Origin of the sequence: Enterobacter sp. DSM 30060 (assembly GCF_013375955.1) — a bacterium.
GTDB lineage: Bacteria > Pseudomonadota > Gammaproteobacteria > Enterobacterales > Enterobacteriaceae > Enterobacter > Enterobacter intestinihominis.
The window spans coordinates 1,485,488-1,600,830 of record NZ_CP056118.1; the positions used below are offsets into that span (position 1 = coordinate 1,485,488).

Here is a 115,343-nt window from a genome sequence, read left to right on the forward strand (position 1 = left end):
GGGACTATCACCCTGTACCGTCGGACTTTCCAGACCGTTCCACTAACACACAAGCTGATTCAGACTCCGGGCTGCTCCCCGTTCGCTCGCCGCTACTGGGGGAATCTCGGTTGATTTCTTTTCCTCGGGGTACTTAGATGTTTCAGTTCCCCCGGTTCGCCTCGTTAACCTATGTATTCAGTTAACGATAGTGCAACGAATTGCACTGGGTTTCCCCATTCGGACATCGCCGGGTCAAAGGTTCATATCACCTCGCCGGCGCTTTTCGCAGATTAGCACGTCCTTCATCGCCTCTGACTGCCAGGGCATCCACCGTGTACGCTTAGTCGCTTAACCTCACAACCCGAAGATGTTTCACTTCTGATTGCGAAAATTTGAGAGACTCGAACACACCATTAAAGATGTGTCGTTTCAATTTTCAGCTTGATCCAGATTTTTAAAGAGCAAAACTTCGCAGTGCACCTTTTCAGGTTCACTCTGAAGTTTTCTTGAGTTCGCAGTAAAGGATGGTGGAGCTATGCGGGATCGAACCGCAGACCTCCTGCGTGCAAGGCAGGCGCTCTCCCAGCTGAGCTATAGCCCCATCGTTTGTAATCTCTGTACCGCTCATCCTTTAAAAGGAGTTTGGTAGGCCTGAGTGGACTTGAACCACCGACCTCACCCTTATCAGGGGTGCGCTCTAACCACCTGAGCTACAAGCCTGCAGAGATTTTTTACTGCTGTTTTTCATCAGACAATCTGTGTGGACACTGCAAAGGCAGGTTCTTTAAGGTAAGGAGGTGATCCAACCGCAGGTTCCCCTACGGTTACCTTGTTACGACTTCACCCCAGTCATGAATCACAAAGTGGTAAGCGCCCTCCCGAAGGTTAAGCTACCTACTTCTTTTGCAACCCACTCCCATGGTGTGACGGGCGGTGTGTACAAGGCCCGGGAACGTATTCACCGTGGCATTCTGATCCACGATTACTAGCGATTCCGACTTCATGGAGTCGAGTTGCAGACTCCAATCCGGACTACGACGCACTTTATGAGGTCCGCTTGCTCTCGCGAGGTCGCTTCTCTTTGTATGCGCCATTGTAGCACGTGTGTAGCCCTACTCGTAAGGGCCATGATGACTTGACGTCATCCCCACCTTCCTCCAGTTTATCACTGGCAGTCTCCTTTGAGTTCCCGGCCTAACCGCTGGCAACAAAGGATAAGGGTTGCGCTCGTTGCGGGACTTAACCCAACATTTCACAACACGAGCTGACGACAGCCATGCAGCACCTGTCTCAGAGTTCCCGAAGGCACCAAAGCATCTCTGCTAAGTTCTCTGGATGTCAAGAGTAGGTAAGGTTCTTCGCGTTGCATCGAATTAAACCACATGCTCCACCGCTTGTGCGGGCCCCCGTCAATTCATTTGAGTTTTAACCTTGCGGCCGTACTCCCCAGGCGGTCGACTTAACGCGTTAGCTCCGGAAGCCACGCCTCAAGGGCACAACCTCCAAGTCGACATCGTTTACGGCGTGGACTACCAGGGTATCTAATCCTGTTTGCTCCCCACGCTTTCGCACCTGAGCGTCAGTCTTTGTCCAGGGGGCCGCCTTCGCCACCGGTATTCCTCCAGATCTCTACGCATTTCACCGCTACACCTGGAATTCTACCCCCCTCTACAAGACTCTAGCCTGCCAGTTTCGAATGCAGTTCCCAGGTTGAGCCCGGGGATTTCACATCCGACTTGACAGACCGCCTGCGTGCGCTTTACGCCCAGTAATTCCGATTAACGCTTGCACCCTCCGTATTACCGCGGCTGCTGGCACGGAGTTAGCCGGTGCTTCTTCTGCGGGTAACGTCAATCGACAGGGTTATTAACCCTGTCGCCTTCCTCCCCGCTGAAAGTACTTTACAACCCGAAGGCCTTCTTCATACACGCGGCATGGCTGCATCAGGCTTGCGCCCATTGTGCAATATTCCCCACTGCTGCCTCCCGTAGGAGTCTGGACCGTGTCTCAGTTCCAGTGTGGCTGGTCATCCTCTCAGACCAGCTAGGGATCGTCGCCTAGGTGAGCCGTTACCCCACCTACTAGCTAATCCCATCTGGGCACATCCGATGGCAAGAGGCCCGAAGGTCCCCCTCTTTGGTCTTGCGACGTTATGCGGTATTAGCTACCGTTTCCAGTAGTTATCCCCCTCCATCAGGCAGTTTCCCAGACATTACTCACCCGTCCGCCACTCGTCAGCGAAGCAGCAAGCTGCTTCCTGTTACCGTTCGACTTGCATGTGTTAGGCCTGCCGCCAGCGTTCAATCTGAGCCATGATCAAACTCTTCAATTTAAAAGTTTGATGCTCAATGAATTAAACTTCGTAATGAATTACGTGTTCACTCGTTGAGACTTGGTATTCATTTTTCGTCCGAGGACGTTAAGAATCCATGTCACTTTGAGTGCCCACACAGATTGTCTGATAAATTGTTAAAGAGCAGTGCCGCTACGTTTTCGCTGCGGCGCGGGGTGTGCATATTACGCTTTCCCGCTTCAGAGTCAAGCGTTTATTTTGCTTTTCTCTGCTGACCCGGCGGCTTGCGTGCCGTTGTTCCGTGTCAGTGGAGGCGCATTATAGGGAGTTCTTCTGAAGTGACAAGCACTAAATACAAAAAACTTTTCGTTCGCTCACTTTTCAAACTCAACGCTTATTTAACCCGCGAATCGTCCGTTAAACGTGCAATTTCACGGGCAAAACTGGCCACTTGATCCCAGTCGGTATAAACCACTTCTTTACGCGTATCCGTTTCCCCGCCCGTCATCTTCATGATCAGGCGGATCATAAAGCGGTCATACCAGCGGTAACGCGGGTAACGCAGCGCGCCCGCAAAGACAGAACAGATATCGGGCTGCCATGGCGAGCTCAGCAAAAACTTACGCGTATAGCTGTTAGTCTGCGGTGTACGCTTCTCTGCTTTACGGGCAACCAGGTTGACCGAGTAAAACGCGCCGGGCAGCTTAGCGAGCTCCGCCGTATGCTTTTTCACAAAGCGATCCAGCGCCGGATGGAAATGACCGTAACGAATTGAAGCGCCAATGACCACACGGTCGTAATCCTGCCAGGCAATCTGTTCAGTTCGATTCAGGTTCACCACATCAGAATAAATGCCCAGCTCTTTGAGTTCAGAAGCCAGATATGAAGCAATCTCACGCGTTTGCCCATCACGCGTTGAGAAAAGAATTAACGTTTTCACCAATGTCTCCTTACTCACGCCAGAATGTTGGGGTAAACAGCACCAGCAGCGTAAAGACCTCAAGACGACCAAACAGCATATTGGCGATTAAGATCCACTTTGCCACCGGGTTCATACTGGCGAAATTATCCGCCACGACACCCAGCCCCGGCCCCAGGTTGTTTAACGTTGCCACCACAGAGGCGAAGGCAGAGAAATCATCCACGCCCGTGGCGATAATCGCCAGCATACTGACAATAAAAACCAGCGCATAAGCGGAGAAGAATCCCCACACCGCTTCGAGGATACGCTCCGGCAGTGCACGATTGCCCAGCTTGATGCTGTAAACCGCATTCGGGTGGACGAGACGTTTAAGTTCACGGTTCCCCTGCTTGAACAGCAGCAGAATACGGATCACCTTCAGGCCGCCGCCCGTCGACCCGGCACAGCCGCCGATAAACGCAGAGCACAACAGCAGCACCGGCAGGAACAGCGGCCAACGCGCAATACTGTCCGTGGTGAAACCGGCGGTTGTCGCCATCGATACCACCTGGAAGAAGGCCTGGTTCAGGGTCGTGACCGCCGAGTTATAGACATCGTGGAACCATAGTACCAGGGTACAGATGATCACCAGGGTCAACTGGACGCCAATAAACATCCGGAATTCCGGGTCGCGCCAGTACACCTTCAGGCTCCGTCCGCTAAGCAACGAGAAGTGTAGACCGTAGTTACAGCCTGAGATCAGCAAAAAGATGGCAATGATGGTATTGATCGTCGGGCTGTCGAAGTACCCAACGCTGGCATCGTGGGTGGAGAACCCGCCGATAGCGATAGTGGCAAAGCTGTGCCCGATGGCATCAAACGCAGGCATCCCGGCAAACCACAGCGCCAGCGCGCAGGCCACCGTCAGCAGGACATAAATAAGCCAAAGGGTTTTCGCCGTCTCCGCAATACGCGGGCGCATCTTGTTATCTTTCAACGGGCCAGGCATTTCAGCCCGGTAAAGCTGCATCCCCCCGACGCCCAGAATCGGCAGGATAGCCACCGCCAGCACGATGATCCCCATACCGCCGAACCACTGGAGCATCTGCCGGTAAAAGAGAATTGCATGCGGGAGTGAATCCAGCCCCACAAGCGTGGTGGCCCCGGTGGTCGTTAATCCGGAGAACGATTCAAAAAACGCATCCGTGACGGTGAGATTCGGTTGTTCAGAGAAGATAAACGGCAGCGCACCCACGCTTCCCAGTACCGTCCAGAACAGGACCACGATCAGAAAACCCTCCCGGGATTTCAGTTCACCTTTCTCACGGCGGTTTGGCCACCACAGCAGGGAGCCAATCGTCAGCGCGACAAAAAAGGTTTGCGTAAATGCACGCCCCGCGCCGTCCCGGTAGATGAGCGCCACCAGTCCGGGAATGATCATTGTCCCGGAGAAAAGTATGACCAGCAATCCAACGATTCGGGTAATGGCACGAAAATGCATCTCTGCCGCTTCCTTAGGTATTCAAAATTGTGAGGTGGGGATTATTCTTCAATCGGCAGTAATTGCAATGAACCGCGACTAAAATCAGCGAGTTTTGCTGAAAAAGCAGCCAGTTCCGCCTGAGGAAGCGCCACGCGTAATTGCACCATTGCCTGATAATCACTGTGTGCGATGACGCCGTTAAACTGTTTAAGCAGTGCTTCGATACCCGATAGCTGGGCGTAATCGCATAACAAAGTATATTCCGTAAGTGGCGTTTTGCGGGTTGTTATCAGCAGATTAAGCGCCTGCTGGACACCCCCTCCGTAGGCTTTAACCAGCCCTCCGGTGCCTAACAAAATGCCCCCGTAGTAGCGGACCACGACAGCGGTGATTTCACCCACGCCGCTGCCCATCAACTGGGATAGCATCGGTTTTCCGGCCGTACCCGCCGGTTCACCGTCGTCAGAAAACCCGAGCTGCTGTGAGTCGTCTGGCGGCCCTGCGACCCACGCCACACAGTGATGGCGGGCATCGGGGTGCTGCGCGCGGACGGACTCGACGAACGCCTTCGCCGCCTCCACGCCGTCAGTATGCGCCAACAGCGTGATAAAGCGGCTTTTCTTGATTTCCTCAATAAAGGTGACCGGCTCGGCCGGTATCAGCCAGCTTTCCATCAGGCCAGCTTCAGATCTCGCGTCATGTTCTCGATGCTGTTCTCGTGAATAACCACGTTATCTTCGATACGAATGCCGCCATACGGCTTCAGCGCTTCAATTTTCTCCCAGTTGAAGTGCTTGCTGAACTGCCCTTCGCGCCACGGCGCCAGCAGGGATTCAATAAAGTAGATACCCGGCTCGATGGTCAATACCATACGCGGCGCCAGAACGCGGGTGCAGCGCAGATAAGGATATTTAGACGGTGCCGCCAGGTGCGTACCGGTATCATCCTGCATAAAGCCCGCGACGTCATGAACCTGTAAACCCAGCGGGTGGCCGATACCGTGCGGCATAAATGGCCCGGTCAAATCGTTCTCAACCATCGCCTCTTCGCTCATGTCTTTGACAATCTGATGCTTACGCAGCAGTTTAGCGATGCGCTGATGGAACTGGATGTGATAATCCACATAGCTGGTTCCGGCCTTCATGGTGCCAATCAGCGCCAGCTGTTCATCGTTCACGTCTTTGATCAATTGCGCAAAATCAGTATCCGCATTCGCCGCCCAGGTACGGGTCAGGTCTGCCGCATAGCCATTGTACTCAGCCCCCGCGTCCAACAGGAAGCTGCGCATCTCAGCCGGAACCTGATGATCCAGTTTGGTGTAGTGCAGAACCGAGGCATGTTCATTCAGCGCCACGATGTTGCTGTACGGCACGTCGGTATCGCGGTGGCCGGTCGCCGTCAGGTAGGCCTGATTGATATCGAACTCGCTCATACCGGACTGGAACGCTTCGTGCGCCGCACGGTGGCCATTCACCGCCGTTTTTTGCGCTTCACGCATGCAGTAAAGTTCGTAGTCGGTCTTGTAGGCGCGATAGTAGTGCAGATAATCCAGCACGCCTTTCGGGTTGAGTTTATCTGCCGGAATATCCAGACCCAGCGCACGCTCAGGAACCGGACCAATGTAGCCGATGTTCCCACGCGCCGCTGGCAACTGGCTGCCAATGCCGTCTGCTTTTGGCAGCGCAATCACGTCAATTTCTTCGGTCCAGAATGAGGTCGGCAGCGGCTCCACGTTGTGCCAGTAATCGACCGGCAGGTAGAACCACAGTTTCGGCTTGTTCACGCCATCCACCAGCAGCCAGCAATTTGGAACCTGCGTGACAGGCACCCAGGCTTTAAACTGCGGGTTAACCTTGAAGGGATAAGCGTGGTCATCAAGAAAAGTATTCATCAGCTCGCCGGAGTGGATCAGCAGGCCATCCAGCTTGAAGCGGGCCAGTACATCGCGGGTACGTTCCTGTAGGGTAACGATATGATTTTTATAAAGCGAAGCCAGTGAGTCCATCATTCTTCCTTTCGTTTTTTTGACCTCAAGTCATCGCATCTTAGCACACCTCACTCCGGCTGCGTGATTTCCACCGACCGTGATCAGTGCAGCAATTTCTTAATGACTAATTTGCATTTTATTAACATAAATTCCACACTCCGTTTCATCTGGTATGACCAGATCCAATTGCTGGATTCAGGAGACCGACATGCTCTACAAAGGCGACACCCTGTACGTAGACTGGCTGGAAGATGGCATTGCCGAACTGGTGTTCGATGCCCCCGGCTCAGTGAACAAGCTTGATACCGCGACGGTGGCCAGTCTTGGCCAGGCACTGGATGTACTTGAAAAGCAATCAGATTTGAAAGGGCTGCTGCTGCGCTCCAACAAAGCGGCCTTTATCGTTGGCGCGGATATCACCGAATTCCTGTCGCTGTTCCTGGTGCCCGAAGAACAGCTGAGCCAGTGGCTGCACTTTGCGAACAGCGTCTTTAATCGTCTGGAAGATCTGCCTGTCCCGACCCTTTCTGCCGTTAACGGTTACGCGCTGGGCGGCGGCTGCGAATGCGTGTTAGCCACTGATTACCGTCTGGCGACCCCAGACCTGCGCATCGGCCTGCCGGAAACCAAACTGGGCATTATGCCGGGCTTTGGTGGCTCGGTGCGTATGCCGCGCATGTTGGGTGCCGACAGCGCGCTGGAAATCATTGCCGCAGGTAAAGATGTCGGCGCGGAACAGGCGCAGAAAATCGGTCTGGTGGACGGCGTGGTTAAGCCTGAAAAACTGATTGAAGGCGCTGTAGCCATTCTGCGTCAGGCGATTAACGGCGATCTCGACTGGAAAGCCAAACGTCAGCCAAAGCTGGAGCCGTTGAAGCTCAGCAAAATTGAAGCCACCATGAGCTTCACCATCGCCAAGGGCATGGTGATGCAGACGGCGGGTAAACACTACCCGGCGCCGATCACGGCGGTGAAAACCATTGAAGCGGCAGCCCGTCTGGGCCGTGATGAAGCCCTGAAGCTGGAAAACCAGAGCTTTGTCCCGCTGGCGCACACCAACGAAGCCCGCGCGCTGGTTGGTATCTTCCTTAACGATCAGTTTGTGAAGGGCAAAGCCAAACAACTCACCAAAAACGTTGAAACGCCAAAACACGCGGCGGTACTCGGCGCGGGCATTATGGGTGGCGGCATCGCCTACCAGTCTGCCTGGAAAGGCGTGCCGGTAGTGATGAAAGACATCAACGAGAAATCCCTGACGCTGGGCATGACCGAAGCGGCCAAGCTGCTGAATAAACAGCTTGAGCGCGGCAAAATTGACGGTCTGAAGCTTGCAGGCGTGATCTCCACCATCCAGCCAACGCTGGAATACAGCGGCTTTGAGCGCGTGGACGTAGTGGTTGAAGCGGTCGTTGAGAATCCGAAAGTCAAAAAAGCAGTGCTGGCCGAAACGGAAGAGAAGGTGCGTCCTGAGACCGTACTGGCCTCTAACACCTCCACCATTCCTATCAGCGAACTGGCGAGCGTGCTGAAGCGTCCGGAAAACTTCTGCGGGATGCACTTCTTTAACCCGGTGCATCGCATGCCGCTGGTCGAAGTGATCCGTGGGGAAAAAACCTCCGACGAAACCATCGCCAAAGTGGTGGCGTGGGCGAGCAAGATGGGCAAAACGCCAATCGTCGTTAACGACTGCCCGGGCTTCTTCGTTAACCGCGTGCTGTTCCCGTACTTCGCCGGTTTCAGCCAGCTGCTGCGCGACGGCGCAGACTTCCGCAAAATCGACAAAGTGATGGAAAAACAGTTCGGCTGGCCGATGGGCCCGGCGTACCTGCTGGACGTTGTCGGCATCGACACTGCCCATCACGCGCAGGCGGTGATGGCGGCGGGCTTCCCGCAGCGCATGCAGAAAGATTATCGCGACGCCATTGACGCCCTGTTCGACGCCAACCGCTTTGGGCAGAAAAACGGTCTGGGCTTCTGGCGCTATAAAGAAGACAGCAAAGGCAAACCGAAGAAAGAAGAAGATCCGGCGGTGGATGGCCTGCTGGCCGACGTCAGTCAGCCAAAACGCGACTTCACTGACGATGAGATCATCGCCCGGATGATGATCCCGATGATCAACGAAGTAGTGCGTTGCCTCGAAGAAGGCATTATCGCCAGCCCGGCAGAAGCGGATATGGCGCTGGTGTACGGCCTCGGCTTCCCTCCGTTCCACGGCGGCGCGTTCCGTTGGCTGGATACGCTCGGCAGCGCTCGCTATCTCGATATGGCTCAGCAATATCAGCACCTCGGTCCGCTTTATGAGGTGCCGGAAGGTCTGCGTAACAAAGCGCGCCATAACGAACCCTACTATCCAGCAGTTGAGCCAGCCCGTCCGGTTGGCACGCTGAAAACGGCTTAAGGAGTCACAATGGAAAAGGTTGTCATTGTTGATGCAATTCGCACCCCGATGGGCCGTTCAAAAGGCGGTGCATTCCGTAACGTGCGTGCGGAAGATCTCTCGGCGCACCTGATGCGTAGCCTGCTGGCGCGTAACCCGGCGCTGGACCCTGCTGCGCTGGACGATATTTACTGGGGCTGCGTCCAGCAGACGCTGGAGCAGGGTTTCAACATCGCCCGTAACGCGTCTCTGCTGGCGGAGATCCCGCATTCGGTTCCGGCGGTCACCGTCAACCGTCTTTGCGGTTCGTCGATGCAGGCGCTGCACGACGCGGCACGGATGATCATGACCGGCGATGCGCAGGCCTGTCTGGTGGGCGGCGTGGAGCACATGGGCCACGTGCCGATGAGCCACGGGGTCGATTTCCATCCGGGCATGAGCCGCAACGTGGCGAAAGCCGCCGGTATGATGGGCCTGACCGCCGAGATGCTCTCCCGTCTGCACGGCATCAGCCGTGAAATGCAGGATGCCTTTGCCGCGCGCTCACATGCCCGCGCCTGGGCCGCCACGCAGTCTGGTGCCTTTAAGAATGAGATCATCCCAACCGGCGGTCACGACGCAGACGGCGTACTGAAGCAGTTCAGCTACGACGAAGTTATCCGTCCTGAAACCACTGTTGAAGCGCTTTCTACCCTGCGTCCGGCGTTTGATCCGGTCACCGGCACGGTAACGGCGGGCACCTCGTCTGCCCTGTCCGACGGTGCCGCCGCCATGTTAGTGATGAGCGAAAGCCGCGCCCGCGAATTAGGCCTGACGCCACGCGCCCGCGTGCGTTCGATGGCAGTCGTGGGCTGCGATCCTTCCATCATGGGTTACGGTCCGGTCCCGGCGTCAAAACTGGCGCTGAAAAAAGCGGGGCTGAGCGCAAGTGATATCGACCTCTTTGAGATGAACGAAGCGTTCGCCGCGCAGATCCTGCCGTGCATTAAAGATCTGGGGCTGATGGATCAGATCGACGAGAAGATTAACCTCAATGGCGGCGCGATAGCCCTCGGTCACCCGCTGGGCTGCTCCGGGGCGCGTATCAGCACCACGCTGATCAACCTGATGGAACGCAAAGATGCCCAGTTCGGACTGGCGACGATGTGTATCGGGTTGGGTCAGGGGATCGCGACGGTGTTTGAGAGAGTGTAAATGTAAATAAGGAAAAGTATCTTAAAGCCAATGACGTCAGAACAAGGCGGCAAGCGAGCGAATCCCGATGAGCTTACATTAGTAAGTGATTCGGGTGAACGAGCGCAGCCAACGCAGTTATGGCGCCATTGGCGAAGAGAGACAGTTTAGTTGCCGTTCTTCCCGCCTGTCAGGGGCGGGTTTTTTACATTATTGCAGCAGCGAAATATCCGCCACGCGCAGGAACAGCTCACGCAGTTTCTCAAGCATCGAGAGACGGTTAATACGCAGCTCTTTATCTTCCACGTTCACCATCACCTTCTCGAAGAAGGCATCGATGACGTCACGTAGCTCCGCCAGCTCCACCAGTGCTTCCTGGTAGCGACCTTCCGCGAAATACGGCTCCAGCTTGTCGCGCAGCACCACAACCTGCATCGCCAGAGAAATCTCTTCCGGCTCTTTCAGGGTTGCAGCGTTTACGCGTTCGTTCAGCGTCTCGTCGGATTTCGCGAGGATGTTGGATACACGCTTGTTGGCCGCGGCCAGCGCAGACGCCGCTTCCAGCGTACGGAAGTGGGATACCGCCTTCATACGCGCATCGAAATCTGCCGGACGGGTCGGACGACGCGCCAGCACCGCCTGAATGGTATCAACGGAGTAACCTTCGTCCTGATACCACGCGCGGAAACGACCGAGCATAAAGTCGATAACATCATCCACAACCTTCGCGTTGGTCAGCTTATCGCCGTACAGACGGACCGCTTCTTCGGTCAGCGTTTGCAGATCGAGATTGAGGTTCTTCTCTACGATGATGCGCAGCACGCCCAGCGCAGCACGACGCAGCGCAAACGGGTCTTTGTCGCCTTTCGGATGCTGACCGATACCGAAGATACCCGCCAGGGTGTCCATCTTATCGGCAATCGCCACGGCGCAGGCAACCGGGTTAGACGGCAGATCGTCACCGGCAAAGCGCGGCTGATACTGCTCGTTCAGGGCCACAGCCACGTCTTCCGCTTCGCCGTCATGACGCGCGTAGTGCATGCCCATCACGCCCTGGGTGTCGGTAAATTCGAACACCATATTGGTCATCAGGTCGCACTTGGAGAGCAGGCCCGCGCGGGTAGCGTGGTTAACGTCGGCGCCAATTTCACGGGCAATCCAGCCGGACAGCTCCGCGATACGGTCAGTCTTGTCGCGCAGCGTACCCAGCTGCTGCTGGAAGAGTACGGTTTGCAGACGCGGCAGGTTATCTTCCAGACGTTTTTTACGGTCGGTGTTGAAGAAGAACTCGGCGTCCGCCAGACGTGGACGCACCACTTTCTCGTTACCGGAGATAATCTGGCTCGGATCTTTCGATTCGATGTTCGCGACGAAGATGAAGTTTGGCAGCAGCTGGCCGTCGTTGGCGTAAACCGGGAAGTACTTTTGGTCACCCTTCATGGTGTACACCAGCGCTTCAGCCGGAACGGCCAGGAATTTCTCTTCGAATTTCGCGGTCAGCACAACCGGCCATTCGACCAGAGAGGTCACTTCTTCCAGCAGGCTATCGCTCAGATCGGCATTACCGCCAATTTTGCGCGCCGCTTCTTCGGCGTCAGCTTTGATTTTGGCTTTACGCTGTTCGTAGTCAGCAATGACCTTACCGCGCTCCAGCAGGATCTGCGGGTACTGATCAGCATTGTCGATGGTGAACTCCGGCTCGCCCATAAAGCGGTGGCCGCGGATCACGCGATCGGACGCCACGCCCAGAATGGTCGCCGGAATAACGGTATCGCCCAGCAGCAGGGTCACGGTGTGAACCGGACGCACAAAGTGTACGTCAGACGCTCCCCAGCGCATCAGCTTAGGAATCGGCAGCTTAGCCAGCGAGGTCGCAATCATATCTGGCAGAAGCGCTTCCGCGCTTTCGCCTTTCACATGGGCACGATACAGCAGCCATTCACCTTTGTCGGTGGTCAGACGTTCGGCCTGATCGACGGTGATACCGCAGCCGCGCGCCCAGCCTTCAGCCGCTTTGCTCGGCTTGCCTTCCGCGTCGAACGCCTGGGCAATGGCCGGGCCACGTTTTTCAACTTCGCGATCCGGCTGGGACGCCGCCAGGTTTGCCACTTTCAGCGCCAGACGACGCGGCGCAGCAAACCACTCAATTTTACCGTGCGCCAGGCCAGCGTTATCCAGCTCAGCAGTGACGTTCGCAGCGAAAGATTCAGCCAGGCTGCGCAGGGCTTTTGGTGGCAGCTCTTCAGTGCCGATTTCCACCAGGAAAGTTTTCTCAGACATGGCCGCCTCTTATTTGTTTCGGTTGCACATCGGGAAGCCAAGGGCTTCACGGGACGCGTAGTAAGCTTCAGCAACGGCTTTGGTCAGGGTACGAATACGCAGAATGTAGCGCTGACGTTCAGTCACGGAGATCGCTTTGCGGGCATCCAGCAGGTTGAAGCTGTGGGCAGCCTTCAGAATACGCTCGTAGGCAGGCAGCGGCAGCGGAGTCTCCAGCGCCAGCAGCTGCTGGGCTTCTTTCTCGTACTGCTCGAAGCAGGTGAACAGGAAGTCCACGTCCGCGTATTCGAAGTTATAGGTGGATTGCTCCACTTCGTTCTGATGGAACACGTCGCCGTAGGTGGTTTTACCCAGCGGGCCGTCGCTCCAGACCAGGTCGTAAACGCTGTCTACGCCCTGAATGTACATGGCCAGACGTTCCAGACCATAGGTGATTTCGCCGGTGATCGGTTTACATTCCAGACCGCCAACCTGCTGGAAGTAGGTGAACTGGGTCACTTCCATGCCGTTCAGCCACACTTCCCAACCCAGACCCCAGGCACCCAGCGTTGGGTTTTCCCAGTTATCTTCCACGAAACGAATGTCGTGAATGGTCGGATCCATACCCAGCTCTTTCAGTGACCCGAGGTACAGTTCCTGAATGTTGTCGGGTGATGGCTTAATCACCACCTGGAACTGATAGTAGTGCTGCAAACGGTTCGGGTTTTCGCCGTAACGGCCATCGGTCGGACGACGGGATGGCTGAACATAGGCGGTCGCCATTGGCTCTGGCCCTAACGCGCGCAGGCTGGTCATCGGGTGTGAGGTGCCTGCGCCAACTTCCATGTCCAAAGGTTGAACAATGGTGCAGCCCTGACGAGCCCAGTAATCCTGTAAGGTCAGGATCAGGCCCTGGAAGGTCTTGGTATCAAACTTTTGCATAGTATTTCGTGCTGGATACGTGTGGTTTTAAATGGAAGGGATCAGTATACCCGCTGGCTGCAAGATATACAGTACGAAACGGGGTTGTTTAGGGAAAATTGGGGAATAAGCCCTACAGCCAGAACCTGCGAAGGCTCTGGTTGCTGCTTATACGAGCAATTTAGCGCATTGAGAGATGTAAAAACTGGCCGTCTGCATCAAAAGAGCAGACAAAGCCCTCTTTACGCGCCGTATAGCCTTTCAGTTCATAGCTGCCCTGAAAGCGCTCGAAGCCGTTAATATGAATTTTCTGTGCTTCGGAATTATAGCGGTGAGCCGCCTGATCCCTGCACAGCTGTTCCATATTCAGGGAACGCTCCGGGCTCATTTTCCCCTGCTGCGCTTTTTGGACTGGAGCCTCCTGAGAAGCACTGCACCCTGCTAATAAAAGCAGCAGAAAGAGTGACGCCCCACGCTTCATCATCATTTTTATTACCGCCCTGGTCAGTGGCTGTTATTTTTAGTAGCAACACGTTTATAGATTAATGTTCAACATTCTGCGAATCTCGCCAGCTCCCGACAAGACAGCCTGGCTAAACTCAGAATTTTCCAAGGGAAAAGTTTTACGCAATCGCAGTCACACTTTCTTTATCAGGAATACAGAGGAACTGATGCAGTCAAAAATTAACTGGATTGATAACCTGCGGGGAATAGCCTGTCTGATGGTGGTGATGATCCACACTACGACCTGGTATGTCACGAACGCGCACAGTATCAGCCCTGTTAACTGGGATGTCGCCAATATTCTGAACTCAGCCTCACGCGTGAGCGTCCCGCTGTTCTTTATGATTTCCGGTTTTCTCTTTTTTGGCGAGCGTAGCGCGCAGCCGAGACATTTCATCCGTATTGTCTCCTGTTTGCTGTTTTACAGCGCCATTTCGCTGCTCTATATCATCCTGTTCACTTCAATTAATGCTGAACGTTCCCTGCTCAATTTGTTGCAAAAACCGGTGTTCTATCATCTGTGGTTTTTCTTCGCGATAATGGTTATCTATCTGGTTTCGCCGTTAATTCAGGTAAAAAACGTTAGCGGTAAAATGCTGCTGGCCTTGATGGTAATAATCGGGATCGTGGCAAACCCGAATACCGTCTCACAGAAAATTGATGGCTTTGAATGGCTGCCCGTTAACCTCTATATCAACGGCGATACGTTTTATTACGTGCTGTACGGCATGCTGGGGCGCGCCATCGGCATGATGGAGACGCAAAAGAGAGGAATAAACTGGCTTTGCGCGGCAGCATTTATCGCCGGTGTGTTTATTATCTCTCGAGGGACGCTGCACGAGCTGCAATGGCGCGGAAACTTTGCCGATACCTGGTATCTCTACTGCGGGCCGATGGTCTTTATCTGCGCGGTTTCGCTGCTGACTCTGGTTAAAAACACCCTGAATACCCGCCCGCTTCCGGTGCTGGGGTTTATCTCTCGCCACTCGCTGGGCATTTACGGTTTTCACGCGCTGGTGATCCACGCCCTGCGCACCCGCGGCGTTGAGCTTAAAAGCTGGCCGGTGCTGGATATTGTCTGGATATTTACCGTTACGCTGGTTGTCAGCCTGCTGCTCTCAATGCTGCTGCAACGCATCGATACACGCAGGTTTGTGAGCTAACCCGGTTGAAGGCTGGCAGGCCGGGTAAACGTTAGCGCCACCCGGCTCCTGTTTATGACATTAGCGGTAAAAGCTGCTGATAGATTTTGCGGAAAACGTCTCGTCTTTCAGCGTAGCGAGCATGATTTTTCGCATCAGGACGATGCTGCTGTTCAAGCGGCAGCTGGGGCAAAAGCTGGGGCAGTGGTTTATCCCGGTTCAGCGCAATTTGCGCCAGCCGTGCCGCACCGAGCGCCGGACCAACATCTCCCCCAGTACGATAGTCCAGCTGCAACCCGCTGATATCAGAAAGCATTTGCCGCCAGTAGCTGCTTCGTGCCCCGCCGCCAATTAACGTAATGCTGGATGGCGTCAGGCCACAGTCATGCACGACATCCATGCCGTCCGCCAGCGCATAGCCGACCCCTTCAAGCACCGCGCGCGCCAGCTCTGCCGGGCCGTGCTGATGGGTAAGGCCGAAGAAGACCCCTTTCGCTTCCGGGTTGTTATGCGGCGTCCGCTCGCCGGAAAGGTACGGTAAAAACCAGACCGCACCGGCAGTATCATCCGCCTGCTGTGCCGCTGCGATAAGCGCCGGGACGTCCGCCATTCCGGTCAGCTTTGCCGCCCAGTCGAGGCAGGATGCCGCGCTCAGCATCACCGACATCAAATGCCATTTACCCGGCAACGCGTGGCAGAAGCTGTGTACGGCGCTTTGAGGGTTACTACGATAGCCGTCACTGACGGCAAAATAGACGCCGGAAGTGCCGAGCGAGAGCATGGCCTGTCCTGTCTCCACCATCCCCACGCCGACCGCACCCGCCGCATTATCGCCACCGCCGGCAACGACAGGTACGGCTGGCATATTCCAGCGTTCAGCAACAGAAGGCTGCAAAGCGCCCGTGATATCACTGCCTTCAAACAGCGCAGGCATATGATCGCGCGTCAGCTGGCAGGCATCCAGCATCGCTTCGCTCCAGTCCCGTTTCGCCACGTCGAGCCACATCGTGCCCGCGGCGTCAGACATGTCGCTGGCAAAATCCCCCGTCATGCGAAAACGCAGGTAGTCTTTCGGCAACAGAACCTTCGCCACCTTACGAAAAATCTCAGGCTCATGGCGCTGCACCCACAGGAGTTTTGGCGCGGTAAAACCGGGCATCATCAGATTGCCCGTAATCTCGCGGGACGCAGGCACACGCTCCTCAAGGATCGCGCACTCTTCCGCACAGCGGCCATCGTTCCAGAGAATAGCCGGGCGCAGAACGCGATGCTGGCTATCCAGCAGCGTGGCGCCATGCATTTGCCCGGCAATGCCCAGCGCTTTCACGTCGCGCAGGCTGTGCTGCTCACCTAGGGCTTTCATCGCGCGGTCCGTCGCCTGCCACCACTGCTCCGGATCTTGTTCCGACCAAAGTGGCTGCGGGCGTGAAACCTGCAACTTTTCAGTCTGCGTGGCTAACACATCTCCCTGCTCGCTTAACAGGATGGCTTTCACCCCCGACGTGCCAAGATCGATCCCGATATACATGTGGTGACTCCTTTGACAGAAATGCCCGGCGGCGCTGCGCTTACCGGGCATGAATGCTGTTATTTATCGAACAGGTAGTGATTGACCAGGTTTTCCAGCAGTTCCTGATGGCCGCTCTGATGCTGCGGTGCCAACTGATGCTGTTCAGCGTACTTCGCGATCTCCGCAAGCGATAACTGACCTTTCAAAATTTGCTGGCCCAGCTCACTGTTCCAGCCGCTGTAGCGCTTCGCCACGCGCTTATCCAGCTCACCGTCTTCAATCATACGGGCCGCCACCTTCAGCGCCAGCGCCATGGTGTCCATCGCGCCAATATGCCCGTAGAACAGATCGTATTTGTCGGTGCTCTGGCGACGCACTTTGGCGTCGAAGTTCAGGCCGCCGGTGGTGAAACCGCCCGCTTTGATGATTTCGTACATCACCAGCGCATTCTCTTCGACGCTGTTCGGGAACTGGTCGGTATCCCAGCCCAGCTGCGGATCGCCGCGGTTCGCATCCACCGATCCGAAGATGCCCAGCGCAATCGCAGAGGCGATTTCGTGATGGAACGAGTGGCCCGCCAGCGTGGCGTGGTTAGCCTCAATGTTCACTTTGATCTCTTTTTCCAGACCAAACTGCTTCAGGAAGCCATACACGGTGGCGACATCGTAGTCGTACTGATGCTTGGTTGGCTCCTGTGGTTTTGGCTCAATCAGCAGCGTACCGCGGAAGCCGATTTTGTGCTTGTGGTCCACAACCATCTGCATAAAGCGGCCAATCTGCTCACGCTCCTGGCGCAGGTCAGTATTCAGCAGCGTTTCATAGCCTTCACGACCGCCCCAGAGAACGTAGTTCTCACCGCCCAGCTGATGCGTGGCGTTCATCGCAGTCACCACCTGGGTTGCCGCCCAGCTGAAGACTTCCGGGTCCGGGTTGGTTGCCGCGCCCGCGCCATAGCGAGGGTTGGTAAAGCAGTTAGCCGTACCCCAGAGCAGCTTCACGCCGCTTTGCTGCTGTTTTTCAGCCAGCACGTCGACCATCTGCGCAAAATTGTTCAGATACTCTTTCAGGGATGCCCCTTCCGGCGACACGTCCACATCGTGGAAACAGTAGTACGGTACGTTCAGCTTATGGAAGAACTCGAACGCGACGTCGGCTTTACGCTTCGCCAGCTCAATGGCCTCGCCCGGCTGTTGCCATGGGCGGTCAAAAGAGCCCACGCCGAACATATCGGCACCGTTCCAGCAGAAGGTGTGCCAGTAGCAGGCGGCAAAGCGCAAGTGATCTTCCATGCGCTTACCCAGCACCAGCTCATCCGGGTTGTAGTGACGAAATGCTAAAGGATTGGTCGTTTTCGTGCCTTCGAAACGAACGCGATCGAGTTGGTCGAAATAAGCTTGCATATTGAGCTCCATAATCAGGGTATGCGGCGTGGTCTTGCTTCTGGAGTAATAGTGAATAGACATTGGAGGTTGCTCAATTACGTTATTTCACACTGCTATTGAGAGAATGCGCAATTGTGCGCTGGCTCGCAAAATAATGTGCAGACAAACTATTTTTCGGCGCGCATTCCAGAATCAAATGTAATTAATAGGTTACGCTTTTTAAAATCCGATCGCGGTCATAAATTCAGAAATAAACCAAATATCGTAATGAGAAGATAAAAATCTGTAATTGCCAGCAGGCCTTTCCACGTTAAAAATTTGCTGCGTCTCAGCAGTGAATGTTTCTTTTATCTCAGCTACACATACCCCTACAAAAAGGCCTAATAATTATGAAGATAAAGAACCTGACCCTAACGCTCTGCACTACTCTCCTGCTTGCAAGCTTTGCCGGCCACGCCAAAGAGGTCAAAATCGGCATGGCGATTGATGACTTACGCCTGGAGCGCTGGCAAAAAGATCGCGATATCTTTGTTAAAAAAGCGGAATCTCTCGGTGCGGAGGTGTTCGTTCAGTCCGCTAACGGCAACGAAGAGACGCAAATGTCGCAAATTGAGAATATGATCAACCGTGGCGTCGATGTGCTGGTCATTATCCCGTATAACGGCCAGGTATTAAGCAACGTGGTGAAAGAAGCAAAACAGGAAGGCATAAAAGTCCTGGCTTATGACCGCATGATTAATAATGCGGATATTGATTATTATATTTCGTTCGACAATGAAAAGGTGGGTGAATTACAGGCTAAAAGCTTGATCGCAAAAGTGCCTCAAGGGAATTATTTCCTGATGGGCGGCTCGCCTGTGGATAACAACGCCAAACTGTTCCGTCAGGGACAAATGAAAGTGCTGAAGCCGTATATCGACGAGGGCAAAATTAAAGTCGTCGGCGATCAGTGGGCTGACGGCTGGTTACCGGAAAACGCGCTGAAAATTATGGAAAACGCGTTGACCGCAAATAACAACAAAATCGATGCAGTGGTGGCCTCTAACGATGCTACTGCGGGTGGTGCCATTCAGGCGCTGAGCGCGCAGGGTCTGGCCGGGAAAGTCGCTATTTCCGGACAGGACGCCGACCTTGCGGGTGTAAAACGCATTATCGCGGGTACCCAGACTATGACGGTCTATAAGCCCATTACCGAGCTTGCCAATACGGCCGCCGAAATTGCCGTTGAGCTGGGAAATGGCCAGCAACCTAAAGCAGACGCGACGTTAAATAACGGCCTGAAAGACGTGCCAGCTCGCCTGCTTACCCCTATCGAAGTCAACAAAGAGAATATTGACGCCACGGTGGTGAAAGACGGTTTCCATAAGAAGAGTGAACTGTAATCCAGCGCAGCCCCTGCCCGGCGGGGGCGCATCGACCTGCCCTGTTCATCTGTCGGGCTATGCGGAGCAGTTATGTCTTATTTACTTGAAATGAAAAGCATCACCAAAGCCTTCGGGGCGGTGAAAGCGGTCGACAACGTAAGCCTGCGGCTGAACCCCGGCGAAGTGATGTCGCTGTGCGGCGAAAACGGCTCGGGGAAATCCACGCTGATGAAGGTGCTGTGCGGGATCTATCCGCACGGCAGCTACGAGGGCGAAATCGTCTTTGCCGGTGAGGTGCTTCAGGCCACGCACATTCGTGATACCGAACGTAAAGGCATCGCTATCATTCACCAGGAGCTGGCACTGGTGAAGCACCTTACCGTGCTGGAAAATATCTTTCTTGGGGCCGAACTCTCGCGCCACGGCGTACTGGATTACGACACCATGACGCTGCGCTGCGAAAAACTGCTGGCCCAGGTGAGTCTCGCTATCTCACCGGATACGCGCGTGGGCGACTTAGGTTTGGGCCAGCAGCAGCTGGTGGAGATCGCCAAGGCGCTAAATAAACAGGTACGCCTGCTGATCCTCGACGAGCCAACCGCCTCGCTCACCGAACAGGAAACCGCCGTTCTGCTCAATATCATCCGCGATCTGCAAAACCACGGTATCGCCTGCATCTATATTTCGCACAAGCTCAATGAGGTGAAAGCTATTTCCGACACCATCTGCGTCATCCGCGACGGGCAGCACATTGGCACGCGTGAAGCAGAAGGCATGAGCGAAGATGACATCATCACCATGATGGTGGGTCGCGAACTCACCGCACTGTATCCCAACGAACCACACACCATAGGCGAAGAACTCCTGCGCGTGGAAAACCTGACGGCGTGGCATCCCGTTAACCGCCACATCAAGCGCGTGGATAACCTCTCCTTCTCGCTGCACCGTGGCGAAATTCTCGGTATTGCGGGTTTAGTGGGTGCGGGAAGAACCGAGGCCGTGCAGTGTCTGTTTGGCGTCTGGCCGGGGCGCTGGGAAGGCAAAATTTATATCGACGGTCAGCCGGTAAAAATCGACAACTGCCAGCAGGCCATTGCCAAAGGCATTGCCATGGTGCCCGAAGACCGCAAAAAAGACGGCATCGTGCCGGTCATGGCGGTGGGAAAAAATATCACGCTGGCGGCGCTCAGCCAGTTTTCCGGCGCGCTGAGCAGCCTGGATGATGCCGCAGAACAGCAGTGTATTCTTCAGTCACTTGCCAGGCTCAAGGTGAAAACCTCCTCGCCGGAACTGGCGATAGGTCGCCTGAGCGGCGGCAACCAGCAGAAAGCGATTCTGGCGCGCTGCCTGTTGCTTAATCCGCGCATTTTAATTCTGGACGAACCCACGCGCGGGATCGATATCGGCGCGAAGTATGAAATCTACAAGCTGATCAACCAGCTTGTGCAGCAAGGGATTGCCGTCATTGTTATCTCGTCCGAATTGCCTGAAGTGCTGGGGCTGAGCGACCGCGTGCTGGTCATGCATGAAGGGAAACTCAAAGCCAACCTGAACAACCAGAACCTGACGCAAGAGCAGGTGATGGAAGCTGCCTTAAGGAGCGAACGCCATGTCGAAAAGCAACCCGTCTGATATCAAAGTCGCTGTTCCGACGCCCGGTGCGTTCGCAGGACTTAAATCGCTGAATCTGCAAGTTTTTGTAATGATTGCCGCCATTATCGTCATCATGTTGTTCTTTACCTGGATGACCGATGGCTCCTATTTGAGCGCACGTAACGTCTCTAACCTGCTGCGTCAGACCGCCATCACCGGGATCCTGGCGGTGGGGATGGTCTTTGTGATTATCTCAGCGGAAATTGACCTGTCGGTAGGGTCGATGATGGGTCTGCTCGGCGGCGTGGCGGCAATTTTTGACGTCTGGCTCGGCTGGCCGCTGCCGCTGACGATTGCGGTCACGCTGGTACTGGGTCTGCTGCTAGGTGCGTGGAACGGCTGGTGGGTGGCCTACCGTAAAGTCCCGTCGTTTATTGTCACCTTAGCAGGGATGCTGGCCTTCCGCGGTATTCTGATTGGGATCACCAACGGCACTACCGTCTCCCCGACCAGCGCCTCGATGTCCCAGATTGGCCAAAGCTACCTCTCTGATGGCGTCGGTTTTACGATCGGTGTGGTTGGGCTGATGGCGTTTGTCGCGTGGCAATGGCGAGGACGCATGCGTCGCCAGGCGCTGGGGCTGGCCTCGCCTGCCTCAACCTCGGTTGTCGGCCGTCAGGCGCTTACTGCGGTGATTGTGCTGGGGGCCATCTGGCTGCTAAACGATTATCGCGGTGTCCCAACGCCCGTTCTTCTGCTGGCGCTGTTGCTGTTAGGTGGGATGTTTATGGCCACACGTACCGCATTCGGTCGCCGTATTTATGCTATCGGCGGCAATCTTGAAGCCGCGCGTTTATCTGGTATCAACGTAGAGCGCACCAAACTCGCCGTCTTTGCCATCAACGGCCTGATGGTAGCCATCGCGGGGCTGATCCTCAGCTCACGTCTGGGTGCGGGTTCCCCGTCTGCCGGTAATATTGCCGAGCTGGACGCCATCGCCGCCTGCGTGATTGGCGGGACCAGCCTCGCCGGAGGTATTGGCAGCGTGGCGGGGGCGGTGATGGGCGCATTTATTATGGCTTCGCTGGATAACGGGATGAGTATGATGGACGTGCCGACGTTTTGGCAGTATATCGTCAAAGGGGCCATTCTTTTGCTGGCAGTCTGGATGGACTCTGCCACCAAGCGGCGCGCCTGAGAACCGTATCGTGACTAATTTGGGAAAGTGAGCCATGTTTGAAAAGCGTCACCGCATTACGTTGTTATTCAATGCCAACAAAGCCTATGACCGTCAGGTGGTTGAGGGGGTTGGTGAATATTTGCAGGCGTCGCAATCCGAATGGGATATTTTCATCGAAGAAGATTTCCGTACCCGTCTGGAGAACATCAAAGACTGGCTGGGAGACGGGGTTATCGCTGACTTTGACGACCCCGTGATTGAACAGTTGCTGAGTGGCGTCGACGTACCTATCGTGGGCGTTGGCGGCTCTTACCATTCAGCGGAACATTACCCCCCCGTTCACTACATCGCCACGGATAACCATGCCCTGGTTGAGACCGCCTTCCTCCATTTAAAGGAGAAAGGCGTCCATCGTTTTGCGTTTTACGGATTGCCCGCCACCAGCGGAAAGCGCTGGGCGATGGAGCGTGAGTATGCCTTCTGCCAGCTGGTTGCCCAGGAGAAGTATCGCGGCGTCGTTTATCAGGGGCTGGAAACCGCGCCAGAAAACTGGCAGCACGCACAGAATCGCCTGGCTGACTGGCTGCAAACGCTGCCGCCCCAGACAGGGATTATCGCCGTGACGGACGCCCGCGCCCGCCACGTATTACAGGTGTGCGAACATTTGCATATTCCTGTGCCTGAAAAGCTGTGCGTGATTGGTATTGATAACGAAGAGCTTACACGCTATCTGTCGCGCGTGGCGCTCTCATCCGTGGCGCAGGGTACCCGTCAGATGGGCTATCAGGCCGCGAAGCTGCTGCACCGACTGTTAGACAACGAATCCCTGCCGCTCCAGCGTCTGCTGGTTCCGCCCGTTCGCGTGGTCGAGCGTCGCTCAACTGACTACCGTTCCCTAAACGATCCGGCCGTGATTCAGGCGATGCACTACATTCGCAATCATGCCTGCAAGGGGATTAAGGTCGATCAGGTGCTGGATTCGGTCGGCATTTCACGTTCGAATCTGGAGAAGCGGTTTAAAGAGGAAGTCGGTGAGACGATCCACGCCGTGATCCATGCGGAAAAGCTGGAGAAAGCGCGCAGTCTGCTGATCTCCACCTCGCTGTCGATCAACGAGATTTCACAGATGTGCGGCTATCCGTCGCTTCAGTATTTCTATTCGGTGTTCAGGAAAGAGTATGACACCACGCCGAAGGAGTACCGGGAACGGTACAGTGAAGTCCTGCTCTAGAAAAAAGAACGCCTTCCAGTGGAAGGCGTTTTTCATTACATATGAGCGGCAATCAGACGCTGGTTATCCTGGTACATTGAGAACAGGTAGTTGTTGTAGCGCTGTCCCTGGGTGGAATAACCTTTCAGCTTGTGGATCATCGCCGTGGCCGTCACTTCCTGATCCGCCTTACGCAGCTGCGCGCGTGACTTACGGAACGAAGAGTAGGCCGGGTGGGTGTTCAGATTCACCACATAGGCATTCACGGAATCTTTCACCGATTCAAACTGTGAATAGCCCTTCACCTTGCCGGGTGCATTAGTACAACGACCTTTTGCGCATTTCATGCCAAACAGATTGTTGTTGTTGCGCGCCAGCTTCGAGGTGCCCCAACCGCTTTCGGCGGCGGCCATTGTCGCGACCATACTGCCTGGAATAATGTCCACACGCTCTAACAGAGTGTTCCACGGCACACGACGCGTGTTCCCGCTCCACTTCACTTTATAGCGTTTGGCGATGTCTTTCAGGCGAGTGCGCTCAGACGGCGACCAGCGGCTATCGTACTGTTTGGCGATCAGCCAGTTACGATCCGCAGTAATCGCGGCATTTTGACTTTTAATGTAAGGCATTACCGTCCGGAGAAACGCTTTTTTCCTTGGTGTCCCGGAAGGGTATTTTCGCAAATCAGGAAGTGAACTACTCTTTGCACTATTGCGAGAATACTCTTGTTTACTGCTAACCTTACTGCTTGTCGTCTTTATTACGTGGGCTTTCTTACTCGTTGTATCCGTGTGCGTCTTTGCAAGCACCTCACCTGAAAATGCCATGGTGAGTAACATGAGTATCGCGGCCCCATATCGTCGAATGGGAGTCGATATCATTAGGTCTCCTGGTCGGATATAAGCATTCCAACACCTTATTTTCTTCAAAATTTGAGAGCGGAATCTCAAATCGTACCAAAAATAGTCTTCAAGAGCACGTCTATAAATAGTCCAATTCCGAAACTATGTCATCCGGAACATGCTCATTAAAGCACCAACACTGGAAAAATGTGCGCGATATCGCAGATAACTGCCTAATTTTGCGCGGGATCACTCATCCCTACGCGTCCTCCTGGCAGAAAGCCTCAGAGGAGGAGTTTTTCCCCTGAGCCGAATGGCACACTGGTCAAAAATGCCGCGACAGGAAAATGGAATGAAACGCACTGCATTAGCTGTTCTGATGTTACCCGCATTCGCGCATGCCGACTGGTCATCGCCGGGATTTGACGCATTCAACGCTGAAGGTACCGGCGTCTTTACCAGCCAGGCAACGCTTGCGAAGGGTACCCGTCCACTGACGTTGAGTCTTGACAACGCGTGCTGGCAGCCGACAAAGGCCATTAAGCTCAACGAGATGCTGTCGCTCAAACCGTGCGAAGGCACGCCACCGCAGTGGCGATTATTCCGTGACGGCGTTTATCAGATGCGTATTGATACGCGCTCTGGAACGCCGACGCTGATGCTGACGGTACAAAGTGCGGCGCCACAGCCTGTCGCAAACGTTACCCGCCAGTGCCCGAAGTGGGACGGCAAACCGCTCACGATCGACGTCGTTAACACGTTCCCGGAAGGCACGGTGGTGCGTGATTTTTACAGCAAACAGACCGCGACCGTTCAAAATGGCAAAGTGACTCTTCAGCCAGCCGCCAACAGCAATGGCCTGCTGCTGCTTGAGCGCGCCGAAACGGACAAACCCGCGCCGTTCAGCTGGCAAAACGCCACCGTCTATTTCGTGCTGACCGATCGCTTCGTGAATGGCGACCCCACCAACGACAACAGCTATGGCCGCCATAAAGATGGTATGCAGGAGATAGGTACTTTCCACGGCGGCGATCTGAAAGGGCTTACCAGCAAACTGGATTACCTTCAGCAACTGGGCGTGAATGCGCTCTGGATAAGCTCCCCGCTGGAGCAGATCCACGGCTGGGTTGGCGGCGGCACCAAAGGGGATTTCCCCCACTACGCGTATCACGGTTATTACACCCAGGACTGGACGAAACTCGACGCCAACATGGGCAACGAAGATGATTTACGCCAGCTTGTCGACGACGCGCACAGGCGCGGTATCCGCGTCCTGTTTGACGTTGTCATGAACCACGCGGGCTATGCGACGCTTGCAGATATGCAGGAATATCAGTTTGGCGCACTCTATTTACAGGGAGATGAGCTGAAAAAAACGCTCGGCGAACGCTGGACTGACTGGAAGCCAGGCGCGGGTCAAAGCTGGCACAGCTTCAACGATTACATCAACTTCAGTGACAAAGCCGCATGGGAAAAATGGTGGGGTAAAAAATGGATCCGTACCGATATCGGTGATTACGACAACCCGGGCTTTGACGACTTGACCATGTCCCTGGCCTTCCTGCCGGATCTGAAAACTGAATCAAAAACCCCGTCAGGTTTGCCGAACTTTTATCAACACAAGCCCGACACCAACGCGAAAGTGATGACGAATTTCACGCCGCGAGATTACCTGACCCACTGGCTTAGCCAGTGGGTACGTGACTACGGCATCGACGGTTTCCGGGTCGATACCGCTAAGCACGTTGAGCCTGAAGCCTGGCAGCAACTGAAAAAACAGGCCAGCCAGGCGCTGGCCGCGTGGAAAGCCGCCAACCCGGACAAAAAACTCGACTATGCGCCGTTCTGGATGACCGGTGAATCCTGGGGCCACGGCGTGATGCAGAGCGATTATTACCGCCACGGCTTCGATGCGATGATCAACTTTGACTATCAGGAGCAGGCGGCGAAAGCAGTGGACTGTCTGGCAGATATGGATTTGACCTGGCAGCAAATGGCAGAAAAGCTGCAAAGTTTTAATGTGCTGAGCTATCTCTCCTCCCACGATACGCGTCTGTTCCGTGAAGGGGGCCAGCGCGCCGCTGAGTTACTGCTGCTGGCGCCGGGAAGCGTGCAGATCTATTACGGCGATGAATCAGAGCGTCCATTTGGCCCGACAGGCTCCGATCCGCTACAGGGAACCCGTTCGGATATGAACTGGCAGGACGTCACAGGTAAACAGGCGTTAACTGTCGCCCACTGGCAGCTTCTGGGGCAGTTCCGCGCCCGTCATCCGGCTGTGGGTGAAGGCAAGCAAACAACGCTGTCAATGAAAGAAGGCTACGGCTTTGTGCGCGAGCACAAGGGCGATAAGGTGATGGTGGTGTGGGCGGGTAATCAGTAGAACAGCCCCCTCACCCTAACCCTCTCCCCAAGGGGCAAGGGGATTGCACGGTGCGGTCTTTCACCCTCGCCCCTTTGGGGAGAGGGCCGGGGTGAGGGGACATTCATCAGAACGATTCACTGCAATAATCCCTCTCCACCATACAAAACAACAAATCCGACCACATCCGCCGATTTGCACCAACACGGTGCTGGCGTTATGGTTACTGCCTTTCATATTAAGCCCGACAGATCACCTGCTATGACGTTTTCACAATTCGGCGACAAATTTACCCGCCATTCAGGCATTACCCGCCTGATGGAGGACCTCAACGACGGGCTGCGCACCCCAGGCGCTATCATGCTTGGCGGCGGAAACCCGGCTCAAATTCCGGAGATGAACACCTACTTCCAGACGCTGCTGGCAGACATGCTGGAAAACGGTAAAGCAACCGATGCGCTATGTAATTACGACGGCCCTCAGGGTAAAACAGAACTACTGACGCTTCTGGCGACAATGCTGCGGGAAGCGCTGGGTTGGGATATCGAACCACAGAACATTGCACTGACAAACGGCAGTCAGAGCGCGTTTTTCTACTTATTCAATCTGTTCGCCGGACGCCGCGCCGACGGCACCACGAAAAAAGTGCTGTTCCCGCTGGCACCGGAGTATATCGGCTATGCCGATGCCGGCCTCGAAGAAGACCTGTTTGTTTCCGCACGTCCGAATATCGAGTTGTTGCCAGAGGGCCAGTTCAAATATCACGTCGATTTTGAACATCTTCATATCGGTGAAGAGACGGGCATGATCTGCGTATCTCGTCCCACCAACCCGACGGGGAACGTGATCACCGACGACGAGCTGATGAAGCTGGATGCGCTGGCGAATCAGCACGGCATCCCGCTGGTGATCGATAACGCCTATGGCGTACCGTTCCCGGGGATCATCTTCAGCGAAGCGCGTCCGCTGTGGAACCCGAACATCATCCTCTGCATGAGCCTCTCCAAGCTGGGCCTGCCGGGCAGCCGCTGCGGCATTATCATTGCTAACGAGAAAATCATCACCGCCATTACCAACATGAACGGCATTATCAGCCTTTCCCCTGGCGGCATCGGCCCGGCGATGATGTGCGAGATGATCAGGCGTAACGACCTGCTGCGCCTGTCAAATGAGGTGATCAAGCCGTTTTACTCTCAGCGCGTTCAGGAAACTATCGCCATCCTTCGCCGCTACTTACCGGAGGAACGCTGCCTGATCCATAAACCGGAAGGGGCAATTTTCCTGTGGCTGTGGTTTAAGGATCTGCCCATTACGACAGAGCTGCTTTATCAGCGTCTGAAAAAGCGTGGCGTGCTGATGGTGCCGGGGGATTACTTCTTCCCGGGACTGGATAAACCGTGGCCGCATACGCACCAGTGCATGCGCATGAACTACGTCCCGGACCCGGAAAAAATCGAAGCGGGTGTGAAAATTCTCGCCGAAGAGATTGAGAACGCCTGGCGCGAGGCCGGTTAATAAAACCTCAGGCCAGATTACGCAGCCGTTCCGCGCGTAGTCTGGCGGGGTCTATGCAGCGCAGCGCGTGGGTGGGACAGGCTTCGACGCAGGCGGGACCGCCCTCGCGATGCATGCACAAATCACATTTCAGCGCCTGAACGCGATCTCCCACAACCCGAACCTGCATTGCCCCGAACGGGCACGCCACCATACAGCTTTTGCAGCCGATACAGCGAGCCTGCTCAACGAGCCAGGCTCCCGCAGCACGGTGAATGGCCCCCGTCGGGCAGACATTCGCGCAGGGCGCATCTTCACACTGGTGGCAGCCCACGGCTGTGGTGAAGGTTCCCCCCTTAACCACGCGGATACGTGACGTAATCGCTTCTGGCGTGGCGCTGCTTTGATGCGACATCATGCACGCCGCCTCACAGGTGCGGCACCCGATACATTTTTCAGGATCCGTCAGAATAAATCGGTTCATCAGTTACGCCTCGCGCACGTTAAACCCCAGTTCTTTCGAGATAGCTTCCGCCGTGTCACGCAGCGGTTTTAACAAGTTTTTCTCGCCCACCTGCTTCATGCGCGACGTCGACAGCGAAATGGAGATGGCATAGGGCACGCGCCCGTGAATATCAAAGACCGGCACGGCGATACATGACACACCCAGCTCGTTCTCTTCTTTATCCATCGCCATACTGTGATCGCGAATTTCCGCCAGCTCATCATACATCGCGCTCAGTTCGGTGATGGTGTTGCGAGTCAAAGGTTGGATCTGTTCCTGGTGGCTTTCCCAGTAGCTCGCCACGTAATCCTGATGACCAAACGCCATATAGATTTTGCCCATCGCAGAACAATAGAGCGGCATATGCTGGCCGATATATGCGCGCGTGCGCAGCATACCGGTTGTCGGCTCAAGCTTATAAATCAGGATCGCGTGATCATCTTCACGGCTGGAGAAGTTGACCGTTTCGCCGGTGGCAATGTTCAGCGCCTCGAGGTGCGGCGCCGCCACGTGAATAATATTGAGCGATGAAAGCGCCTTTTGCCCGACGGCGATAAATTTGGTGGTCAGACGATAGCTCCCTGCCGCCGGCGCCGGCGTCACGTACCCGCACGACTGCAACCCCTGCAATAACCGGTGCACGGTGCTTTTATTCAGCCCCGCCAGTTCTGATAAATGCGCAAGCGGACACCCGTTCGGATAGTTACTGAGGATTTCAATCAGCATCAGGCCGCGAAACAAGCTCTGGCTACCTGCTGGCCTCTCTTTTTCTTGCGTCATTTCGCTCTCTTTTATGCTCATCAAATGGCTCCTGTTTATCGCGCCCTGATGGTAGCGCAAAGTGTGGTTTAGTTCACGATCTCAACAAAAAAAACACAACCATTTGATTTTAATCGATTTTGAAAAGCGTGAATGTCGTTGATCTGACAAAATTTGATCGTTATATTTGAAATCAGATTTCGCATAGTGAAATTTAGCGATAAAAAAGCACTCGCACTTGCCCCTAAAAAAACAGGAGAACAGGGATGAAAGTGACCTTCGAAGAGTTGAAAGCGGCGTTCAATCGGGTTCTGCTCGATCGCGGTGTAAAAGCGGATACCGCAGACGCCTGCGCCGAGATGTTCGCCCGCACCACGGAGTCCGGCGTTTATTCACACGGCGTCAACCGCTTCCCGCGATTTATTCAGCAGCTTGACGCAGGCGACATCATCCCTGACGCCCAGCCGAAACGCGTAACGACATTAGGCGCCATCGAACAGTGGGATGCCCAGCGTTCCATCGGCAACCTGACGGCGAAGAAGATGATGGACCGTGCTACCGAGCTGGCGTCCGATCACGGGATCGGCCTGGTGGCGCTGCGTAACGCTAACCACTGGATGCGCGGCGGCAGCTACGGCTGGCAGGCGGCGGAGAAAGGCTATATCGGCATCTGCTGGACCAACTCTATTGCCGTGATGCCCGCGTGGGGATCAAAAGAATGCTGCATCGGCACAAACCCGCTGATCGTCGCTATCCCGTCGAATCCAATCACCATGGTCGATATGTCGATGTCGATGTTCTCCTACGGCATGCTGGAGGTGAATCGCCTGGCCGGACGCGAATTACCGGTCGACGGCGGCTTTGACGATGAAGGCAATCTGACCAGAGAGCCGGGCGTGATTGAGAAAAACCGTCGCATTCTGCCCATGGGCTACTGGAAAGGTTCCGGCTTGTCGATTGTGCTCGACATGATCGCCACCCTGCTCTCTGACGGCGCGTCCGTCGCGGAAGTGACCCAGGACAACAGCGATGAATACGGCGTATCGCAGATCTTTATCGCCATCGAAGTGGATCGCCTGATCGACGGTCCAACCCGCGATGCCAAACTACAGCGCATCATGGACTTCATCACCACCGCAGAACGCGCTGATGAAAATGTCGCCGTCCGTCTGCCAGGCCATGAGTTCACACGCCTGCTGGAGGAGAATCGCCGCCACGGCATCACGGTTGACGACAGCGTGTGGGCGAAAATCCAGTCTCTGTAAGGAGTGGGTCATGATATTCGGACATATTACACAGCCAAATCCATGTCGCCTGCCGCTGGCGATTGAAAAGGCGCTTAATTTTCTGCGTACCACGGATTTCACCACCCTGGCGCCGGGCGTGATCGAAATTGAAGGCCGCAACATTTTTGCCCAGGTTCTCGACCTCACCACAAAGGAACAGCACGAGAACCGCCCTGAAGTCCATCGCCGCTATCTGGATATCCAGTTTTTGGCCTGGGGCGAAGAAAAAATCGGTATTGCTATTGATACCGGAAATAACAAAATCAGCGAATCATTGCTGGAGCAACGGGATATTATTTTTTATCACGACAGCGAACACGAGTCGCTTATCGAAATGATACCTGGCAGTTACGCCATATTTTTCCCGCAGGATGTTCACCGTCCTGCCTGTATTAAAAACAAGGGATCCGCAATTCGTAAAATTGTGGTGAAAGTGGCCATCAGCGAATTAGATTAATTTTCTGATAAATACAGGAATGCGAAATGACCAACACCGGTTTTATTATTGGTGCGTACCCCTGCGCACCCTCGTTTCACCAGAAAGGGGAGCAGGAAGAACACGCCTTCTGGCGGGAACTTTCCGACACGCCAAATATTCGCGGGCTGGAACAACCTTGCCTTGAAAATCTCCATCCGTTTGGTGATGAATGGCTGTTTCGTCATACGCCGGGCAACTGGCAGATCGTTGTTACAGCCGTTATGGAAACCATGCGCCGCCGCGGCAGTAACGGCGCGTTTGGCCTGGCGTCCGCGGACGAAGAACAACGTAAAGCGTGCATTGAATATTACCGCCATCTGCATCAAAAGATTGATGCCGTTAACACCCGCTTTCCCGGGAAAGTGGTCGCTCTGGAAATGCAGGCCGCACCACAGGCGGGTAATGATTCTGTCGAGCAAGCGACAGAAGCATTCTCCCGCTCGGTAAGGGAAATCGCGAGCTGGGACTGGGGCTGCGATCTGGTGCTGGAACACTGTGATGCGATGAATAGCCCGGCGCCGCGTAAAGGGTTCTTGCCCTTAGAGCAGGTGCTGGAGGTAGTGAGAGAGACCGATATCAGCGTCTGTATCAACTGGGCACGTTCGGCCATCGAAGGTCGCAACACCGCCCTTCCGCTGGAACATGTTCAGGCGGCACTCGCTGCCGGGAAACTGGGGGCGCTGATGTTTTCGGGCACGACCCCTCGCGGTGAGTACGGAGAATGGCAGGATCTGCACGCGCCGTTTTCTTCGTTCTGCGCCGACAGTCTCATGTCCACTGAACATGTAAAAACGCTGTTTACTGCGGCGAGCGCCGCAACATTGAAATTCTCCGGTATTAAATTACTGGAAATAAATGCTAATGCTGACGTCAGCCATCGCATCGCTATTTTGCGCGACGGCATTAGCGCTATGAATAAAGCATCACAATAAAAATAAAGAATACATTTTCCGGTTACCTTCACTGAGATATTAACTATGAATATTTCTTCTAATGCTCTACACGCGGACATTCCGCGCCAGCGCTGGCTAAGGATCATTCCCCCTATTCTTATCGCCTGCATTATTTCCTATATGGACCGCGTAAATATAGCTTTTGCGATGCCCGGCGGTATGGACGAAGAGCTGGGCATTTCCGCCACGATGGCGGGCCTGGCGGGGGGGATCTTTTTTATTGGCTATTTGTTCCTGCAAGTTCCCGGCGGCAAAATTGCCGTGCACGGCAGCGGTAAGAAGTTTATCGGCTGGTCGCTGGTTGCCTGGGCGGTGATCTCGGTTCTGACCGGGCTTGTAACCAACCAGTATCAGCTGCTGGTGCTGCGCTTCTTACTCGGCGTGGCGGAAGGCGGGATGCTGCCCGTTGTGCTCACGATGATCAGTAACTGGTTCCCGGATGCCGAGCGCGGCCGCGCCAACGCGATTGTGATCATGTTCGTGCCCATCGCCGGGATCATCACCGCCCCACTATCGGGCTGGATTATCACCGCTCTCGACTGGCGCTGGCTGTTCATTATTGAAGGTCTGATGTCCGTTGTTGTGCTGGTGCTGTGGGCGTTCACCGTCTACGACCGGCCGCAGGAAGCGCGCTGGATCTCTGAGGCCGAGAAAAACTACCTGGTACAAACACTGGCGGCAGAGCAGCAGGCCATTGCGGGTAAAGAGGTGAAAAACGCCTCGCTCAGCGCAGTGCTGTCTGACAAAACTATGTGGCAGCTGATCGCCCTCAACTTCTTCTACCAGACCGGCATTTACGGTTACACCCTCTGGCTGCCCACCATTCTGAAAGAACTGACGCACACCAGCATCGGCCAGGTGGGAATGCTCGCCATTCTGCCTTACATCGGCGCCATTGCCGGCATGTTCCTGTTCTCTACGCTCTCTGACCGCACCGGCAAGCGCAAGCTGTTTGTTTCCCTGCCATTGATTGGCTTTGCGCTCTGCATGTTCCTCTCCGTGGCGCTGAAAGAGCACACCTGGCTGGCCTATGCCGCGCTGGTGGGCTGTGGCTTCTTCCTGCAATCCGCAGCGGGCGTGTTCTGGACCATCCCGGCGCGTCTGTTCAGCGCTGAGATGGCGGGTGGCGCACGCGGCGTGATTAATGCCCTGGGCAACCTCGGCGGGTTCTGCGGTCCTTATGCGGTAGGCGTACTGATCACCCTGTACAGCAAAGACGCAGGCGTTTACTGCCTGGCGGTTTCGCTGGCGCTGGCATCGCTGCTGGCCCTGATGTTACCGGCGAAATGCGATGCCGGAGCAGAGCCCAACCCCACGGTGAACTCGCATAAGCGTGCGGCCTGAGGCCCTCACCTGATTCACTAAACCAAACCGTAGGCCGGGTAAGCGAAGCGCCGCCCGGCAATTAAGCGAGAAGAAGATGAGTGAAAAAGAGCCCTTCTGGCTGGGTATCGATTGTGGCGGTACTTATCTGAAAGCCGGTTTATACAACAGCCAGGGCAAAGAAGTCTGTATTGAACGCCGCTCAGTGGCCACGCTCAGCCCACGCGCTGGCTACGCCGAGCGGGATATGCACCAGCTCTGGCAGCACTGCCACAAAACCGTCGCCCTGCTGCTTAAAAATTCAGGCGCTGACGGCGGTCAGATTAAAGGCGTTGGCATTTCAGCCCAGGGCAAGGGGCTATTTTTGCTCGATAAACAGGATCGCCCCCTGGGTAACGCCATACTCTCCTCCGATCGCCGTGCGCTGGAGATCGTGCAACGCTGGCAGCAGGACGGTATACCCGAAAAGCTCTATCCGCATACTCGCCAGACGCTGTGGACGGGGCATCCGGCCTCACTCCTGCGCTGGGTTAAAGAGAACGAGCCGCAGCGGTATCAGCAAATCGGCAGCGTGATGATGGCGCACGATTACCTGCGCTGGTGTCTGACCGGAGTCAAAGGCTGCGAAGAGAGCAACATCTCGGAATCCAATCTCTACAACATGAATACCGGGCAGTACGATCCGCAGCTCACGCGCTGGCTCGGCATCAGCGACATTGACGGTGCCCTGCCGCCTATTATCGGTTCAGCAGAAATTTGCGGGGAAATCACCGCTCAGGCAGCCGCACTGACCGGTCTCACGGCGGGTACTCCCGTCGTTGGTGGACTGTTTGATGTGGTTTCCACCGCGATCTGCGCCGGGCTGCATGACGAAAATACGCTGAATGCCGTAATGGGGACCTGGGCCGTGACCAGTGGGATTGCCCACGGCATCCGCGACAACGAGCCGTTCCCCTACGTCTATGGCCGCTATGTCCATCCGCAGCAGTTCATCGTTCACGAAGCCAGCCCCACCTCGTCCGGCAACCTGGAATGGCTGACGGCCCAATGGGGCGAAATGTCATTCGATGAGATTAACCACGCCGTGGCCAGCCTGCCAAAAGCTGAAAGCGATGTGTTCTTCCTGCCTTTCATCTACGGCAGCAACGCCGGACTGGAGATGACCAGCGGCTTCTATGGTTTGCAGGCGCTGCATACCCGCGCGCACCTTCTCCAGGCGGTTTATGAAGGGGTGGTATTCAGCCACATGACCCACCTCAACCGTATGCTCGAACGCTTTCCCCACGTGCAGACCCTGCGCGTGACGGGCGGCCCCACCCATTCGGACGTGTGGATGCAGATGCTCGCGGACGTCAGCGGCCTGGCGATTGAACTCCCGCAGGTGGAAGAGACCGGCTGTTCCGGTGCGGCGCTGGCCGCGCTCGTCGGTACAGGTCTCTATCCCGATTTTTACGCCGCTCAGCGCGCCCTCAGGCATGACATCCGGATGATTGAACCTGACATGCGTGCCCATGCCGCCTACCAGCGCAAATATCACCGTTACCAGCTACTGATTTCAGCATTACAGGGCTATCACGCCCGTGTTAAGGAGTACGACCTATGAGCCGACCATTATTGCAGCTGGCGCTCGACCACACCTCACTTCAGGCCGCGCAGCGGGATGTCGCGACGCTTTCCGATCACGTCGACATCGTCGAAGCCGGCACCATCCTGTGTCTGACCGAAGGGCTAAACGCCGTTCGCGCCCTGCGCGCGCAGTGTCCGGATAAAATTATCGTGGCGGACTGGAAAGTCGCCGATGCCGGAGAAACGCTGGCTGAGCAGGCGTTTGGCGCAGGCGCAAACTGGATGACCATCATCTGTGCCGCCCCGCTGGCCACCGTTGAACGTGGCCACGAGGTCGCACTGCGCGGCGGCGGCGAGATCCAGATGGAGCTGTTTGGCAACTGGACGCTGGACGACGCGCGCGCGTGGCACCGCATCGGGGTGAAGCAGGCGATATACCACCGCGGGCGCGACGCACAGGCCAGCGGCCAGCAGTGGGGCGAGGCGGATCTCAGCAAAATGAAGGCGTTGTCCGATATCGGGCTACAGCTTTCCATCACTGGCGGTATCACCCCCGCTGACCTGCCGCTGTTTAAGCAGATCAACGTCAAAGCCTTCATTGCCGGGCGCGCGCTGGCAGGCGCCGCCAATCCGCCGCAGGTGGCACAAGCATTCCATTCGCAAATTCGCGACATCTGGGGAGAGTAACCATGCGTCAGCATCCGTTAGGCATTTACGAAAAAGCGCTGCCAAAAGATCTCTCCTGGCCGGAGCGCCTGGTTCTGGCAAAAAGCTGCGGCTTCGATTTTGTGGAGATGTCGGTGGATGAGACCGACGAGCGTTTATCGCGCCTTGAATGGAGTACCACGCAGCGCGCCTCTCTGGTGGAAGCGATGCTGGAGACCGGCGTGGCCATCCCGTCGATGTGCTTGTCTGCCCATCGTCGCTTCCCGTTTGGCAGCCGCGATGACACCGTGCGCGAACGCGCCCGCGAGATCATGACCAAAGCCATCCGGCTGGCCCGTGATTTGGGTATTCGCACCATCCAGCTTGCGGGTTATGACGTGTACTACGAGGAGCATGACGAGGGCACGCAACAGCGCTTTGCCGAAGGGCTGGCGTGGGCCGTAGAGCAGGCCGCTTCCGCGCAGGTAATGCTGGCGGTAGAGATCATGGACACCGCGTTTATGAACTCCATCAGCAAGTGGAAAAAGTGGGACGACATGCTCGCCTCGCCGTGGTTCAGCGTTTACCCGGACGTCGGCAACCTGAGCGCGTGGGGCAACGACGTCACCGCCGAGCTGACGTTGGGCATTGACCGCATCGCCGCTATCCATCTGAAAGACACCCGGCCCGTAACCGAAAAAAGCCCCGGCCAGTTCCGTGATGTGCCGTTTGGCGAGGGCTGCGTCGATTTCGTTGGCGTGTTTAACACGCTAAATCAACTTAACTATCGCGGCGCATTTCTGATTGAAATGTGGACCGAAAAAGCCAAAGAGCCGGTACTGGAGATCATCCAGGCGCGCCGCTGGATTGAAGCACGAATGCAGGAAGGAGGCATGACATGTTAGAACAACTCAAAGCCGAGGTGCTGGCGGCAAATCTCGCCCTGCCCGCCCACCAGCTGGTGACGTTCACCTGGGGCAACGTCAGCGCGGTTGACCGTGACAGCGGCATGATGGTGATCAAACCATCCGGCGTGGAGTACGACGTGATGACCGCAGAAGATATGGTGGTGGTAAATATCGCCACGGGTAAAGTGGTCGAGGGGAGTAAAAAACCCTCCTCCGACACCCCGACCCATCTCGCGCTGTATCGTCGTTACCCGGAAATTGGTGGCATCGTGCATACCCATTCCCGCCACGCCACCATCTGGTCGCAGGCGGGGCAGGATTTACCCGCATGGGGCACGACGCACGCGGACTATTTCTACGGTGCGATCCCCTGCACGCGGCTGATGACCACGGCTGAAATCGCGGGTGAATATGAATACCAGACGGGGGAAGTCATTATCAAAACCTTCGAGGAGCGCGACATAAGCCCGATGCAGGTCCCGGCGGTGCTGGTACACTCTCACGGCCCGTTTGCCTGGGGCAAAGACGCTGCCGATGCGGTACACAATGCCGTGGTGCTGGAAGAGTGCGCCTATATGGGGCTTTTCTCGCGCCAGCTTGCACCACAGCTTCCGGTTATGCAGCAGGAATTGCTGGATAAGCATTACCTGCGCAAGCATGGCGCAAATGCCTATTACGGCCAGTAATCATCCGGAATTAATATGCTCTTTACAGTACCGCCGTTTCCAGACGGCGGGCGTTAACCCGGTATGTTTCGAGAATATCTGCCGGAAATAACCCACGTCATTAAAACCGCACCGGGTGGCCACTTCAGTTAATGAGGCCGCATCGTTCAGCAACAATTTTTCAGCGGCCCTGACGCGCTGGCGGTGTATTGCCTCCGTCAGGGTTAAATGAAACGTCCGGCGAAATACTCGCCCCAGGTAATCTGCGTTGCAGTGCAGCTCTTTCGCCAGCTGTGAAGTGGATATGGGCAAATGAAAGTGAGTGCGGATAAGCTGTTTGGCCTTCCACGCCATTGCTGCGCCCGCATCATCCGCTTTATCTTCATATCCCGGCGAGAGCGATATCTGCTGCAAAATTAACAGCAAAATTATCTCCAGCGCCTGGCTACGCTGTAATTTTTCCTGCTCGCTTAAAAACTGACGGAATAACGCAATAACATATTGCGGATCCCGCACGCTACAGTGTTGCTCAATCGACAGTGGCGTCGCACCTGGCAACACAGGCAAGCCTTCATCCACCTCAAAATGCAGCCAGTAAAATTTGAGATCGCCCGGAAAATCTTCCACGCCGACATGCCGCCGCTTCGGCCAAAGTAATAAACTCTCGCCGGCGTTTACCTCAAACAGCGTATTTTCCTCCTGGATCGTTAATGTCCCTTTTTCGACAAAGATTATCTCCCACGAAGATAATTTTCGTGCGGGATGACGACCCACGCCCCGGGAGATAAATAACCCGCCATTTTGAACCTTAATCGGAAGTGCTATGGATAATTCAAGCATGGATATTCAATTTCCCGCTTTTATGGTGGCTAATATTGCGTTTATTGTTTGATTATTAATAAATATCAGCAGAACAGCTCGATCAAACTCACAGTTTTACCATCAGGTCGGAATCGTCACCTTTTTATACTTTTCCCTTCCCTTGTTGGTCTGCCCGTTGAATGCAGAATAAATGGGGTACCTTGCACAAATACGATAAAAAATCGTTTATCGAGGAGTTACCCCATGACTTCCACACCGATTACAGACGCAGAAGTTGCAAAACAGGCAGCCGATGACCGACTGTCAGTCCGCGAGAAAATTGGCTACGGCCTGGGCGACGCGGGCGGCACGGTAATTACCTGCCTGATCATGAACTTCCTGACCTTTTTCTATACCGATGTATTTGGCCTGACGCCCGCGCTGGTGGGCACGCTGTTTATTGCCCTTCGGGTATTTGACGCGATTTCCGATCCAGTGATGGGCGTGATTGCCGACCGCACGCAGAGCCGCTGGGGGCGTTTTCGTCCGTGGCAGCTGTGGGTCGCGCTTCCCATCGGGATCGTCGGCGTGCTGACCTTCACCGTCCCGGACGCCAGCATGGGCGTGAAAATCGCCTGGGCGTTCGGCACCTATTTGCTGTTGTCCGTAGGCTATACCGCCATCAACGTGCCGTATTGCGCGCTGATCAACACCATGACCACCCGCCACAACGAGGTAATATCCTGCCAGTCCTGGCGCTTCGTACTGTGCGGCGTGGCGGGCTTTCTGGTCTCCGTTGGCCTGCCGTGGCTGGTGTCAGAGCTGGGACAGGGCAATACCGCCCGGGGTTATCAGCTGGGCGTCGGCGTACTGTGCGCCATCGCTGTGGTGATGTTCTTGTGCTGCTTCTTCTGGGTGCGCGAGCGCGTCCCGCTTGCGCTGATGGGGAAATTTACCCTGCGCGAGCACCTGGCGGGCCTGCGTAAAAACGATCAGCTGCTGCTGATGCTGGTGATGTCGTTTCTGCTGATCAACGTCTTCAACATTCGCGGCGGCGGGTACATGTACTTCATCACCTACGTGCTTCAGGGCAGCACGGCGTACACCTCGCTGTTTTTCACCATGGTGACCTTTGCCGCCATTCTGGGCGCGGTGATCGTCAACCCGCTGTCGCGGCGGATTGATACCGTCAAACTCTACTACTACACCAACCTGGTACTCGCTGCGCTTGCTATGGGAATGTGGTTCCTGCCAGGTGGCCCGGCGCACCAGACGCTCTGGCTTATCGTGATTTTAAGTAACGGCGTGATCCTGGGCTTCACCCTGCCGCTTCACTTCTCGCTAATGGCCTTTGCCGATGACTACGGCGAATGGAAAACCGGCGTGCGCTCCTCGGGGATGAATTTCGCCTTCAATCTATTTTTCATCAAGCTCGCGTGGGCATCCAGCGCCGGGATCATCAGCCTGGTGTTTATTGCCGTGGCCTATCAGCCAGGCGCGGGCAACCAGACACCCGCCTCATTGCAGGGCATCACCGCCATGGAGACGCTACTCCCTGCCCTTTTCCACCTGCTGCTGGCGGTCGCTATCCGCTGGTGCAGGCTTAACAATCCCGTGATGTCGCGCATTGCCACCGATTTGCGCCAGCGTCATGTACAGTCCTGAGGAGAACGATATGACCATAATGGAAGCCGACCTGCATCAGCTGAAAATCAACGACCCGTTTCTTGGTCAGTACCAACGGCTGGTCCGCGATGTGGTAATCCCCTACCAGTGGGATGCGCTTAACGATCGCGTGGCGGAGGCTGAACCCAGCCACGCCATCGCCAACTTCCGCATCGCGGCCGGTCTGGAACAGGGGGAGTTTTACGGGATGGTCTTTCAGGACAGCGACGTGGCGAAATGGCTCGAAGCCGTGGCGTGGTCGCTGTGCCAGAAGCCGGATGCCGAACTGGAAAAAACCGCCGACGAGGTGATCGAGCTGGTCGCAGCGGCGCAGTGTGAAGATGGCTATCTCAATACCTATTTCACGGTGAAAGCACCGGCCGAGCGCTGGACCAATCTGGCCGAGTGCCACGAACTGTACTGCGCCGGGCATATGATTGAAGCGGGCGTGGCGTATTTCCAGGGAACCGGAAAGCGCCGCCTGCTGGACGTGGTGTGCAGGCTGGCGGATCATATCGACAGCGTGTTTGGCCCGGGCGAAAACCAGCTGCACGGCTATCCGGGCCACCCGGAAATCGAGCTGGCGCTGATGCGGCTGTACGACGTCACGCAGGAGCCACGCTATCTCAATCTGGTGAAATACTTTATTGAGGAACGCGGCACACAGCCTCACTTCTACGATATCGAATATGAGAAGCGCGGCAGAACGTCATACTGGAACACCTATGGCCCGGCGTGGATGGTCAAGGACAAAGCCTACAGCCAGGCGCATCAGCCCCTTGCCGAACAACAAACGGCCATCGGCCACGCCGTGCGTTTTGTCTATCTGATGGCGGGCATGGCGCATCTGGCGCGCCTGAGCAACGACGAAGGGAAACGTCAGGATTGCCTGCGGCTGTGGAACAACATGGCACAGCGCCAGCTGTACATCACCGGCGGGATTGGCTCGCAAAGCAGCGGCGAGGCATTCAGCAGCGATTACGATCTGCCCAACGATACGGTCTATGCCGAAAGCTGCGCCTCCATCGGCCTGATGATGTTTGCCCGCCGAATGCTGGAGATGGAGGCGGACGGCCACTACGCCGACGTGATGGAGCGCGCACTATACAACACGGTGCTGGGTGGCATGGCGCTGGACGGTAAGCATTTCTTTTATGTGAATCCGCTGGAAGTGCACCCGAAAACACTGGCCTTTAACCATATCTATGACCACGTGAAACCGGTGCGCCAGCGCTGGTTCGGCTGCGCCTGTTGCCCGCCGAATATTGCGCGCGTGCTGACCTCGCTGGGGCACTACATTTATACCGTTCGCCCGGACGCGCTGTTGATCAACCTGTACGTGGGGAACGACGTCGCCATTCCGGTTGGGGATAACATCCTCCAGCTGCGGATTAGCGGAAACTATCCGTGGCATGAGCAGGTGAAAATCGAGATTACCTCACCAGTTCCGGTGACTCACACGCTGGCCCTGAGGCTGCCGGACTGGTGTGCGGAACCGGCTGTTTCGCTCAATGGTCAAGCCATTACAGGCGAGGTCTCCCGTGGATACTTATACCTCAACCGCAGCTGGCAGGAAGGCGACACGCTGACGCTGACGTTACCGATGCCGGTCCGCCGCGTGTACGGCAACCCGCAGGTGCGCCAGCAGGCGGGGAAAGTCGCATTGCAGCGTGGGCCGCTGGTTTACTGCCTGGAAGAAGCCGATAACGGCGCAAATCTGCATAACCTTTCTTTGCCGCAAGACAGCGCGTTTCGGGTATTTGAAGGCAAAGGCATTTTCGCGCACAAGATGCTGATACAGGCGGAAGGGATCGGGTGTCAGGCGAAGGACACTGATGCCTTGTGGCAGTACGACCACTCGCCGGTAGAACGTCAGCCCCAGACGCTGACCTTCATTCCGTGGTTCAGCTGGGCAAACCGGGGAGAAGGGGAAATGCGGATATGGGTGGATGAAGGCTGAATAACTGCGGCCTGTTGCCCTCACCCCAGCCCTCTCCCACGGGAGAGGGAGTAAAAAGTAGGCCGGGTAAGGCGAAGCCGCCACCCGGCTTTAACCCGGCTCAGGCCGCCCGGGACGGCCTGAGCCGGGAGATTAAAACAGCCCCAGCGGTTTATCGGAGTAGCTGACTAACAGACATTTCGTTTGCTGGTAGTGCTCCAGCATCATTTTATGGGTTTCGCGCCCGATGCCCGACTGTTTGTAGCCGCCAAACGCCGCATGAGCCGGATAGGCGTGATAGCAGTTTGTCCATACGCGTCCGGCCTGAATGCCGCGGCCCATTTTATAGGCCAGATTACCGTTACGGCTCCAGACGCCCGCCCCCAGGCCATACTGCGTGTCGTTCGCGAGCTCCAGCGCCTCGTCCATGGTTTTAAACGTGGTGACGGCCAGCACCGGTCCAAAAATTTCCTCCTGAAAAACGCGCATGTTGTTCTTACCGAACAGGATAGTCGGCTCAAGGTAGTAGCCCTCCTGCAAATCGCCGCCCAGCACCTTACGACGACCGCCGGTCAACACATCAGCCCCCTCTTTTTTACCGATATCAATATAGTTGAGGATGGTTTCCAGCTGGCCATGCGATACCTGCGCCCCCATCTGGGTAACGTTATCCAGCGGATTACCGCTGCGAATCGACTCCACGCGCCGGATCGCCCGCTCCATAAAGCGCTCATAAATGGATTCCTGCACCAGCGCGCGGCTCGGACAGGTGCAGACTTCGCCCTGGTTAAACGCAAACAGCGCAAACCCTTCCAGCGCTTTGTCGAAGAAGGCGTCCTCTTCATCCATCACGTCGGCAAAGAAGATGTTCGGCGATTTCCCGCCCAACTCCAGGGTGACCGGAATGATGTTCTGGGTCGCGTACTGCATAATCTGCTGACCCACTTCCGTTGAGCCAGTAAACGCCACTTTGGCGATACGCTTTGAAGTAGCCAGATATTCGCCGATCTCTCCCCCGGCCCCGTTGACCACGTTAATGACCCCCGGCGGCAACAGGTCGCCAATTACCTCCATCAGCAGCAGCACCGAAAGCGGCGTTAAGCGTGCAGGTTTCAGCACAACGCAGTTACCCGCCGCCAGCGCGGGCGCCATTTTCCAGCTCGCCATCAGCAGCGGGAAGTTCCACGGAATAATTTGCCCCACCACGCCGAGCGGCTCGTGGAAGTGATACGCCACGGTATCTTTGTCAACTTCACTTATTCCCCCCTCCTGGGCACGGATGCAGGACGCAAAATAGCGGAAATGGTCGATCGCCAGCGGCACGTCCGCCGCCATGGTTTCGCGGATCGGCTTGCCGTTGTCCCACGTTTCTGCGGTCGCCAGCAGCTCCAGATTCTGCTCCATCCGATCGGCGATTTTGAACAACATGGCCGCTCTGTCCTGAACGGACATTTGCCCCCACTTATCTTTCGCCTTATGCGCCGCATCCAGCGCTAAATCGATATCCCGTTTGCCCGAACTGGCAATTTCACACAGCGGCTGGCCGGTAACGGGCGTCAGGTTGGAATAGTATTCACCGTCGACGGGCGCCACCCAGTCGCCGCCGATAAAGTTGTCATAGCGGGGCTTCAGCTTAAGGGGAAAACCATACTCGCCAGGCTGGATACGCGATGAGGGAGGATTGTTTGTCATGACCGTCTCCTTGCTGTTGTTGTACAACAAGGGTAGTTCCGGCTGATGATTTTCTCGCCAGCGGGTAGCGGGTTTACGAGCCGCATCACGGATTACCGTACTTTACGTTTCGTTTCTGCCGCCGCAGCCATACTTAATAGCTCAAGGGCTCATGAGGAATGATGCAATGCAGCTATTTATCGGCTTTGACGTGGGTGGAACCCACATCAAACACGGCGTAATTAATGAAAACGGCGAAGAACTGACATCCGATGAATATGATACGCCGGACGATGAAAGCACCTTCAAAGAGAAGTGGAAAACGGTAGTGGATAAATACTGCCAGGAGCACGAGATCGCCAGCATTGGCGTGAGTTTTCCAGGACATATCAATCACCATACCGGCGAAGCGGCCAAAGCCGGGGCGCTGGACTATCTTGACGGCGAAAACCTGTGCGAACTGTTCGCACAGCTGACCGATCTCCCCGTGACAATCGAAAACGATGCCAATTGCGCGGCGCTGGGCGAGCGCTGGCAGGGCGCGGGCAAGGACTATGAGCATTTCGTCTGCATCACCATCGGCACCGGCATCGGCGGCGGTATCGTCATGGAGGGCGATCTCTACCGCGGGTCGCACTACCGGGCGGGTGAGTTTGGCGTGCTGCCCGTAGGCAATGAGGGCGAACCGATGCATGAAGTGGCGTCCGCCAGTGGCCTGATGAAAGCCTGCCGCCGCGCGCTGGCCGTGTCGGAAGATGAGATGCCTGATGGTGAGGAGCTGTTTAAACGCATGGACAGCGACGTGCATCTGCGCGAGGCCATTGAAGCGTGGGCGCATTGTCTGTCGCGCGGTATTTACAGCGTGATCTCTATGTTTGATCCGCAGGCGGTGCTGATTGGCGGCGGCATTAGTGAGCAGGAGAAAATCTATCTCCTGCTGGATAAATATTTACAGCGATTCGAGGAGTGGGAAGCGCTCCGGGTGCCCATCCTTCCCTGCGAGCTGGGTAACCAGGCGGGAAGGCTGGGCGCGGTCTGGCTGGCTAAGCAGAAGCAGGCGCGCAGCGCTTAACGCTTACGGAAATAACTGCGCGTCGCGTAGCACATGGTCATTGCCACGACGACGCGTAAACCCGATGCGGTTGAAATACTCCAGGATCTGAATCGCCAGTTTGCGTCCTACGTTCAGCCGATCGCGGAAGTCTGCGGCGCAGGTTGATCCGCGCGCCTGATCCAGCTCCCGGATCAGGTTCGCAAACGCAACGATCCGATCGTTGCGGTAATAACGATCTTTCACGATCGCCACAATCATGCCCTGCTGCGCCGCATGCCGCAGTACCTGACGCATCAGCTGCTCATCGGTATTGGTTTCACGCGCCAGATCGCGCACCCACCAGGGTTCATCGCCAAACAGCGCCGCCACTTTTTGCCAGACCGCGTCCTGCTCAGCGGTAAAACCGGCCTTGTGTTCCGGCAGGTGCAGCCAGCCGTGATGACTTGCAATCACGCCGCTTTCACGCATGTTTTCAATCAGCAACAGCACCAGCGCGTCGTCTTCCATGGGCAACGCCATACGCCGCAGACGTTCACGGCCCGGACCGGGCTCATCCTGATGCTGTTCATGATAGGTCGCCAGCGTGCTCAACACTTTACGCTGCCAGCGCGCCGCCACCGGCGCGTTCAGCAGGCTGTTGCCAGCCTGAATAAAACCCGGCTCCTGCGTCAGAAGACGCAATCCTTCACCGCTGAGCTGGCGCGCCCAGGCGAACGCAGCCAGATCCACCGCACCACGCTCAAGGTGGATATCTAACGCAGACTTGTCGTCACGGGCCTGGGCCAGCGAGGCCAGCCACGCTAAATACTCGGGCTTACGCTTGCCGCGACGGGGCGGATTCAGCATCACCACGCGGGCGCCCGCCAGGGTTTCGCGCGCGGAGATGTCGCGCAGAACCAGGCGGTCGTTATCCGCCAGCCAGAGCGGGGAGTCGAACACCAGTTCGGCGAGATCGTTTTCCAGCAGCGACACGCGTCCGGTGATGTGGCTGGCCGCGTGATGGATATGCAGCGGCTGCCACTGGGTCAGCGGCGTGTGGGTCTGTAGAGAAACGATAATCCGTTCAGAAGGCTCCGGCGGCGCGTCGGCCAGCAGCCAGTCGCCGCGGTTAAGCTGGTCTTTTTCGGCATCACCAGCAATATTCAGCGCGATACGCTGCCCGGCGTGGGCCTGTTCCACCGGCTGGTTTTGCGCGTGAAGCCCGCGCACGCGCATGGGTTTGTTCACGCCCGTCAGCCACAGGGTATCGCCCACGTTAACTTCGCCACTCAGCGCGGTACCCGTCACCACCAGCCCAGCCCCTTTCACGGTAAACGCCCTGTCGATCGCCAGACGGAAGCGGTGATGGCTGGCATGCTCACGAGACGGGATCTGCTGCAAATGGTCGCGAAGAGCGTCGATACCGCGGCCTTCTGTCGCCACGGTGACAAACAGAGCGGCATCCTTAAAACCGTATTCACTCAGCGCCGCCAGTACCTCTTCACGCACCTCGTTGATACGCGGCTCATCCACACGGTCCGCTTTGGTAAGGGCGACGGTCAACTGCGGGTTTCCCGTCAGTTGCAGGATCGCCAGATGCTCGCGCGTTTGCGCCATCACCCCGTCATCGCACGCGACAACCAGCAGAGCGTGATCGATCCCGCCCACGCCCGCGAGCATATTGGAAAGAAACTTCTCGTGGCCGGGCACATCGATAAAGCCCAGCACGCGACCGTCGGGCTGTGGCCAGTAGGCGTAACCCAGGTCAATGGTCATGCCGCGCTTTTTCTCTTCCGGCAGGCGATCGGCATTCACGCCCGTAATGGCCTGCAATAACGTGGTTTTGCCGTGGTCAACGTGACCGGCGGTGGCAATAATCATTTCAACATCATCTCCAGAAACCGCCCTTCATCTTCCAGGCAGCGTAAATCCAGCCACATACGACCATCACCGATCCGGCCAATCACTGGCGTCGGTAATGCACGCCAGCGCGCCGACAGCGCCTCAAGCTGGCTTCCGCGTCCGTCGCGCGGGGTGAACGTCAGCGCTTCGCTCGGTAACCTGTCCACGGGCAGCGAGCCGCTGCCAATTTGCGACAGGCAAGGCTCGATACGAACTTCAAACTCAGGGTAATGGGGAGCAACCTGCGGCAGTAGCGCTTCCGCCCGCGCGCGAACAGAGGCTTCATCACGGCTCAGCAAACGCAACGTGGGCAGGCGGTCAGCCAGTTTCTCCGGGTGGAGATAGAGCCGCAGCGTGGCTTCCAGCGCGGCCAGCGTCATTTTATCGGCACGCAGGGCACGCTTCAGTGGGTGCTGCTGTAGCTGCGCAATCAGCTCGCGCTTGCCGACGATAATCCCCGCCTGCGGCCCACCCAGCAGTTTATCGCCGGAGAAACTGACCAGGCTTACGCCCGCAGCAACCATTTCCTGCACCATTGGCTCTTTCGGCAGACCGTACTGGCGCATATCCACCAGCGACCCGCTGCCGAGATCGGCAATCACCGGCACGTTTAGCTCGCGCCCGATGGCGGCCAGTTCGGCCTCTTCCACCGTTTTGGTGAACCCCTCAATGTGGTAATTACTGGTATGCACTTTCATCAGCAGGGCGGTGTTTTCATTCACCGCAGCGCGATAATCTTTTGCATGGGTACGGTTGGTTGTGCCCACTTCATGCAGCGTGCAGCCCGCCTGGCGCATGACATCCGGAATACGAAATGCCCCGCCGATCTCCACCAGCTCGCCGCGAGAGACGACAACCTCTTTTCCGCTCGCGGTGGCCGCCAGCATTAACAGCACCGCCGCCGCGTTGTTATTCACAATGCAGGCATCTTCCGCGCCGGTGATCTGGCAGAGAAGATCCGCCAGCGCGCGATCGCGATGCCCGCGCCCGGCGCCGTCCAGATCGTACTCCAGCGTCACCGGCGAGCGCATGGCCCGGGTGACGGCCTCTATTGCTTCTTCTGCCTGCTGTGCCCGGCCCAGATTGGTGTGCAGAACCGTGCCCGTCAGGTTAATAACCGGGCGCAACGCGCTTTGCGCGTGCTTGCTCAGCCTCCATTCAACTTCCTGCGCCCATGCCTCGCACCAGCCGGGTAGCGCGTTTTCAGCCTGAATATGGCGACGCGCATCGTCCTGAAGCTGGCGTAGCATGTCGACCGTTGCAGTATGGCCAAACTGCTCCAGCACCGCAGTGATGCGCGGATCACGAAGCAGACGATCGGTAGCGGGGATCTGGCTGTAGAGGGAATGATGAGTAGTCATGAATGCGCCTGGCGAGTAAATATCTTCCCCCCTCCCGACGGGAGAGGGAGTTAACATGTGGGGGGATTGTACCGCCTCCCGCCAGGAAGTGTTATAACCCGCATCAAGCCTTTGGTGGTTCAGTCCGGGCGAAACTTTCGCGCTGGAAGAGCGTCTCCGCCAGTTTGACCAGCAGCGGACGATCCACGCACCAGCCCGGCGAGACGCGGCGGAAATTAAGGTAGCCAATGGCGCAGGCGATGGCGATCGTCGCCAGATTCAGGCTATCGCTCTGAATTTTCCCGTCGCGGATCAGCTGTTCGCACATATCCAGGCTGCGGCTGATTTTTTCGCGCTGGCGCAGCAGCTCATTTTCTGACTGCTGGGCGGCGGGCCTTGCCTGCTCGCGTACGGACGTTAATGCCGCATCCATAATGCCATCCGCCAGGGCTTCAATTTGCTTCATCGCCAGCGCTGCTTTTGGATCCGCCGGCAGCATGGCTGGCGCAACGCCAAGCAGCTCGATGTACTCCGCAATGATCGGGGAATCAAACCAGTAGTCGCCCTCGTCCGTTACCAGCGCCGGGACTTTCCCCAGCGGGTTGTACTGCGCAACGCCGTTCTCTGCGTTGTACGGTTGTTCATTTACGAATTCAAATTCAATCCCTTTCTCCAGCAGGAGAATCGAAATCTTACGCACGAAAGGACTGGTATAACTGCCGATGAGTTTCATTGCTTATCCTTAATGCCCATAAAGAGGTCAGTATGGATCAAGCCGTGAAAAAAGGCAGGTGTACGTATCGCATTCCTGCCGTGAGGGGATACGGAAGAAATCTGCATAAAAATATTTTGTGAATCAAATCACAATCTGGAAACAAACAGCCAACTTAACATTGTGATATTAATCACAAAATAGCCCTCATTTTGGCGTAATTCTGAGCAATGTATTTTTTTTACACACCCATTATGTGATAGCGATCACTTCATTAATATCCTCACCCCCTACATTCATGTGATTCAGATCACACAAAATTCCGCTGTCTGGACAGTTGAACGATTCAGTGCCAGATTTCACAGCATCAGAACAGGGCCCGGCTACCTCTGCCGCCGCACATTAACGATAAACCTCGGGCCACAAGCCTAAGCGTAAACATAAGAAGGGGTGTTTTATGTCATCCGATTTCAAGATCAAAGTGCAAAGCTTTGGTCGTTTCCTCAGCAACATGGTGATGCCAAATATCGGCGCGTTTATCGCGTGGGGTATTATCACCGCATTATTTATTCCGACAGGGTGGTTGCCTAACGAAACGCTGGCGAAACTTGTTGGCCCAATGATTACGTACCTGCTGCCGCTGCTCATCGGTTATACCGGTGGTCGTCTGGTGGGCGGTGACCGTGGTGGTGTCGTGGGTGCCATCACAACCATGGGGGTGATTGTCGGTGCGGATATGCCGATGTTCCTCGGTGCGATGATTGCCGGTCCTCTGGGCGGCTGGGCTATTAAGAAATTTGACGTCTGGGTTGATGGCAAGATCAAATCCGGCTTCGAAATGCTGGTGAACAACTTCTCCGCGGGCATCATCGGGATGATCCTCGCGATTCTGGCGTTCCTCGGCATTGGCCCTGCGGTTGAAGTGCTCTCCAAACTGCTGGCGGCGGGCGTTAACTTCATGGTGGCGCATGACATGCTGCCGCTGGCGTCTATCTTCGTTGAACCGGCGAAAATCCTGTTCCTGAACAACGCCATCAACCACGGTATCTTCTCACCGCTGGGTATCCAGCAGTCACACGATCTCGGCAAGTCCATCTTCTTCCTGATTGAAGCGAACCCGGGTCCGGGTATGGGCGTTCTGCTGGCGTACATGTTCTTTGGTCGCGGCAGCGCGAAACAGTCTGCTGGCGGCGCGGCGATCATTCACTTCCTGGGCGGTATTCACGAAATTTACTTCCCGTATGTGCTGATGAACCCACGTCTGATCCTGGCCGTTATCCTTGGCGGTATGACCGGCGTGTTCACCCTGAGCGTACTGGGCGGTGGTCTGGTGTCTCCTGCTTCTCCAGGCTCTATTCTGGCGGTGCTGGCGATGACCCCGAAAGGCGCCTACTTCGCGAACATCGCGGCGATCTGTGCGGCCATGGCCGTCTCCTTCGTGGTCTCCGCTATCCTGCTGAAAACCAGCAAGGTGAAAGAAGACGACGATATCGAAGCGGCAACCCGTCGTATGCATGACATGAAAGCCGAATCCAAAGGCGCAACGCCGCTGGCGGCGGGTGATGTCTCTAACGACCTGAGCCACGTGCGTAAAATTATCGTGGCCTGTGATGCCGGTATGGGTTCCAGCGCAATGGGTGCGGGCGTGCTGCGTAAGAAAGTGCAGGATGCGGGTCTGACCAACATCTCCGTGACCAACAGCGCGATTAACAACCTGCCGCCGGACGTTGACCTGGTGATCACGCACCGCGATCTGACCGAGCGCGCCATGCGTCAGGTGCCGCAGGCGCAGCACATTTCCCTGACCAACTTCCTCGACAGCGGCCTGTACACCAGCCTGACCGAACGTCTGGTTGCGGCCCAGCGCCATGAAGATAACGAAGTGAAAGTGCGCACCAGCCTGCAAGACAGCTTCGACGAGAGCAACGCGCATCTGTTCAAACTGGGCGCAGAAAACATCTTCCTTGGCCGCACGGCGACCAATAAAGAAGAGGCCATTCGCTTCGCCGGTGAGCAGCTGGTGAAAGGCGGTTACGTTCAGCCGGAATACGTTGAGGCGATGCTGGAGCGTGAAAAGCTGACCCCAACCTACCTGGGTGAATCCATCGCGGTTCCGCACGGTACGGTTGAAGCGAAAGACCGCGTGCTGAAAACCGGCGTGGTGTTCTGTCAGTATCCTGATGGCGTGCGCTTCGGTGAAGAAGAGGACGACATCGCCCGTCTGGTGATTGGTATCGCCGCTCGCAACAACGAGCATATCCAGGTGATTACCAGCCTGACCAACGCGCTGGATGACGAAACGGTTATTGAGCGTCTGGCCAACACCACCAGCGTTGAAGAAGTTCTGGCTCTGCTTAACAAGTAACAGCGCCTCTTCCCTCTCCCCCGGGGAGAGGGCTAGGGTGAGGGGAAACGTTCCTCACCCCAGCCCTCTCGGGTAAAAACATTGATGAAGGTTAACACTATGAAAGCATTACATTTTGGCGCAGGTAATATCGGACGTGGCTTTATCGGTAAACTGCTGGCAGACGCGGGCATTACCCTGACATTCGCCGATGTGAATCAGGTGGTTCTGGATGCCCTGAATGCCCGTCATAGCTATCAGGTTCACGTGGTGGGTGAAAACGAACAGGTTGAAACGGTCTCTGGCGTCAACGCGGTAAGCAGCATTGGCGACGACGTGATTGACCTCATCGCGAGCGTTGATCTGGTCACCACAGCCGTGGGTCCGGTGGTGCTTGAGCGTATCGCCCCGGCGGTCGCGAAAGGCCTGGCGAAGCGTAAAGCACAAGGCGTTGAAACGCCGCTGAACATCATCGCCTGTGAAAACATGGTGCGCGGCACCACGCAGCTGAAAGGCCACGTTCTGGCCGCTGTGGCTGATGAAGATAAAGCCTGGGTTGAAGCGCACGTTGGTTTTGTGGATTCCGCCGTTGACCGCATCGTTCCGCCATCAGAATCCGCCACCAACGACCCGCTGGAAGTAACCGTGGAAACCTTCAGCGAGTGGATCGTTGATAAAACCCAGTTTAAAGGCGCGCTGCCGACCATTCCGGGAATGGAATTAACCGATAATCTGATGGCATTTGTCGAACGTAAACTCTTCACGCTGAACACCGGGCATGCTATAACCGCGTACCTCGGGAAATTGGCCGGTCATCAGACGATTCGTGACGCGATCCTCGATGAGAACATCCGTGCGGTGGTCAAAGGGGCAATGGAAGAGAGCGGCGCGGTGCTGATCAAACGCTACGGTTTTGATGCTGATAAACACGCAGCATACATCCAGAAAATCCTCGGTCGTTTTGAAAACCCGTATCTGAAAGATGACGTTGAGCGCGTGGGTCGTCAGCCGCTGCGTAAACTGAGCGCGGGCGACCGCCTGATTAAACCGCTGCTGGGCACGCTGGAATACGGTCTGCCGCACGCTAACCTGGTGAAAGGGATAGCTGCCGCGATGCACTACCGCAGCGAGCAGGACCCGCAGGCGATTGAGCTGGCTCAGCTGATTGATGACAAAGGCGCACAGGCTGCGCTGGCGCAGATTTCCGGTCTGGATGCCAACAGTGACGTGGTTGCGGAGGCGGTCAGCGCATACAACGCAACCAAATGATGCAGAGTCCGGCGCAGGTTAGCCTGCGCCCGAATAACAGATTGTCAGATATGCAGGCAATAATGGAACAAACCCAGGCCTTTGAAAATCGTGTGCTTGAGCGTCTGAATGCTGGCAAAACCGTACGAAGTTTCCTGATCACCGCCGTCGAGCTGTTAACCGAGGCGGTGAACATTCTGGTGCTTCAGGTGTTTCGCAAAGACGACTACGCGGTAAAGTATGCTGTAGAACCGTTACTGGACGGAGACGGACCGCTGGGCGATTTATCGGTACGGCTGAAGCTGATTTACGGTCTTGGCGTGCTCAACCGTCAGGAGTATGAAGACGCCGAGCTGTTAATGGCGCTGCGCGAAGAGCTCAATCATGACGGCAATGAGTACACCTTCACCGATGATGAGATCCTGGGGCCCTTCGGCGAACTGCACTGCGTAGCCGCGCTCCCTCCCGCACCTCATTTTGATGACAGCGACCCTGAGCTGTACATGATGCAAAAGCTGCGTTATCAACAAGTTGTCCGCTCCACCATGGTGCTTTCCCTGACTGAGCTGATTTCTAAAATCAGCTTAAAAAAAGCGTTTCAGAAGTAAGCCCGCACACATTGGTGTATCCTTCCCTGTAAATTCCCCGTTTTCAGAGTTATTTGTCATGAAAGAAGTCGAAAAGAACGAAATTAAACGCCTGAGCGACCGTCTGGATCTGATCCGCCATCAGATGGCTGGCCTCTCCCTTGTTGATTCCGCCGAGAAATATGCCGAGCTGGAAAAAGAGTCCGTGAAGCTGGAGGCGGAAATTGAGCGCCTGCGCGATGTGAAAGGCCAGAAGCTGAGTAAAGAGGCGCAGAAGCTGATGAACATGCCGCATCGCCGCGCGATCACCAAAAAAGAGCAGGCCGACATGGGCAAGCTGAAGAAAAGCGTCCGTGGCCTGGTGGTGGTGCACCCGATGACTGAGCTTGGCCGCGAAATGGGCCTGAAAGAGATGACGGGTTTTAGTAAGACCGCGTTCTGATCGCTCTCCCCTGCCGCTGCGCAGGGGAAACTCAGTTGTAAATCAGGTTAAACGTGGCCATCGCATCCGCTTTTCCCGCCGTTACGTTCTCTTCCGTCTGAATGTAATGCGCATCAAACCAGAAGGTCTGCGTCTGGTTATCCCCTACCTGGCCAAGCGCTGACACCTGCGGGGTGTTCCACGATACCACCTGCCCCTGAACCGAACCGGTATTGTCACCGTAAAGCAGTTCGATCCCGACACCGCTGGCGCTATCCTCCTGCTTCGTCAACGCCAGCGCCCGATCGTTGCCCGGCGTGGTATCGCCAAAGAAACCCATCTTAACCGCCGTGTTATTTTCACAGGTCACCGGAATGCTGAAGCGTCCGCCTCCGGCACGGGAGCCGATGCCGTGAAATTCACGCTGGCTCACGCTCCCCATGGGAACAAGAATGCTGCGAGAGCCCACTGAGCAGCTGGTACGCCTGACGGTGAAGCTGGCGAGATGAATCTGTACTGGTGTCGCCACGTTGGTGGCGCTGGCTTGATTTTCTCCCGCCTGCAATATCAGCGATCCGACATTTTGCTCCTGGGAGTTGGCGTTATCGTCAGGCATGGGGCTGGTCGTCGGGATTTTGTAAAACACCACCCAGAACTGCAATTTATACGTTGGGGCGCTGGCAAAGGCAGGATTCTGTGAGGCATCGCAGATACGCCGGGACTCGTTGCCGTCTACCGGGCTGGTGCCGTCAATATACTGTACGGCATCCGCACCACAGTACTGCTGCTCGCGGAACCCGAGCGCGTAGCCGATGCCGTCAATCTGGGTTTTGTAGACGTGCCGCGACGCACCGTCTTCCCCCACCACGGTGCCGACGGGGTTATCCAGCTCGACAAATCCGATACTACGCCAGGGGTCACTACCGCCATCACAGTTGTAGAAGTCTTGCCCGGTAGACTGTATCGGCGCGGAAACCGGCGTCCAATCCGCGGTGCCGGGAGCATATCCAATGGCGTAGGGTACCTGGACAACCCACTGATCGCGCGTGGTGCGGCAGGGCGAGGCCTGAGCGTGCGCATGAAAACTCAGCATGCCAAAAAGCGAAAGAAGGCTCAGATAGAAAAACCAGTGAATAAAACGACGCATGATATTCCTCTAATGGCACTCAACGGACAGCGTGGCGATACCGGGGGCCATATGAGCTTTCCCCAGTCTGAAAGGTGTCTGGCATTGCTGCTGCTCCCCGTTTTCATACCAGGTGACGCGCAGGGTGCCGCGCTCTGGTACCCCGCTCAGGTAGGCCTGACCGCCGTCAGCGACCATGCTTCGGTTTGCAGAATGGCGGTTCTGCTCCACCACTTCAGCCTGCGCGCCAAACGGCAACGGTTCGCCGTGGTAGCGCAGGGAAAACAGAACGCGATAACCAATGTGGGTTGTGTAATTGGCCAGCACCACCGCGCCGCTGGTGGGAATGAGCGTCAGACCGCTTTGCTCAATGTCGACGTTCTCACCCAGCGTCGCCGTATCAAGGCTGACGGTATTTTTGCGATACGCCGAGAGCGTTGGCATGACCGCATAGCCGCGGCTGTCGGTATGGATCCCGTTGTAGCCCTCCGGCTCAACGTTCGCCGCGCCGGGCACGCGCAGCAGGGCGACGGTATCGCCCAGCGGCTGGCTAAGCGTGACGCCATACTGCGTGGCGATAACGCCTCCGGCGAGTCCAAGACTCGCGTTGCTACCGTTTCGGCTGTGGTCATAACCGAGGCTGACGTTGCCGTAGCCACCGTTGTATTGCAGCGCCAGGCTGGTGCTGTCGGCCTCTCCCTCACTGGTCTTACTCTGCTGAACGCTGTAATTCAGGTTGCGGTTCGCCAGCGCGCTGCCGTTGAGCGACACCTGCTGCGTGGTCATCCCACGATTGTTGTGGTTGGCGTAGTAACTGACCGAACTGCCCGGCAGCCAGTTGCCAAGCGGAACATTGACGTTAAACGACACGGTGCGATCGGGATGCTGCTCAAGCGCTGAGTCGGTGTAGTCATACCCCGCGCCCCAGGAAATACCCCGCCAGCTGGTGTACCAGCCAATGTGGATGGTTTTATCCTGCCCGGACGTATGCCAGTAATCCTGCATCCATGCCGAGACGCTGAGGCTGCCGAACTGACCCAGCGTCTGTGAAAAAGTGACCTGCGAGCGGCTACGGCGATTATTGAGTTGCAGCTGTTGGCTGTCAGACTGATTCAGTTCACTAAATTCGTAGTAATTGCGCGAGGCATAGCGATAGCTCGCCAGGTTGAAGGCGGTGCCGGTAGCGCTGAAATCTTTCTGGTACTGAATGCGCCACGCCTGCCCCATCGCGCTTTTGCCGTCGGGTAAACGGCTTTTTGCCAGCGTATCATCAATACCCAGCGAGCCAAATGCGCCAAACCCTCTGCCTACGCCAATTGCACCGGCCTGATAGTTGCTCGCCGTACGAAAGCCGCCATACACCGTCATCCTGGAGAGCAGACCGTAGAAGAAAGCGCCTTCAACAAATTCGGGCGAACGCGCATCACCGGAGCCGGAGTGAAATCGTCCTGCATTGAGACTGTATTTCAGGCTGCCCTGGCGTCGCATAAACGGCACCGCAGAATAGGGCTGGGTAAAGACGCGCGTTGAGCCGTCACTTTCCGTGACCGTAACCTGTAGATCGCCACTTTGTGCGCCCGGGAACAGATCGTTAATGATAAATGGCCCGGCGGCCACCCAGGTTTCATAGATCACATAGCCATTTTGCGAAACGGAGACTTTAGCGAAGCTGTGTGCGACGCCGCGGATGGTTGGTGCGAAGCCGCGCTGGCTGTCGGGCAACATGCTTTCGCTTGATGAGAGCTGTACCCCGCGAAACGCCACGCTATCGAAGACGTCGCCTGCGGTCCAGGCATCGCCGATCCGTAGCTGGCTGTTAAGACGGCGAATATCCCGGGTCAGCCAGCTACTTTGCGACTGAAAATGGTCGCCGCCCGCGTCGCTGTAGCTCCAGGCCGAGGTGTTACGCAGCCGCCACGCCCCCAGATTGATGCCGTTACGCAGGCTCAGATAGCTGGATGTCGTGACCCCGCTCTGATGACGGGCCTGACCGCCCGACAGACTGTAATCAGTAAATGCCGCCGGGATACCATCGTCCCACTGCGACTGCGGCACATAGCCACGGCTGCGGTGTTTCATTGCCGCCTGCGGCAGGCTGAGAAAGAGACGCTGCTGGTTGAAATCATAAGAAGTTCGCGCTGCCGGAATAAAATCCTCGAGGTGCGTGAACGTTTCTCCCTCCTGCAACCGGGAGAATGCAGGAATGGCCCCTACATTTACGCCAAGCGCTTCCAGCAGCGATACGCTAAAAACGGGTTGCAGGCTGCCTTTCTCATTGACGAAGGTGATCTCCTGATGCCGCTCCTCGCGTCCGTTAATCTCCAGCGTCACGAGCCAGGTGCCTGGCATCTGCCCGCCCTTTTCAGAGAAATAGTGCAGATCCGCCGTTTTCTGTTCGGTAGAGGAAAGCTCCAGCGCGGCGGGATCAAAGTAATCCTCGGCCATCCCCGCGCGGCTGAAGCTAAGCAGCAACACCGAAAGCGGCGCGTAACGAAACAGGCGAAAAGACATGGTCTTAAAGAGGCTGGGTGTGGGTGGCGGTGATGGCACCAAAATCATTAATAGCCGACCAGCTTACGCCCCCGGAGGCGGACACAGGCCATTCCCGGGTTTCCCCTGGACCGATCATGCCCGGCTGCTCAATTTTATGCCCGCCAACGGTCAGACGATAAAAAGAGACGTAGTATGGCGTCGGGTTAGCGGCCTTAAGCCCTTTTCCCGTTCGCGAAAACGTTATTTTCTGCCAGGCCGTGGCGGCGTCCCCTTTCAGGTTGTCCGGGCGGTAGAAGATTTTAAATTTCGATTTGACGTTTACCTGTAATTCGTTGCTGCTCTCTTTTGGCTTTGGCGCTATCGCTTTAATATCGAGCCAGAATACAGATTCACGATCTGTGGGCAGCGGAGCGCCGGTATATTGAATACGCAGCGTGTTGGTCTGCTCCGGATCAAGTCTGAACAGAGGTGGTGTGACAATAAATGGCGCAGCGTTATTTTTATCCGGCCCATCGCCTTCAACCCACGACTGAATAAGATAGGGAACCGCACTTTCCATATTAGAAACAGAAAATGCCACCTCCTTGCTGTTTTGCGGGTATACGATCCGTGTTCCCCCCATTACAACGCCAGCGGAAACTGACGCAGAACTAACCATTAATGCAGTGAGCATAATATACGATAAACGTTTCATCATTATTATCTCTGGAGGTGGCTGACAGTGAAATCAGTTATAAACCATCAGGAAGTTGGATACGGCGTTAACATCGCCGGCGTTGATTTCCGTGCCATCTTTGTCAAGTGCGGCATAGAAAGTTAATTCAGCATTGCCTTCATCATCCGGTGCGGTTGTTTCAGATACCGTACCCGGTTTAATCGCCGTGCTGCGATCGCTGTTATAAAGCTTCACGCCGACACCCGTCGCCATACCTTCACCTGGCGTAACCTGAAGCAGTGTGTCATTCACCGTATCTTTGGTTCCGTCAAACAGTACCGCAACCGATTCAACCGTCTCCGGGCAGTTTTCCACGTTGATTTTGAACTCGCGCGGCGTCGTTTCGTTGTGATCGTCAAAGTAGCTTTTTGCCCACGCCCCAAGGTCTACCGTTTTGTTTTTAGAGGCCGGAGTAATATCACAGGAAATAAGGGTAATCTTCCCAGTAAAATTGATCACCCCGCCCGTACTTTGCGAACCCGCACCGGTATCCAGAGAAGCATTAACGCCAGAATCACTGCTTGCCAGTACTGATTGAGAAGATAACAGCAGCCCCGCCGCGGCAATCGCCAGCGCCACATTTTTGATTTTCATTTGGAACACTTTCCCCTCTGTAAATTAAACAGATATAGACTTGTTGTACCAGGTACAATAACCGCTATAAGGATTTAAAAACGCCACCGAAAGGTTTTTAGCAGAATGGGTGACGCGACCTTATAGAATAAAGCAGGGTCCATCCCATGGTGATAATCCGTATATTTTCAGAAGGCCATACACAGATATCCTTCAACTGAGGAATGACTTCTGGCCGAAAATAACACTGAATACATTGTGGTTAGTAATAAATTTAAAATCTTCTGTTACGTTGCTTCTGAATAAATAGTAAATCAAATGCCTTTTAACGTCTACGCATTGAAAAGCAATATGCCGCGTCTGTAAACACTCAGAAATTAACACTCAACTAACAAATTTAACCCCTTTCGATTGCCATAATAATTATTAATCTGCTTTTAATACCGCAACTAAATTACAAGAGAGTCAACTGATCATTGTTTGATCAATTTATTTCAGAATATTATTAGCCAAAAAATGTCTGTTCAGCGCAAAATTCTTACCCTTTATCCTGAAAAACCGCAATTGAACAGGATATTTCCTTATCGATCATCAATTGATCGTTTGTAATACACTGTTAAAATCTATATGTGAAATTTACCTTAATTAAAATTTTTTGCTACAGCTTAGATTTCGCATTTTTAACCAAAAAAAATTTTTATTTATAGGAAATATATCACTATGCTCACACATATACAGCTTCTCAAAAACACAAATAAAACAAAAAAACCTCATTCAATTCACGCAATATTATCACCTCTCCTTTTTATATAACCTCTTTTACGCGCCGTATCTGCTTAAAAGGCGAATGTAAGGCTCTCCACCTGACCACCGCTCCCAATGCACACGGTGATTTGATTTTGCGGGTTTGGTCCTACCAATCACGTACAAAGCTATCCATCGTTCACAATTTCGATGCTCAACTTCACAAAACAATTGCTGAATATCAACACTTGGTTAACCATTTGTTGTCATTAACCCTACATCACAATATTGGAAGGACCACTTTTACACTAAGTGTGACGCAGAGATGAGCAGAGACTCACCCGACGAACACTGTGTGGTCCTCAGGAGACCTGCATGAGCCTCTGGCAACAAAACTACGATCCGGCCGGAAATATCTGGCTGTCGAGCCTGATCGCATCGCTACCGATCCTGTTTTTCTTCTTTGCGCTGATTAAGCTCAAGCTGAAGGGCTACCTCGCCGCGACGTATACCGTTGCCATCGCCCTGATGGTGGCGTTGTTCTTCTACAAAATGCCGGTCGATCGCGCGCTGGCCTCCGTCGTCTATGGCTTCTTCTACGGCCTGTGGCCGATTGCGTGGATCATCATCGCCGCCGTCTTTGTCTACAAAATCTCGGTCAAAACCGGGCAGTTCGACATTATTCGCTCGTCGATTCTCTCCATCACGCCGGACCAGCGTTTGCAGATGCTGATCGTCGGCTTCTCCTTCGGAGCATTTCTGGAAGGGGCGGCAGGATTCGGCGCACCGGTGGCCATCACCGCCGCCCTGCTGGTCGGTCTGGGCTTTAACCCGCTGTATGCCGCTGGCCTGTGCCTGATTGTGAATACCGCCCCGGTGGCGTTTGGCGCGATGGGCATTCCTATTCTGGTGGCGGGCCAGGTGACCGGGCTGGACAGCTTCGAGATCGGCCAGATGGTGGGCCGCCAGCTGCCGTTCCTGACCATTATCGTGCTGTTCTGGATCATGGCGATTATGGACGGCTGGCGCGGCGTGAAGGAGACCTGGCCTGCGGTGATGGTAGCGGGCGGTTCGTTCGCCATTGCCCAGTATCTCAGCTCCAACTTCCTCGGCCCGGAACTGCCGGACATCATCTCTTCCCTGGTGTCGCTGGTCTGTCTGACGCTGTTCCTGAAACGCTGGCAGCCGGTACGTATCTTCCGCTTTGCTGACATGGGCGCATCACACGTGGATCAGACGCTGGCGCGCACCGGCTATACCGCCGGACAGATTGTACGCGCATGGTCACCGTTCCTGTTCCTGACCGCCACCGTGACGCTGTGGAGCATTCCGCCGTTTAAGGCCCTGTTCGCCCCGGGCGGCGCGCTGTACGACATGGTGATTAATATCTCCGTGCCGTTCCTCGACAAGATGGTCGCTCGTATGCCGCCGGTGGTACACGACGCCACGCCGTATGCGGCAGTGTTTAAGTTCGACTGGTTCTCAGCCACCGGCACGGCGATCCTGTTTGCCGCTATCCTTTCCGTAGTGTGGCTGCGCATGAAGCCTGCCGCCGCGGTGCAGACCTTTGCGGCGACGATTAAAGAGCTGATGCTGCCGATTTACTCCATCGGCATGGTGCTGGCGTTCGCGTTTATTTCGAACTACTCCGGCCTGTCGTCGACGCTGGCGTTAGCGCTGGCGCATACCGGCCACGCGTTTACCTTCTTCTCGCCGTTCCTCGGCTGGCTGGGGGTGTTCCTGACCGGTTCAGATACGTCATCTAACGCCCTGTTTGCCGCCCTACAGGCCACAGCCGCGCAGCAGATTGGCGTCTCGGACGTGCTGCTGGTCGCCGCGAACACCACCGGCGGCGTGACCGGGAAGATGATCTCACCGCAGTCCATCGCCATTGCCTGTGCCGCGGTGGGGCTGGTAGGCAAAGAGTCGGATCTGTTCCGCTTTACCGTTAAACACAGCCTGATATTTACCTGCATGGTGGGCGTGATCACCACATTGCAGGCCTATGTCTTAACCTGGATGATTCCATGATAGTGATGCCCAGACGCCTGTCCGACGAGATTGCCACTCGCGTACGGGCGCTGATAGAAGAACAACAGCTGGAAGCGGGCATGAGATTGCCCGCCGAGCGTCAGCTTGCCGCCCAGCTTGGCGTGTCGCGCAATTCACTGCGCGAGGCGCTGGCGACGCTGGTCAGCGAAGGGGTGCTGCTGAGCCGTCGAGGCGGCGGCACCTTCGTGCGCTGGCAGCATGACGACTGGTCCGAACAAAACATCGTGCAGCCGCTTAAGACGCTGATGGAAAACGACCCGGACTACAGCTTTGACATCCTCGAAGCGCGTCACGCCATCGAAACCAGCACCGCGTGGCACGCGGCGATGCGGGCAACCGAGGCCGACAAAGAGAAGCTCAAAGCCTGCTTTGAGGCCACGCAAAGCAGCGACCCGGACATCGCCTCCCAGGCGGACGTGCGTTTTCACCTCGCGATTGCCGAGGCCTCGCACAACGTGGTTCTGCTGCAAACCATGCGCGGGTTCTTCGACCTGCTGCAATCCTCCGTGAAGCAGAGCCGCCAGCGCATGTATCTGGTGCCGCCGGTATTTGCCCAACTGACCGAACAGCACGAGGCGGTGCTCAACGCCATTCTGGCCGGTGATGCCGAGGCCGCGCGCAAGGCGATGATGGCGCATCTCGGCTTCGTGCATACCACCATTAAACGATTCGATGAAGATCAGGCCCGACAGGCGCGTATTACCCGTCTGCCTGGCGAGAGTGATATTTCCAGGGAGAACAAAGCATGATTATTTCCGCAGCCAGTGACTATCGCGCCGCGGCACAGCGCATTTTGCCGCCATTCCTGTTCCACTACATTGACGGCGGGGCGTACGCCGAATATACCCTGCGCCGCAACGTGGAGGACCTGTCGGAAGTGGCCCTGCGCCAGCGCGTGCTGAAGAATATGTCTGACCTGAGCCTTGAGACGAAGCTGTTTAACGAGACGCTCTCCATGCCGGTGGCGCTTGCGCCCGTCGGCTTATGCGGCATGTATGCCCGCCGGGGCGAAGTGCAGGCCGCCGCCGCCGCAGATGCCAAAGGCATTCCGTTTACCCTTTCCACCGTGTCCGTCTGCCCGATTGAAGAGGTCGCCCCGACCATCAAGCGCCCGATGTGGTTCCAGCTCTACGTCCTGCGCGATCGCGGTTTTATGCGTAACGCCCTTGAGCGCGCCAAAGCGGCGGGCTGCTCCACGCTGGTCTTTACCGTCGATATGCCCACGCCCGGCGCCCGCTACCGTGATGCGCACTCCGGCATGAGCGGTCCGAACGCCGCGATGCGCCGCTACTGGCAGGCGGTGACGCACCCGCAGTGGGCGTGGGATGTCGGCGTGAATGGCCGTCCGCACGATCTGGGCAATATTTCGGCCTACCTGGGTAAACCGACCGGGCTGGAAGATTACATCGGCTGGCTGGCGAACAACTTCGATCCATCCATCTCCTGGAAAGACCTGGAGTGGATCCGCGAATTCTGGGACGGCCCGATGGTGATCAAAGGGATCCTCGATCCGGAAGATGCCCGCGACGCGGTGCGTTTTGGCGCCGATGGGATCGTGGTCTCTAACCATGGTGGCCGCCAGCTTGACGGGGTGCTCTCCTCCGCCCGCGCCCTGCCAGCCATTGCCGATGCGGTGAAAGGCGATATTGCGATTCTGGCCGACAGCGGCATCCGTAACGGGCTGGACGTGGTGCGCATGATTGCCCTGGGCGCAGACAGTGTGCTGCTGGGCCGTGCTTACCTGTACGCGCTGGCCACCAGCGGCCAGGCGGGCGTGGCGAATCTGCTGAACCTGATCGAGAAAGAGATGAAGGTGGCGATGACCCTGACCGGTGCGAAAACAATCGGTGAAATCAGCAAAGACTCTCTGGTGCAGGAGCTCAGTAAGCTGCCTGCGGCGCTGGCCCCCCTTTCTCAGGGAAACGCGGCCTGATCTCCCCCGGTTAGCCTCCCCTTCTTCCGCGCCCGGCTTTACCCTCGGGCGCTTTTTTTGTTGAAAATAACACCTGCGTAACATTCTGGATAAGAAAATTTGACACAACCCGCCCTCCGCAATTGTATAGACAAGCAAATACAAGAACACAAAAACAACATCACATCGGAGGGGAACGTATGACGTATTCAGGTCGGGTGGATATTCAGCAGGTGATCGATGAGAGTCCTTTTTCAGGGTTTCACTGGCTTCTTATTGTGCTGGGCTTTCTGGTGCTGGCGATCGATGGTTTCGATACCGCCGCGATGGGTTACATTGCGCCTACGCTGTCGGCGGAGTGGGGAATACATAAACAGGATCTGGGGCCGGTGTTGAGTGCGGCGCTACTGGGGCTGTCGCTGGGAGCTCTTATTGCAGGTCCGGTATCGGACCGTATGGGACGCAAGCGCGTACTGGTCTTTTCATGCCTGTTCTTCGGCCTGGCGAGCCTGGGCACGGCCTGGGCGCAAAGTCTGAATACCCTGACGCTGTGGCGATTTCTGACCGGTCTCGGGCTGGGCGCCGCGATGCCTAACGCCATCACGCTGATCTCAGAGTTTGCCCCCCAGCGCTGCCGCGCCATGGCAATTAACACCATGTACTGCGGCTTTCCGCTGGGTGCGGCGGGCGGCGGGGCGATCTCGTCCTGGCTTATCCCTCACCATGGCTGGCGAAGCGTGCTGCTGACCGGCGCGATTGCGCCGCTGATTTTAACGGTGCTGCTGGCGCTGCTGTTGCCGGAGTCGGTGAAGTTTCTGGTGCAGCGCGGGAAAGACGTCGCGCAGGTTCGCCGCATCGCCAGCCGGTTCGCCCGCAGCACGCTGGATAGCGTCACAGGCTTTTTCCTGGCGGAGGAGAAGGTCGCGTCGAAAAAAGGCAGCGTGTCGCAGCTGTTTTCCATGCCCTGGCTGCCCGGCACCCTGATGCTGTGGGTCACCTACTTTATGGGACTGGTGATTTATTACGTCCTGCTGAGCTGGATGCCAACGCTGATGCAGGGGATGGGGTATGCGCTGGCGGAATCCGCCTGGCTCACCTCGCTGTTCACCTTCGGCGGCACCGCTGGCATTCTGCTCGCGGGCTGGATGATGGACCGCTGGGAAGCGCACAAGGTGGTCGCGTGTGGTTTCGTGCTGACGATGGGCCTGATTCTTTTACTCGGCATTGAGCATAATCATATCGCCCTGTTTGGCGGGTTAATCTTCCTGATGGGGATCGCGATGAACGGCGCGCAGTCGGGGATGCAGACCCTGGCCGCCACCTTTTACCCTACCGAGTGCCGCGCGACGGGTATCGCCTGGATGCAGGGGATCGGCCGCTTCGGCGGCGTGGCGGGCACCATGACCAGCGCCCAGCTTCTCTCCATGCAGTGGCAGGCGGACAGTATTTTGATGATCCTCAGCGTGCCTGCTCTCGTGGCCGCGGCGGCAACCGTCTACAAAATGCTGTATAGCCGCTCGCAGGAGCCGGGCGTCGCCTAGTCCCTCTCTTTTCTGCTATTCTGCCCCCCGCAATTAAGGGGGCAGCATGCTTAACATCGTCTTATTCGAACCAGAAATCCCACCCAATACCGGCAATATCATCCGCCTGTGCGCCAACACCGGTTTTCGTCTGCACATCATTGAGCCGATGGGCTTTACGTGGGACGACAAACGTCTGCGCCGCGCGGGGCTGGACTACCATGAGTTTACTGCCGTCGTTCGTCATCACGATTACGCCGCGTTTCTGGACGCAGAGAAGCCGCAGCGCATGTTCGCCCTGACCACCAAAGGCACGCCAGCGCACAGTGCCGTAAGCTATCAGGACGGAGATTATCTGATGTTTGGTCCGGAAACCCGCGGCCTGCCGGCCACCATTCTGGATGCCCTGCCCGCTGAGCAAAAAATTCGTATTCCGATGATGCCGGACAGCCGCAGCATGAACCTGTCGAATGCGGTGTCGGTGGTGGTCTATGAGGCGTGGCGCCAGCTGGGTTATCCCGGCGCGATACTGCGTAGCTAAAACAGTTCGGGTGGCTTGCGCCACCCGATTGTCTTTTTAGTCTGCTACTGCGATACGTTTCATATCGGTCATGTAGCCACGCAGTTTCTGGCCCACTTTCTCGATTTCGTGGCTGCGAATCGCTTCGTTTACGTCACGCAGCTGCGCGTTATCAACCGCACCTTCCGCAATCGCTTTACCCAGATCGCCTGCTTGCAGGGTAGTCATGAACTCTTTCAGCAGCGGTACGCAGGCGTAAGAGAACAGATAGTTACCGTACTCGGCGGTATCGGAGATCACCACGTTCATCTCATACAGACGCTTACGGGCGATGGTGTTTGCGATCAGCGGCAGCTCGTGCAGCGATTCATAGTACGCAGATTCTTCAATGATGCCGGAATCCACCATGGTTTCGAACGCCAGCTCAACGCCCGCTTTCACCATCGCGATCATCAGTACGCCTTTATCGAAGTACTCCTGCTCGCTGATTTTACCCTCGAACTGTGGTGCCGTTTCGAACGCGGTTTTACCGGTCTCTTCGCGCCAGGTCAGCAGTTTCTTATCGTCATTCGCCCAGTCCGCCATCATGCCGGAAGAGAACTCGCCGGAGATGATGTCGTCCATGTGTTTCTGGAACAGCGGTGCCATGATGGTTTTCAGCTGTTCAGAGAGTGCGAACGCGCGCAGTTTTGCCGGATTGGACAGACGGTCCATCATCAGCGTAATGCCGCCCTGCTTCAGCGCTTCGGTGATGGTTTCCCAGCCGAACTGAATCAGTTTTTCCGCGTATGCCGGGTCGGTGCCCTCTTCCACCAGCTTGTCGAAGCACAGCAGAGAACCCGCCTGGAGCATGCCGCACAGAATGGTCTGCTCGCCCATCAGGTCAGATTTCACTTCCGCAACGAAGGAAGATTCCAGTACGCCCGCACGATGGCCGCCGGTGGCCGCTGCCCAGGCTTTGGCAATCGCCATGCCTTCGCCTTTCGGATCGTTTTCCGGGTGAACGGCGATCAGCGTCGGTACGCCGAAACCACGTTTGTACTCTTCGCGCACTTCGGTGCCCGGGCACTTCGGTGCCACCATCACTACGGTGATGTCTTTACGGATCTGCTCGCCCACTTCAACGATGTTGAAGCCGTGGGAGTAACCCAGCGCGGCGCCGTCTTTCATCAGCGGCTGTACGGAACGCACAACGTCTGAGTGCTGCTTGTCTGGCGTCAGGTTAACCACCAGGTCCGCCTGCGGGATCAGCTCTTCGTAGGTACCTACTTTGAAGCCGTTTTCGGTCGCTTTACGCCAGGAAGCGCGCTTTTCAGCAATCGCTTCTTTGCGCAGGGCGTAGGAGATATCCAGCCCGGAGTCACGCATGTTCAGGCCCTGGTTCAGACCCTGTGCGCCACAGCCAACAATGACCACTTTTTTACCCTGAAGGTAGCTCGCGCCATCAGCAAATTCATCGCGCGCCATGAAGCGGCATTTGCCCAGCTGCGCCAGCTGCTGGCGCAAGTTCAGTGTATTAAAGTAGTTAGCCATGGGTGATACCTCGTGATGTTGTGCGTCTTATTGTTCGGTTCGCGTTTTAGCGAGAATGTACCCACATTACAACAGGAAATTTATTGCGGGAATTGATATATTCACAACGTCACATTGCAATTTATGCAATGTAAAAAGAGGGAGTGGAATCGGTGGATTTACGCGATCTGAAAATGTTCCTGCATCTGGCGGAAAGCCGTCACTTTGGCCGCAGCGCCCGGGCGATGCACGTCAGTCCTTCCACGCTGTCGCGCCAGATCCAGCGCCTTGAGGAAGACCTCGGCCAGCCGCTGTTCGTGCGCGATAACCGCACCGTCACCCTCACGGAAGCCGGTGAAGAGCTGCGCATCTTTGCCCAGCAAACCTTGTTGCAGTACCAGCAGCTGCGGCACACCATCGACCAGCAGGGGCCGTCGCTTTCCGGCGAGCTGCATATTTTCTGCTCCGTGACCGCCGCCTACAGCCATCTTCCCCCCATTCTCGACCGCTTCCGCGCGGAACATCCGTCGGTTGAAATTAAGCTCACCACCGGCGATGCCGCCGACGCGATGGAAAAAGTGGTCACGGGCGAAGCGGATCTCGCGATTGCCGGGAAGCCGGAAACCCTGCCGGGCGCGGTAGCGTTCTCAATGCTGGAGAATCTGGCGGTAGTACTGATTGCCCCGGCGCTGCCCTGCCCTGTGCGCAACCAGGTCTCGGTGGAGAAACCGGACTGGTCGACGGTGCCGTTTATCATGGCCGATCAGGGGCCGGTGCGCCGCCGCATTGAGCTGTGGTTCCGCCGCCAGAAAATCAGCAACCCGTCGATTTACGCCACGGTCGGCGGCCATGAGGCGATGGTGTCGATGGTGGCGCTCGGCTGCGGCGTGGCGCTGCTGCCAGAAGTGGTGCTGGAAAACAGCCCGGAGCCAGTGCGCAATCGCGTGATGATTTTAGAACGCAGCGACGAAAAAACGCCGTTCGAGCTTGGCGTGTGCGCACAAAAAAAGCGGCTGCATGAGCCGCTTATTGATGCGTTCTGGAAGATATTGCCGAACCACTAAAGCCGGGTGGCGCTGCGCTTACCCGGCCTACACGCAGCTCAACCCTTAGCCCGCGAGGAAGAAGCGGAACGCCGGGTTGTGGGTTTCGTCATGGCACTCATAGCCCAGCTCGTTCAGGCGCGTTTCGAAATCCGGCTCGTGCTCGCCCAGCTCGAACGCCGCCAGCACGCGGCCGTAGTCGGTGCCGTGGCTGCGGTAGTGGAACAGAGAAATGTTCCAGTGGGTGCCCAGCGTGTGCAGGAACTTGAGCAACGCGCCCGGCGATTCCGGGAACTCGAAGCTGAACAGGCGTTCCTTGAGCGGCTTGGATGGACGGCCACCGACCATGTAACGCACGTGCAGCTTCGCCATTTCGTCGTCGGAGAGATCGACCACGCTGTAGCCGCCGTCATGCAGCAGGCTGAGGATCTCTTTGCGCTCCTCCACGCCACGGCTCAGACGCACGCCGACAAAAATGCACGCATCTTTGGCATCGGCAAAGCGGTAGTTGAACTCCGTTACCGAACGGCCGCCCAGCAGCTGGCAAAACTTCAGGAAGCTGCCCTTCTCTTCCGGAATGGTCACCGCCAGCAGGGCTTCACGCTGCTCGCCCAGCTCACAGCGTTCGGACACGTAGCGCAGGCCGTGGAAGTTCACATTGGCGCCGGAAAGCACGTGCGCCAGACGCTCGCCGCGAATGTTGTGCTGGGCGATGTATTTCTTCATCCCCGCCAGCGCCAGCGCGCCGGACGGCTCCGCCACCGCACGCACATCCTCGAAGAGATCTTTCATCGCCGCGCAGATAGCGTCGCTGTCGACGGTGACGATATCGTCGAGATACTCCTGGCACAGACGGAACGTTTCATCGCCAATGCGCTTCACCGCCACGCCCTCGGCGAACAGCCCTACGCGCGGCAGATCCACCGGATGTCCGGCGTCCAGCGCCGCCTTCAGGCAAGCGGAGTCTTCCGCTTCAACCGCAATCACTTTGATCTGCGGCATTAGCTGTTTGATCAGCACCGCCACACCAGCGGCTAAGCCACCGCCGCCCACCGGAACGAAAACGCGGTCGAGATGGGCATCCTGCTGCAAAAGTTCCAGCGCCAGCGTACCCTGCCCGGCAATCACCATCGGGTGATCGAACGGCGGGACCCAGGTGAAGCCCTGCTGCTGCGCCAGCTCAATCGCTTTGGCTTTCGCTTCGTCAAAATTCGCGCCGTGAAGCAGCACTTCCCCGCCAAAACCGCGCACCGCGTCGACTTTGATATCCGCCGTGGCAACCGGCATCACGATCAGCGCTTTCAGCCCTAAACGGGCCGCGGAGAACGCCACGCCCTGCGCGTGGTTGCCCGCCGACGCGGTAATGACGCCGCGCGCTTTCTGCTCATCCGTCAGCCCGGCCATCATCGCGTAGGCGCCGCGCAGCTTGAAGCTGTGCACCGGCTGCCTGTCTTCGCGCTTCACCAGAATGACGTTGTCGAGGCGCGAGGAGAGTTTGTCCATTTTTTGCAGGGGCGTGACCTGCACGGCTTCATAGACCGGCGCGCGCAGCACCGCTCTCAGGTATTCCGCCCCCTCGGGGGCGGCGGATAAGGGTTGTGACTCGGCCATCATTAGCCCCCAAGTTTAGATTTATCGCGCACCGCGCCTTTATCTGCACTGGTGGCAAGGCTTGCGTAGGCACGCAGGGCGAAGGAGACTTCACGCTGGCGGTCTTTCGGCGTCCAGGCTTTGTCGCCGCGGGCTTCCTGCGCTTCACGACGGGCCGCAATCTCCTGGTCACTCAGCTTCAGCTGAATGCCGCGGTTCGGAATGTCGATTTCGATCAGGTCGCCATCTTCGATGATCGCGATATTGCCGCCGCTTGCCGCTTCCGGGGAGACGTGGCCAATGGAGAGGCCTGACGTGCCGCCAGAGAAACGACCGTCGGTGATCAGCGCGCAGGCTTTGCCGAGGCCCATCGATTTCAGGAAGGTAGTCGGGTAGAGCATCTCCTGCATGCCCGGACCGCCTTTCGGCCCTTCGTAGCGAATGACCACCACGTCGCCTTCCACCACTTTGCCACCGAGGATAGCGTCTACCGCCTCGTCCTGGCTTTCATACACTTTTGCCGGACCGGTGAATTTGAGAATGCTGTCGTCCACGCCTGCGGTTTTCACGATGCAGCCGTTTTCCGCAAAGTTACCGTACAGCACGGCCAGACCGCCGTCTTTGCTGTAGGCATGTTCCAGCGAGCGGATGCAGCCTTCGGCGCGATCGTCATCCAGTGTGTCCCAGCGGCAATCCTGCGAGAACGCCTGCGTGGTGCGAATACCTGCCGGACCGGCGCGGAACATCTTTTTCACCGCGTCGTCTTTGGTCAGCATCACGTCGTACTGGTCCAGCGACTCCGGCAGCGTCAGGCCGAGCACATTTTTCACGTTGCGGTTCAGCAGCCCTGCGCGATCCAGCTCGCCGAGAATACCGATGACACCACCAGCACGATGCACGTCTTCCATATGGTACTTCTGGGTACTCGGCGCGACTTTACACAGCTGCGGCACTTTGCGGGAGAGCTTGTCGATGTCGCTCATGGTGAAGTCGATTTCGGCTTCCTGCGCGGCGGCCAGCAGGTGCAGAACGGTGTTGGTGGAACCGCCCATGGCGATATCCAGCGTCATGGCGTTTTCGAACGCCGCTTTACTGGCGATGTTGCGCGGCAGCGCGCTGGCATCGTCCTGCTCGTAGTAGCGTTTGGTCAGCTCAACGATGCGCTTGCCCGCGTTAAGGAACAGCTGCTTACGGTCGGCGTGGGTCGCCAGCAGCGAGCCGTTACCCGGCTGAGAAAGGCCCAGCGCTTCGGTCAGGCAGTTCATGGAGTTGGCGGTGAACATCCCGGAACAGGAGCCGCAGGTCGGACACGCGGAGCGTTCCACCTGGTCGCTCTGCTCGTCAGAGACTTTCGGGTCCGCACCCTGGATCATCGCATCGACCAGGTCGAGCTTGATGATTTTGTCGGAAAGCTTGGTTTTACCCGCTTCCATCGGGCCGCCGGAAACGAAGATCACCGGAATGTTCAGGCGCAGGGAGGCCATCAGCATCCCCGGGGTGATTTTGTCGCAGTTGGAGATACAGACCATCGCATCGGCGCAGTGGGCGTTAACCATGTACTCCACCGAGTCGGCGATCAGCTCGCGCGACGGCAGTGAATAGAGCATCCCCCCGTGGCCCATTGCGATACCGTCATCCACCGCAATGGTGTTGAACTCTTTCGCCACGCCGCCGGAGGCTTCGATTTGCTCGGCAACCAGCTTACCGAGATCGCGCAGGTGCACGTGGCCCGGCACAAACTGGGTGAAGGAGTTCACCACGGCGATAATTGGCTTGCCGAAATCGGCGTCGGTCATTCCGGTGGCGCGCCACAGTGCGCGGGCACCCGCCATATTACGGCCGTGGGTGGTGGTGGCTGAACGATACTTAGGCATGCTTTATTTACTCCCGTCTGACTATTAAATGGGACGGTGCGTGCCGTCCCAAATTTATATTTAGTGATTAACCTGATCCAACCAGCCGTATTTGTCTTCTGTTTCGCCGGTGAACAGGCCGAAGAAGGCTTGCTGAATGCGTTTGGTGACCGGACCACAGCGGCCTTCGCCCACCTGAATGCCGTCGACGCTACGCACCGGTGTAATTTCAGCCGCGGTACCGGACATGAACACTTCGTCAGCCAGGTACAGGGATTCGCGGGACAGCACCTGCTCGCGTACTTCGATACCCAGATCTTTTGCCAGCTTGATGATGGCGTCGCGGGTGATGCCCGGCAGCGCGGACGAGGTGAACGGCGGGGTGAACAGAATGCCGTCTTTCACTTCAAACAGGTTTTCGCCCGCACCTTCGGAGATGTAGCCATTTACATCGAGCGCGATACCTTCCTGGTAACCGTGACGGCGCGCTTCGCTGCCAACCAGCAGTGAGGAGAGGTAGTTACCGCCCGCTTTAGCCGCGGTCGGGATAGTGTTTGGTGCCACGCGGTTCCAGGAAGAAACCATTGCGTCGATCCCCTGATCCAGTGCTTCCGCGCCCAGGTAGGCGCCCCACGGGAACGCAGCAATGATCACATCGGTGTTATAGCCAGCGGGCGGATTGACACCCATGCCGACATCACCCACGAAGACCAGCGGACGAATATAGGCACTGGTCAGTTTGTTCTGGCGGATCACCTCGCGGCAGGCTTCCATCAGCTCATCAACGCTTTGGGAGACCGGGAAACGATAAATTTTGGCTGAGTCATGCAGACGCTGCATGTGTTCGCGATGGCGGAACACCACTGGTCCTTTGTGAGAATCGTAGCAACGGATGCCTTCAAACACGGAGGTGCCGTAGTGCAGCGCGTGGGACATCACGTGAACTTTCGCGTCTTCCCAGCGAACCATCTCACCATTGAACCAAATGTAATCAGCTTTTTTTGTCGTCATTTTTTCGTCCTGTCACGCTTAAGCGCGGATTTGTTGTGATGTGGTTGTGCTCTGGCAGATGGCAACATGGGCAACGTCTACCAGTTTTGATAACTGACTAAACAGTAAGTCGACCGGCCGCGGGCTGGCAACGGTTAATTCGATACTGATATTTTGTGCATCCGTGGCCGTTTCCATATTCATAGAGCAAACCTGAAAACCACGGTGACGGACCACACGCAATACGCGTTCTAACGTTTCCGGGTTGAAGCGAGCCTGCACGGCGACCTGATGTTGCATCATGATAATTTCTCCAGCATTTGTGAGTTACTGGCACCGGGCGGTACCAACGGCCAGACGTTCTCAAGCTCGTCGATTGAGACATGAAGCAGGTATGGCCCTTCGCTTGACAGCATGGTGTCGAGTGCCGCTTCAACCTGGTCTTTACGGGTGATGTGCTGGCCAGGAATGCCGAAGGCGCTGGCCAGGGTGAGGAAATCGGGGTTGTCGGTCAGGGTCGTTTCGCTGTAACGCTCCTGGAAGAACAGCTGCTGCCACTGGCGAACCATGCCTAAACGCTGGTTATCGAGCAAAACGATTTTCAGCGGTAACTGCTTACGCTTCACGGTGCCGAGCTCCTGGACGTTCATCATGAAGGAGCCGTCACCGGAGATACAGATAACGGTATCGTTCGGGCGGGCAACCTGTGCGCCCACGGCAGCGGGCAGGCCGAAGCCCATCGTGCCTAAGCCGCTCGAGGTGATGAAGTTCTCCGGGCGGGTGTAGGTCATGTGCTGGGCTGACCACATCTGATGCTGGCCGACATCCGTCGTCACCACGCTGTCTGCGGGTTTGCGGTCGGACAACTGTTTCAACAATAGCGGCGCATAGATGGCCTCGCCGGGGTGGTCGTAACGCCAGGCGTGTTCAGCGCGCATATCGGCGGTGTGCTGACGCCATGGGTTGATATCCAGCGGCTGCTCCAGCGCCGGTAACAGCGCGTTGAGATCGCCCTGCAACGCGACATGCGCCTGACGCAGTTTGTTCATCTCCGCCGGGTCGATGTCCATATGGATCACTTTGGCGTTCGGCGCAAAGGTGTTCAGCTTGCCGGTGACGCGGTCGTCAAAACGGGCGCCGACGGCGATGAGCAGGTCACACTCCTGCACCGCCAGGTTTGCCGCTTTGGTGCCGTGCATCCCTAACATGCCCAAATAGTATGGATAGTCCGCGTCGACCGCGCCCAATCCTTTCAGCGTGCAGGTGGCGGGCATTTGCGTTACTGCGATAAATTCGCGCAGGGCAGGAACGGCCTGCGCCATGCCCACGCCGCCGCCTACATACAGCATCGGCTGTTTCGCCTGCGCCAGCATCTGGCGAGCCTCTTCAACCTCCGTATGGGGAAACACGTTGTCGCTTTCAACGGTGGAGAAGTGCGGTTCCAGATCGCCGAGTGCAACCTGAATATCTTTCGGGATATCTACCAGAACCGGACCAGGACGGCCAGAGCTGGCAACCTCGAACGCTTCGGCCATCACGCGCGGCAGCTCTTCGAGAGACTGAACGAGGAAGCTGTGTTTGGTGCAGGCAAGCGATAAACCGAGCACATCCACTTCCTGGAAAGCATCGGTGCCGATGAAAGGAGAGGCCACCTGGCCGGTGATCGCCACCACGGGTACGGAATCGAGCAGCGCGTCAGCCAGGCCGGTGATCAGGTTCGTTGCGCCCGGACCGGAGGTGGCCATACAGACGCCGGTTTTACCGGTCGCACGGGCATAACCGATGGCGGCCATCGCTGCGCCCTGCTCGTGTCGGCACAAGAGGTGTTCCACGCCGCCGTCATACAGTGCATCGTAAATCGGCATAATTGCGCCACCCGGATAACCGAATACGGTTTCGACTCCCTGCGCGCGCAACGCATGTACTACCCATTGTGCCCCATTCATAGTTAGTTCCCCGTCATAAATCTGGAGAAACAGAATTTTGTGCTAGTCGTCATTCTCTGCTCCTCATTTAAGTTTTTTAGTCATAAAAAAACCCCCGGACCTTTCGGTGCGGGGGTCTTAGTTCGTTAAGGCTTGATTTCTAAGCCTTTCCTCGTCCAAGTGCAGCCCCGCACGGTGGGATAATAATCACCACCACGCTAATCACGACCAGGCTAATCACTCGTAGAAGGGCTGTCATTTTCAGTTCTTTTTGCATCTTGTTCGAAGGAATACCTAAAGAGTTACCACAGATATTTCATCTGACACAAGATTTTTTTATGACCCATTTCTGTAGCAGGCGAACTATTTCTTTCAAAATCGTTGTTTTATATAGGGAAAAAATAGAAATGAAGATTTTTCATTTTTTTGTCCTGTTTCATCAGGCAAGGCGCGCATGATTTCTTTTCTGCGAGGCCGATTCCACCGACATGTAATGATTACATTTAGGCGCTAAAAGGCTGGAACGAGCGCCGTAATTCAGTGAATTAGCGCTAAACAGGAAAAAATGATGCTGGCATAGTTACCGCCAAGGAGGGGCTTATGTCACTGTCAGTTGTTTATACACGCGCGGCCATCGGCGTGAAGGCACCGCTTATTTCTGTAGAGGTTCATTTAAGTAATGGACTGCCCGGACTGACGCTGGTCGGCTTACCCGAAACGACCGTTAAGGAGGCCAGGGATCGCGTGCGCAGCGCAATTATTAATAGCGGTTATGCTTTTCCGGCGAAGAAGATCACCATCAACCTTGCGCCCGCCGATTTGCCAAAGGAGGGAGGGCGATATGATTTACCTATTGCTATAGCGCTTCTCGCGGCTTCTGAACAGCTCAATACGCCAGGGTTAAGCTCGTGCGAGTTCGTGGGTGAATTAGCGCTTACAGGCGCGTTAAGAGGCGTTCCCGGAGCAATCTCGGGTGCGCTTGAAGCCATACGCGCGGGAAGGCAAATCATTGTGGCCAATGAAAATGCCTCTGAAGTCAGCCTTATCGCCGAAAAGGGGTGTCTTGTCGCGGGACATTTGCAGGAGGTTTGCGCCTGGCTGGAAGGCCGACACGAGCTTGCCGAGCCGCAGGAGAATGAGGAGGTAGTGGCAGATTCTCCCGATGACCTCAGCGATATTATGGGTCAGGAACAGGGTAAACGGGCGTTAGAAATAACGGCCGCGGGTGGGCATAACCTGCTACTGATAGGTCCGCCAGGCACGGGGAAAACGATGCTGGCGAGCAGGTTGAGCGGCCTGCTGCCCCCCCTCAATAATCACGAAGCGCTGGAAAGCGCCGCGATATTTAGCCTGGTCAGTTCAATATCGCTGCATAAACAGTGGCGCCGCCGTCCTTTCCGCTCGCCACACCACAGTGCGTCTCTTACCGCGATGGTGGGCGGGGGCTCAATTCCCGGACCGGGTGAAATCTCACTGGCACACAACGGCATTCTGTTCCTGGATGAATTGCCAGAGTTTGAACGCCGCGTGCTGGATGCGTTGCGGGAGCCGATTGAATCCGGCGAAATCCATCTGTCTCGTACACGCGCCAAAATAAGCTACCCTGCGCAGTTTCAGCTGGTCGCCGCGATGAACCCTAGCCCAACGGGCCATTATCAGGGCAACCATAACCGCTGTACGCCGGAGCAGACGCTGCGCTATCTGAGTAAGCTGTCCGGCCCCTTCCTCGACCGTTTTGATTTATCTCTCGAGATCCCCCTGCCACCGCCCGGTCTGCTGAGGCAAACCGGTATCAAAGGCGAAAGCTCAGCAGTGGTGCGAGAACGGGTTATTGCGGCTCAGGCGCGGCAGTATGCTCGTCAGAACAGGCTGAATGCCCGGCTGGATAACAGCGGGATCCGACAGTTTTGCTCTCTCAACGCCGAAGATGCAGGCTGGCTGGAAGAGACACTGACGCGGTTTGGGCTATCCATTCGCGCGTGGCAGCGTTTGTTGAAAGTTGCGCGCACGGTCGCTGACGTGGAGGGCTGCCCCAGAATAGAGAGGCGACATTTGCAGGAGGCATTAAGCTACCGTGCGATCGATCGGCTGCTGTTGCATCTGCAAAAAATGCTGGCATAAAAAAGGGGCCGTAGCCCCTTCTCTTCTTAATCGTCAGACTCGGTGTAGTCTTCTGCACCTTCCATCTGCGGCTTGCCGCCAGACAGCGTATGGAAACGCTTAGGACGCTTAATGCGAGCCATATACTTGATCCATACACGTTCTGCATCAGACTGCGGCTCACGCTCACCACGACAAACAGAGACAAACTGTTTTTCATCTTCGGTTGCCGGTTCGCGCTTACCCAGATCCAGCTCGTTAAAGGCATAACCATGGCGCTCAAGAAGTTGAGCTTCTTTGATAGTGAAATCGCCGTGACGAGAGAACCCGCGCGGATAATGTTTATTATCGAAAAAACGATTAGTCGTCGTAAAGCTTTCCGCCATCCTACACGCTCCTAATTCTTTGGCCGAGCTATTTATGGCGCGGAGTATTAGTTACGCTTGACAGAGTGTAAAACAAAACATTTAAATCATAACGACAAATAATTTTGTGGAGAAAGATGTGGATACGGAATTGCTAAAAACTTTCCTCGAAGTGAGCAGAACGCGACACTTTGGGCGAGCAGCTGAAGCCCTCTACCTGACGCAGTCAGCAGTCAGTTTTCGTATTCGACAGCTGGAAAATCAACTGGGTGTGAACCTTTTTACCCGCCATCGCAACAATATTCGTCTAACCCCGGCCGGTGAAAAGCTATTGCCTTATGCAGAAACCCTGATGAATACCTGGCAGGCAGCGCGAAAGGAGGTTGCGCACACATCCCGGCATAATGAATTCTCGATCGGTGCCAGCGCTTCACTATGGGAATGCATGCTCAGCCAGTGGCTTATGCGGCTATATCGCACACACAACCATCTGCAATTTGAGGCGAGGATTGCGCAACGCCAGTCGCTGGTTAAGCAACTCCACGAGCGGCAGCTTGATCTGCTGATCACCACAGAAGCCCCCAAGATGGATGAATTTAGCAGCCAGATTGTTGGACAGTTTAGCCTGGCGCTCTATGCATCCGAGCCTGCAATGATGAAGGCCGACCTGAATTATTTACGCCTGGAATGGGGGCCTGATTTTCAGCAGCACGAGACGGGGTTAATTGCCAGCGATGATATCCCGCAACTCACGACAAGCTCTGCGGAGATCGCATGCCAGCATCTTCCCACACTGAAAGGCTGTACATGGTTACCTGTTCGCTGGGCGGATAATAAACCTGCACTCCATGTTGTCACCGATTCAACAACGCTCTCCAGGCCGCTGTATGCCATTTGGCTGCAAAACAGCGATAAGCAGTCGCAGATAAAAGATCTGTTAAAAACCAGCATACTGGATTAACGCAAAAGCCTGCGGAAACGCAGGCTGCTTATTCTTCAGGAAGGTGTTGAGCCGTTTTACAGGCAAAAAAAATCCTTTGCCGAAGCAAAGGATTCTATATGGCAGGGGCGGAGAGACTCGAACTCGCGACACCCGGTTTTGGAGACCGGTGCTCTACCAACTGAGCTACGCCCCTAAATTTTTTTGCCATTAAGCCTGCCCTTTGGGCAGGCTTAATGTCTTAATAAGTGGCGGAACGGACGGGACTCGAACCCGCGACCCCCTGCGTGACAGGCAGGTATTCTAACCGACTGAACTACCGCTCCACCGAATACTTCTGTAACCACCGGATTAATGCACCGGCTTACTACTTAATTTGATGCCTGGCAGTTCCCTACTCTCACATGGGGAGACCCCACACTACCATCGGCGCTACGGCGTTTCACTTCTGAGTTCGGCATGGGGTCAGGTGGGACCACCGCGCTAAAGCCGCCAGGCAAATTCTGTTAATCTGTATCAGGCTGAAAATCGTGTCTGTCTCTCTTCGCCAAAACAGCTTCGGCGTTGTAAGGTTAAGCCTCACGGTTCATTAGTATCGGTTAGCTCAACGCATCGCTGCGCTTACACACCCGACCTATCAACGTCGTCGTCTTCAACGTTCCTTCAGGAGACTTAAAGTCTCAGGGAGAACTCATCTCGGGGCAAGTTTCGTGCTTAGATGCTTTCAGCACTTATCTCTTCCGCATTTAGCTACCGGGCAGTGCCATTGGCATGACAACCCGAACACCAGTGATGCGTCCACTCCGGTCCTCTCGTACTAGGAGCAGCCCCCCTCAATTCTCCAGCGCCCACGGCAGATAGGGACCGAACTGTCTCACGACGTTCTAAACCCAGCTCGCGTACCACTTTAAATGGCGAACAGCCATACCCTTGGGACCTACTTCAGCCCCAGGATGTGATGAGCCGACATCGAGGTGCCAAACACCGCCGTCGATATGAACTCTTGGGCGGTATCAGCCTGTTATCCCCGGAGTACCTTTTATCCGTTGAGCGATGGCCCTTCCATTCAGAACCACCGGATCACTATGACCTGCTTTCGCACCTGCTCGCGCCGTCACGCTCGCAGTCAAGCTGGCTTATGCCATTGCACTAACCTCCTGATGTCCGACCAGGATTAGCCAACCTTCGTGCTCCTCCGTTACTCTTTGGGAGGAGACCGCCCCAGTCAAACTACCCACCAGACACTGTCCGCAACCCGGATTACGGGTCTACGTTAGAACACCAGCCATTAAAGGGTGGTATTTCAAGGTTGGCTCCACGCAGACTGGCGTCCACGCTTCAAAGCCTCCCACCTATCCTACACATCAAGGACCAGTGTTCAGTGTCAAGCTATAGTAAAGGTTCACGGGGTCTTTCCGTCTTGCCGCGGGTACACTGCATCTTCACAGCGAGTTCAATTTCACTGAGTCTCGGGTGGAGACAGCCTGGCCATCATTACGCCATTCGTGCAGGTCGGAACTTACCCGACAAGGAATTTCGCTACCTTAGGACCGTTATAGTTACGGCCGCCGTTTACCGGGGCTTCGATCAAGAGCTTCGCGTTGCCGCTAACCCCATCAATTAACCTTCCGGCACCGGGCAGGCGTCACACCGTATACGTCCACTTTCGTGTTTGCACAGTGCTGTGTTTTTAATAAACAGTTGCAGCCAGCTGGTATCTTCGACTGATTTCAGCTCCGTCCGCAGGGACTTCACCTACATATCAGCGTGCCTTCTCCCGAAGTTACGGCACCATTTTGCCTAGTTCCTTCACCCGAGTTCTCTCAAGCGCCTTGGTATTCTCTACCTGACCACCTGTGTCGGTTTGGGGTACGATTTCGTGTTACCTGATGCTTAGAGGCTTTTCCTGGAAGCAGGGCATTTATCACTTCAGCACCGTAGTGCCTCGTCATCACACCTCAGCGTTAATAAGGTACCGGATTTACCTGGAACCTCCGCCTACATGCTTAAACCGGGACAACCGTCGCCCGGCTGACATAGCCTTCTCCGTCCCCCCTTCGCAGTAACACCAAGTACAGGAATATTAACCTGTTTCCCATCGACTACGCCTTTCGGCCTCGCCTTAGGGGTCGACTCACCCTGCCCCGATTAACGTTGGACAGGAACCCTTGGTCTTCCGGCGAGCGGGCTTTTCACCCGCTTTATCGTTACTTATGTCAGCATTCGCACTTCTGATACCTCCAGCACCCCTCACAGGACACCTTCAACGGCTTACAGAACGCTCCCCTACCCAACAACACATAGTGTCGCTGCCGCAGCTTCGGTGCATGGTTTAGCCCCGTTACATCTTCCGCGCAGGCCGACTCGACCAGTGAGCTATTACGCTTTCTTTAAATGATGGCTGCTTCTAAGCCAACATCCTGGCTGTCTGTGCCTTCCCACATCGTTTCCCACTTAACCATGACTTTGGGACCTTAGCTGGCGGTCTGGGTTGTTTCCCTCTTCACGACGGACGTTAGCACCCGCCGTGTGTCTCCCGTGATAACATTCTTCGGTATTCGTAGTTTGCATCGGGTTGGTAAGCCGGGATGGCCCCCTAGCCGAAACAGTGCTCTACCCCCGAAGATGAGTTCACGAGGCGCTACCTAAATAGCTTTCGGGGAGAACCAGCTATCTCCCGGTTTGATTGGCCTTTCACCCCCAGCCACAGGTCATCCGCTAATTTTTCAACATTAGTCGGTTCGGTCCTCCAGTTAGTGTTACCCAACCTTCAACCTGCCCATGGCTAGATCACCGGGTTTCGGGTCTATACCCTGCAACTTAACGCCCAGTTAAGACTCGGTTTCCCTTCGGCTCCCCTATACGGTTAACCTTGCTACAGAATATAAGTCGCTGACCCATTATACAAAAGGTACGCAGTCACCCCATAAAGAGGCTCCCACTGCTTGTACGTACACGGTTTCAGGTTCTTTTTCACTCCCCTCGCCGGGGTTCTTTTCGCCTTTCCCTCACGGTACTGGTTCACTATCGGTCAGTCAGGAGTATTTAGCCTTGGAGGATGGTCCCCCCATATTCAGACAGGATACCACGTGTCCCGCCCTACTCTTCGAGTTCACAGCATGTGTGCTTTCGTGTACGGGACTATCACCCTGTACCGTCGGACTTTCCAGACCGTTCCACTAACACACAAGCTGATTCAGACTCCGGGCTGCTCCCCGTTCGCTCGCCGCTACTGGGGGAATCTCGGTTGATTTCTTTTCCTCGGGGTACTTAGATGTTTCAGTTCCCCCGGTTCGCCTCGTTAACCTATGTATTCAGTTAACGATAGTGCAACGAATTGCACTGGGTTTCCCCATTCGGACATCGCCGGGTCAAAGGTTCATATCACCTCGCCGGCGCTTTTCGCAGATTAGCACGTCCTTCATCGCCTCTGACTGCCAGGGCATCCACCGTGTACGCTTAGTCGCTTAACCTCACAACCCGAAGATGTTTCACTTCTGATTGCGAAAATTTGAGAGACTCGAACACACCATTAAAGATGTGTCGTTTCAATTTTCAGCTTGATCCAGATTTTTAAAGAGCAAAACTTCGCAGTGCACCTTTTCAGGTTCACTCTGAAGTTTTCTTGTGTTCGCAGTAAAGGATGGTGGAGCTATGCGGGATCGAACCGCAGACCTCCTGCGTGCAAGGCAGGCGCTCTCCCAGCTGAGCTATAGCCCCATCGTTTGTAATCTCTGTACCGCTCATCCTTTAAAAGGAGTTTGGTAGGCCTGAGTGGACTTGAACCACCGACCTCACCCTTATCAGGGGTGCGCTCTAACCACCTGAGCTACAAGCCTGCAGAGATTTTTTACTGCTGTTTTTCATCAGACAATCTGTGTGAGCACTACAAAGGCAGGTTCTTTAAGGTAAGGAGGTGATCCAACCGCAGGTTCCCCTACGGTTACCTTGTTACGACTTCACCCCAGTCATGAATCACAAAGTGGTAAGCGCCCTCCCGAAGGTTAAGCTACCTACTTCTTTTGCAACCCACTCCCATGGTGTGACGGGCGGTGTGTACAAGGCCCGGGAACGTATTCACCGTGGCATTCTGATCCACGATTACTAGCGATTCCGACTTCATGGAGTCGAGTTGCAGACTCCAATCCGGACTACGACGCACTTTATGAGGTCCGCTTGCTCTCGCGAGGTCGCTTCTCTTTGTATGCGCCATTGTAGCACGTGTGTAGCCCTACTCGTAAGGGCCATGATGACTTGACGTCATCCCCACCTTCCTCCAGTTTATCACTGGCAGTCTCCTTTGAGTTCCCGGCCTAACCGCTGGCAACAAAGGATAAGGGTTGCGCTCGTTGCGGGACTTAACCCAACATTTCACAACACGAGCTGACGACAGCCATGCAGCACCTGTCTCAGAGTTCCCGAAGGCACCAAAGCATCTCTGCTAAGTTCTCTGGATGTCAAGAGTAGGTAAGGTTCTTCGCGTTGCATCGAATTAAACCACATGCTCCACCGCTTGTGCGGGCCCCCGTCAATTCATTTGAGTTTTAACCTTGCGGCCGTACTCCCCAGGCGGTCGACTTAACGCGTTAGCTCCGGAAGCCACGCCTCAAGGGCACAACCTCCAAGTCGACATCGTTTACGGCGTGGACTACCAGGGTATCTAATCCTGTTTGCTCCCCACGCTTTCGCACCTGAGCGTCAGTCTTTGTCCAGGGGGCCGCCTTCGCCACCGGTATTCCTCCAGATCTCTACGCATTTCACCGCTACACCTGGAATTCTACCCCCCTCTACAAGACTCTAGCCTGCCAGTTTCGAATGCAGTTCCCAGGTTGAGCCCGGGGATTTCACATCCGACTTGACAGACCGCCTGCGTGCGCTTTACGCCCAGTAATTCCGATTAACGCTTGCACCCTCCGTATTACCGCGGCTGCTGGCACGGAGTTAGCCGGTGCTTCTTCTGCGGGTAACGTCAATCGACAGGGTTATTAACCCTGTCGCCTTCCTCCCCGCTGAAAGTACTTTACAACCCGAAGGCCTTCTTCATACACGCGGCATGGCTGCATCAGGCTTGCGCCCATTGTGCAATATTCCCCACTGCTGCCTCCCGTAGGAGTCTGGACCGTGTCTCAGTTCCAGTGTGGCTGGTCATCCTCTCAGACCAGCTAGGGATCGTCGCCTAGGTGAGCCGTTACCCCACCTACTAGCTAATCCCATCTGGGCACATCCGATGGCAAGAGGCCCGAAGGTCCCCCTCTTTGGTCTTGCGACGTTATGCGGTATTAGCTACCGTTTCCAGTAGTTATCCCCCTCCATCAGGCAGTTTCCCAGACATTACTCACCCGTCCGCCACTCGTCAGCGAAGCAGCAAGCTGCTTCCTGTTACCGTTCGACTTGCATGTGTTAGGCCTGCCGCCAGCGTTCAATCTGAGCCATGATCAAACTCTTCAATTTAAAAGTTTGATGCTCAATGAATTAAACTTCGTAATGAATTACGTGTTCACTCGTTGAGACTTGGTATTCATTTAGTGTCCGAGGACATTAAGAATCCATGTCACTTTGAGTGCCCACACAGATTGTCTGATAAATTGTTAAAGAGCAGTGCAACGCGGCTTTCGCTCACCGTTGCGAGGTCCCGTATATTACGTTTTCCTCATTCAGAGTCAAGCAATTATTTTCACTTTTCTCTGTTGGCGTTCATCTCTGAACCCCGCTGTCCCGGCGGCTTGTAAGCCGTTGTTCCGTGTCAGTGGAGGCGCATTATAGGGAGTTCTCAGACGTTGACAACCCCTCTTTGAAAAAAAACGTTCAACCGTCTCTTTTTTGCTCAAAACCGTGCTACAGCGCCAGTTTTTCGAGCGTTTCGAAGCCATAACGACGTAAAACGGGCAAAAGTTGTTCGGTTTCTTTTGTTATCGCCATACAGAAAGCGATGTTCGCATCCGCTGATTTCGCATCCGGCGCCTCGTGCTCCAGTAGCCAGGCCGTCCGACGCGCAATCGCAGCACCGGAATCCACCAGCCGGGTCCCTTCAGGCAAAACCTTTAACAGCTCTTCCTGTAATAGCGGGAAATGGGTGCAGCCGAGAACAACCGTATCCGGTGGTTCCTGCATCCGCAGCCATGGACGCAGAATGCGACGCAGCTCTTCAAGCGATACCGCCTCGCCGTGCAGTTTCGCTTCCGCCATTTCCACCAGCTCCGCGGAGCCGAGCATGGCGATCTGGCATTCATTGGCAAAGCGCTCAATAAGCTCACGCGTATAAGGACGTTTTACCGTACCGCGTGTCGCCAGCAACCCCACGATACCGTTCGCCGTCAGACGCGCCGCAGGTTTGATTGCCGGGACAACGCCCACAACCGGGAACGGGAATTTTTCGCGCAGGGCAGGAAGAGAGACCGTGCTTGCCGTATTACAGGCAATAACCGCCAGCGCCAGGGGATAGCGCTTTTGTACCGCGGTGACGATTTCAATCACACGCTCAACGATAAAGTCTTCACTCTTTTCCCCATACGGGAACGCGACGTTATCGAAGGCGTAGATGTAATGGAGATCCGGCAGGAGCTGCCGAATCTCATCATAGACCGAAAGCCCACCGACGCCGGAATCAAACACCAGCACGGTGGGACGCGGATCAGAAGGTGTAGCTGCCAGACAAGGTGTATTCCCGTCCTGCAGTTTGGTAGCCATAAACTGTCTCGTAATCTTTATCGAACAGGTTGGCTATTTTACCACGAACTGTGAGATGTGAGGTGACAGGATATGAAACCGCGACGTCCCACAGGCTGACGCCGCCCATTTTAACTTTCTCTGACGGATAGGTTCCAAAGTCGGTGTCGTAGCGCGTGCCGAGATAGTGATACGTCAGGCTCCAGTCAACATCATAGATCTGCGTATCAAGCTGATATTTCACCTGCTGTTTAGCACGACGGTCCAGAAGTTGATTGGTTGCCGCATTGCGGGCATCCACATAGTCGTAGCCCACAGTATGCGTCAACGGACCCGTATCAAACGACGCTGTCGCTTCTACACCTTTAATGCGTGCTTTGCCGACGTTGTAATATTGCTGCAGGTTATTGTTGAAGTCGATGAGATTATCAACGTCATTACGATAGCCGGATACGCGCCAGCTTACGCCTGCCGTCAGGCCTTCAAACGCCCCTTCCCACTGTTTGCTCTCTTCAGGATCAAGATGGGTATTGCCGTAGAAGCCATAGAGCTGACCCAGATTCGGCGCTTTATAGGCCGTGCCATAAGAGGCTATGAAGCGGTAACCGTCAACGAACTCCCAGGCTGCGCTACTTTGCCAGGTACCATGGCGACCAAACTGAGAGTTGTCATCGCTGCGGGCCGCCGCCTCCAGAGTGAAATCTCCAAACTGCTGCAACCCAGTCAGGTAGACGCCAGTGTTACGCAGGTCATAGGCGTTGGTTACGTAGTTGGTACCCGGCTCGGTGCTCTGTTTCTGCCAGTCAACGCCCGCGCCGATGTTGCCATGTCCCACGTCAACTGAGTTGGTCCACTGAACATTGTACTGTTTGATTTCATCCAGGGTTGCTGTGGAGTCATAGCGTCCAAGGTGCGGATCGTAATTGTAATCTTTGCTGTGACTGTAGCTGGAGAGCAACTGTGAATGGAAAACATCCCGGTTAAACCGCAATCCGGCATCCCAGGTCTGGCTATAGAGTTGGCGGGTATCAACCAGCACATCAGGGGTAAATGAACTGTAATAGCCGTCATAGGCGGTACGGTTGCTGTAACCATAGCCGCGAACGAAACCACTCCATTGCTCAGAGAAAGCATGCTCCAGTGCGCCGTAGAGCGTTTTATTCATAAAGCCGTCGCGATCGGTCTGGGCAAGGCCGCCGTTATTACCGTCAGCAACGACGTCAAAGCCTTTTGTGTAGGTGTAATCCCCCGCCAGCGTAACGCGCGTACTTTCACCCAATGTTTGCTGGGTGCTGCCACCATAATTCTGGAAGCCGTGTGTCCCAACGCCAGCATTCAGCGTTGTGCCATCCTTCGCACGCGTAGTGATAATGTTGACTACACCACCGATCGCATCCGAGCCGTACACCGCCGAACGCGGTCCACGAAGATATTCGATGCGCTGCACCAGGGAGATCGGAAACTGGCTGAGATCGGACGACCCCGTGACGCCCGCCTGGTTAAGACGGATCCCGTCGACGAGAATCAGGACATGGCTGGAGTTCGTACCGCGTATAAAGAGAGAAGAGAGCTGCCCCATCCCGCCATTTTGTGCCGTATCTACGCCAGGCAGGCGACGCATGACATCCAGAACCGTGGTGGATTGCCAGCGGTCGATATCGGCCCGCGTCACGACAGAAGTCGCAGCCAGAACAGATTTTTCAGGTTGTTCGAAACGGTTTGCTGTCACCACCAACGAGTCGGCGCTTTCCTGCGCCCAGCCCGAAAATGCCGTGACGGAAAACGCCGTCAACAGCGATACTTTTTTAATCATTGTTAAAGCATCCACAATATAAGAAGGATGCCGCAGGCCTCATCGATAGCACGCGATGATGAAACCAAATGCGACGTGATCCCGGCAGGTCTTCGGGCTGGGTGGCGTTATACGGATGAAGACTTCCCGTTTTCACAGTGTCTACAACTCTCATCCCGCCAGTCTTTACCGCTGCGCGTCAGCTCCAGATTTGCACTGGATTCCCTTTTCACTCTCAGGAGACCGGAAACAGAATGCTACAATTAGACACGTATAGATGTCCAGATAGCTATTAGCCATTAAATCTGGACATCCACTGCACAATCCCTACAATCCCCGCGTAATTCTTTATCACTCAGGACGCATCATGACCCCCGAACACCTCCCGACAGAACAGTACGACGCACAGCTGGCAGAAAAAGTTGTCCGCCTGCAAAGTATGATGACGCCTTTCAACGCGCCCGTTCCCGAGGTGTTTCGTTCTCCGGTCAGCCACTACCGTATGCGCGCTGAGTTTCGCATCTGGCACGATGGCGATGACCTGTACCACATCATTTTCGATCAGCAGACGAAATCCCGGATTCGCGTAGACAGTTTCCCGGCGGCGAGTGAGCTTATCAACCAGCTAATGACGCTGATGATCGACGGTGTGCGCACTAATCCGGTGCTGCGCAACAAGCTGTTCCAGATTGACTACCTGACCACCCAAAGCAATCAGGCCATTGTCTCTCTGCTCTATCACAAAGCGCTGACCGACGAATGGCGCGAGCAGGCAGAAGCCCTGCGCGATGCGCTGCGCGCGCAGAACATCAACGTGCACCTGATTGGCCGCGCGACCAAAACCAAAATCATGCTGGACCAGGATTACATCGACGAGCGTTTGCCGGTGGCAGGAAAAGAGATGGTTTACCGTCAGGTGGAGAACAGCTTCACCCAGCCGAATGCGGCAATGAACGTGCAGATGCTGGAGTGGGCGCTGAATGCGACGGAAGGGTCGACGGGCGATCTGCTGGAGCTCTACTGCGGTAACGGCAACTTCTCGCTGGCGCTGGCGCGTAACTTCGAACGCGTGCTGGCGACGGAAATCGCCAAACCGTCGGTGGCCGCCGCGCAGTACAACATCGCCGCTAACCATATTGATAATGTGCAGATCATTCGTATGGCGGCAGAAGAGTTTACCCAGGCGATGAACGGCGTACGTGAGTTTAACCGCCTGCAAGGGATTGATTTGAAGAGCTACCAGTGTGAGACAATTTTTGTCGATCCGCCGCGCAGTGGCCTGGACAGCGAAACCGAGAAGATGGTGCAGGCGTACCCGCGTATTTTGTACATCTCCTGTAACCCGGAGACGCTGTGCAAGAATCTGGAAACATTAAGCCAGACGCACAAGGTTGAACGTCTGGCGCTGTTCGATCAGTTCCCATATACGCACCATATGGAGTGCGGCGTACTGCTCACGGCGAAGTAATGTGGGCCTTGTAGGGCAGGTAAGCGAAGCGCCACCTGCCAAAAAAGCCGGATGGCGCTTCGCTTATCCGGCCTACAATGACAAAACCCTTTACTCTGGTAACTGGCTCTTGCGGCTACGCATGCGCGAGCCAATCCAGAACACCAGCGCCACAGACAGCACCGCAGGCAGGAAGTTAGAACCGATATCCGGATACTCTGCACGCACGACGGTGCTGTACAACAGTACACCCAGAATAAAACAGGCTGCGGCCAGCCCCGGTAACCCAACCGGCATGGTGCGATTCAGATAACGTTGATGCAGGCAATACACCGTCAGCACCAGCGCGATAATCGGGAAAATCGAGAACGGTACAATTGAGCTGAAAACCGCCGCAAACGTACCATTGATGGATAAGCCAGCGATCAATGCCAGCAACAGCGTTCCTTTATCCTGACCTGACTGTTTCATTACTCACCTTCACTCATCGTTTTGATGTGCCAACTTCTCTTGTTCACGGCGATACCAGTAGTAAGCACCTTTAGAAATCATTCGCAGCTGCAATACCAGTCGCTCTTCGAGTTGCTTACGTTGCTCAATGCTGACATCCAGCGCTTCGGCACCCGCGCTGAAAACAATGGTCACCATCGCCTCGGCCTGTGCTTCCGTAAACGCACGCGGCATATGGTTTTCGAGTTCAAGATAGTCGGCAAGTTCCGCGATGAAATGCTGAATTTCACGCGCGACGGCGGCACGAAACGCCGCCGACGTGCCAGAGCGCTCGCGCAGCAAAAGGCGAAACGCGTTAGGGTTATTGCCGATAAATTCCATAAATGTCGACACGGAGGTGCGGATCACGCTGCCGCCTTTGGCAATACGCTGACGCGCCTGACGCATAAGCTGGCGCAGCATCAAACCGCTCTCGTCGACCATGGTCAGGCCCAGTTCATCCACATCACGGAAATGACGATAGAAGGACGTTGGCGCAATCCCGGCCTCGCGCGCCACTTCGCGCAGGCTTAAACTGGCAAAACTCCGCTCAGCACTCAGTTGACTGAATGCGGCTTCCACCAGCGAACGCCGGGTTTTCTCTTTTTGTTGTGCTCTTACGCCCATCACGATAGTTGAATCCTTCCAAAGGCCCGTTGGCACTATACCAGAGAATAAAATTAATCTGTTTACCTGGCTTTGTGAATGATTGTTTACGCGCGGTTTGTGCTCCACTGCCCGAAAAAAGCACAACGATAATTGGGTTACCCAGGCAATGATGTTATGATTCTGTTGCTTTTATGTATAAGAACAGGTAAGCCTTGCCATGCCACATTCCTACGATTACGACGCAATAGTTATTGGTTCCGGCCCCGGCGGCGAAGGTGCTGCTATGGGTCTGGTAAAACAGGGAGCCAGAGTAGCGGTTATTGAGCGCTACCATAATGTCGGCGGCGGTTGCACCCATTGGGGCACCATCCCTTCGAAAGCCCTCCGCCACGCCGTTAGCCGCATTATCGAATTTAACCAGAACCCTCTTTACAGCGACCACTCCCGACTTCTTCGTTCTTCCTTTGCCGATATCCTGAATCACGCAGACACGGTCATTAACCAGCAGACGCGCATGCGTCAGGGTTTCTATGAGCGCAACCACTGTGAAATTCTGCAGGGTAACGCGCATTTTGTGGATGAACACACCCTGGCGCTGGAGTGCCACGACGGTTCGGTTGAGACGCTCACCGCTGAAAAATTTGTGATTGCCTGCGGATCGCGCCCATATCATCCGGCAGACGTGGACTTCTCTCATCCACGCATTTACGACAGCGACTCCATCCTCAGCCTGCACCACGAGCCACGCCATGTGATCATCTATGGCGCGGGCGTGATTGGCTGTGAATATGCGTCGATTTTCCGGGGAATGGAGGTCAAAGTTGATTTGATCAACACCCGCGACCGGCTGCTGGCGTTCCTCGATCAGGAGATGTCAGATTCCCTCTCCTACCACTTCTGGAACAGTGGCGTGGTGATTCGCCACAACGAAGAGTACGAGAAAATCGAAGGCTGCGACGACGGTGTGATCATGCACCTGAAATCTGGTAAGAAGCTGAAGGCGGACTGCCTGCTGTATGCCAACGGCCGTACCGGCAACACGGATTCATTGCAGCTGGAGAATATCGGGCTTGAAACCGACAGCCGCGGTCAGCTCAAGGTCAACAGCATGTACCAGACTGCGCTGCCGCACGTTTACGCGGTCGGCGACGTTATTGGTTACCCAAGTCTGGCCTCCGCTGCTTACGATCAGGGCCGCATCGCCGCACAGGCGCTGGTGAAAGGTGAAGCGACGGCGCATCTGATCGAGGACATCCCGACGGGCATCTACACCATCCCGGAAATCAGTTCTGTCGGCAAAACCGAGCAGCAGTTGACGGCCATGAAGGTGCCTTACGAGGTGGGTCGTGCCCAGTTTAAACACCTGGCGCGCGCACAAATTGTGGGGATGAGCGTGGGTACGCTGAAGATCCTGTTCCATCGCGAGACGAAAGAGATCCTCGGTATTCACTGCTTTGGTGAACGTGCCGCGGAAATCATTCATATCGGCCAGGCGATCATGGAGCAAAAAGGTGGTGGCAACACCATCGAGTACTTCGTTAACACCACCTTTAACTACCCGACCATGGCGGAAGCCTATCGGGTAGCTGCGCTGAACGGCTTAAACCGCCTGTTTTAACGCGTTGTCGAAATGGCCATCCATTGCACCACGGATGGCCTCTGCCAGCTGCTCATAGCGGCTGCGCAGCGGTGAACCCGGACGATAAACCAGGCCGATCGTGCGACGCGGCTCTGGCTTAATACACGGCAGATAGACCACGCCATCACGCTTACGCTCGCGCGGCACGGCCAGCGCAGGCAGCAGCGTAATGCCACTTCCCGCCGCGACCATGTTACGCAGCGTTTCCAGGCTGGTTGCGCGGAAATGGGTATCTTCATCTGCACCCGCTTCGAAGCAGAAGCCCATCGCCTGATCGCGCAGACAGTGGCCGTCTTCCAGCATCAGCAGCTTTTCTCCGGCCAGATCGGCCATCGGCACGCGATCGCGGTTCGCCCACGGGTGATCTTCATAGATCGCCAGCATCATCGGCTCATCGAACAGCGGTACTTCAATAAAGGCTTCACTCTCTTTGACCAGCGCCAGGATCGCGCAGTCGAGCTTGCCGCTGTCTAACTGCGCCAGCAGCTGATGGGTTTGCGCTTCATGCAGGTACATTTCGAGTTTCGGGAACGTCTGGTGCAGCAGCGGAATGATTTGCGGCAACAGATACGGGCCAACGGTTGGGATCAGGCCAATATGCAGCGGGCCGGACATCGCCTCCCCCTGCTGGCTTGCCATTTCCTTGAGCACTTTGACCTCGCGCAGTACGGTGCGCGCCTGATCCACCAGCAGCAGACCTGCCTGCGTGAACAGTACCTTACGACTGGTGCGCTCCAGCAGCATCACGCCCAGCTCATCTTCCAGCTTGCGGATCTGACCGCTCAGCGTTGGCTGGCTGACGTGGCAGGAGTCTGCCGCGCGGCGAAAATGGCGATGCTCAGCTAACGCTACCAGGTATTCAAGATCACGAATATTCATTATTCATCCTCCGTCGCCACGATAGTTCATGGCGATAGATAGCATAGCAACGAACGATTATCCCTATCAAGCATTCTGTTGAATAATACATCACATAGACGAGGCGGCACGTGTTTGACCCAAAACGACCCCGCACCGTCAGCGAGTTTCTCTCAAAACTCGAAAAACTAAAGCCAACGTGAACTTTCGCGGACCCCGTGGTCCGCTTTTTTTTGCGTATAAAAAAGCCCGGCACTAAGCCAGGCTCCGTTTTTCTCCCTCTCCCTGTGGAAGAGGGCCGGGGTGAGGGCACCAGCCCGCACAAATCAAACCAACCGGTTTTTCGCGTCCGTAATCGCCTGCGCCACCTGCTTCGGCGAGACTCCACCTTTCGCCGCACGCTTATCCAGGCAGGATTGCAGGGCCAGAATCGGGTAGACATCCTCCCCAATAACCGCACTGAATTTCTGCAGGTCGGCAAGCGCCAGCTCTTCAAGGGCTTTACCCTGACGAATCGCTTCCACTACCGCTTCACCCACAATATGGTGCGCCTCGCGGAACGGTACGCCTTTCGCCACCAGGTAGTCTGCCAGCTCAGTTGAGTTAGCATAGCCCTGCTGCGCCGCTTCCTGGCAGCGCGGACGTTTCACCTGAATGCCGTCCAGCACCAGCGCGCCCATATGCAGACAGTCCAGCCAGGTGTCGAGCGCGTCGAACAGCCCCTCTTTGTCTTCCTGCATGTCTTTGTTGTATGCCAGCGGCAGCCCTTTCAGGGTCATCATCATACCGGTCAGCGCGCCCTGCACGCGGCCACATTTGCCGCGGATCAGCTCCAGCGCATCCGGGTTTTTCTTTTGCGGCATCAGGGAGGAGCCGGACGTCACGCGGTCGGACAGCTCGACGAAGCCCGCTTCGCCAGAGTTAAAGAAGATCAGGTCTTCGGCAAAGCGCGACAGGTGCACCATCCCGATAGAGGCATTCGACAGCAGCTCCAGCACGTGGTCACGGTCAGAGACGCTGTCAAGGCTGTTGCGGGTGGCGGAAGCAAAGCCCAGCCAGCCTGCCAGCTGCTCACGGTCGATTTCATAAGCCGTACCGGCCAGCGCGCCGCTGCCCAGCGGGCTGACGTCCAGACGCGTTAAGGTATCCTGTAAACGGCTCTCATCACGCGCCAGCATCTCAACGTAGGCCAGACACCAGTGCGCAAAGGTCACCGGCTGTGCGCGTTGCAGGTGGGTATAACCCGGCATCACCGCATCCTGATTGTTCTGCGCAGTGTCCACCAGCGCGCTCTGCAGCTGACGATTCGCCGCCAGCAGTTCGCCGACGGTCTCTTTACACCACAGCTTCAGGTCGGTCGCCACCTGGTCATTACGGCTACGCCCGGTATGGAGCTTTTTACCCAGCTGGCCGACTTTGTCGATCAGTTTGCCTTCCACCCAGCTGTGAATATCTTCGGCATCGCTCTGGAGGATTTGCTGCGGATCCAGACGCACCTCTTCCAGCAGATTATTCAGCGCCTCTTCCAGCTGCTGCTGTTCCTCTGCGGTCAGCACGCCCACGGTCACTAGCGCTTTGGACCAGGCCACAGAGCCGACAATATCCTGTTCGGCCAGGCGGTAGTCGAAGCGCAAAGAGTCGTTGAACTGTTTGAACCGCTGATCCGCTGCCTGTGTAAAACGCCCACCCCAAAGTGCCATAACGAATTTCCTTAATGATGATATTTTTGCCCGGTGGCGCTGCGCTTACCGGGCCTACAAAATTCACGTAGGCCGGATAAGCGAAGCGCCATCCGGCACAGAATCTTAAGCCAGAATACGCGTACCAATCGGCGTACCGTTAAACAGCGCCGGGAGTTGCTCCGCGTGACGCCAGGAGGCGATATCCACCGGACGACCCAGCGTGCGCGCGGCATCCAGCGCCGCGTTCACCTTAACGATCATGCCGTCGGTGATAATGCCCTGATCGATCAGCTGTTCGGCTTTTGCGGCGGTCATTTCCGCTATACGCTGGCCTTTGCCGTCCAGAATACCGCTCACGTCGGAGAGCAGGATCAGGTCTGCGCCCAGCGTGGCCGCCAGCGCGGTTGCCGCCTGGTCCGCATTGACGTTCATCAGCTCGCCCTCTTCGGTCACGCCGATTGAGCTCACCACCGGCAGGAAACCACCTTCCAGCAGGGTGTTAATCAGCTTAGGCGAACCTGGCTGCGCCAGTCCAACATGGCCAAGCGCTTCGTCGAGCTGGGTCACTTTCACGCTATCGCCATCGCCCAGACAGAGACCAACGGACGCGATGTGGTGCTTCTTCGCCCACGCCAGCAGCGTTTTGTTCGCCGTCCCCGCCAGCGCACCAGTAATAATGTCAATCTGGTCGGCAGGCGTGACGCGCAGGCCATTTTTCTTAATCACCGGCAGGTTGAGCCCTTTCATCAGCTCGTCCACCACACAGCCGCCGCCGTGGACAATCACCAGCGGACGTTGATGTGATTCACGATAGTTCACCAGCGCGGTAAACAGGCGCTCCAGCGCTTCTTCGCTGTCCAGCAGTACACCACCGAGTTTGATAATTAATGGGTTCATCATCACACCTTAAATAAGAGCCTGCGTTTCAGGGAAGCCGAAACGAATATTTGCACACTGCATTGCCTGTGCGGCAGCGCCTTTGAGTAAGTTATCTTCCGCGGCGACCACAATCAGGTGCTCGCCCTGCACGGCAAAGCCGATGTCGCAGAACGGCAGGCCAACCACGTTTTTCAATGCCGGCACGCCTTTGTCGTACAGACGCACCAGCGGTTTATCCGCGTATGCCTGCGTGAAGGCCTCGCTCACCTGCGCCTGGGTCACGCCCGGCTTCAGGCGGCAGGTAATGGTTTCGAGGATCCCGCGCGGGAAGCTGCCGAGGTGCGGGGTAAAAATCACCTCCGCGCCCAGATGCGTGGTGATTTCAGGGTGATGACGGTGATTGAACACGCCATACGGCTGAAGGCTCACTTCGCAGAAGCTGTTGGAGATAGCGGCCTTGCGCCCTGCTCCGCTCACGCCGCTGGTGGCGTTGATCACCGGCCACTGGTGCAGATCCAGCAGACCGGCGTCGATCAATGGCTTCAGCGAGAGCTGCGCCGCCGTCGGGTAGCAGCCCGGCACGGCAATCAGGTTCGCTTCTTTCAGTTTATCGGCGCTCCACTCCGCCAGGCCGTACACCGCTTTTTCAAGCAGATCCGGATGCTGATGGGTGAAACCGTAATATTTTTCGTAGAACGCGCTGTCGTTTACGCGAAACGCGCCGGAGAGATCGAAGACCACGCAACCGGCTGCCAGAAACTGCGGCGCCAGGTCGTGACTGACCTCGTGTGCGGTGGCTAAAAACACCACGTCAACGCCGTCGGTAAACTCGCTGATGTCAGACATGGCCTGCAAAGGCAAATCAACCACGCCCTTAAGTTGTGGATGCAAATCGGAAATTAACTTTCCGGCATCATTGCTTTGCGCTGACACGGTCAAAGCGGTTATGGTCATATGTGGGTGGCGATTCACGTAGCTTACAAGCTCTGCGCCCGCATAACCGCTAGCGCCTACAATCAGCGTATTCAACATCGGGTTCCTTTATGCTCAACGTTAATGTATTTTTATTCACATTTATTGCATGAATATTGATACTATCACGACCTAAGGTGTGTCAACAATGAAAATGAACTTACCGCCATTTATCGAGATTTACCGCGCCCTGATTGCCACACCGTCCATCAGCGCAACGGAAGAAGCGCTGGATCAGAGCAATGAGTCTTTAATCAATCTGCTGGCGGGTTGGTTTAGCGATCTTGGGTTTAACGTTGAGGTTCAGCCCGTCCCCGGAACACGTCACAAATTTAACCTGCTCGCCAGCACCGGACATGGCGCTGGCGGCCTGCTGCTGGCTGGTCACACTGACACCGTGCCGTTTGACGATGGCCGCTGGACCCGCGATCCGTTCACCCTGACAGAGCACGACAACAAGCTCTACGGTCTCGGCACGGCGGACATGAAAGGCTTCTTTGCTTTTATCCTCGACGCGCTGCGTGACGTGGACGTGACAACGCTGAAAAAGCCGCTCTACATTCTGGCGACCGCCGATGAAGAGACCAGCATGGCAGGCGCACGGTATTTCTCTGAAAACACGTCGATTCGCCCGGACTGCGCGATCATCGGTGAACCTACCTCTCTGCAACCGATTCGGGCGCACAAAGGCCATATTTCTACCGCAGTGCGCGTGCTGGGCCAGTCTGGTCACTCCAGCGATCCGGCGCGCGGCGTGAACGCCATTGAGCTGATGCATGACGCGATTGGCCGCATCATGACCCTGCGCGACGATCTGAAAGAGCGCTATCACTACGAGGCGTTCACCGTGCCGTATCCGACGCTGAACCTCGGCAGCCTGCACGGCGGTGATGCGTCCAACCGTATCTGCGCCTGCTGCGAACTGCATATGGATATCCGTCCTCTGCCGGGCATGACGCTGAGCGATCTGGATGGTTTACTGAACGAAGCGCTGGCACCGGTCAGCGAGCGCTGGCCGGGACGTCTGACGGTCTCCGAACTGCATCCGCCGATTCCAGGCTACGAATGCCCGCCTGACCACCAGCTGGTTCAGGTGGTGGAAAAACTGCTCGGGGAGAAAACCGACGTGGTGAACTACTGTACCGAAGCGCCGTTTATTCAGACCCTGTGCCCGACGCTGGTTCTGGGCCCTGGCTCCATCAACCAGGCCCACCAGCCGGACGAATATCTCGAAACCCGCTTCATCAAGCCCACCCGCGAACTCATTACCCAGGTTGTGCATCACTTCTGCTGGCATTAAAACGGCCCCTCACCCTGCCCTCTCCCCAAAGGGGAGAGGGTGTTCAAGTTCCCTCTCCCCTTTGGGGAGAGGGTTAGGGTGAGGGGAGTAAATCCCGCGATCTCCGTCACATTCCCATAAGCATCTCTTATCTGACGCAATACGAATTAAATTTCGTAAATTGCCCGCATTTATTCATCTGCTGAACCGTTTTCGCAGCAATTGACGACGGGGGTTTTACGTGGCTTTATAAAGGGAGATGACAAAATAATGTCCAGAAAATTTTCGCCTGGGCATAAACAAAAATGATGGGGTGACTGGGTTTTTATGAACGAACAATATTCCGCGTTGCGTAGTAATGTCAGTATGCTCGGCAAAGTGCTTGGAGATACCATCAAAGATGCGTTGGGGGAGAACATCCTCGACCGTGTTGAAACCATCCGCAAGCTGTCCAAATCTTCCCGCGCCGGTAACGAGGCCAATCGTCAGGAGCTGCTCACCACCTTGCAGAACCTCTCTAATGATGAGCTACTGCCCGTTGCCCGCGCCTTCAGCCAGTTTCTGAACCTGGCAAACACCGCTGAGCAATACCACAGCATTTCGCCAAAAGGCGAAGCGGCCAGCAACCCGGAAGTCATTGCCCGCACCCTTCGTAAACTCAAAGACCAGCCCAACCTCAACGAAGCGACCATCAAAAAAGCGGTGGAATCCCTTTCGCTGGAGCTGGTGCTGACCGCACACCCAACCGAAATCACGCGTCGTACGCTGATCCACAAAATGGTGGAAGTGAACAACTGTCTGAAGCAGTTGGATAACAAAGACATTGCCGACTACGAACGTAACCAGCTTATGCGCCGCCTGCGCCAGCTGATTGCTCAGTCCTGGCACACCGATGAAATTCGTAAGCATCGCCCAAGCCCGGTCGACGAAGCCAAATGGGGCTTTGCGGTGGTGGAAAACAGCCTGTGGGAAGGGGTGCCAAACTACCTGCGCGAGCTGAACGAACAGCTGGAAGAAAATCTGGGCTATCGCCTGCCGGTCGACTTTGTGCCGGTTCGCTTCACTTCCTGGATGGGCGGCGACCGCGACGGCAACCCGAACGTGACGGCGGAAATCACCCGTCATGTCCTGTTGTTAAGCCGCTGGAAAGCAACCGATCTGTTCCTGAAAGATATTCAGGTGCTGATCTCCGAGCTGTCGATGGTAGAAGCGACGCCGGAACTGCGCGCGCTGGCCGGTGAAGAAGGTGCCAGTGAGCCGTACCGTTTCCTGATGAAAAAACTGCGCGGTCAGCTGATGGCCACGCAGGCCTGGCTGGAAGCGCGCCTGAAAGGCCAGCGCCTGCCGAAGCCGGAAGGTCTGCTGAGCCAGAACGAACAGCTCTGGGAACCGCTGTACGCCTGTTATAAATCGCTTCAGGCCTGCGGGATGGGCATCATTGCCAATGGCGAGCTGCTCGACACCCTGCGCCGCGTGAAGTGTTTCGGCGTGCCGCTGGTGCGTATCGACGTCCGTCAGGAAAGCACCCGTCATACCGAAGCGCTGGGCGAGCTGACCCGCTATCTCGGCATTGGCGACTATGAAAGCTGGTCCGAAGCCGACAAACAGGCGTTCCTGATCCGCGAGCTGAACTCCAAGCGCCCGCTGCTGCCGCGCAATTGGGAGCCAAGCAATGACACCCGCGAAGTGCTCAACACCTGTAAAGCGATCGTGGATGCGCCGAAAGGATCGGTGGCCGCCTATGTGATCTCCATGGCGAAGACCCCGTCCGACGTGCTGGGCGTTCACCTTCTGCTGAAAGAAGCGGGCATCGACTACGCTCTGCCGGTAGCACCGCTGTTTGAGACTCTCGACGACCTGAACAACGCCAACGACGTGATGACCCAGTTGCTGAACATCGACTGGTATCGCGGCTTTATTCAGGGCAAGCAGATGGTGATGATTGGCTATTCCGACTCCGCGAAAGATGCGGGCGTGATGGCAGCCTCCTGGGCGCAGTATCAGGCGCAGGATGCGCTAATTAAAACCTGCGAAAAAGCCGGTATTGAACTGACCCTGTTCCACGGACGCGGCGGTTCAATTGGTCGTGGCGGTGCGCCTGCACACGCGGCGCTGCTCTCCCAACCACCAGGAAGCCTGAAAGGCGGACTGCGCGTGACCGAGCAGGGCGAGATGATCCGCTTCAAGTACGGCCTGCCGGAAGTGACCATCAGCAGCCTGTCGCTCTATACCAGTGCGATCCTGGAAGCCAACTTGCTGCCGCCGCCGGAGCCAAAAGAATCCTGGTGCCGGATTATGGACGAGCTGTCTGACATCTCCTGCGATCTGTATCGCGGCTACGTGCGTGAAAACAAAGACTTTGTGCCTTACTTCCGCTCAGCCACGCCTGAGCAGGAGCTGGGTAAACTGCCGCTCGGCTCGCGCCCGGCCAAGCGTCGTCCTACTGGCGGCGTTGAATCCCTGCGCGCCATTCCGTGGATCTTTGCCTGGACGCAAAACCGTCTGATGCTGCCAGCCTGGCTGGGTGCCGGTGCGGCGCTGCAAAAAGTGGTGGAAGACGGTAAGCAGAGCGAACTGGAAACCATGTGCCGCGACTGGCCATTCTTCTCTACCCGTCTGGGCATGCTGGAGATGGTCTTCTCGAAAGCCGACCTGTGGCTGGCGGAATACTACGATCAGCGTCTGGTGAAACCCGAGCTGTGGGCGCTGGGTAAAGAGCTACGCGAGCTGCTGGAAGGCGACATCAAAGTGGTGCTGGATATCGCTAACGACTCCCACCTGATGGAAGACCTGCCGTGGATCGCCGAGTCTATCCAACTGCGTAACATCTACACCGACCCGCTGAACGTTTTACAGGCTGAACTGCTGCACCGTTCGCGTCTGGCGGAAGAGGAAGGTAAAGAGCCGGATCCGCGCGTTGAACAGGCGCTGATGGTGACGATTGCGGGCGTTGCGGCGGGGATGCGTAACACCGGTTGATCGGTTTTGCCGGGTGGCGCTTACGCTTACCCGGCCTACAATAGGCTTTTCGTAGGCCCGGCAAGCGCCAGCGTCGCCGGGCAATACCCTGGTATCCACACCATGCACCACGATATCCCCCACATCCTGAATGACCTGATCAACGGCACCTTGCCGCTGCGTCAGGTGCATTTCCCCCCTTCGGCTAAACCGCTCCCCCGAACGTCACCTTGCCTCGTGCTTAGCTTTGATACGGCCTGCGAAGCGTTATTTTTTTCATCCGGTAATATTCCGCTTCAACCCGCCTTTTCGCTCAACATTAGCTTCGGCAAGCAACAACTGACTCTTCAGCTCGAGCGCGACAACACGCTTTTGCAACAGCAACAGGTTGCCAGACGCGGGCCGCGAGTGGGCGCATTCCTTTTGCAGACGCTCGCTGAATTGCAAATGCAGCCAGACGATCGGGAAACGGCCAGACTGGTGGTATTAAGTTTGCTCAGCCACTGTCGCGATCTGCTGGGCAGCGATATCCATACCGCCAGCCGCAGCCGTGCATTATTTGAAGCGATTCGTCACTACATCGAAGAACATCACGCCTCTGCACTGACCCGTGAATCGGTGGCGCAGGCGTTTTATATTTCACCGAACTACCTTTCTCATCTTTTTCAAAAAACAGGCAGCGTGGGGTTCAACGAATATCTTACGCAAACACGCCTCGAGCACGCGCGTCAGCTTCTTAAAGGCTACGAGTTTAAAATCAAAGATATCGCTGCAAGCTGCGGATTTACGGACAGTAACTACTTTTGCCGTCTCTTTCGCAAGCACACTGAACGTTCCCCTTCCGAATATCGACGCCAGTATCACAGCCAGCTGATCGCCAAAAAGTAGCATTGTGATCGCTCTCTCACTTCGCCAGGGACATTACATTTATCCAGTATTTGGCAAAATTGACCTGTATTCGCCGCGACTGGGTGCGCCGTATCCTTTATTCAACCTTTCTGACTTAAGGAAAAATAATGGAACTGTACCTGGATACCGCCAACGTGGCAGAAGTTGAACGCCTGGCGCGCATTTTTCCCATTGCGGGCGTGACCACCAACCCAAGCATCGTAGCCGCCAGCGGCGAATCTGTCTGGGAGGTGTTGCCGCGCCTGCAGCAGGCTATCGGCCCGGAGGGCAGGCTGTTTGCCCAAACCATGAGCCGCGACGCCGAAGGAATGGTGGCGGAAGCAAAACGGCTGAACAATGCCCTGCCGGACATCGTGGTAAAAATTCCCGTCACTGCACAGGGGCTCATCGCGATTAACGCGCTGAAGAAAGAGGGAATTACCACGCTGGGAACCGCCGTTTACAGCGCCGCTCAGGGGTTACTGGCCGCGCTGGCAGGAGCGAAATATGTCGCACCGTATGTAAACCGCGTCGATGCGCAGGGCGGTGACGGCATTCGCACGGTACAGGAACTGCAATCCCTGCTGGAACAGCATGCGCCAGAGAGCATGGTGCTGGCTGCCAGCTTTAAAACGCCGCGCCAGGCGCTGGATTGCCTGTTGGCAGGATGTGAGGCAATCACGCTTCCCTTAGACGTAGCGCAACAAATGCTCGGCACGCCAGCGGTAGAGTCAGCCATAGAGAAGTTCGAGCAGGACTGGAAAAACGCGTTTGGTAACCTCAACCTCTAAGGGAGAAATGTTATGGACCGTATCATTCAATCGCCGGGGAAGTACATCCAGGGCGCTGATGTTCTCACTCGTCTCGGCGACTACCTGAAGCCGCTGGCGGCTCGCTGGCTGGTGGTAGGCGATAAATTTGTGCTGGGTTTTGCCGAAGAAACCCTGCGTCAGAGTTTTAAAAAAGCCGGACTCCATGCCGAAATTGCACCGTTTGGCGGCGAATGTTCGCAAAATGAAATCGATCGCCTGAAAAAACTGGCCGACAGTACCGACTGCCTGGCGGTGCTGGGTATCGGGGGCGGAAAAACGCTGGATACCGCCAAAGCGCTGGCGCACTTTATGGACGTGCCGGTGGCTATTGCCCCGACCATTGCCTCCACCGATGCGCCGTGCAGTGCCCTTTCCGTGATTTATACCGACAGCGGCGAGTTCGATCGCTACCTGATGCTGCCGCACAACCCGAACATGGTGATTGTCGATACCAGGGTGGTGGCGGGCGCACCTGCGCGCCTGCTGGCCGCCGGGATTGGCGATGCCCTGGCAACCTGGTTTGAAGCGCGCGCCTGTTCGCGTAGCGGCGCCACGACCATGGCGGGTGGCAAGTGCACGCAGGCAGCGTTAGCGCTGGCTGAACTGTGCTACAACACGCTGGTTGAAGAGGGCGAGAAAGCGATGCTGGCGGCGGAACAACACGTGGTGACGCCTGCTCTGGAACGCATTATTGAAGCCAACACCTATCTGAGCGGCGTGGGCTTTGAAAGTGGCGGGCTGGCGGCGGCACACGCCATTCACAATGGCATGACGGCGGTGCCGGATGCGCACCATTTCTACCACGGTGAAAAAGTGGCATTTGGTACGCTGACGCAACTGGTACTGGAGAACGCGCCGGTAGAAGAAATCGAAACCGTTGCGGCGCTGTGCCATAGCGTCGGGCTGCCAATTACGCTGGCGCAGCTGAATATCAAAGAGGATATTCCGGCTAAAATGCGGCTGATCGCGGAGGCGTCCTGTGCCGAAGGGGAAACCATTCACAACATGCCTGGCGGCGTAACGCCGGATCAGGTCTATGCGGCGCTGCTGGTGGCGGACCAGTATGGACAGCGATTCTTGCAGGAGTGGGAGTAATAGAAAAACCGGGTAGCGCTGCGCTTACCCGGCCTACATGGCACTTTAATTTGTAGGCCGGGTAAGGCGTAGCCGCCACCCGGCACAAGGGTTACTTCACGTCAAACCGATCCAAATCCATCACTCGCGCCCATACGGCAACGAAGTCGCGGACGAACTTCTCTTGTGCATCGCTGCTGGCGTAAACTTCGGCCAGCGCGCGGAGGACAGCGTTGGAACCGAAGACCAGATCGGCGCGGGTGGCGGTATATTTCACTTCCCCGCTGGCGCGATCGCTACCGGCAAACAGCTCGTTTGAGTCGTCGGTCGCTTTCCACTGGGTGTTCATATCCAGCAGATTGACGAAGAAGTCGTTGCTCAGCACGCCCTCGCGGTTAGTAAACACGCCATTCTTGCTGCCATCGAAGTTTGCACCCAGTACGCGCAAACCGCCGATCAACACCGTCAGTTCCGGCGCGGTCAGGGTCAACTGCTGGGCTTTGTCGATCAGCAGCGACTCCGTGGTGGACACATCCACCTGCGCGCGATAGTTACGGAAACCGTCGGCAATCGGTTCGAGCAGGTTAAACATCTCGATATCCGTCTGATCCTGACGCGCATCCACACGACCTGGAGTGAACGGTACGTTGACGTAAACGCCTGCCGCTTTCGCCGCCTGCTCAACGCCCACGACACCCGCCAGCACAATGATATCGGCCAGTGACGCTTTGTTGGTGGTGCGCTGGATCGCTTCCAGAGCCGGTAATGCCCGCACCGCCGCGGCGTTAACGTCCCAGTCGCGCTGAGGTGCCAGCGCCAGACGCGCGCCGTTAGCGCCGCCACGCTTGTCGCCGCCGCGGAAGGTCGATGCCGACGCCCAGGCCACGGAAACCAGCTCGCTCACGGAGAGACCCGAGGCCGCGATTTCCGCTTTCAGGCTTTCAATATCTTCCTGCGTCGGATGGAACACCGGCTGAGGCAGCGGATCCTGCCAAATCAGATCTTCTTTCGGTACTTCCGGGCCGATGTACCGCGCTTTTGGCCCCATATCGCGGTGGGTCAGCTTGAACCACGCGCGCGCAAAGGCTTCGTTGAAGGCCTGCGGATCGTTCAGGAAACGACGAGAAATTTTCTCGAATTCCGGATCAAAACGCAGCGTCAGGTCGGTGACCAGCATGGTTGGCTTGCGTTTTTTCGACGGGTCGAACGGGTCAGGCATAATTTCCGGCGCATCCACCGCTTCAAACTGTATTGCGCCCGCCGGGCTACGCGTCTGCACCCATTCGTATTTGAACAGGTTCTCGAAGAAATAGTTGCTCCACTGGGTTGGGGTTTGAGACCAGATAACTTCCAGCCCGGAGGTGATGGCGTCAGCGCCAATACCGGTGCCGTGCGTGCTGGCCCAGCCCAGGCCCTGCGCTTCAATAGGCGACGCTTCAGGGTCAGTGCCCACGTGCGTGGCTTCGCCTGCACCGTGCGTTTTACCGAGCGTATGGCCGCCTGCAATAAGCGCAACGGTCTCTTCGTCATTCATGCCCATGTTGCCAAAGGTAGCGCGGATCGCCGCCGCCGCAGACAGCGGTTCACCACTGGCGTTTGGCCCTTCCGGGTTAACGTAAATCAGGCCCATTTCTGTGGCGGCCAGCGGGCGCTTCGCCAGCGCTTCCGGGTCACGGTGAGTCAGCCAGGCTTTTTCATCGCCCCAGTTCACGTCCAGATCCGGTTCCCAGACGTCTTCACGCCCGGCACCGAAACCAAAGGTGCGGAAGCCGGAGTTCTCCAGCGCCACGTTACCCGCGAGGATAAACAGGTCGGCCCAGGAGATTTTTTGTCCGTATTTTTGCTTAATTGGCCACAGCAGACGGCGAGCCTTATCCAGGCTGACGTTGTCAGGCCAGGAGTTCAGCGGCGCAAAACGCTGCTGACCGCGACCGGCACCGCCGCGACCATCAACGGAGCGATAGGTACCCGCACCGTGCCAGGCCATACGGATAAACAGGCCCGCATAGCTGCCCCAGTCGGCAGGCCACCACGGTTGTGAGTCGGTTAACAGTGCTTTGAGATCGCCCTTAAGGGCGGAATAGTCGAGCTTACTGAATTCTTTGCGGTAGTCGAAGTCTTCACCCAGAGGGTTTGAACGGCTGGAGTGTTGATTAAGTAAATCGATGCGGAGTTGTTTAGGCCACCACTCTTTGCTGCCGGTACCTGCACCCGCGCTGTGATCGACGCCGCCCTGGTGGAACGGACATTTGCCGGCGGATGCCGCGTTATTGGTCTCGTCTGACATGCTCATCGCTATGCTCCCTTTACAGTGTTACCGTTACGATATACACCACTAGCGATAAGAGATAGTTGAATTAATCCACAGATTCGATAGCTAATACCTTTTAACTTTCTGTTCGAGTAAAAATCCCTCACTTTATGAGGGTTTTTTACTTTATAACACCGGGCGGACACCCAGCGTATGGCAAATGGCGTAACTCATCTCCGCGCGGTTAAGCGTATAGAAGTGGAAATCCTTCACCCCTTCACGGCTTAAAATCTTCACCATATCCATCGCGATATTGGCCCCCACCAGCTTGCGTGTTTCCGGGTCATCGTCCAAACCTTCGTACATTTTGGACATCCACAGCGGAATGCGCACGTTGGTCATATCCGCGAATTTCTTCGCCTGTTTGAAGTTCGAGACCGGCAGAATGCCAGGGATGATTTCGACATCAATACCCGCCGAGACGCAGCGGTCGCGAAAGCGTAAATAGCTTTCCACATCAAAGAAGAACTGAGTAATGGCGCGATTGGCACCTGCGTCCACCTTACGCTTCAGGTTAAGCAGATCCGCCTGGGCGCTTTTCGCTTCCGGGTGAACTTCCGGGTAAGCGGCAACGGAAATATCAAAGTCAGCAACGTCTTTCAGCAGGGCAACCAGATCGGTGGCGTACATGTCCGGCTTACCGCTCCCCGGCGGCAGGTCGCCGCGCAGGGCAACGATATGACGAATGCCGTTGTTCCAGTAGTCCTGAGCAATCGCGCGCAGTTCATCAGGGGTGGCGTCGATACAGGTGAGGTGCGGTGCCGCTTCCAGACCGGTTCGGTCTTTAATGCCCTTAATGATGCTGTGCGTGCGGTCACGCTCACCGGAGTTGGCGCCGTAGGTTACGGAGACGAACTTCGGCTTCAGGCTGCTCAGGCGATCGATAGAGCTCCACAGGGTTTGCTCCATTTCACTGGTGCGCGGCGGGAAAAATTCAAAAGAGACGTTAATCTGGCCGTTTACTTCGGCCAGGCTCTGATTCAGGGCTTCCCGCTGGTTGGCGTGAAAAAAGCTCATACCTTACCTCTATCTTTCGCGTGTCATTGTTTGTTGTGTTGTGAACTTCTATACGTTTAGACGTCCAGATGTAAAAATGACGGAAAAGCGGGATGACGTCAACAGAAATAATCAACATTAACGGTGAGGTTTGTTCAGGGAAGATGAAGGGCGTTCATGATGGGGGGTGAGAAGGCCCCTCACCCCAGCCCTCTCCCCAAAGGGGCGAGGGGGGAAAGACCGCACCGAGCAGTCCCCTCTCCCCTAAGGGGAGAGGGTTAGGGTGAGGGGTTACAGTAGCTTAGCCAGGCGATTAATGTCGGACTGAATGGCTCCGGCGGTCACATCGCGTCCCGCACCCGGGCCACGGATCACCAGCGGGTTATCGCGGTACCAGCGGCTTTCGATGGCGAAGACGTTATCGCACGGCAGCAGCGCCGCCAGCGGATGTTCAGGACGTACCGCCTCCACGCCCACGCGCGCTTTACCGTTCGCCTCGAAGCGCGCCACGTAACGCAGCACCAGGCCCATCTCGTTTGCCGCTTCCAGACGTTGCACCATCTGCTCGTTCAGCTCGTCGCCGTTCTCAAAGAAGTGATCGACAGATCCTTCCTCGCAGCCCGCAGGCACCAGAGACTCAACGCGTACCTGACCCGGCTCAATGTCGTAGCCCGCTTCACGCGCCAGGATCACCAGCTTGCGCATCACGTCTTTACCGGCAAGGTCAACGCGCGGATCCGGCTCGGTTAAGCCCTGCTGCCACGCCTGATCCACCAGGTCGGTGAACGGCACGGTGCCGTCAAATTGCAGGAACAGCCAGGAGAGCGTGCCGGAGAAGATCCCGCTCAGCGCCAGAATGCTGTCGCCGCTATCAATCAGATCGCGCACGGTATGGTTAACCGGCAGACCTGCGCCAACGGTGGCGTTATACAGCCAGTGACGACCCGTTTTTTCGAACGCGTCGTGGATCTGGCGATATTTATCAGTGCTGCTCGCGCCTGCCAGCTTGTTGGCGCTGATGACGTGGAACCCGTGGCTGGCAAAATCCAGATACTGATCGGCCAGTTGCTCGCTGGCGGTAACGTCCAGCACCACCAGATCGTCGTACGGGTGCGCGCGCATCCACAGGAAAAGCGACTCTTCGTCCTGCTCAACCGCTTCATCGTTAAAGAAGGCCAGCGCCCGACTGGCGTCCAGCCCTTCGTAGTTCAACAGGCTGCGGCGGCTGTCCACCACGCCTGCCAGAATAAACTCAAATCCGGTACGCGCCGAAAGCGTCACCTGCTCGCGGGCGAATAGCTCCAGCCAGCGGGAACCGATGTTCCCTTTCCCGAACAGTACCAGGCCGATGCGTTTTTCCGCACGGAACAGGGAGGTGTGCAGGCCCTGAATCAGGCTTTCGGTTGGCCCCTTGCGCAGAACGGCAACCAGGCTGATGCCCTCTTCCGACTGCCAGGTGAACTCCACCGGCTGCCCTTTCAGCTGCTGCCAGAAGCGGTGGCAGTGCAGCGGGTTACGGGTGACGCCCGCGCCCACCATTGCCACCAGCGCCAGTCCCTGACGCAGGCGAAGCTCGCCCGGCAGTCCCGCTTCATCCAGAATCTTCAGGGCGCTGTCCACCACTTCAGCGGTATAGCAGAACTGCAACAGCTGGCGATCGTTATGCACGCCAACGGCCAGCGGACGCACCTGGGCACGTTTCAGGATGGTGTCGATATCTTTGTGCGCCAGTTTGAAATCCTGGCCCGCAGGCACCTGGAACTCAATCAGGCAGATGTCATCGTGGCTGGTGACAATGCGCGCGCCCGTACCGGATGCCAGCACGCGCTCGATGCGAGTGGAACCCTGATCCGGCGTGTAGCTACAGCGTAGTTGCAGGTCGATGTCGCTGCCGGAAACCGGCTGTAGCGTGCGCGCGTGCAGCACTGGTGCCGCCAGACGCGCCAGCTCGCTCGCTTCGTCGAGACGCAGCAGCGGCAGCAGGCAGGCATCTTTTACTTTGCGCGGGTCCGCGCTGTAGACACCGGCCACGTCGCTCCAGATGGTGACGCGGGACACGCCCGCCAGGGCGCCAATCTGCGTTGCCGAGTAGTCAGAGCCGTTACGGCCCAGCAGTACGGTTTCACCTGCGTTGCTGCGACTGATAAAGCCGGTCACCACAATACGTTTACCCGGATGTTGCACCAGCAGCTGTTGCAGCAGCGGGTAGGACAACCCTTCGTCCACCTGCGGCTGTGCGGCGCGTTCGGCACGCAGGAAATCACGCGCGTCGAGCCAGGCGGCTTCCACGCCAAGATGTTGCAGCACGGCGGCCATCAGGCGCGCAGACCACACTTCACCATGGCCAACCACTTCCGCATACACCGCATCGGTAATGCCGCTGTCCAGCAGAGCTGCCAGACGCTCAAGGTCGTGAGTAAAGGCGCTTATCAGTCCGTCCGCCACGTCCGCAGGCAGCAAACCGGCAATCAGTTCACTCTGGTAACGACGTAAGGACTGTTGCACCTGATGCGCAGAGAGGCGATCGGTCTGGCTCAGTTTCAGCCAGCTAATCAGCTGGTTGGTGGTGCTGCCCGCCGCAGAGACAACCATCATGTCCCCCGGCTGTGAATACTCGGTCATGATCCCTGCGACACGCAGATAACATTTCACATCAGCAAGACTACTACCACCAAACTTGTGCAGCTGACGACCCTTCGCCCCTGCCTGCGCTATCACACTCATGATTACCCCTTGGCTGCGACCCGGAAGCCATTTTCCAGATCGGCAATTAAATCTTCAGAATCTTCAATACCGGTCGAGATACGCAGCAGCGTCTCGGAAATCCCGGCGGCGGCACGTGCTTCGGGTGCCATACCTGCGTGCGTCATGGTTGCGGCGTGGGAGATCAAGCTTTCAACTCCCCCTAAGGATTCCGCCAGCGTAAACAATGACAACCCGCTCAGGAAGCGACGCAGCGTTTGCTCGTCACCGTCCAGTTCAAAACTTAACATCGCGCCAAATCCTTTCTGTTGGCGCGCGGCAATCTCGTGCCCCTGGTTTTCCGGCAGCGACGGGTGATAAAGCTTCTTCACCAGCGGCTGGGTTTTCAGGAAATCCACGATCGCCTGGGCATTACGCTGCGCCACGTCCATACGCGGTGACAGGGTGCGGATACCACGCAGCAGCAAATAGCTGTCGAACGCGCCCGCGGTGACGCCAATGTTATTGGCCCACCATGCCAGTTCAGTGACAACATCAGGATCTTTGGCAATCACCACACCCGCTACCACGTCAGAATGGCCGTTCAGATATTTCGTGCATGAATGCAACACCAGATCGGCACCCAGTGCCAGTGGGTTCTGAAGGGCCGGACTGAGGAACGTATTATCCACTACACTTATCGCTCCCGCATCCCTTGCGAGCTGACAAATTTTCGCAATATCGACTACGCGCAACAATGGATTGCTTGGACTTTCCACCAGAACCAGCTTCGGCTGTTCGGCTAACGCCTGTTTCAGCGCCTGTTCGTCGTTTTGATCGACAAACAACACGCGGTAGCAGCCACGTTTCGCCAGGCTATCAAACAGACGATAGCTGCCGCCGTAGCAGTCGTGCGGCGCCACCAGCAGATCGCCAGGTTTCAGGAACACCGTGGTTACCAGGTGAATGGCAGACATGCCGGTATTGGTTAATACCGCCCCTGCGCCGCCTTCCAGTTCCGCCAGCGCGCGCTGGGTAACGTCACGCGTAGGATTGCCGCGACGCGAGTAGTCATGCGCGCGAGGTTCATTAAATCCGGTGAAATTATAGGTGCTGGAGAGATGAATTGGCGGGACAACGCAGCCGTACTGCTCGTCATCATTCAATCCGCTACGCACTGCGATGGTGGCCTGTTTACGCGTCATGGTGAGGCTTCCTGGCGAATGAGGTGAAAAGTCAGGCACCAGAGTAAACATTGAAAGTATGGACGTCAATACATCTGGACATCTAAACTTCTTTGCGTATAGATTGAGCAATGCGCAAATAGCCGTTAAAATTATATGCTTTAGGACACGCTACAGCGGCAATATCCGTGCCTCGGTATCGTCTCTACGGTAAACTACGAAAGATTACGGTTCAAAACTGATGGTTACCGGTTTTGCACCTTTAGATTAATGACTGAGAGGATTAAAGGTATCTCATGGCTGAATGGAGCGGCGAATATATCAGCCCATACGCTGAGCACGGTAAGAAGAGTGAGCAAGTCAAGAAAATCACGGTGTCCATTCCTCTGAAGGTGTTGAAGATCCTCACCGATGAACGTACGCGTCGTCAGGTGAACAACCTGCGTCACGCCACCAATAGCGAACTGCTGTGCGAAGCGTTCCTGCATGCGTTTACCGGCCAACCGTTGCCGAACGATGACGATCTGCGCAAAGAGCGCAGTGACGAAATTCCAGAAGAGGCGAAGGTGATCATGCGTGAACTGGGTATCGACCCGGATACGTGGGAATACTGATAAGCGGATACAAAAAAGGCACCTTGCGGTGCCTTTTTTTCGGGAAACTTATTTAGCGCCCGGGATGCTGAAACGCTTGTTGAAGCGGTCAACACGGCCACCGGTTGCAACATCACGCTGCTTACCAGTGTAGAACGGGTGGCATTTGCCGCACACGTCCAGGTTCAGATCGTGACCCACGGTAGAGCGGATCTGGATAGAGTTACCGCAAGAGCAGTTTGCAGTAATCATTTCGTATTTCGGGTGAATATCTTTTTTCATGGGAGAACCTCAGTTAAGGCCGCGTCGCTCTTCCAGCCCTAACGCCAGACACCACGCGATGTTGAATGTAAGTTCTTTGGCGTAAAGTACACCAAAGGCGGCGAATCATACAGAATTTAACCAACGTATGCAAACTGATCCGCACGCCGCTTTCACTAATGTGTATACTAACGCGCCACTTTTCAAGTCAGGAAGATTCGATGCCCGTCGCTCACGTTGCCCTGCCCGTTCCGCTTCCCCGCACCTTTGACTACCTGCTGCCCGACAGCATGAGCGCCAAAGCGGGCTGTCGCGTGACCGTGCCGTTCGGTAAACAGCAGCGCGTGGGGATCGTCGTCTCCGTCAGCGATAAAAGCGAGCTGCCGCTTACCGAGCTGAAATCGATCGTTGAAGTGCTGGACGATGAACCTGTTTACTCTCACAGCACCTGGCGACTGCTGTTGTGGGCGGCAGATTATTATCACCATCCTATTGGCGACGTATTGTTCCACGCCCTGCCGATTATGCTGCGTCAGGGTAAGCGCGCCAGCCATGCGCCAATGTGGTACTGGTTTGCCACCGAGCAGGGTCAGGCGGTCGACATTAACAGCCTGAAGCGCTCGCAAAAACAACAGCAGGCGTTGGCCGCGCTACGCCAGGGGAAAATCTGGCGCCATCAGGTCGACGAGCTCGAGGTGAGCGAAACCGCGTTGCAGGCATTAAGGAAGAAAGGGCTGAGCGAGCTGGCCAGCGAAGCACCTGCCCTTCACGACTGGCGCGACGGCTTTTCCGTCTCGGGCGATCGCCTGCGTCTGAATACCGAGCAGGCCACCGCCGTGGGCGCGATTCACAGCGCCGCCGATCGTTTCTCCGCCTGGCTGCTGGCGGGCGTCACCGGCTCCGGTAAAACCGAAGTGTATCTGAGCGTACTGGAAAATGTGCTCGCGCAGGGCAAACAGGCGCTGGTAATGGTGCCGGAAATCGGCCTGACGCCGCAAACCATCGCCCGTTTCCGTGAACGCTTTAATGCGCCCGTTGAGGTTCTGCACTCCGGCCTGAACGACAGCGAGCGCCTCAGCGCCTGGCTGAAAGCGAAAAACGGCGAAGCGGCGATTGTGATTGGCACCCGTTCCTCACTCTTTACGCCGTTTAAAAATCTCGGCGTTATCGTGATCGATGAAGAGCATGACAGCTCCTATAAACAGCAGGAAGGCTGGCGCTATCACGCCCGCGACTTAGCCGTGTACCGCGCCCACAGCGAGCAAATCCCCATTATTCTGGGGTCCGCCACCCCCGCGCTTGAAACGCTGCACAACGTTCGCCAGCGTAAATACCACATGCTGCGCCTGACGCGCCGCGCGGGGAATGCCCGTCCGGCCATTCAGCATGTGCTGGATCTGAAAGGCCAGCAGGTGCAGGCCGGGTTAGCGCCTGCGCTGATTAGCCGCATGCGCCAACATTTGCAGGCGGGCAACCAGGTGATCCTGTTTCTGAACCGCCGCGGCTTCGCGCCTGCGTTGCTGTGCCACGACTGCGGCTGGATTGCCGAGTGCCCGCGCTGCGATCACTACTACACCTTCCACCAGGCTCAGCGCCATTTACGCTGCCACCACTGCGACAGCCAGCGTCCGGTACCCCGTCAGTGCCCGTCCTGCGGCTCAACGCACATCGTGCCGGTGGGTCTGGGGACGGAGCAGCTCGAACAGGCGCTGGCGCCGTTCTTCCCGGATGTACCCATCTCGCGTATCGACCGGGACACCACCAGCCGCAAAGGGGCGCTGGAGCAGCAGCTGGCGGAAGTGCATCGCGGCGGCGCGCGCATCCTGATTGGCACTCAAATGCTGGCGAAAGGGCATCACTTCCCGGACGTGACGCTGGTCGCTCTGCTGGACGTCGACGGCGCGCTGTTCTCCGCGGATTTTCGCTCCGCCGAGCGTTTCGCACAGCTTTATACCCAGGTTGCTGGTCGCGCCGGTCGAGCGGGTAAGCAGGGCGAAGTAGTGCTGCAAACGCACCATCCTGAGCACCCGCTGCTGCAAACGCTGCTGCACAAAGGCTATGACGCCTTCGCCGACCAGGCGCTGGCCGAACGTCAGACGATGCAGCTTCCTCCGTGGACCAGCCACGTCATCATCCGTGCGGAAGATCATAACAACCAGCAGGCGCCGCTATTCCTGCAACAGCTGAGAAATCTCCTGCAGGCCAGCCCACTGGTGGATAATCAGCTGTGGATTTTAGGCCCGGTACCCGCGCTCGCCCCGAAACGCGGCGGCCGTTTCCGCTGGCAACTCTTACTTCAGCACCCTTCGCGTATCCGTTTACAGCAGATCGTCAGCGGCACGCTGGCGCTGATTAATACCCTGCCGGAAGCGCGAAAAGTGAAGTGGGTTCTGGACGTCGATCCGATTGAAGGCTGAAGACGGATCGAAAAATTTAATGCGCCTCACACTTTTTATGAAAATTCTGTAACCGATTCCATTAACTATCTGTAAAAATGGTGCGGTCCGCAGTTCGGTGTTCAGGCGAGGAGAAGACGTTGAAGTCCAGGAAAGAGGTTGCCTCGGCGACCATGAAAGACGTTGCCGAGAAAGCACAAGTCTCAACAGCAACCGTGTCCCGCGCATTGATGAACCCTGACAAAGTCTCCCAGGCGACCCGAAACCGGGTTGAAAAGGCGGCGCTTGAGGTCGGTTATTTCCCGCAAGCCATGGGGCGCAACGTTAAACGCAACGAATCCCGCACCATCCTGGTGATCGTGCCGGACATCTGCGATCCCTTCTTCAGCGAAATCATCCGCGGCATTGAGGTCACGGCCGCCGCCCAGGGCTATCTGGTGCTGATTGGTGATTGTGCCCACCAGAACCAGCAGGAAAAAACGTTCATCGACCTGATCATCACCAAGCAGATTGATGGCATGCTGCTGCTTGGCTCACGCCTGCCGTTTGATGCCAGCATTGAAGAACAGCGCAATTTACCGCCAATGGTCATGGCGAACGAATTCGCGCCGGAGCTGGAGCTGCCGACCGTTCATATCGATAACCTCACCGCTGCGTTCAACGCCGTGAACTATCTTCAGGAGCTGGGGCATAAGCGTATCGGTTGTATTGCCGGACCAGAAGAGATGCCGCTGTGTCATTACCGGTTGCAGGGCTACGTTCAGGCGCTTCGCCGTACCGGGGCTGTTGTCGATCCGCACTACATTGCGCGCGGTGATTTCACCTTTGAAGCGGGCGGGCAGGCGCTGGAAAAATTGCTTGCCTTGCCAGAACCGCCTACCGCGGTCTTCTGCCACAGCGACGTGATGGCGCTGGGGGCGTTATCCTACGCCAAACGTCACGGCCTGCGCGTGCCAAAGGACCTGTCGATAATCGGTTTTGATAATATTTCGCTTTCGGAGTTTTGCGATCCGCCGCTTTCGACTGTTTCGCAGCCGCGGTATGACATTGGCCGGGAAGCGATGCTGCTTTTGCTGGATCAGTTGCACGGTCAAACAGTTAGCAGTGGGTCACGACTACTGGATTGTGAGCTGATTGTGCGCGGCTCTACCCAGGCATTAACTTAAAGTAAATACCTTTCGACACCCTTATCTGGTCAAAGCCCCGTCGCTTAAGTAACATGGCGGGCTGACGAACGAATAAATACAGCGAAACGATAGTGGCACAACGAGATTATGTACGTCGCGGCCAGCCGGCACCTTCGCGACGCAAAAAGAGTAGTTCAAAAAGCAAGCAACGTAGCCTGTCTGCTGTCTCCCCAGCCATGGTCGCCATTGCTGCGGCTGTGCTGGTGGCCTTTATTGGCGGCCTCTACTTCATTACGCATCATAAAAAAGAAGAGTCTGAAGCCCTTCAGGGTAACAAGGTCGTCGGCAACGGCCTTCCTCCGAAGCCTGAAGAGCGCTGGCGCTACATTAAAGAGCTGGAAAGCCGCCAGCCTGGCGTACGTGCGCCTACCGAGCCTTCTGCCGGGGGTGAAGTGAAGAATGCCGATCAGCTGACGGACGAACAGCGCCAGTTGCTCGCTCAGATGCAGGCGGACATGCGCCAGCAGCCTACGCAGTTGAACGAAGTACCGTGGAACGAACAAACCCCGGCGCAGCGTCAGCAAACGTTGCAGCGCCAGCGTCAGGCACAGCAGCAAACGCAACAGCAGCAGTGGACGCAGACGCAGCCGGTACAACAGCCGCGTACACAACCGCAGCAGCAGACGCGTACCGTACAAACGCAGCCTGTTCAGCAGCAGCCGAAAGCCCAGCCGCAGAAGCAAACAGCACAGCCGTATCAGGATCTGTTGCAGACGCCTGCACATACCACTGCGCAACAGCCAAAAACGCAGCAGGCTGCGCCGGTCACTAAAGAGACCGAGGCACCAAAGCAGACGGCTGAGAAAAAAGATGAACGCCGCTGGATGGTTCAGTGCGGTTCGTTTAAAGGCGCTGAGCAGGCAGAAACGGTGCGAGCTCAGCTGGCATTTGAAGGATTTGACTCACGCATTACCACCAATAACGGCTGGAATCGCGTGGTGATTGGACCGGTCAAAGGCAAAGAAAACGCAGACGGCACCATTTCCCGTTTGAAAGTGGCTGGCCACACAAACTGCATTCGACTCGCCTCCGGGGGTTGAAACCCCCAAAATCCCCCCCATCTATCATTTAATTCAGCCCTGAGCACAGGCTCAGGGCTTCTGTTTCCCGAATCTGTAACCAGGGGGTCTGCTCGTGACAACAATAGTAAGTGTACGCCGTAACGGCCAGGTGGTAATTGCCGGTGATGGCCAGGCCACGCTGGGTAATACCGTCATGAAAGGCAACGTGAAGAAAGTACGTCGTCTTTATAACGACAAAGTGATCGCCGGTTTCGCAGGCGGCACGGCTGATGCCTTCACGCTGTTTGAACTGTTTGAACGCAAACTGGAAATGCATCAGGGTCATCTGGTGAAAGCCGCCGTTGAGCTGGCAAAAGACTGGCGTACCGACCGCATGCTGCGCAAGCTCGAAGCGCTGCTGGCCGTGGCTGACGAAAACGCCTCGCTGATCATCACCGGTAACGGCGACGTGGTTCAGCCTGAAAACGACCTGATTGCCATCGGCTCTGGCGGCCCGTACGCCCAGGCCGCAGCCCGTGCGCTGTTGGAAAATACCGACATGAACGCGCGCGATATCGCGGTGAAAGCGTTGGATATTGCAGGTGATATCTGCATCTATACCAACCACAATCACACCATCGAAGAATTGACCTCCAAAGCGTAAGGATCGCCCATGTCTGAAATGACCCCACGCGAAATTGTCAGCGAACTGAACAAACACATTATCGGCCAGGACAACGCCAAGCGCTCCGTGGCTATCGCACTACGTAACCGCTGGCGTCGCATGCAGCTCGACGAAGAGCTCCGCCATGAAGTGACGCCAAAAAATATTCTGATGATCGGCCCGACCGGGGTGGGTAAAACCGAAATCGCCCGTCGTCTGGCCAAACTGGCTAACGCGCCGTTCATCAAAGTTGAAGCCACCAAGTTCACCGAAGTGGGCTATGTGGGTAAAGAAGTGGACTCCATCATCCGCGATCTGACCGATTCAGCGATTAAGATGGTGCGTGTCCAGGCGATTGAGAAAAACCGCTATCGCGCCGAAGAGATGGCCGAAGAGCGTATTCTCGACGTGCTGATCCCACCGGCAAAAAATAACTGGGGACAGGCTGAACAGCAGCCTGAACCTTCTGCTGCGCGTCAGGCATTCCGCAAAAAACTGCGTGAAGGCGAGCTGGACGACAAAGAGATTGAGATCGATCTCGCTGCCGCGCCAATGGGCGTTGAAATCATGGCCCCTCCGGGCATGGAAGAGATGACCAGCCAGTTGCAGTCCATGTTCCAGAACCTGGGCGGGCAGAAACAGAAAGCGCGTAAGCTGAAAATCAAAGACGCGATGAAGCTGCTGATTGAAGAAGAAGCCGCGAAGCTGGTTAACCCGGAAGAGCTGAAACAGGACGCTATCGACGCGGTTGAGCAGCACGGTATCGTGTTTATCGACGAAATCGACAAAATCTGTAAGCGCGGCGGCAACAGCTCCGGCCCGGATGTTTCCCGCGAAGGCGTTCAGCGCGACCTGCTGCCGCTGGTGGAAGGTTGCACCGTCTCTACCAAGCACGGCATGGTGAAAACTGACCACATTCTGTTTATCGCGTCAGGTGCGTTTCAGGTTGCCAGCCCATCCGATCTCATTCCGGAACTGCAGGGTCGTCTGCCAATCCGCGTTGAGCTGCAGGCGCTGACCACTGAAGATTTCGAACGTATCCTGACTGAGCCAAACGCTTCTGTGACCGTACAGTACAAAGCGTTGATGGCGACCGAAGGCGTGAATATCGAGTTCACCGACGATGGGATCAAACGCATCGCTCAGGCCGCATGGCAGGTCAACGAAACCACCGAAAACATCGGTGCGCGTCGTCTGCACACCGTGCTGGAACGCCTGGTGGAAGATATCTCTTACGATGCGAGCGACCTTAACGGTCAAACCATTACCATTGACGCAGAGTATGTGGGCAAACACCTGGATGCGTTAGTGGCAGATGAAGATCTGAGCCGTTTTATTCTA

General features: G+C 56.2%; 88 protein-coding genes, 6 tRNA genes, 5 rRNA genes and 1 riboswitch (2 of these 100 running past the window's edge). Of the genes, 45 read left to right on the forward strand and 54 right to left on the reverse strand.

Annotated features, from left to right (window positions below):
- The 8 genes from HWQ15_RS07080 to pepQ form a co-directional block, all read right to left on the reverse strand.
- Positions 1 to 336 (reverse strand): 23S ribosomal RNA (locus HWQ15_RS07080) (it extends 2,570 nt beyond the left edge of the window).
- 171 nt (positions 337 to 507) lie between these two features.
- Positions 508 to 583, reverse strand: a tRNA-Ala gene (locus HWQ15_RS07085).
- Between the two features lie 42 nt (positions 584 to 625).
- A tRNA-Ile gene (locus tag HWQ15_RS07090) sits at positions 626 to 702 on the reverse strand.
- 70 nt (positions 703 to 772) lie between these two features.
- Positions 773 to 2,314 (reverse strand): 16S ribosomal RNA (locus tag HWQ15_RS07095).
- Together the 16S and 23S rRNA genes with 2 tRNA genes alongside form the textbook arrangement of a ribosomal RNA operon.
- 355 nt (positions 2,315 to 2,669) lie before the next feature.
- Positions 2,670 to 3,215 (reverse strand): menaquinone-dependent protoporphyrinogen IX dehydrogenase, encoded by a 546-nt coding sequence (hemG, locus tag HWQ15_RS07100; RefSeq protein WP_022649736.1) that lies wholly within the window; start codon positions 3,213 to 3,215, stop codon positions 2,670 to 2,672.
- Positions 3,216 to 3,225: 10 nt separating this feature from the next.
- Positions 3,226 to 4,677: a Trk system potassium transporter TrkH gene (trkH, locus tag HWQ15_RS07105; protein WP_022649737.1), complete on the reverse strand. Its 1,452-nt coding sequence runs from the start codon at positions 4,675 to 4,677 to the stop codon at positions 3,226 to 3,228.
- A gap of 41 nt (positions 4,678 to 4,718) precedes the next feature.
- Complete coding sequence (locus HWQ15_RS07110; protein WP_058646751.1) at positions 4,719 to 5,333, reverse strand: IMPACT family protein; 615 nt, start codon at positions 5,331 to 5,333, stop codon at positions 4,719 to 4,721.
- On the reverse strand, positions 5,333 to 6,664 hold the full coding sequence (gene pepQ, locus HWQ15_RS07115) for a Xaa-Pro dipeptidase (RefSeq protein WP_058646750.1): 1,332 nt from the start codon (positions 6,662 to 6,664) through the stop codon (positions 5,333 to 5,335). Before pepQ ends, HWQ15_RS07110 begins: the two co-directional genes overlap by 1 nt.
- Positions 6,665 to 6,854: 190 nt before the next feature.
- Here pepQ and fadB point away from each other — a divergent pair, with 190 nt between their 5' ends.
- Positions 6,855 to 9,044, forward strand: coding sequence for a fatty acid oxidation complex subunit alpha FadB (gene fadB / locus HWQ15_RS07120; RefSeq protein ID WP_023298848.1), 2,190 nt, complete (start codon positions 6,855 to 6,857; stop codon positions 9,042 to 9,044).
- 9 nt (positions 9,045 to 9,053) lie between these two features.
- The gene (gene fadA, locus HWQ15_RS07125) at positions 9,054 to 10,217 is read left to right on the forward strand and encodes an acetyl-CoA C-acyltransferase FadA (RefSeq protein WP_000416981.1); all 1,164 of its coding nucleotides are present in this window, start codon (positions 9,054 to 9,056) and stop codon (positions 10,215 to 10,217) included.
- A 189-nt stretch (positions 10,218 to 10,406) separates the two neighbouring features.
- Here fadA and glyS read toward each other — a convergent pair whose 3' ends face one another.
- The 3 genes from glyS to HWQ15_RS07140 all read right to left on the reverse strand — a co-directional run bounded on the left by glyS (position 10,407) and on the right by HWQ15_RS07140 (position 13,863).
- Complete coding sequence (glyS, locus tag HWQ15_RS07130; protein WP_022649741.1) at positions 10,407 to 12,476, reverse strand: glycine--tRNA ligase subunit beta; 2,070 nt, start codon at positions 12,474 to 12,476, stop codon at positions 10,407 to 10,409.
- A 9-nt stretch (positions 12,477 to 12,485) separates the two neighbouring features.
- Positions 12,486 to 13,397: a glycine--tRNA ligase subunit alpha gene (gene glyQ, locus HWQ15_RS07135; RefSeq protein ID WP_003860141.1), complete on the reverse strand. Its 912-nt coding sequence runs from the start codon at positions 13,395 to 13,397 to the stop codon at positions 12,486 to 12,488.
- 160 nt (positions 13,398 to 13,557) lie between these two features.
- Positions 13,558 to 13,863 (reverse strand): YsaB family lipoprotein, encoded by a 306-nt coding sequence (locus tag HWQ15_RS07140; protein WP_022649742.1) that lies wholly within the window; start codon positions 13,861 to 13,863, stop codon positions 13,558 to 13,560.
- Positions 13,864 to 14,047: 184 nt separating this feature from the next.
- On the opposite strand from HWQ15_RS07140, the gene HWQ15_RS07145 reads away from it, so the two are divergent.
- On the forward strand, positions 14,048 to 15,043 hold the full coding sequence (locus tag HWQ15_RS07145) for an acyltransferase (protein WP_058677323.1): 996 nt from the start codon (positions 14,048 to 14,050) through the stop codon (positions 15,041 to 15,043).
- Positions 15,044 to 15,095: 52 nt separating this feature from the next.
- Here the strand turns inward: HWQ15_RS07145 and xylB are convergent, their stop codons facing one another.
- Together xylB and xylA are read right to left on the reverse strand one after the other, a co-directional pair.
- Positions 15,096 to 16,550 (reverse strand): xylulokinase, encoded by a 1,455-nt coding sequence (gene xylB, locus HWQ15_RS07150; RefSeq protein ID WP_058677324.1) that lies wholly within the window; start codon positions 16,548 to 16,550, stop codon positions 15,096 to 15,098.
- A 59-nt stretch (positions 16,551 to 16,609) separates the two neighbouring features.
- Positions 16,610 to 17,932 (reverse strand): xylose isomerase, encoded by a 1,323-nt coding sequence (gene xylA / locus HWQ15_RS07155; protein ID WP_026080557.1) that lies wholly within the window; start codon positions 17,930 to 17,932, stop codon positions 16,610 to 16,612.
- Between the two features lie 371 nt (positions 17,933 to 18,303).
- Between xylA and xylF the strand changes: the two genes are divergently transcribed.
- From xylF to xylR, 4 genes are all read left to right on the forward strand, one after another.
- On the forward strand, positions 18,304 to 19,296 hold the full coding sequence (xylF, locus tag HWQ15_RS07160) for a D-xylose ABC transporter substrate-binding protein (RefSeq protein ID WP_022649746.1): 993 nt from the start codon (positions 18,304 to 18,306) through the stop codon (positions 19,294 to 19,296).
- Positions 19,297 to 19,368: 72 nt separating this feature from the next.
- Positions 19,369 to 20,910, forward strand: a complete 1,542-nt coding sequence (locus HWQ15_RS07165) for a xylose ABC transporter ATP-binding protein (RefSeq protein WP_015572746.1) — start codon at positions 19,369 to 19,371, stop codon at positions 20,908 to 20,910.
- Positions 20,888 to 22,069 carry a xylose ABC transporter permease XylH gene (gene xylH, locus HWQ15_RS07170; RefSeq protein WP_003860151.1) on the forward strand — a complete coding sequence of 394 codons (1,182 nt, stop codon included), beginning with the start codon at positions 20,888 to 20,890 and terminating at the stop codon, positions 22,067 to 22,069. Before HWQ15_RS07165 ends, xylH begins: the two co-directional genes overlap by 23 nt.
- Before the next feature lie 34 nt (positions 22,070 to 22,103).
- Positions 22,104 to 23,282 (forward strand): D-xylose utilization transcriptional activator XylR, encoded by a 1,179-nt coding sequence (gene xylR / locus HWQ15_RS07175; RefSeq protein ID WP_038416899.1) that lies wholly within the window; start codon positions 22,104 to 22,106, stop codon positions 23,280 to 23,282.
- A gap of 35 nt (positions 23,283 to 23,317) precedes the next feature.
- Here xylR and HWQ15_RS07180 read toward each other — a convergent pair whose 3' ends face one another.
- Entirely contained in the window at positions 23,318 to 24,142 is an 825-nt protein-coding gene (locus tag HWQ15_RS07180) for a protein bax (protein WP_022649749.1), read from the reverse strand.
- A 313-nt stretch (positions 24,143 to 24,455) separates the two neighbouring features.
- On the opposite strand from HWQ15_RS07180, the gene HWQ15_RS07185 reads away from it, so the two are divergent.
- Together HWQ15_RS07185 and avtA are read left to right on the forward strand one after the other, a co-directional pair.
- Entirely contained in the window at positions 24,456 to 26,486 is a 2,031-nt protein-coding gene (locus tag HWQ15_RS07185; RefSeq protein ID WP_058677325.1) for an alpha-amylase, read from the forward strand.
- A gap of 240 nt (positions 26,487 to 26,726) precedes the next feature.
- The gene (avtA, locus tag HWQ15_RS07190; RefSeq protein ID WP_022649751.1) at positions 26,727 to 27,980 is read left to right on the forward strand and encodes a valine--pyruvate transaminase; all 1,254 of its coding nucleotides are present in this window, start codon (positions 26,727 to 26,729) and stop codon (positions 27,978 to 27,980) included.
- Between the two features lie 7 nt (positions 27,981 to 27,987).
- Here avtA and HWQ15_RS07195 read toward each other — a convergent pair whose 3' ends face one another.
- Entirely contained in the window at positions 27,988 to 28,443 is a 456-nt protein-coding gene (locus HWQ15_RS07195) for a 4Fe-4S dicluster domain-containing protein (RefSeq protein ID WP_038416902.1), read from the reverse strand.
- Positions 28,444 to 28,446: 3 nt separating this feature from the next.
- Complete coding sequence (gene yiaJ, locus HWQ15_RS07200) at positions 28,447 to 29,265, reverse strand: IclR family transcriptional regulator YiaJ (protein WP_015572751.1); 819 nt, start codon at positions 29,263 to 29,265, stop codon at positions 28,447 to 28,449.
- Positions 29,266 to 29,489: 224 nt separating this feature from the next.
- Here yiaJ and yiaK point away from each other — a divergent pair, with 224 nt between their 5' ends.
- From yiaK to araD, 8 genes are all read left to right on the forward strand, one after another.
- Complete coding sequence (yiaK, locus tag HWQ15_RS07205; protein WP_038416903.1) at positions 29,490 to 30,488, forward strand: 3-dehydro-L-gulonate 2-dehydrogenase; 999 nt, start codon at positions 29,490 to 29,492, stop codon at positions 30,486 to 30,488.
- Positions 30,489 to 30,498: 10 nt separating this feature from the next.
- On the forward strand, positions 30,499 to 30,966 hold the full coding sequence (locus tag HWQ15_RS07210) for a YhcH/YjgK/YiaL family protein (RefSeq protein WP_038416904.1): 468 nt from the start codon (positions 30,499 to 30,501) through the stop codon (positions 30,964 to 30,966).
- 26 nt (positions 30,967 to 30,992) lie between these two features.
- On the forward strand, positions 30,993 to 31,919 hold the full coding sequence (locus tag HWQ15_RS07215) for a DUF4862 family protein (RefSeq protein WP_023298859.1): 927 nt from the start codon (positions 30,993 to 30,995) through the stop codon (positions 31,917 to 31,919).
- Positions 31,920 to 31,964: 45 nt separating this feature from the next.
- On the forward strand, positions 31,965 to 33,284 hold the full coding sequence (locus tag HWQ15_RS07220) for an MFS transporter (RefSeq protein WP_038416906.1): 1,320 nt from the start codon (positions 31,965 to 31,967) through the stop codon (positions 33,282 to 33,284).
- Positions 33,285 to 33,360: 76 nt separating this feature from the next.
- A complete protein-coding gene (locus HWQ15_RS07225) occupies positions 33,361 to 34,866 on the forward strand; it encodes an FGGY-family carbohydrate kinase (protein WP_038416907.1) in 1,506 nt (501 codons plus the stop codon).
- On the forward strand, positions 34,863 to 35,516 hold the full coding sequence (ulaD, locus tag HWQ15_RS07230) for a 3-keto-L-gulonate-6-phosphate decarboxylase UlaD (RefSeq protein WP_023298862.1): 654 nt from the start codon (positions 34,863 to 34,865) through the stop codon (positions 35,514 to 35,516). Before HWQ15_RS07225 ends, ulaD begins: the two co-directional genes overlap by 4 nt.
- 2 nt (positions 35,517 to 35,518) lie before the next feature.
- Positions 35,519 to 36,379: an L-ribulose-5-phosphate 3-epimerase gene (locus tag HWQ15_RS07235; RefSeq protein ID WP_038416908.1), complete on the forward strand. Its 861-nt coding sequence runs from the start codon at positions 35,519 to 35,521 to the stop codon at positions 36,377 to 36,379.
- Positions 36,373 to 37,068, forward strand: a complete 696-nt coding sequence (gene araD / locus HWQ15_RS07240; protein WP_038416909.1) for an L-ribulose-5-phosphate 4-epimerase — start codon at positions 36,373 to 36,375, stop codon at positions 37,066 to 37,068. The genes HWQ15_RS07235 and araD overlap by 7 nt, the downstream gene beginning before the upstream one ends.
- Here the strand turns inward: araD and HWQ15_RS07245 are convergent, their stop codons facing one another.
- Complete coding sequence (locus HWQ15_RS07245) at positions 37,069 to 37,887, reverse strand: helix-turn-helix domain-containing protein (RefSeq protein WP_038416910.1); 819 nt, start codon at positions 37,885 to 37,887, stop codon at positions 37,069 to 37,071.
- Between the two features lie 225 nt (positions 37,888 to 38,112).
- Between HWQ15_RS07245 and HWQ15_RS07250 the strand changes: the two genes are divergently transcribed.
- Positions 38,113 to 39,513, forward strand: coding sequence for an MFS transporter (locus tag HWQ15_RS07250; RefSeq protein ID WP_022649754.1), 1,401 nt, complete (start codon positions 38,113 to 38,115; stop codon positions 39,511 to 39,513).
- 10 nt (positions 39,514 to 39,523) lie between these two features.
- Positions 39,524 to 41,473, forward strand: coding sequence for a glycoside hydrolase family 127 protein (locus HWQ15_RS07255; protein ID WP_038416911.1), 1,950 nt, complete (start codon positions 39,524 to 39,526; stop codon positions 41,471 to 41,473).
- A gap of 132 nt (positions 41,474 to 41,605) precedes the next feature.
- On the opposite strand, the gene aldB is transcribed toward HWQ15_RS07255, so the two are convergent.
- The gene (gene aldB / locus HWQ15_RS07260) at positions 41,606 to 43,144 is read right to left on the reverse strand and encodes an aldehyde dehydrogenase AldB (protein ID WP_045308994.1); all 1,539 of its coding nucleotides are present in this window, start codon (positions 43,142 to 43,144) and stop codon (positions 41,606 to 41,608) included.
- 166 nt (positions 43,145 to 43,310) lie between these two features.
- On the opposite strand from aldB, the gene HWQ15_RS07265 reads away from it, so the two are divergent.
- The gene (locus HWQ15_RS07265; protein ID WP_022649757.1) at positions 43,311 to 44,195 is read left to right on the forward strand and encodes an ROK family protein; all 885 of its coding nucleotides are present in this window, start codon (positions 43,311 to 43,313) and stop codon (positions 44,193 to 44,195) included.
- A gap of 3 nt (positions 44,196 to 44,198) precedes the next feature.
- On the opposite strand, the gene selB is transcribed toward HWQ15_RS07265, so the two are convergent.
- The 3 genes from selB to HWQ15_RS07280 form a co-directional block, all read right to left on the reverse strand.
- The gene (gene selB / locus HWQ15_RS07270) at positions 44,199 to 46,037 is read right to left on the reverse strand and encodes a selenocysteine-specific translation elongation factor (protein ID WP_063149495.1); all 1,839 of its coding nucleotides are present in this window, start codon (positions 46,035 to 46,037) and stop codon (positions 44,199 to 44,201) included.
- Positions 46,034 to 47,419, reverse strand: coding sequence for an L-seryl-tRNA(Sec) selenium transferase (selA, locus tag HWQ15_RS07275; protein ID WP_046620385.1), 1,386 nt, complete (start codon positions 47,417 to 47,419; stop codon positions 46,034 to 46,036). The genes selB and selA overlap by 4 nt, the downstream gene beginning before the upstream one ends.
- Positions 47,420 to 47,522: 103 nt before the next feature.
- Entirely contained in the window at positions 47,523 to 48,131 is a 609-nt protein-coding gene (locus HWQ15_RS07280; RefSeq protein WP_015572763.1) for a glutathione S-transferase, read from the reverse strand.
- Positions 48,132 to 48,567: 436 nt separating this feature from the next.
- On the opposite strand from HWQ15_RS07280, the gene HWQ15_RS07285 reads away from it, so the two are divergent.
- From HWQ15_RS07285 to HWQ15_RS07300, 4 genes are all read left to right on the forward strand, one after another.
- Positions 48,568 to 50,475, forward strand: a complete 1,908-nt coding sequence (locus tag HWQ15_RS07285) for a PTS mannitol transporter subunit IICBA (RefSeq protein ID WP_022649761.1) — start codon at positions 48,568 to 48,570, stop codon at positions 50,473 to 50,475.
- A gap of 99 nt (positions 50,476 to 50,574) precedes the next feature.
- Complete coding sequence (mtlD, locus tag HWQ15_RS07290) at positions 50,575 to 51,723, forward strand: mannitol-1-phosphate 5-dehydrogenase (protein WP_038416916.1); 1,149 nt, start codon at positions 50,575 to 50,577, stop codon at positions 51,721 to 51,723.
- A complete protein-coding gene (gene mtlR, locus HWQ15_RS07295) occupies positions 51,720 to 52,310 on the forward strand; it encodes a mannitol operon repressor MtlR (RefSeq protein WP_063149496.1) in 591 nt (196 codons plus the stop codon). Before mtlD ends, mtlR begins: the two co-directional genes overlap by 4 nt.
- Positions 52,311 to 52,368: 58 nt before the next feature.
- Complete coding sequence (locus HWQ15_RS07300; RefSeq protein ID WP_022649764.1) at positions 52,369 to 52,731, forward strand: YibL family ribosome-associated protein; 363 nt, start codon at positions 52,369 to 52,371, stop codon at positions 52,729 to 52,731.
- Between the two features lie 31 nt (positions 52,732 to 52,762).
- On the opposite strand, the gene HWQ15_RS07305 is transcribed toward HWQ15_RS07300, so the two are convergent.
- Genes HWQ15_RS07305 through HWQ15_RS07320 form a run of 4 tightly spaced genes read right to left on the reverse strand, consistent with a single transcriptional unit; the run spans position 52,763 to position 57,638 of the window.
- Positions 52,763 to 53,857, reverse strand: coding sequence for a fimbrial protein (locus tag HWQ15_RS07305; protein WP_046620394.1), 1,095 nt, complete (start codon positions 53,855 to 53,857; stop codon positions 52,763 to 52,765).
- Between the two features lie 9 nt (positions 53,858 to 53,866).
- A complete protein-coding gene (locus tag HWQ15_RS07310; RefSeq protein WP_052952477.1) occupies positions 53,867 to 56,347 on the reverse strand; it encodes a fimbria/pilus outer membrane usher protein in 2,481 nt (826 codons plus the stop codon).
- A 4-nt stretch (positions 56,348 to 56,351) separates the two neighbouring features.
- Positions 56,352 to 57,026: a molecular chaperone gene (locus tag HWQ15_RS07315; protein WP_022649767.1), complete on the reverse strand. Its 675-nt coding sequence runs from the start codon at positions 57,024 to 57,026 to the stop codon at positions 56,352 to 56,354.
- 30 nt (positions 57,027 to 57,056) lie between these two features.
- The gene (locus HWQ15_RS07320) at positions 57,057 to 57,638 is read right to left on the reverse strand and encodes a fimbrial protein (RefSeq protein ID WP_003860173.1); all 582 of its coding nucleotides are present in this window, start codon (positions 57,636 to 57,638) and stop codon (positions 57,057 to 57,059) included.
- Positions 57,639 to 58,736: 1,098 nt separating this feature from the next.
- Here HWQ15_RS07320 and lldP point away from each other — a divergent pair.
- The 5 genes from lldP (at position 58,737) to trmL (ending at position 64,386) form a co-directional block, all read left to right on the forward strand.
- A complete protein-coding gene (lldP, locus tag HWQ15_RS07325) occupies positions 58,737 to 60,392 on the forward strand; it encodes an L-lactate permease (protein ID WP_022649769.1) in 1,656 nt (551 codons plus the stop codon).
- Positions 60,389 to 61,162 carry a transcriptional regulator LldR gene (lldR, locus tag HWQ15_RS07330; RefSeq protein WP_023298877.1) on the forward strand — a complete coding sequence of 258 codons (774 nt, stop codon included), beginning with the start codon at positions 60,389 to 60,391 and terminating at the stop codon, positions 61,160 to 61,162. Before lldP ends, lldR begins: the two co-directional genes overlap by 4 nt.
- Positions 61,159 to 62,346, forward strand: a complete 1,188-nt coding sequence (lldD, locus tag HWQ15_RS07335) for an FMN-dependent L-lactate dehydrogenase LldD (protein ID WP_022649770.1) — start codon at positions 61,159 to 61,161, stop codon at positions 62,344 to 62,346. The genes lldR and lldD overlap by 4 nt, the downstream gene beginning before the upstream one ends.
- 179 nt (positions 62,347 to 62,525) lie before the next feature.
- Positions 62,526 to 63,866: an aromatic acid/H+ symport family MFS transporter gene (locus HWQ15_RS07340; RefSeq protein ID WP_022649771.1), complete on the forward strand. Its 1,341-nt coding sequence runs from the start codon at positions 62,526 to 62,528 to the stop codon at positions 63,864 to 63,866.
- 46 nt (positions 63,867 to 63,912) lie between these two features.
- Positions 63,913 to 64,386, forward strand: coding sequence for a tRNA (uridine(34)/cytosine(34)/5-carboxymethylaminomethyluridine(34)-2'-O)-methyltransferase TrmL (gene trmL / locus HWQ15_RS07345; RefSeq protein ID WP_022649772.1), 474 nt, complete (start codon positions 63,913 to 63,915; stop codon positions 64,384 to 64,386).
- 36 nt (positions 64,387 to 64,422) lie between these two features.
- Here trmL and ilvC read toward each other — a convergent pair whose 3' ends face one another.
- Entirely contained in the window at positions 64,423 to 65,898 is a 1,476-nt protein-coding gene (gene ilvC / locus HWQ15_RS07350) for a ketol-acid reductoisomerase (RefSeq protein WP_022649773.1), read from the reverse strand.
- Positions 65,899 to 66,050: 152 nt separating this feature from the next.
- Here ilvC and ilvY point away from each other — a divergent pair, with 152 nt between their 5' ends.
- Positions 66,051 to 66,941: an HTH-type transcriptional activator IlvY gene (gene ilvY / locus HWQ15_RS07355; RefSeq protein ID WP_017382574.1), complete on the forward strand. Its 891-nt coding sequence runs from the start codon at positions 66,051 to 66,053 to the stop codon at positions 66,939 to 66,941.
- A gap of 45 nt (positions 66,942 to 66,986) precedes the next feature.
- Here ilvY and ilvA read toward each other — a convergent pair whose 3' ends face one another.
- The 7 genes from ilvA to ilvL form a co-directional block, all read right to left on the reverse strand.
- Entirely contained in the window at positions 66,987 to 68,531 is a 1,545-nt protein-coding gene (gene ilvA, locus HWQ15_RS07360; protein ID WP_100148853.1) for a threonine ammonia-lyase, biosynthetic, read from the reverse strand.
- 2 nt (positions 68,532 to 68,533) lie between these two features.
- A complete protein-coding gene (ilvD, locus tag HWQ15_RS07365) occupies positions 68,534 to 70,384 on the reverse strand; it encodes a dihydroxy-acid dehydratase (protein WP_022649775.1) in 1,851 nt (616 codons plus the stop codon).
- Between the two features lie 60 nt (positions 70,385 to 70,444).
- A complete protein-coding gene (gene ilvE, locus HWQ15_RS07370) occupies positions 70,445 to 71,374 on the reverse strand; it encodes a branched-chain-amino-acid transaminase (protein ID WP_003860182.1) in 930 nt (309 codons plus the stop codon).
- Between the two features lie 18 nt (positions 71,375 to 71,392).
- Entirely contained in the window at positions 71,393 to 71,656 is a 264-nt protein-coding gene (gene ilvM / locus HWQ15_RS07375) for an acetolactate synthase 2 small subunit (RefSeq protein WP_063147041.1), read from the reverse strand.
- Positions 71,653 to 73,299: an acetolactate synthase 2 catalytic subunit gene (gene ilvG, locus HWQ15_RS07380; RefSeq protein WP_045308986.1), complete on the reverse strand. Its 1,647-nt coding sequence runs from the start codon at positions 73,297 to 73,299 to the stop codon at positions 71,653 to 71,655. The genes ilvM and ilvG overlap by 4 nt, the downstream gene beginning before the upstream one ends.
- Positions 73,300 to 73,301: 2 nt before the next feature.
- Positions 73,302 to 73,352: a peptide IlvX gene (ilvX, locus tag HWQ15_RS23110; protein ID WP_166792073.1), complete on the reverse strand. Its 51-nt coding sequence runs from the start codon at positions 73,350 to 73,352 to the stop codon at positions 73,302 to 73,304.
- A gap of 86 nt (positions 73,353 to 73,438) precedes the next feature.
- Complete coding sequence (gene ilvL / locus HWQ15_RS07385; RefSeq protein ID WP_001311244.1) at positions 73,439 to 73,537, reverse strand: ilv operon leader peptide; 99 nt, start codon at positions 73,535 to 73,537, stop codon at positions 73,439 to 73,441.
- Between the two features lie 341 nt (positions 73,538 to 73,878).
- On the opposite strand from ilvL, the gene HWQ15_RS07390 reads away from it, so the two are divergent.
- Positions 73,879 to 75,399, forward strand: a complete 1,521-nt coding sequence (locus tag HWQ15_RS07390; RefSeq protein ID WP_063149497.1) for a YifB family Mg chelatase-like AAA ATPase — start codon at positions 73,879 to 73,881, stop codon at positions 75,397 to 75,399.
- A gap of 26 nt (positions 75,400 to 75,425) precedes the next feature.
- Here HWQ15_RS07390 and HWQ15_RS07395 read toward each other — a convergent pair whose 3' ends face one another.
- Positions 75,426 to 75,764, reverse strand: a complete 339-nt coding sequence (locus tag HWQ15_RS07395) for a DUF413 domain-containing protein (protein ID WP_006808641.1) — start codon at positions 75,762 to 75,764, stop codon at positions 75,426 to 75,428.
- A 118-nt stretch (positions 75,765 to 75,882) separates the two neighbouring features.
- On the opposite strand from HWQ15_RS07395, the gene hdfR reads away from it, so the two are divergent.
- Positions 75,883 to 76,704 carry an HTH-type transcriptional regulator HdfR gene (gene hdfR / locus HWQ15_RS07400; protein WP_022649779.1) on the forward strand — a complete coding sequence of 274 codons (822 nt, stop codon included), beginning with the start codon at positions 75,883 to 75,885 and terminating at the stop codon, positions 76,702 to 76,704.
- Between the two features lie 99 nt (positions 76,705 to 76,803).
- Here hdfR and HWQ15_RS07405 read toward each other — a convergent pair.
- From HWQ15_RS07405 to btuB, 9 genes are all read right to left on the reverse strand, one after another.
- Positions 76,804 to 76,879: transfer RNA gene (locus tag HWQ15_RS07405), tRNA-Trp, on the reverse strand.
- A gap of 53 nt (positions 76,880 to 76,932) precedes the next feature.
- Positions 76,933 to 77,009: transfer RNA gene (locus HWQ15_RS07410), tRNA-Asp, on the reverse strand.
- Positions 77,010 to 77,064: 55 nt separating this feature from the next.
- Positions 77,065 to 77,180: ribosomal RNA gene (rrf, locus tag HWQ15_RS07415) — 5S ribosomal RNA — on the reverse strand.
- A gap of 71 nt (positions 77,181 to 77,251) precedes the next feature.
- Positions 77,252 to 80,156, reverse strand: a 23S ribosomal RNA gene (locus HWQ15_RS07420).
- A gap of 171 nt (positions 80,157 to 80,327) precedes the next feature.
- Positions 80,328 to 80,403, reverse strand: a tRNA-Ala gene (locus HWQ15_RS07425).
- Between the two features lie 42 nt (positions 80,404 to 80,445).
- Positions 80,446 to 80,522, reverse strand: a tRNA-Ile gene (locus HWQ15_RS07430).
- A gap of 70 nt (positions 80,523 to 80,592) precedes the next feature.
- Positions 80,593 to 82,134, reverse strand: a 16S ribosomal RNA gene (locus HWQ15_RS07435).
- Between the two features lie 384 nt (positions 82,135 to 82,518).
- Entirely contained in the window at positions 82,519 to 83,370 is an 852-nt protein-coding gene (gene murI / locus HWQ15_RS07440) for a glutamate racemase (RefSeq protein WP_063149391.1), read from the reverse strand.
- Entirely contained in the window at positions 83,315 to 85,162 is a 1,848-nt protein-coding gene (gene btuB / locus HWQ15_RS07445; RefSeq protein WP_023330102.1) for a TonB-dependent vitamin B12 receptor BtuB, read from the reverse strand. The genes murI and btuB overlap by 56 nt, the downstream gene beginning before the upstream one ends.
- Positions 85,163 to 85,227: 65 nt before the next feature.
- A riboswitch (cobalamin riboswitch) is annotated at positions 85,228 to 85,404 on the reverse strand.
- Positions 85,405 to 85,508: 104 nt separating this feature from the next.
- Here btuB and trmA point away from each other — a divergent pair.
- A complete protein-coding gene (gene trmA, locus HWQ15_RS07450) occupies positions 85,509 to 86,609 on the forward strand; it encodes a tRNA (uridine(54)-C5)-methyltransferase TrmA (protein ID WP_023298887.1) in 1,101 nt (366 codons plus the stop codon).
- Positions 86,610 to 86,699: 90 nt separating this feature from the next.
- Here the strand turns inward: trmA and HWQ15_RS07455 are convergent, their stop codons facing one another.
- The gene (locus tag HWQ15_RS07455; RefSeq protein ID WP_017383113.1) at positions 86,700 to 87,059 is read right to left on the reverse strand and encodes a YijD family membrane protein; all 360 of its coding nucleotides are present in this window, start codon (positions 87,057 to 87,059) and stop codon (positions 86,700 to 86,702) included.
- A gap of 9 nt (positions 87,060 to 87,068) precedes the next feature.
- Positions 87,069 to 87,707 (reverse strand): HTH-type transcriptional repressor FabR, encoded by a 639-nt coding sequence (fabR, locus tag HWQ15_RS07460; protein WP_003862059.1) that lies wholly within the window; start codon positions 87,705 to 87,707, stop codon positions 87,069 to 87,071.
- Between the two features lie 196 nt (positions 87,708 to 87,903).
- Here fabR and sthA point away from each other — a divergent pair, with 196 nt between their 5' ends.
- Complete coding sequence (gene sthA, locus HWQ15_RS07465; RefSeq protein WP_003862057.1) at positions 87,904 to 89,304, forward strand: Si-specific NAD(P)(+) transhydrogenase; 1,401 nt, start codon at positions 87,904 to 87,906, stop codon at positions 89,302 to 89,304.
- Here sthA and oxyR read toward each other — a convergent pair.
- The 4 genes from oxyR to argC form a co-directional block, all read right to left on the reverse strand.
- On the reverse strand, positions 89,287 to 90,204 hold the full coding sequence (gene oxyR / locus HWQ15_RS07470) for a DNA-binding transcriptional regulator OxyR (RefSeq protein WP_022649783.1): 918 nt from the start codon (positions 90,202 to 90,204) through the stop codon (positions 89,287 to 89,289). The two genes, sthA and oxyR, sit on opposite strands and share 18 nt — an antisense overlap.
- A gap of 305 nt (positions 90,205 to 90,509) precedes the next feature.
- A complete protein-coding gene (gene argH, locus HWQ15_RS07475; RefSeq protein ID WP_023298888.1) occupies positions 90,510 to 91,883 on the reverse strand; it encodes an argininosuccinate lyase in 1,374 nt (457 codons plus the stop codon).
- 105 nt (positions 91,884 to 91,988) lie between these two features.
- A complete protein-coding gene (gene argB, locus HWQ15_RS07480) occupies positions 91,989 to 92,765 on the reverse strand; it encodes an acetylglutamate kinase (protein WP_094948456.1) in 777 nt (258 codons plus the stop codon).
- 6 nt (positions 92,766 to 92,771) lie between these two features.
- Complete coding sequence (gene argC, locus HWQ15_RS07485) at positions 92,772 to 93,776, reverse strand: N-acetyl-gamma-glutamyl-phosphate reductase (RefSeq protein WP_063149392.1); 1,005 nt, start codon at positions 93,774 to 93,776, stop codon at positions 92,772 to 92,774.
- Positions 93,777 to 93,864: 88 nt separating this feature from the next.
- Between argC and argE the strand changes: the two genes are divergently transcribed.
- The 5 genes from argE (at position 93,865) to HWQ15_RS07510 (ending at position 100,748) form a co-directional block, all read left to right on the forward strand.
- On the forward strand, positions 93,865 to 95,016 hold the full coding sequence (argE, locus tag HWQ15_RS07490; RefSeq protein WP_015569956.1) for an acetylornithine deacetylase: 1,152 nt from the start codon (positions 93,865 to 93,867) through the stop codon (positions 95,014 to 95,016).
- 306 nt (positions 95,017 to 95,322) lie between these two features.
- Entirely contained in the window at positions 95,323 to 97,974 is a 2,652-nt protein-coding gene (ppc, locus tag HWQ15_RS07495; RefSeq protein WP_022649787.1) for a phosphoenolpyruvate carboxylase, read from the forward strand.
- A gap of 102 nt (positions 97,975 to 98,076) precedes the next feature.
- On the forward strand, positions 98,077 to 98,841 hold the full coding sequence (locus HWQ15_RS07500) for a helix-turn-helix transcriptional regulator (protein ID WP_023298892.1): 765 nt from the start codon (positions 98,077 to 98,079) through the stop codon (positions 98,839 to 98,841).
- A gap of 128 nt (positions 98,842 to 98,969) precedes the next feature.
- Complete coding sequence (gene fsa / locus HWQ15_RS07505) at positions 98,970 to 99,632, forward strand: fructose-6-phosphate aldolase (protein ID WP_063149393.1); 663 nt, start codon at positions 98,970 to 98,972, stop codon at positions 99,630 to 99,632.
- Positions 99,633 to 99,644: 12 nt separating this feature from the next.
- Positions 99,645 to 100,748: a glycerol dehydrogenase gene (locus HWQ15_RS07510; RefSeq protein WP_023298894.1), complete on the forward strand. Its 1,104-nt coding sequence runs from the start codon at positions 99,645 to 99,647 to the stop codon at positions 100,746 to 100,748.
- Between the two features lie 91 nt (positions 100,749 to 100,839).
- Here the strand turns inward: HWQ15_RS07510 and katG are convergent, their stop codons facing one another.
- The 4 genes from katG to metB all read right to left on the reverse strand — a co-directional run bounded on the left by katG (position 100,840) and on the right by metB (position 107,921).
- Positions 100,840 to 103,020: a catalase/peroxidase HPI gene (gene katG, locus HWQ15_RS07515; protein ID WP_046621339.1), complete on the reverse strand. Its 2,181-nt coding sequence runs from the start codon at positions 103,018 to 103,020 to the stop codon at positions 100,840 to 100,842.
- 144 nt (positions 103,021 to 103,164) lie between these two features.
- Complete coding sequence (gene metF / locus HWQ15_RS07520) at positions 103,165 to 104,055, reverse strand: methylenetetrahydrofolate reductase (protein WP_023307183.1); 891 nt, start codon at positions 104,053 to 104,055, stop codon at positions 103,165 to 103,167.
- A 270-nt stretch (positions 104,056 to 104,325) separates the two neighbouring features.
- Positions 104,326 to 106,758, reverse strand: a complete 2,433-nt coding sequence (locus tag HWQ15_RS07525) for a bifunctional aspartate kinase/homoserine dehydrogenase II (RefSeq protein WP_023298896.1) — start codon at positions 106,756 to 106,758, stop codon at positions 104,326 to 104,328.
- Between the two features lie 2 nt (positions 106,759 to 106,760).
- Complete coding sequence (gene metB, locus HWQ15_RS07530; RefSeq protein WP_017383102.1) at positions 106,761 to 107,921, reverse strand: cystathionine gamma-synthase; 1,161 nt, start codon at positions 107,919 to 107,921, stop codon at positions 106,761 to 106,763.
- 275 nt (positions 107,922 to 108,196) lie between these two features.
- On the opposite strand from metB, the gene metJ reads away from it, so the two are divergent.
- On the forward strand, positions 108,197 to 108,514 hold the full coding sequence (metJ, locus tag HWQ15_RS07535; RefSeq protein ID WP_006179183.1) for a met regulon transcriptional regulator MetJ: 318 nt from the start codon (positions 108,197 to 108,199) through the stop codon (positions 108,512 to 108,514).
- 48 nt (positions 108,515 to 108,562) lie between these two features.
- On the opposite strand, the gene rpmE is transcribed toward metJ, so the two are convergent.
- A complete protein-coding gene (gene rpmE, locus HWQ15_RS07540) occupies positions 108,563 to 108,775 on the reverse strand; it encodes a 50S ribosomal protein L31 (protein WP_003862040.1) in 213 nt (70 codons plus the stop codon).
- Positions 108,776 to 108,975: 200 nt separating this feature from the next.
- Here rpmE and priA point away from each other — a divergent pair, with 200 nt between their 5' ends.
- The 5 genes from priA to hslU all read left to right on the forward strand — a co-directional run.
- The gene (gene priA / locus HWQ15_RS07545) at positions 108,976 to 111,171 is read left to right on the forward strand and encodes a primosomal protein N' (RefSeq protein WP_045308713.1); all 2,196 of its coding nucleotides are present in this window, start codon (positions 108,976 to 108,978) and stop codon (positions 111,169 to 111,171) included.
- Between the two features lie 119 nt (positions 111,172 to 111,290).
- The gene (gene cytR, locus HWQ15_RS07550) at positions 111,291 to 112,316 is read left to right on the forward strand and encodes a DNA-binding transcriptional regulator CytR (protein ID WP_022649794.1); all 1,026 of its coding nucleotides are present in this window, start codon (positions 111,291 to 111,293) and stop codon (positions 112,314 to 112,316) included.
- Between the two features lie 92 nt (positions 112,317 to 112,408).
- Positions 112,409 to 113,377, forward strand: a complete 969-nt coding sequence (gene ftsN / locus HWQ15_RS07555) for a cell division protein FtsN (RefSeq protein WP_017383099.1) — start codon at positions 112,409 to 112,411, stop codon at positions 113,375 to 113,377.
- Between the two features lie 94 nt (positions 113,378 to 113,471).
- Positions 113,472 to 114,002, forward strand: coding sequence for an ATP-dependent protease subunit HslV (gene hslV, locus HWQ15_RS07560; protein ID WP_022649795.1), 531 nt, complete (start codon positions 113,472 to 113,474; stop codon positions 114,000 to 114,002).
- A 9-nt stretch (positions 114,003 to 114,011) separates the two neighbouring features.
- Positions 114,012 to 115,343, forward strand: the 5' portion of a protein-coding gene (hslU, locus tag HWQ15_RS07565) for an HslU--HslV peptidase ATPase subunit (protein WP_022649796.1). 3 nt of this gene lie beyond the right edge of the window; only the first 1,332 of its 1,335 coding nucleotides appear in the window; its start codon is at positions 114,012 to 114,014; its stop codon lies beyond the right edge, outside the window.

Coding starts and splice junctions, on each gene's coding strand:
- trkH (WP_022649737.1), bottom strand. CDS start 4,677: ATGCATTTTCGTGCCATTACCCGAATCGTTGGATTGCTGGTCATACTT.
- HWQ15_RS07110 (WP_058646751.1), bottom strand. CDS start 5,333: ATGGAAAGCTGGCTGATACCGGCCGAGCCGGTCACCTTTATTGAGGAA.
- pepQ (WP_058646750.1), bottom strand. CDS start 6,664: ATGGACTCACTGGCTTCGCTTTATAAAAATCATATCGTTACCCTACAG.
- fadB (WP_023298848.1), top strand. CDS start 6,855: ATGCTCTACAAAGGCGACACCCTGTACGTAGACTGGCTGGAAGATGGC.
- fadA (WP_000416981.1), top strand. CDS start 9,054: ATGGAAAAGGTTGTCATTGTTGATGCAATTCGCACCCCGATGGGCCGT.
- glyS (WP_022649741.1), bottom strand. CDS start 12,476: ATGTCTGAGAAAACTTTCCTGGTGGAAATCGGCACTGAAGAGCTGCCA.
- glyQ (WP_003860141.1), bottom strand. CDS start 13,397: ATGCAAAAGTTTGATACCAAGACCTTCCAGGGCCTGATCCTGACCTTA.
- HWQ15_RS07140 (WP_022649742.1), bottom strand. CDS start 13,863: ATGATGATGAAGCGTGGGGCGTCACTCTTTCTGCTGCTTTTATTAGCA.
- HWQ15_RS07145 (WP_058677323.1), top strand. CDS start 14,048: ATGCAGTCAAAAATTAACTGGATTGATAACCTGCGGGGAATAGCCTGT.
- xylB (WP_058677324.1), bottom strand. CDS start 16,550: ATGTATATCGGGATCGATCTTGGCACGTCGGGGGTGAAAGCCATCCTG.
- xylA (WP_026080557.1), bottom strand. CDS start 17,932: ATGCAAGCTTATTTCGACCAACTCGATCGCGTTCGTTTCGAAGGCACG.
- xylF (WP_022649746.1), top strand. CDS start 18,304: ATGAAGATAAAGAACCTGACCCTAACGCTCTGCACTACTCTCCTGCTT.
- HWQ15_RS07165 (WP_015572746.1), top strand. CDS start 19,369: ATGTCTTATTTACTTGAAATGAAAAGCATCACCAAAGCCTTCGGGGCG.
- xylH (WP_003860151.1), top strand. CDS start 20,888: ATGTCGAAAAGCAACCCGTCTGATATCAAAGTCGCTGTTCCGACGCCC.
- xylR (WP_038416899.1), top strand. CDS start 22,104: ATGTTTGAAAAGCGTCACCGCATTACGTTGTTATTCAATGCCAACAAA.
- HWQ15_RS07180 (WP_022649749.1), bottom strand. CDS start 24,142: ATGATATCGACTCCCATTCGACGATATGGGGCCGCGATACTCATGTTA.
- HWQ15_RS07185 (WP_058677325.1), top strand. CDS start 24,456: ATGAAACGCACTGCATTAGCTGTTCTGATGTTACCCGCATTCGCGCAT.
- avtA (WP_022649751.1), top strand. CDS start 26,727: ATGACGTTTTCACAATTCGGCGACAAATTTACCCGCCATTCAGGCATT.
- HWQ15_RS07195 (WP_038416902.1), bottom strand. CDS start 28,443: ATGAACCGATTTATTCTGACGGATCCTGAAAAATGTATCGGGTGCCGC.
- yiaJ (WP_015572751.1), bottom strand. CDS start 29,265: ATGAGCATAAAAGAGAGCGAAATGACGCAAGAAAAAGAGAGGCCAGCA.
- yiaK (WP_038416903.1), top strand. CDS start 29,490: ATGAAAGTGACCTTCGAAGAGTTGAAAGCGGCGTTCAATCGGGTTCTG.
- HWQ15_RS07210 (WP_038416904.1), top strand. CDS start 30,499: ATGATATTCGGACATATTACACAGCCAAATCCATGTCGCCTGCCGCTG.
- HWQ15_RS07215 (WP_023298859.1), top strand. CDS start 30,993: ATGACCAACACCGGTTTTATTATTGGTGCGTACCCCTGCGCACCCTCG.
- HWQ15_RS07220 (WP_038416906.1), top strand. CDS start 31,965: ATGAATATTTCTTCTAATGCTCTACACGCGGACATTCCGCGCCAGCGC.
- HWQ15_RS07225 (WP_038416907.1), top strand. CDS start 33,361: ATGAGTGAAAAAGAGCCCTTCTGGCTGGGTATCGATTGTGGCGGTACT.
- ulaD (WP_023298862.1), top strand. CDS start 34,863: ATGAGCCGACCATTATTGCAGCTGGCGCTCGACCACACCTCACTTCAG.
- HWQ15_RS07235 (WP_038416908.1), top strand. CDS start 35,519: ATGCGTCAGCATCCGTTAGGCATTTACGAAAAAGCGCTGCCAAAAGAT.
- araD (WP_038416909.1), top strand. CDS start 36,373: ATGTTAGAACAACTCAAAGCCGAGGTGCTGGCGGCAAATCTCGCCCTG.
- HWQ15_RS07245 (WP_038416910.1), bottom strand. CDS start 37,887: ATGCTTGAATTATCCATAGCACTTCCGATTAAGGTTCAAAATGGCGGG.
- HWQ15_RS07250 (WP_022649754.1), top strand. CDS start 38,113: ATGACTTCCACACCGATTACAGACGCAGAAGTTGCAAAACAGGCAGCC.
- HWQ15_RS07255 (WP_038416911.1), top strand. CDS start 39,524: ATGACCATAATGGAAGCCGACCTGCATCAGCTGAAAATCAACGACCCG.
- aldB (WP_045308994.1), bottom strand. CDS start 43,144: ATGACAAACAATCCTCCCTCATCGCGTATCCAGCCTGGCGAGTATGGT.
- HWQ15_RS07265 (WP_022649757.1), top strand. CDS start 43,311: ATGCAGCTATTTATCGGCTTTGACGTGGGTGGAACCCACATCAAACAC.
- selB (WP_063149495.1), bottom strand. CDS start 46,037: ATGATTATTGCCACCGCCGGTCACGTTGACCACGGCAAAACCACGTTA.
- selA (WP_046620385.1), bottom strand. CDS start 47,419: ATGACTACTCATCATTCCCTCTACAGCCAGATCCCCGCTACCGATCGT.
- HWQ15_RS07280 (WP_015572763.1), bottom strand. CDS start 48,131: ATGAAACTCATCGGCAGTTATACCAGTCCTTTCGTGCGTAAGATTTCG.
- HWQ15_RS07285 (WP_022649761.1), top strand. CDS start 48,568: ATGTCATCCGATTTCAAGATCAAAGTGCAAAGCTTTGGTCGTTTCCTC.
- mtlD (WP_038416916.1), top strand. CDS start 50,575: ATGAAAGCATTACATTTTGGCGCAGGTAATATCGGACGTGGCTTTATC.
- mtlR (WP_063149496.1), top strand. CDS start 51,720: ATGATGCAGAGTCCGGCGCAGGTTAGCCTGCGCCCGAATAACAGATTG.
- HWQ15_RS07300 (WP_022649764.1), top strand. CDS start 52,369: ATGAAAGAAGTCGAAAAGAACGAAATTAAACGCCTGAGCGACCGTCTG.
- HWQ15_RS07305 (WP_046620394.1), bottom strand. CDS start 53,857: ATGCGTCGTTTTATTCACTGGTTTTTCTATCTGAGCCTTCTTTCGCTT.
- HWQ15_RS07310 (WP_052952477.1), bottom strand. CDS start 56,347: ATGTCTTTTCGCCTGTTTCGTTACGCGCCGCTTTCGGTGTTGCTGCTT.
- HWQ15_RS07315 (WP_022649767.1), bottom strand. CDS start 57,026: ATGATGAAACGTTTATCGTATATTATGCTCACTGCATTAATGGTTAGT.
- HWQ15_RS07320 (WP_003860173.1), bottom strand. CDS start 57,638: ATGAAAATCAAAAATGTGGCGCTGGCGATTGCCGCGGCGGGGCTGCTG.
- lldP (WP_022649769.1), top strand. CDS start 58,737: ATGAGCCTCTGGCAACAAAACTACGATCCGGCCGGAAATATCTGGCTG.
- lldR (WP_023298877.1), top strand. CDS start 60,389: ATGATAGTGATGCCCAGACGCCTGTCCGACGAGATTGCCACTCGCGTA.
- lldD (WP_022649770.1), top strand. CDS start 61,159: ATGATTATTTCCGCAGCCAGTGACTATCGCGCCGCGGCACAGCGCATT.
- HWQ15_RS07340 (WP_022649771.1), top strand. CDS start 62,526: ATGACGTATTCAGGTCGGGTGGATATTCAGCAGGTGATCGATGAGAGT.
- trmL (WP_022649772.1), top strand. CDS start 63,913: ATGCTTAACATCGTCTTATTCGAACCAGAAATCCCACCCAATACCGGC.
- ilvC (WP_022649773.1), bottom strand. CDS start 65,898: ATGGCTAACTACTTTAATACACTGAACTTGCGCCAGCAGCTGGCGCAG.
- ilvA (WP_100148853.1), bottom strand. CDS start 68,531: ATGGCCGAGTCACAACCCTTATCCGCCGCCCCCGAGGGGGCGGAATAC.
- ilvD (WP_022649775.1), bottom strand. CDS start 70,384: ATGCCTAAGTATCGTTCAGCCACCACCACCCACGGCCGTAATATGGCG.
- ilvE (WP_003860182.1), bottom strand. CDS start 71,374: ATGACGACAAAAAAAGCTGATTACATTTGGTTCAATGGTGAGATGGTT.
- ilvM (WP_063147041.1), bottom strand. CDS start 71,656: ATGATGCAACATCAGGTCGCCGTGCAGGCTCGCTTCAACCCGGAAACG.
- ilvG (WP_045308986.1), bottom strand. CDS start 73,299: ATGAATGGGGCACAATGGGTAGTACATGCGTTGCGCGCGCAGGGAGTC.
- ilvL (WP_001311244.1), bottom strand. CDS start 73,537: ATGACAGCCCTTCTACGAGTGATTAGCCTGGTCGTGATTAGCGTGGTG.
- HWQ15_RS07390 (WP_063149497.1), top strand. CDS start 73,879: ATGTCACTGTCAGTTGTTTATACACGCGCGGCCATCGGCGTGAAGGCA.
- HWQ15_RS07395 (WP_006808641.1), bottom strand. CDS start 75,764: ATGGCGGAAAGCTTTACGACGACTAATCGTTTTTTCGATAATAAACAT.
- murI (WP_063149391.1), bottom strand. CDS start 83,370: ATGGCTACCAAACTGCAGGACGGGAATACACCTTGTCTGGCAGCTACA.
- btuB (WP_023330102.1), bottom strand. CDS start 85,162: ATGATTAAAAAAGTATCGCTGTTGACGGCGTTTTCCGTCACGGCATTT.
- trmA (WP_023298887.1), top strand. CDS start 85,509: ATGACCCCCGAACACCTCCCGACAGAACAGTACGACGCACAGCTGGCA.
- HWQ15_RS07455 (WP_017383113.1), bottom strand. CDS start 87,059: ATGAAACAGTCAGGTCAGGATAAAGGAACGCTGTTGCTGGCATTGATC.
- sthA (WP_003862057.1), top strand. CDS start 87,904: ATGCCACATTCCTACGATTACGACGCAATAGTTATTGGTTCCGGCCCC.
- oxyR (WP_022649783.1), bottom strand. CDS start 90,204: ATGAATATTCGTGATCTTGAATACCTGGTAGCGTTAGCTGAGCATCGC.
- argH (WP_023298888.1), bottom strand. CDS start 91,883: ATGGCACTTTGGGGTGGGCGTTTTACACAGGCAGCGGATCAGCGGTTC.
- argB (WP_094948456.1), bottom strand. CDS start 92,765: ATGATGAACCCATTAATTATCAAACTCGGTGGTGTACTGCTGGACAGC.
- argC (WP_063149392.1), bottom strand. CDS start 93,776: ATGTTGAATACGCTGATTGTAGGCGCTAGCGGTTATGCGGGCGCAGAG.
- argE (WP_015569956.1), top strand. CDS start 93,865: ATGAAAATGAACTTACCGCCATTTATCGAGATTTACCGCGCCCTGATT.
- ppc (WP_022649787.1), top strand. CDS start 95,323: ATGAACGAACAATATTCCGCGTTGCGTAGTAATGTCAGTATGCTCGGC.
- HWQ15_RS07500 (WP_023298892.1), top strand. CDS start 98,077: ATGCACCACGATATCCCCCACATCCTGAATGACCTGATCAACGGCACC.
- fsa (WP_063149393.1), top strand. CDS start 98,970: ATGGAACTGTACCTGGATACCGCCAACGTGGCAGAAGTTGAACGCCTG.
- HWQ15_RS07510 (WP_023298894.1), top strand. CDS start 99,645: ATGGACCGTATCATTCAATCGCCGGGGAAGTACATCCAGGGCGCTGAT.
- katG (WP_046621339.1), bottom strand. CDS start 103,020: ATGAGCATGTCAGACGAGACCAATAACGCGGCATCCGCCGGCAAATGT.
- metF (WP_023307183.1), bottom strand. CDS start 104,055: ATGAGCTTTTTTCACGCCAACCAGCGGGAAGCCCTGAATCAGAGCCTG.
- HWQ15_RS07525 (WP_023298896.1), bottom strand. CDS start 106,758: ATGAGTGTGATAGCGCAGGCAGGGGCGAAGGGTCGTCAGCTGCACAAG.
- metB (WP_017383102.1), bottom strand. CDS start 107,921: ATGACGCGTAAACAGGCCACCATCGCAGTGCGTAGCGGATTGAATGAT.
- metJ (WP_006179183.1), top strand. CDS start 108,197: ATGGCTGAATGGAGCGGCGAATATATCAGCCCATACGCTGAGCACGGT.
- rpmE (WP_003862040.1), bottom strand. CDS start 108,775: ATGAAAAAAGATATTCACCCGAAATACGAAATGATTACTGCAAACTGC.
- priA (WP_045308713.1), top strand. CDS start 108,976: ATGCCCGTCGCTCACGTTGCCCTGCCCGTTCCGCTTCCCCGCACCTTT.